Below are 115,343 nucleotides of genomic sequence, written 5' to 3'. Positions count from 1 at the left end.
GGGGCGGGCCCGACCGGCCTCACGCTCGCCGTCGACCTCGCCCGCCGGGGCGTCCGCGCCCTGCTCGTCGAGCGCGGCGACCGGCTGTTCCCCGGCTCCCGCGGCAAGGGGGTGCAGCCGCGCAGCCAGGAGGTCCTGGACGACCTCGGGGTGCTGCCCGCGTTCCGGGCGGCGGGGACCCCGTACCCGCGGATGCTCAACCACCTGGGCGCCGAGGTGCAGGGCGAGTGGGACATGCTGGAGCGGGTCGCGCCGACCGAGCCGGCCCCGTACGCCGAGCCGCTGCTCGTCCCGCAGTCCCGCACCCAGGAGCTGCTGCACGCCCGGCTGCGCGAGGTCGGCGGCGAGGTCCGCTTCGGCACCACGCTCACCGGCTTCCGGCAGACCGCGGACGGCGTGACGGTGGAACTGTCCTGCGGCGGGGCCGCCGAGACGGTACGGGCGGCCTATCTGGTCGCGTGCGACGGCGGGCGCTCGACGGTGCGCCGGGCGCTCGGCATCGGCATGACCGGCGAGACCGTCGACCCGCACCCGATGCTCGTCGCCGACGTCCGGATCGCCCCGTCGGCGGCCGGGCCGCACGCCCGGCTGCACCGGGACAACTGGCACATGTGGCCGCAGGCACCCGGCGGCGGCGTGGGACTGTGCCCGCTGCCGGGCGGTGACCTGTTCCAGCTGGTCGCCGGTTTCGCGGACGAGCGGGCCACGGTGGACACCTCGCCGGAGGCGGTACGGGACCTCCTCACCGCCCGGACCCCACTCACCGCGGCCGATGTCGTCGAGGTCGTGTGGGCCTCGGACTTCCGGGCCCGGGCCGCGATGGCGGACCGCTTCAGGGACGGCCGGGTGTTCCTGGCGGGCGACGCCGCCCATGTGCACTCCCCGGCGGGCGGCCAGGGCCTCAACACCGGCCTCCAGGACGCCTACAACCTCGGCTGGAAGCTCGGCCGGGTGCTGCGGCACGGCGCCCCCGCCGCACTGCTCGACAGCTACGAGGCCGAACGGCTGCCCGTCGCCGCCGCTGTGCTCGGCCTGAGCACCCGCATCCACCGGGCGGCAGCCGCGGGCGCGCGGACCCGGCGCGGCGCCACGGAGCGCCAGCTCGGCCTCGGCTACCGGGACTCCGCGCTCGCCGTGGAGACCCGCACCGGCCTGGCCGAGGACGCGCTGCGGGCCGGTGACCGGGCGCCGGACGGCCGGTACGCCGAGGGACGCCTCTTCGACCTGTTCCGCGGCCCGCGACCGGTCCTGCTCGCGGTCGGCGTCCCGCTGCCCGAGCGGCCGCAGGCCCCGGCCGAGCAGCTGCCCACCGGCCGGCTCACCGCGTACGAGCCCTACGGCACCGGCCTCTTCCTGATCCGCCCCGACGGCTACGTCGGCTGGGCGGGCCGGAGCGCCGAAGGCGTGGGCCCGGAGTCCCTCACGGCCTACCTGGCGGCGCTGGGCACGTCGGCACCGGTCCCCGCCCCCTGAGCGGTGGGGTCCTCCGTCTCCTCCGGGGCGTCCTCGGAGCGCGGGACGTAGCGCAGCACGCCCCACATCGCGGTCTCGTCGGGAACGTCGGCCGAGCCGTCGAGCTCGCAGCCGGACAGCTCCTCGCGCAGCCCGGCCGCGTCGACGCCGGAGCCGATGAGGACGAGCTGGGTGAGCCGTTCCGCGCCGGGCGCCCACGGCTCGGGGTAGAAGCGCAGGAAGCGGCCGACGGCGTGCACGGTGTAGCGGTGGTCCGGGTCGGCGGCGCCGAAGTCGACGAAGCCCTTGATCCGGTAGAGGCCCTCGGGGCGGCTGTCCAGGAAGGTCATCAGCCGGCGCGGGTGCAGCGGTACGGACGCGGTCAGCGAGACGGTCTCGTAGGCGGCGTGCGGGTGGGCGTGCGCGCCGTGGCCGTGCCCCGCCACGCCCTCCCCGTCTGGGTGTGGGTCGGCGTCGGGGCCGTACAGGATGTCCTCGATGGACATCTGGCCCTCGATCTCGCCCTCGGGCACCACCCGGTCGAAGAGCAGCTCGGGGTCGACCCGGCCGTGCGCGGCCGTCACCACGGCGGCGCGCGGGGCGAGCGCGGTGACCTCGTCCCGTACCGCCGTGAGGTCCCCGGCCGGCACCCGGTCGGCCTTGTTGACGACGACCAGGTCGGCGGCGGCGAGGTGGCGGTCGGTCTCGGGGTGCCGGGTGCGGGTGGCGGTGAACTCGGCGGCGTCGACCACCTCGACGAGTCCGCCGTACACGATCCGCTCGTTGTCGCTGGCGAGCACCATCCGGACCAGTTCCTGCGGCTCGGCGAGGCCGCTGGCCTCGATCACGATCACGTCCAGACGCAGCTCGGGGCGGGTCAGCACCTCCAGATAGGTGTCGAGCTCGCTCGCGTCGACGGCGCAGCACAGGCAGCCGTTGCCGAGCGAGACGGTGGAGCCGACCTGTCCGGCCACCGTCATGGCGTCGATGCCGATGTCGCCGAAGTCGTTGACCATGACGCCGATCCGGGTGCCCCGCGCGCTGCGCAGCAGATGGTTGAGCAGGGTGGTCTTGCCCGCCCCGAGAAACCCGGCGAGGACGACGACGGGGATCTGCTGCCTGGTCACGGGTGCTGCCTCCGGGGCCTTCGGTACGGCGATGGCGAAGCCCCCAGGATAGGCAGCGCCGCCCGGGGAGCCGGGCGGCGGCGGCCCGGAGCCGGACGGCGTGCGGGCCCGCACGGCACGACGGGGGGGGGACGGCGGACGGGGCCGGGAGTCCCAGGTGGCGGCCGCCGCGCCGGGCCGGGGCCGTTTCCGCTCGGCGGCCCCGTCCCCGTACCGTTTCCGCCATGAGCCCCGCTTCCCCCTCCCCCGCGCGGCCATCCGTCCGCCGGCGCGGGTTCGGGTGGCCGCGGCGGATGTTCTCGCAGGTCCTGCTGATGCAGCTGGCCGTCGCGACCGGGGTCACGGTGCTCGCCACCGGCCTGTTCCTGGCCCCGCTCAGCGCCCAGCTCGACGATCAGGCGATGCGCCGCGCCCTGGCCATCGCGCAGACCGCGGCCGCCCCGGGGGTCGCCGCGGACCTGGCCGCCACCCGCCCGTCCGCGACCGGCCCCGTGCAGGCCGAGGCGGAACGGATCCGGCGCTCGACGGGTGCCGAGTACGTGGTGGTGATGGACGTACGGGGCATCCGCTGGTCCCACACCGACCCGGCGCAGATCGGCCGCCGGGTCTCCACCGACCCCAGCGCCGCGCTGGCCGGGCAGGACGTGATGGAGATCGACAGCGGCACCCTGGGGCGCTCCGCGCGCGGCAAGGCACCGCTGCGGGACGCGCGCGGCGCGATCGTCGGCGCGGTGTCGGTCGGCATCGAGTACGACAGCGTGCGGGACCGGCTGGTGGCCGCGATCCCCGGCCTGCTGCGCTACGCGGGCGGCGCGCTCGCGGCGGGCGCGCTGGCCGCCTATCTGATCTCCCGCAGGCTCCAACGGCAGACCCACGACCTGGCCTTCTCCGACATCTCCGCGCTGCTCGCCGAGCGCGAGGCGATGCTCCACGGCATCCGCGAAGGGGTCGTCGCCCTCGACGGCGGCGGCCGGATCCGGCTCCTGAACGACGAGGCGCAGCGGCTGCTCGCACTCGGCCCCGAGGCCACCGGGCTGCCCCTTGAAGACGTGCTCGGACCGGGCAGGACCGCCGACGTGCTGTCCGGGCGGGTCGACGGCCGCGATCTGGTCACCGTGCGGGGCAGCCGGGTGCTCATCGCCAACCGGATGCCGACCCACGACGGCGGCGCGGTGGCCACCCTGCGCGACCGCACCGAACTGGAGCGGCTCGGCCGCGAGCTGGACTCCACGCGCGGGCTGATCGACGCGCTGCGGGCCCAGGACCACGAGCACGCCAACCACATGCACACCCTGCTGGGCCTGCTCGAACTGGAAATGTACGAGGACGCGGCCGAGTTCGTGACCGAGGTGGTCGGGGTGCACCGGGCCACCGCCGAGCAGGTCACCGAGAAGGTCCACGACCCGCTGGTCGCCGCGCTCCTGGTGGGCAAGGCCACGGTCGCCGCCGAGCGCGGTGTCTCGCTGCGGATCGCCCCCGGCTCGCTGCTCCCGGACCGGCTGGTCGACCCGCGCGAACTCGTCACGGTGGTCGGCAACCTCGTCGACAACGCCCTGGACGCCGCCTCCGGCAGCCCCCACGCGCGCGTGGAGGTCGAACTGCGGGCCGAGGGCGGCACGGTGGTCCTGAAGGTCACCGACAGCGGCCCGGGGGTGCCCGAGCCGCGCCGCGAGCTGATCTTCACGGACGGCTGGACCACCAAGGAGCCCCCGGCGCACGGGAAGCGCGGGCTCGGCCTGCCGCTGGTCCGGCGGCTCGCGGAGCGGCGCGGCGGCACCGCCCGGGTCGGCGGCGGCGCCGAAGGAGGCGCCGAGTTCACGGTCGTCCTGCCGGACGCGCTGAGCGAGCCGGACGGCCCGCCGCCCGCGCCCGTCCCGGCGGGGGCGGACCGATGACCGGCGGGAGCGCCGCGAGCGGGCCGGTGATCGGGGTCCTGGTCGTGGACGACGACCCCAGGGTGGCGAAGATCAACGCCGCGTACGTGACCAAGATGCCCGGCTTCGCGGTGACCGGCGTCGCCCACTCGGCGGCCGGGGCGCTCGCCGAGGTGGCGCGGCTCGCCGCGGCCGGTACCCCGGCGGAGCTGCTGCTGCTCGACCACTACCTCCCCGACGGCAACGGTCTGGCGGTGGTACGGGAGGTGCGCGCCCTCGGCCACCCGTGCGACGTGATCATGGTGACGGCTGCCCGGGACGTGGCGACCGTGCAGGCGGCGATGCGCCATGGGGCGCTGCAGTACCTGGTGAAACCGTTCAGCTTCGCCGGGCTGCGGGCCAAACTGGAGGCGTACGCGGCGCTGCGCCGCACCCTGGACGGCGGCGGCGAGGCCGAACAGGCCGAGGTGGACCGGATCTTCAGGGCGCTCTCGGCCGGTGCGGCCGTCCCCGAACTGCCCAAGGGTCACTCCCCCACCACGGCCGAACTGGTCCGGCAGGTGCTGCTCGCGGCGGACGGCCCGCTGTCGGCGCAGGAGATCGCCGAGCGCTCCGGGGTGAGCCGGCAGACCGCCCAGCGCTATCTGAAGCTCCTGGAGCGCACCGGCCGGGTGCGGCTCTCGCTGAAGTACGGCGAGACGGGCCGCCCGGAGCACCGGTACGCGTGGGCCGCCTCGGCCACCCGCTGACGGTCCCCGACCACCCTCTGGCCCCTCCCGGAGTCCCGGGCGCCCTCAGACCGCTCCCGCGCCCGTCAGGGCCCGTACCTCGGTCTCCGCGTGCCGGGCCTCGTCCGGCGGTTCCGGGGAGGTCAGGGTGCCCAGCCAGCCCGCCAGGAAGCCCAGCGGGATGGAGACGAGGCCGGGGTTCTGCAGCGGGAACAGCTGGAGGTCGACGCCGGGGAACAGCGACTCGGGGCTGCCGGAGACCACCGGCGACACCACGACGAGCAGGACGGCCGGGACCAGCCCGCCGTACACCGACCAGACCGCGCCCCGGGTGGTGAACCGGCGCCAGAACAGCGAGTAGAGCAGCACCGGGAGGTTTGCGGAGGCGGCGACGGCAAAGGCGAGGCCGACCAGGAAGGCCACGTTGAGGTCGCGGGCGAGCAGCCCGAGGCCGATCGCGGCGACGCCGATCCCGGCGGCGGCGAGGCGGGCGACGGTCACCTCGCTGTGCTGCTTGGCGTGCTTGCGGCGCAGCGAGGCGTACAGGTCGTGGGCGACGGAGGCGGAGGAGGCCAGGGTGATCCCGGCGACCACGGCGAGGATGGTGGCGAACGCGACGGCCGCGACCACCGCGAACAGCACGGTGCCGCCGGTGGATCCGGCGCCGCCGCCGAGGTCGAGGGCGAGCAGCGGCACGGCGGTGTTCCCGGCGCTGCTGGAGGCGCGGACGGCGTCGCTGCCGACCAGCGCGGCGGCGCCGAAGCCGAGCACGATGGTCATCAGGTAGAAGCTGCCGATGAGGCCGATGGACCAGACGACCGAGCGGCGGGCGGCGCGGGCGGTGGGCACCGTGTAGAAGCGGGACAGGATGTGCGGGAGTCCTGCGGTGCCGAGGACGAGCGCGAGGCCGAGGCTGACGAAGTCGACCCGGGAGGTCCAGTCGCCGCCGTAGCGCAGCCCGGGGGCGAGGAAGTCCCGGCCGTGGCCGCTGCGTTCGGCGGCGGTGGTCAGGAGCCGGTCGACGTCGAAGTGGAAGCGGACCAGGACGAGCACGGTGAGGGTGATCGTCCCGGCCATCAGCAGGACGGCCTTCACGATCTGGATCCAGGTGGTGGCGCGCATCCCGCCGAGCGACACGTACACGACCATCAGGGCGCCGACGCCGATCACCGTCCAGGCCCGGGCGGCCTCGCTGGTGCGCTCGAGCAGCAGGGCGACCAGACTGCCCGCGCCGACCATCTGGGCGACCAGATAGAGCACGGAGACGGTGACGGAGGAGGCTCCGGCAGCGATCCTGACCGGGCGCTCGGCCATCCGGGAGGCGACGACGTCGGCGAGGGTGAAGCGGCCGCAGTTGCGGACGAGTTCGGCGACGAGCAGGAGCACCACAAGCCAGGCGACGAGGAAGCCGACCGAGTAGAGCATGCCGTCGTAGCCGAAGAGGGCGATGAGGCCGGAGATGCCGAGGAAGGAGGCGGCGGACATGTAGTCGCCCGCGATGGCGAACCCGTTCTCCAGCGGTGAGAAGAGCCGCCCCCCGGCGTAGAACTCCTCGGCGGAGCCGTGCCGGTTGCGGCCGACCCAGGTGGTGATGCCGAGGGTGACCGCGATGAACGCGCTGAACAGCAGCAGCGAGAGGGTCTGGTGGTCGTCGGTCATCGCCGTGCCCCCCGGGTCATCTCCTGGGTGTCCCAGCGCAGTTCGAGGGCGGCCCGGTCCCGGCGCAGCCGGGCGTGCCGGGCGTAGGCCCAGGTGAGCAGGAACGTGGTGGCGAACTGGGCGAGTCCGGCGAGCATGGCGACGTTGACCGCGCCGACGACGGGGCGGGCCATCAGGCCGGGGGCGGCGGTGGCGGCGACGACATAGGCCAGGTACCAGAGGAAGAACGCGAGCGCGGCCGGGAAGACGAAGCGGCGGTAGCGGCGGCGCACCTCCTGGAAGGCGGGGCTGCGCTGCACCTCCAGATAGATGTCGGCGGCGCTGGGCGCGGTGCTCTGCTGGCGGGGTACGGCGCCGAGCGCGGGCGTCAGGGTGCCCTGGGGTGCGGGGTCACGCCCTTCGTGCTTCTCCACCGGTGAACTCTCCTTGTCAGCGAACCGTTTCGGCCGCGTGCCCAAGGATGGACAGAGGGGGTGGATCCCGGACTCTTCTCCCGCTCTCGTTCACCCCATCAGGTGACGTTGGCGCCGGTACGCCCGACCGGCCCGTCCGACAGTCGTATCGGACTGCGGCGGGCCGGCCGGGGTGGTGCGGGAGCTGGGGCTCGGGAGCGGACGGGGCTCAGGCGTCGATGCGCGAGCGGTCCAGGGTGGCGGCGGAGCTGGTGATGAACTCCTTGCGGGGCGCCACGTCGTTGCCCATGAGGAGGTCGAAGACCGTCTCGGCCGCCTCCAGGTCGCCGATGTTGATCCGGCGCAGGGTGCGGTGGCGCGGGTCCATGGTGGTCTCCGCCAGCTGGTCCGCGTCCATCTCGCCGAGGCCCTTGTAGCGCTGGATGGCGTCCTTGTAGCGGATGCCCTTGCGCTGGAACTCGAGCAGGGTCTGGCGCAGCTCGCCGTCCGAGTACGTGTACACGTACTTGTCCTGGCCCTTCTTGGGCTGGACCAGCTCGACCCGGTGCAGCGGCGGGACGGCGGCGAAGACCCGGCCCTGCTCGACCATGGGACGCATGTAGCGCTGGAACAGGGTGAGCAGCAGGGTGCGGATGTGGGAGCCGTCGACGTCGGCGTCGGTCATCATGATGACCTTTCCGTACCGCGCGGCGTCGATGTCGAAGGTGCGGCCGGAGCCCGCTCCTATGACCTGGATGATGGCGCCGCACTCGGCGTTCTTCAGCATGTCCGAGACGGACGACTTCTGGACGTTGAGGATCTTGCCGCGGATCGGCAGCAGGGCCTGGAACTCGCTGTTGCGGGCGAGCTTGGCGGTGCCGAGGGCGGAGTCCCCCTCGACGATGAAGAGCTCGCTGCGCTCGACGTCGTCGCTGCGGCAGTCGGCGAGCTTGGCGGGCAGCGAGGAGGACTCCAGGGCGGTCTTCCTGCGCTGGGCGTCCTTGTGCTGGCGGGCCGCGATCCGGGTGCGGGCGGCGGCGACGGCCTTCTCCAGGACGGCGCGGGCCTGGGCCTTGGCGTCGCGCTTGGTGGAGGTCAGGAAGTCCTTGAGCTCGCGGGCGACCACGGTGGCGACGATCCGGCGGGCCGCGGAGGTGCCGAGCACCTCCTTTGTCTGGCCCTCGAACTGCGGCTCGGCGAGGCGCACGGTGACGACGGCGGTCAGGCCCTCCAGGGCGTCGTCCTTGACGATGTCGTCCTCGGCGACGCGCAGCAGCTTCGCGGAGCGCAGCACCTCGTTGACCGTCTTGGTGATGGCCTGCTCGAAGCCGGAGACGTGGGTGCCGCCCTTGGGGGTGGCGATGATGTTCACGAAGGAGCGGACGGTGGCGTCGTAGCCGGTGCCCCAGCGCAGTGCCACGTCGACGCCGAGCTCACGGGTGACCTCGGTCGGGGTCATGTGGCCGCGGTCGTCGAGGACCGGGACGGTCTCCTTGAAGGTGCCGGTGCCGGTGAGCCGCAGCACGTCGCAGACGGCCTTGTCCTGGGCGAGGTACTCGCAGAACTCGCTGATGCCGCCGTCGAAGCGGAACGTCTCCTCGCTCTTGCCGACGCCGGCCAGATCGCGCTCGTCGCTGACGACGATCGTGAGGCCGGGCACCAGGAAGGCGGTCTGCCGGGCGCGCTGGTGCAGCGTCTCCAGGTTGAGCTTGGCGTCCTTGAGGAAGATCTGGCGGTCGGCCCAGTAGCGGATGCGGGTGCCGGTGCGGGTCTTCGGAACCCTCTTGCCCTTGAGCAGGCTGCCGGAAGGGTCGAAGGGGCTGTCGGGGCCCTGCTCGGTGAACATGCCGGGGACGCCGCGGCGGAAGCTGATCGCGTGGGTGGCCCCGTCGCGGTCGACCTCGACGTCGAGGCGGGCCGACAGCGCGTTCACCACGGAGGCGCCGACTCCGTGCAGACCGCCGGAGGCGGCGTAGGAGCCGCCGCCGAACTTTCCGCCGGCGTGCAGCTTGGTCATGACGACCTCGACGCCGGACAGGCCGGTCTTGGGCTCGATGTCGACGGGGATCCCGCGCCCGTTGTCCCGGACCTCGACGGACCCGTCGTCGTGGAGGACCACGTCGATGTGGTCGCAGTAGCCGCCCAGGGCCTCGTCGACGGAGTTGTCGATGATCTCCCAGAGGCAGTGCATCAGGCCACGGCTGTCGGTCGACCCGATGTACATACCGGGGCGCTTGCGGACGGCTTCGAGCCCCTCGAGGACGAGCAGGTGCCGCGCGGTGTAGTTGGAACCGTCACGGTCTGCGGTCAGCAGCGCACTGGACGGCACGGACGTCTCGGCGGTCACGCGGTTCGCTCCTCGCTGAATTTGAAATCTGGCCCCGTGGGGTAAGGCCCGGCGTCGGTCACCGGTCAGAGGGTACCGATGCCTGGTAGAGCCGTTGTCACGCCACCCACCTGAATCTTCATGCTAGTCCAGAGTCGCATGAATGTTCGATCCCTCGTTGGGGTGACGCGAACATCACGTTCCCTTCCAGGCATGAACCATTTAGGCTCCGGGCACGTCCTCATGAACAACCGGCAACCCGCCGGGAGGGCACGACCACACACAGCAATGCGAAACCCGTAGAGCGAAGCAATACGGCTCATTCGCCGCCAACCGGCAGCAGACAGCCACCTTGGGAAAAAGTTTCGAGGAAAAGCCACGAGCGGGAACGTTTTCGGCCTGGTTGGATGTTGACCCTGGTACGACAGCTCGTCGAGCTAGAGAAGAGGCGACGTGACTACTGTTCTGACCCCCGCGAGCCCCCTGACGGCCGCTGACCGCTGCGACCGCTGCGGCGCCCAGGCGTACGTGCGCGTCGTCCTGGTGAGCGGCGGTGACTTGCTCTTCTGCGCCCACCACGGGCGGAAGTTCGAGCCGGAACTCAAGAAGATCGCCGCAGAGATACAGGACGAGACGGACCGGCTCAGCACCACGCCGGCCCCCGCAGCGGACGACGAGCGCTGACGCCTCGCAATCCCGACGAGCCACGGGCCGGTCCCTGACGACCGGCCGACGGGCGGCCACCCCCGCGGTTGAAGGGGGGTGGCCGCCCGTTCTCGTACCGTGACGACCCGGTGACAACCCGTCACTTCATGAGTGCTCCGGGTGCCAGCCGACGCTCGACGGCCCGGAATCCGCAGCCCGTACGGCCCCGAGCCCGGCGACCGTACGGCTCAGAGGCGGTCGGGCAGCACCGCCGGGACCCGGGTGTACACCCCGGGGTTCTCCGCCTGCCCGCAGCCGCTCCCCCAGGACACCAGCCCGATCAGCCGCCCCCGGGCCACCAGCGGCCCGCCGCTGTCCCCCTGGCAGGCGTCCTTGCCGCCCCGTGGATCGCCCGCGCACAGCATGGTGTCGCCCCGGTAGGAGACCCCGAAGCCGCCCGGGTAGGCGCGCTCGCAGGACGCGTCCGGCAGCACCTGGACCCGCGCGGAGCGCAGCGAGCTCGCGTACGTGCCGTTGCCGGTCGTGTCGCCCCAGCCGTACACCTCCGCCGGGGTGCCCGGCGCGAGCGCCGGGTCGTCCCGGCCGGCCACCTGGATCACGTACGACGCCGGGAGCGCCTTCTCCAGGGTGAGCACGGCGAGGTCGTGGGAGTTGGCCGCCGGGTCGTAGTCCGGATGGATCCGGCTGTCGGAGATCCGGATCTCCTGCCCGCCCTGCCCGCGCAGCGCGCCACGGCCCGCGATCACCTTGAAGTCGGCGAGCTGCCAGGGCTCGCCGCCGAGCACGTCACGGGCCAGGCAGTGGGCCGCCGTGAGGACCTTGGTGGGGGCCACCAGGGCTCCGCCGCAGAACTGCCCCGCTCTGGTACGCCCGAACCGGTCACGGCTCGACAGCGCCACCACCCAGGGCGCCTCGGCGATCCGGGCGGGCTGACCGCCGACCACGACGCTGTCGGCGACCGCGGGGGGTGCGGTGCCGAGGGGTGCCGCCGCGGCCGCGAGCAGCCCCAGGGCACCGGTCCATGCTCGGGCGATGGGACGACGCATGAAGCCTCCTGACTCTCCGGTGATGTCCGTTCACCCAGAGTCGGGCAGCGGATCGCCCCACGCACCCGCTCAGCCACCCGAACATGCCGAAGGGCCCGGCCCCACGAGGGGGAACCGGGCCCTTCGGCATGTCCCGCGTCTCGCGACGCGGCCTCGACCGGTCGGATCAGTCGAGGTAGTCGCGCAGGACCTGCGAACGCGACGGGTGGCGCAGCTTCGACATGGTCTTGGACTCGATCTGACGGATGCGCTCACGCGTCACGCCGTAGACCTTGCCGATCTCGTCGAGCGTCTTCGGCTGACCGTCGGTGAGGCCGAAGCGCATGGAGACGACGCCCGCCTCACGCTCGGAGAGCGTGTCGAGGACGGAGTGCAGCTGCTCCTGGAGGAGCGTGAAGCTGACCGCGTCGGCCGGGACGACCGCCTCGGAGTCCTCGATGAGGTCACCGAACTCGCTGTCGCCGTCCTCGCCGAGCGGGGTGTGCAGCGAGATGGGCTCACGGCCGTACTTCTGGACCTCGATGACCTTCTCGGGGGTCATGTCGAGTTCCTTGGCCAGCTCCTCCGGGGTGGGCTCGCGGCCCAGGTCCTGGAGCATCTGGCGCTGCACACGGGCGAGCTTGTTGATGACCTCGACCATGTGCACCGGGATACGGATGGTGCGGGCCTGGTCGGCCATGGCGCGGGTGATCGCCTGACGGATCCACCAGGTGGCGTACGTGGAGAACTTGTAGCCCTTGGTGTAGTCGAACTTCTCGACCGCGCGGATCAGACCGAGGTTGCCCTCCTGGATCAGGTCCAGGAAGAGCATGCCGCGGCCGGTGTAGCGCTTGGCCAGCGAGACCACCAGACGGAGGTTGGCCTCCAGGAGGTGGTTCTTGGCGCGTCGGCCGTCCTCGGCGATGATCTCCAGCTCGCGCTTGAGCTTCGGCGCGATCTTGTCGGAGTTCGCCAGCTTGTCCTCGGCGAACAGACCGGCCTCGATGCGCTTGGCGAGCTCGACCTCCTGCTCGGCGTTGAGCAGCGGGACCTTGCCGATCTGCTTGAGGTAGTCCTTGACCGGGTCGGCGGTGGCACCGGCGACGGCGACCTGCTGGGCGGGAGCGTCGTCCTCGTCCTCGTCGGACAGGACAAAGCCCTTGTTCTCGCCCTCGGTCTCCTCCTCGTCCTTGCCCGGCGCGGCGTCCTCGAGCAGCTCCTCGCCCTCGAGGATCTCCTCGTCGTCCTTCTTCGCCGCCGTCTTCTTGGCGGCGGTCTTCTTCACGGCGGCCTTCTTGGCCACCGTCTTCTTGGCGGCGACCTTCTTGGCCGCGGCCTTCTTGGCAGGCGAGCCGGCCTCGTCGGCCGGGTCCGCGCTCTCGGCCGCCGGGGCCGTGGAAGCCGCGACGGTCTTCGTCACGGTCGTCCTGGCGGTGACGGTCTTGGTGGCGGTGCGCTTGGCCGGGCTCTTCGCGGCGACGCTCTTGCGGGCGCGCTTCGGCGACTCCGCTGCACTGACCATCAGCGTCACACCCTCTTCCTCGAGGATCTGATTGAGGCTGCGCAGAACATTCTTCCACTGGGTTGGCGGAATCTGGTCAGCCTCGAAGGCCCGACGCACGTCATCGCCGGCGATCTGCCCATCAGCCTTTCCCCGCTCGATGAGCGCCATCACAGACTCGGACTCGGCGATCTCCGGCGGGAGCGTACGGGATGTGCTGGCCGACACGAACAACCTCTCGGAACGATGGAAAACGGCTTCCGGCCCCGCCCTGGATCAGGCTGGAGCCGACGACCGTCGGCCGGGAATGTGCCGACGGCGCGGGCTGGGCCGGGGAACTGCACAGCACCGTGAACGGCTGCTGTATTCCTTCCCCTGCTGTCACCTCTTAGGTCATCGCGCGGCTTCGAGGAGTGTTACGCCCAATCCGCGTGGCCCGAGTCACACCTCATTTACCCCGAATCCGCCACGAAACGCCCGGAACGCCTGGTGATCGCATGATCGCGTGCCGCCAGACCCTGGCGCCCCCGGGGACGAAACCGCCCCCGGGCTCCACTCGGATCCGGCGGCACGCGACGCGTGCGGCACGGCGTCCCCGCCCACGGCGGGCGGATCAGTTCCCGCGGGGCGCGGGCACGACGCGCTCCACCTCGGGGTGCGGGGTCAGCAGCTGGCGCATGGCGGTCTCGGCCCCGAGGGCGTCCCCGGCGGCGAGCGCGTCGACGATCCGGCCGTGGTGCGTGAGGCAGCTCTCGCTCGGCCGGTCGCAGCTCGTGATGGGCGCGCCGGAGACCTGGAGGGCGGCGGCGACGATGCCGGAGAGGTGCTCCAGCATCCGGTTCCCGGCGAGCTGGATGAGCAGGGCGTGGAACTCGGCGTCGGCGCGCGAGAAGGTGATGCCGTCGCCCTGGGCGTAGGCGTGGCTCATGATCTCGACCATGTCGGACAGGCGCTGCTGGATGTCCTCGCGGCCGTGTCCCGCGGCGAGCCGGGCGGCCAGCGGCTCGATGGTCCAGCGCAGCTCGTTGAGCTCGCGGCGCTGGTCGTCGCGCTGGGGGCCGAAGGCGCGCCACTCGATGATGTCGGGATCGAGCAGGTTCCAGTCGCTGACCGGACGGACCCGGGTGCCGACGTTGGGGCGGGCGCTGACCAGGCCCTTGGCCTCCAGCACGCGGAGCGACTCGCGGACCACGGTGCGCGAGACCTCGAAGCGCTGGCCGATCTCCTCGGGGACGAGGGGGCGGTCGGCGCCGAGATCGCCGGAGACGATCATCTGGCCGAGCTGCTGGACGAGCTGGCCGTGCAGGCCGCGGCCGCGGCTGCCGGCGGCCCTGCGGCCGACCCGGCCGAGCTCGTCCGTGGCGTCCCACGCGGGCGGGCCGACGCGGTCGGCTCCTGGCGCCTCCGCGTAGGGGTAGCGGTCGAGATCGCCCGGGGCGCCGAGGCCGGACTCGACGGGGCGGGCGGCGGTCATCATCGTGTGCGCAAGGGTACTCACGCATCCTTTGTCGGCGTGCCTCACGTGCCCCTTGAGGTCTTTGGTGAAAAGCACACGAAAGGGTGATCGGCACCCCCTGGGCAATTGACGATTTATCGGACATTGCGGGCAATTTTCAAGGGAGTTGCCCGAGAAGCGAAACTTTTCGATCAGAAGTTGATCACCAACGGGCGCTACGGTGACGGCCGGTGAGCACATAGGCGCAGAGCAGGACCGTCAACGTCAGGGTCAGAGCCACCCCCACGGGCTGTCCGATCACCCGCAACACCCCCAGCACCCAGCGGTCGGCGGCCGACGCCCACTCCACCCGGGCGAACTCCCGCAGCCGGGCCGGGAGTCCGTCGACCGACCGGCGCCCCGCCCCGGCCAGCAGTTTTCGCAGTGGCGGGGCGAGGACCACGGGTACGGCGAGGACCGCGGCGATCCCGGCGGCCGCGGCCCGGAACACCCCGGCGCCCAGCAGCCCGGCCCAGCCGCAGCCGATCACCAGACCGAACCAATTCGCGCACAGAGTGGGCCAGTTCGGCGGTACGGGGATCGCGTCGGCGCCGTAGACGAAGCGCAGCACCGTCAGGTCGGCGGCCACCACCAGGGCGGCGAGCAGCGCGGCGGTGGCTGCCGTGACCGCGAGCTTGGCGAGCAGCAGGCCGAGGCGGCGCGGGACGGCGCCGCGGCCGGTGGTGAGCGCCGGGTAGCGGTACTCCTCGCCGAACGAGAAGGCGCCGAGCAGTCCCGCCCCGAGCGCGGCGGGCGGCAGCGGGGAGAGCCCGGGCCAGCCGGCCAGCAGCGCGGGCGGCGGGACGCGCCCGCCGCGGGCGAGCAGCACGGCGACGACCGCGGACACCAGCAGCACGCCCGCGGCGACCAGCGGGGTGGCGGGCACCCCGAGCAGCCGCCGGAGTTCGTAGCGCAGCGGGCGGAGCGGGGCGCGGTGGGGCGCGCGGTGCGAGCGGGGCGGCTGGGTCGGGCGGGGTGGGCGGGGCTGTCGGGACGGGCGCGGTGAGCCGGTGCCGGCCGGAACGGCGGAGGCGGGGGCCCCGGTGGCACCCCGGCCGACGGTGGCACCGCTCACCTCCTCACCCGCCTCCTCCCCCGTCCCGTCGCCTGTCTCGACGGCGAGCCGGTGGACGAGCACCCCGTGCCGGAAGGCGCTCTCGCCGACGCTGGCGCAGTCGCTGCCGTACACCGAGAGCCGGTTGCCGCCTTCGGTGACCACCTCGACCGGGCGGCGGGCAGCGCGGGACTCCTGGGTGAGGACGGCGGCGAGCCGGGCGGCGTGCGGGGTGCGGACGGCGACCCGGGGGCGCAGCCGGGTGCGGGCGAACTCCTGGGCGTCCTGGTCGGCGACGAGCCGTCCGCCGTCGAGGGCGACGACGTGGTCGGCGTTGCGGGCGGCGTCCTTGGCGTCGGCGGTGGTGTAGAGGACGGTGCCGCCCTCGGCGGCGTGGGTGCGCAGGAGTTCATGGAGCCAGCCGCTCTCGCGGCCGGAGAGTCCGGCGGCCGGTTCGTCGAGGAGCAGGGTGTGCGGGTCGCCCAACAGGGCGGAGGCGAGGCCGAGTCGGCGGTCCATGCCGCGCGGGAGGGTGCCGATCCGCTGGTGCTCGACGCCCGCGAGGCCGACCGCCCGGATCAGGTCGTCGGCGCGGGCTCCGGGCACCCCGGCGGCGGCGCTCAGCATCCGCAGCTGGCCGCGCAGGGTGCGCGCGGGATGGCCCGGTACGTCGCCGAGGAGCACCCCGACCTCGCGGGCGGGGTGGGCGACGCGGTGCAGCGGGCGGCCCCGGAAGTAGGTGATGCCACGGCCCGGTTCGAGCTGGAGCATGAGGCGCAGGGCGGTGGTCTTGCCCGCGCCCGCCGGGCCGAGCAGGGCGGTCACGGTGCCGGGACGGGCCTCGAAGGTGAGGTCGTCGACGGCGGGCGGGCGGTCCTGTCGGGGGGTGCTGGTGAGTCCGATGGCCTGGAGCATCGCTTCTCTCGCGGGTAGGAATGACCGCTCCGCGGCAGGGCGGCTGTTCCAGCAAGATAACGCCACATTTCGGACTTTTCGCGCAGGGTTGGCGGCTCGGGGCGGCCCCGCGACCGCGCCTCAGACCTCCGGCCGGAGCATCGGCGGGTTCAACAGCGTGGCCCCACCGGCCCGGAACAGCTGCGCGGGGCGCCCGCCCTGACGGGTCGTGGTCCCGCCCGCCGGAACCAGGAAGCCGGGCGTGCCGGTCACCTTGCGATGGAAGTTGCGCGGGTCGAGCGCCACTCCCCACACCGCCTCGTACACCCGGCGCAGCTCGCCGACCGTGAACTCCGGCGGGCAGAACGCGGTGGCCAGCGACGAGTACTCGATCTTGGAACGGGCCCGCTCCACCCCGTCGGAGAGGATCCGGGTGTGGTCGAAGGCGAGCGCCACCGACGGCTCCTCGTCCCGCTCCGCCGCGTCGTCCCGCTCCATCAGCTCCTCCACCGGGGCCCAGCGGGCGCTGTTCGCGTCCCCGCCCGCCCGTGGCGCGGGCAGATCGGGCGCGAGCGCCAGATGCGCCACGCTCACCACCCGCATCCGGGGATCGCGCTCCGGCGCCCCGTAGGTGGCGAGCTGCTCCAGGTGCGCGCCGTGCCCCGGTACGGGCTCCGCCGCACCCGGATCCTGCGCGCACAGCCCGGTCTCCTCGACCAGTTCCCGCGCGGCGGCGGCGTCCAGGTCCTCGTCCGCCCGTACGAACCCGCCCGGCAGCGCCCAGCGTCCCTGGAACGGCGCCTCCCCCCGTTTCACCACGAGGGCGCACAGGGCGTGGCGCCGCACGGTGAGCACGACCAGGTCGACGGTGACAGCGAAGGGCGGAAAGGCCGACGGGTCGTAGGGAGGCATGCCGCGATCATAGTCGTCTTCCTGACGATAAACACGCCCCGCGGAAGGATCCACCTCCACTTCTTCGGGTCCGCGCCCGGCACCGCGCGAAGCGGTCAGACCCCCAGCTGGAGCCCGGCCGCCGCCTCCTCCACCATCCCGAGACCGAGCCGCCCGACCCGCGCGGCGAAGGGCTCGCCCGCGACGAGCAGCCCGGACAGCCGGAGTTCGCCGAGCGGGGCCGAACGCAGCGGATGCAGCGCGACCGTACGGGCGGGGGCGTCCGGACGGATGCCGAGGGCGGCGGTCAGCAGCTGGATCCCGGCCGCGGCGGCGACGGCCGCCGGGCGGCAGGCCGCCGGGTGCGGCACCGGCGGGGCACCGGCCGTCCGGCGCTCCCCCGCGTACATCTCGGGCAACCGGTGCCCGAACGCCTCCGCCGCGTCCAGGGCGCCGCGCAGCAGCCCGGCCGCCTCGGACTCGTGCCCGCCGGCGGCGAGGCCCGCGACGGCGACGGCCGTCTCATGTGTCCGCACCGCGCCCGACCGGTGCCCGAACGGGTTGTACCCGGGCTCCTTCTCACCGAGCCCGCGCAGCCCCCAGCCGGAGTCGAGCGCCGGGGCGGCGAGCAGCCGGGCCACCCGCTCGGCGCGGGCCTTGTCGAGCAGCCCGGGGGCCTGCCGGCCGCCGCCGGTGAGCCCGGTGTCCAGGAGGTGCGCCGCCCAGCCGCCCAGTTGGGGCAGCGGCCGCCCGTCCGGGGTGAGGGCGAGCAGCGGACGGCCACCGGACGGGTCCTCCTGCCAGAACCGGGCCCGGAACCGCTCCCGCAGCGCCCGCGCCCACTCCCGCCACGCGTCGCCGCCGGGCCGCCCGCAGGCGTCGAGCAGGTCGGCGCCCAGCTCGGCCGCGCGGTGCGCGTGCGCCTGGGTCTCGGCCCTGGCGGGCCCGGCGGGCCACGGGTCCGGCACGAAGCCCTGCTCGTCCAGGGCGCCGCGCAGCCAGCCGAGACAGCGCTCGGCCGCGGGCAGCAGATCGGCGAGGTCCTGCTCGGGCAGCCCCCAGCGCCATGCCTCGGCGAGCACCGCGGGAAACCCGAGGGTGGCCTCGACCCCGGTGCAGCGGGGCGGCAGCAGCGGTCCCGCGTCCCGGAGCGGTCCGGGGATCCGCCCGGCCCCGGGCCCCGGGCCGCCGAGCTGGGTACGGGCCAGGGCCCGCAGGGTGGTGGCGGCGAGCCGGGTGCCGAGCGGGAGGGCCATCCGGGCGGCCCAGAGCGCCTCGGCGGTGACGGGGCCGCAGCGCCAGGGCACTCCGGCGGCGAGGTGAACGTCGGTGGGGTGGGCGGGGTCCCGCTGAAGCAGGGCCCGCAGGTCGTCGAGTGCGGCCCGCAGCAGCGGGCCGGGTCTCGGGTCGTCGCCCTCGGCGGCGGCGTCGGCGAGGAGGTGCCCGCCGGGGCGGCCCGCTCCGGGCGGCTGGGCCCGCCCGGAGCGCTCGGCGCGCACCCGGAGGGTGAGGACGAAGGGCGTGCCCGCGGCCGGTTCGGCGTCCCAGCGGAGCACTCCGGCCGCGGCCAGCGATTCGCTGGGCGGCGGGTCGGCGGCCACGCTGACGGCGGCGCCGTCGGGGGCGGTCCAGCGCAGTCCGGTGCCGTGGACGCTGGCGGGGAGGTCGGGGCCCGGCCGCCCGGCCGCCACCGCGCCCAGGTCCGCGAGATCCGTGCCCAGAGCGAGCTCCACCGTGAGCCGGGCCGGGCGCGGGGCGGAGCTGCGCAGGGTGATCCGCTCGGTCCCGTCGGCGTCGCGGACCCGTTCGACGACGAGGCTCGGATCGGGCCCGAGGTCCCCGGGCGCCCGCAGGACGCCCAGGAACTCGGCCCGGTCGGCGGCCGGGAGGTGGGCGCGCAGCGGGGCGGGTTCGCGTCCGGCGACCCGGAGGACGCTGCGGGCGAGCAGTCTGCGTCCGGTGAGGAAGACGCCTTCGAGGCCGGTGCCGGTGAGCTGGCCGTGGCGGGGGCTGACGGTGAGGGCGGGCAGGGCGACACCGACGAGGGCGTCGTGCACGGCGGGCGGCTCACCGGCCCTGACGGCCCCGGTGCCCGGTCCGGGGTGGTGCGGGTGACCGGCGGTGGGTCCGGGGGCCTTGGCGGTGCTGGGGGCCATGACGGGTGTACGGCGCTCTCTGTTCGGTCCTGGCGGCCGGGCCGGACCCGCACCGGACCGCGCTCGGGTCCGCGCGGGCGGCCCCGGCGGTCCGCGGATCCGGACGGGCGACGACGGCGGCCCGGGTTCAGCGGGGCCGCCACAGGACTGAACGCGCCCACGGGCGGCGGGGTCACGGCCGGGCCGGGTCTCGTCGTGTTCACGACCGTCTCCTGTCCGGAAGCCGTCCCGGCGGCCGCCTGGTTCACGCCCCGCTCCTGGTACCGCGCCGCCCGGTCCGCCGCGTCGTGGCCCGCCGGGTGACCGGCCTGACCGGCCGCGCGGCGGCCCGCAGGGTGGCGCGCCGGGTGCGGCGCCGCTGCCGGACCGGGGTGGCGGCCAGCGGGCCGGTTCCGGGCGCCACCACGCCGGGACCGGAGCCCGGGTCCGTACCGCCTTCGGTGTCGTCGTCGGGGCCGCCGTCGAGATCGAGGACGGCATCCGGGCCGAAGCCGTCGCCGTCCTCGGCGCGGGCCAGCCGTGCGTCGCGCTCGCCGCGCAGGCATTCGCGCAACGCTTCGGGGTCCAGGCCCTCGTTGCACGCCTGGTGCAGCAGCCGGGCGAACAGGTAGTCGGGGTCGGCTTCGAGGGCGAGGCCGAGGGCGACCCGGGCCGACGGTTCGTCACCGGTGGACCAGGCGACCCAGCCGGCCAGGGTCAACGGCGCCGCCGCGTACTCCTGGTAGGGCGGGACGCAGCGGCGGGCCAGGGCGCGCCAGAGCCGGAGGGCGGGGGTCGCCTCGGGTCCTTCCATCCATTCGGCGGCCTGGTCGCGGGTGTCGCGGTCCTGGAGGCCGAGGATCAGGGTGGCGGCCTCGTCGGCGGTGAGCAGGTCGTCGTCCCTGGCGTCCGAGGCGGCGGGGCCCTGGAACGGTGGCAGGGCGGCCCGAGCGGGCAGGTCGGGTGCGGCGGCGAAGCGGCCGAGCAGGCGCCGGACGAGGCCGAGGGTGGTCTCCCTGGTCTCCAGGCGGCCGAGGCCGCGGGCGGGCGCGTCCAGGATCCGCGGCACGATCACCGCCGCCGCCTCGTTCAGCGCGGCCCGCTGGGGCGCGTCCGCCGCTCCCGCCGGGGGCCGCAGCCGCGCCTCCATGTCCTTGAGGGTGCCGCGGACCTGGATGCCCGCGTAGGCCGCGGAGGCGGCCATCACCGAGGTGCCGGAGAGGGAGAGCGGGGTGCCCTCGGGCGGGCAGCAGCGGGGATCGGGGCAGCAGTAGGAGAAGTAGCGGCCGTCGGAGATGCAGAGGGCTTCGAGGACCGGGATGTCGTGCGCGCCGCAGGCGGTGCGCAGCCGCTGGGCGAAGGGGCGCAGCCGCTCCATCACCCGTTGCCCGCTCTCGCCGGGGCGGGGCTCCTGGCAGAGGAAGACGACGATGGCGTCGGGCCGGTCCTCGCGTCGGCTCACGCCGTCGACCAGGCAGTCCGCCAAGTGCTCGGCGATGGCGGGCCATTCGCGCGGGGACCGGGGGATGCCGACCCTGACCCGGCCGCCGAAGCGGCCGCGCTCGCCGTGCAGCGAGACGAGGACGACGGAGTCGCTCGGGTGGAAGCCGAGCATGAACGGCAGTGCGTCGGCGAGCTCGGCCGGGCCGCGCAGGGTGATCTGCTGGGCCGTGGTGGAGCTGTGGGATTCATGGCGGTTCGTGTTCATGGTCACGACGGTCCCGCGATCTCCCCGATCGCGAAACCCCTGTGGATAACTCCCGGTTGACCCGGTTCGGGAGTTGTCCACAGGCCGAACGGGATGTCCGCCCCGCGTGCTTTCCTGGCGGGTGCGGCACGGGCGCGGCGTGGGTACGACGCGGGTGCGCCGCGCCCCGTCGGCCCTGCCGTCCGACCGGCGGCTCAGCCCGCCGCGGCGAGCACCAGCGGGAGCACCGGGCCGCTGCCCGCGCGGCGCAGCAGGCGGGCGGCGACGGCGAGGGTCCAGCCGGAGTCGGTGGAGTCGTCGATGAGCAGGACCGGGCCCGGCCGGTCCTGGAGGGCGGCCAGCAGGTCGTCGGGGACGGTGAAGGCGCCGGAGAGGGCGCGCAGCCGCTGCGCGGAGTTGCTGCGGCGGGCCGCGTGGGCGCCGTCGGGGGTCGCGTACGCCAGAGTGCCGAGGAAGGGCAGGCGGCCGATGCTCGCGATGCCCTGGGCGAGGGAGCCGACCAGCTGCGGGCGGGTGAGCGAGGGCAGGGCGACGACGCCGACCGGGCGGTCGAGGGCGTCGGGACCGCCGGAGGCCCAGCCGCCCTGGGCTCGGGCCCAGTCGGCGAGGACCGCGACGGCGGCGCGCAGCACCTCGTCGGGGACCGGAGCGTCCGGGGCCTGCTCGGCGAGCAGCGGGCGCAGCCGGTTGCCCCAGCCGATGTCGGAGAGGCGGCCGAGGGCGCGGCCCGGGGAGCACTGCTCGCCCGCCGGGATACGGCCCTTGAGGTCGACGCCCAGGGCGGGCATGCCGGTGGGCCACATGCGGCGCGGCTCGATCTCGACGCCCGGGCGGTCCAGCTCCTTGGCCGCGGTGGTCAGGGTCTCGGCGGAGACGGCGGAATCGGCCCACGGGCCCGCGCAGTTGTCGCAGCGGCCGCAGGGCACGGCGCCCTCGTCGTCGAGCTGGCGGCGCAGGAACTCCATCCGGCAGCCGGTTCCGGTCACGTAGTCGCGCATGGCCTGCTGCTCGGCGGCCCGCTGTCGGGCCACCCACGCGTACCGCTCGGCGTCGTAGACCCAGGGCTGGCCGGTGGCGGTCCAGCCGCCCTTGACGCGCTGGACGGCGCCGTCGACGTCGAGGACCTTGAGCATGGTCTCCAGGCGGCTGCGCCGCAGGTCGACGGCGGCTTCGAGGGCGGGCACCGACAGCGGCCGGCCCGCTTCGGCGAGGGCGGCGAGAGTCTGCCGCACCTGCTCCTCGGGCGGGAAGGCGGTGTCGGCGAAGTAGCGCCAGATCGCCTCGTCCTCCTTGCCGGGCAGCAGCAGCACGTCGGCGTGGTCGACGCCGCGGCCCGCGCGGCCGACCTGCTGGTAGTAGGCGATCGGGGAGGAGGGCGAGCCGAGGTGCAGCACGAAGCCGAGGTCGGGCTTGTCGAAGCCCATGCCGAGGGCGGAGGTGGCGATGAGCGCCTTCACCCGGTTCCCGAGCAGGTCGGCCTCGGCCTGCAGCCGGTCGGCGTTCTCGGTGCGGCCGGTGTAGGAGGCGACGGCGAAACCGCGCTGGCGGAGATAGGCGGTGGCCTCCTCGGCGGCCGCCACGGTCAGGGTGTAGACGATGCCGGAGCCCGGCAGCTCGTCGAGGTGCTCGGCCAGCCAGGCCAGCCGGTGCGCGGCGTCGGGCAGGCGCACCACGCCGAGCCGCAGGCTCTCCCGCTCCAGGGTGCCGCGCAACACCAGGGCCTCTCCCGCCCCGGTGCCGAGCTGTTCGGCCACGTCGGCGGTGACCCGGGAGTTGGCGGTGGCGGTCGTGGCGAGCACCGGGACGCCCGGGCGCAGGTCGGCGAGCATCGAACGCAGCCGCCGGTAGTCCGGGCGGAAGTCGTGGCCCCAGTCGGAGATGCAGTGGGCCTCGTCGACCACGAGGAGTCCGGTGGTGGCGGCCAGCTCGGGCAGCATCCGCTCCCGGAAGTCGACGGAGTTCAGCCGCTCGGGGCTGACCAGCAGGACGTCGGTCTCGCCGCGCTCGACCTCCTCGTGGATGGCGTCCCACTCCTCCGGGTTGGCGGAGTTGATCGTGCGGGCCCGGATCCCGGCCCGCTCGGCGGCCTCCACCTGGTTGCGCATGAGGGCGAGCAGCGGGGAGACGATCACCGTGGGACCGGCGCCGCGGCGCCGCAGCAGGGCGGTGGCCACGAAGTAGACGGCGGACTTGCCCCAGCCGGTGCGCTGCACCACCAGGGCCCGGCGCCGCTCCTCGACCAGGGCGAAGACCGCCTGCCACTGGTCCTCGCGCAGTCGCGCGGAGCCTCCGGGGTCGCCGACCAGCTCGGCGAGAACGGTGTCGGCTTCGGTGCGCAGGTCCAGGGTGTCCATGGGTCCCATGCAACCCGATGCCACTGACAATCGGCCACTTCGCCCCCTTCACGCACCTCCCTGAGCCCGCACACACTGTCCGGGGGCAAAACAGAGCGTGAACAATGGGTAACTGGGCAGGGATATGACAGGCATACCGGTCGATTCCAGTCAGCGGCGCCATTTGCTCGTTGCCGCCCGCGCTCGGGCCAGGGAACAATTGGGCATCCACCCCGCACGCCCCGACGTGGTCCTTCGACCGCGCCGTCGTGCACCCCTCGTCCCACCCCCGGCCCGCCCAGCGGGCGCGTATCCGAAGGGAGGATCGTGACCCTCGGATTCGCTCCGTCCGGACCCGCTCCGGTCAAGTCGTCGTCCGGGTCCGCCAGCCGCCTCGCTCGGATGCTCGAACCGGCCGAGTGGAGCGCGGCCGGGATCCCGCTGCTGCGCAATCCCCGCGATGTCGTCAGTGGTCTGCACTCCCGGCACCGGCCGACGCCCGCGACCGCCGTCGTCGCCGTCCTCGACCACGAGGAGCGGCTCACGGCGAGCGCGTCGTTCACCCGCCGCCCCACCCTTGCGGACGGCTGGGAATTCCGCAACGCCCTGCTCGCCCATCTGCGCCGGGTCGTCCCGCACGATCTGCGCCGCCGCACCCCGGTCCGCACGGCGGTGCTGCTCTACTGCCGGGACGGCGACGAGCGCTGGACCGAGGAGGACGGCGCCTGGATGTGGGGGCTCCGTGACGCCTGCACCCTGCACGGGCTGCGCTGCGGGGCGTACATCACGCTGACCGGCGGCGGCTGGCAGGTGCTCGGGGAGGGCCGGGGCGGGCGCAGGCCCAGTTCCGACTCGATACCGGCGCCGCTGGGCGAGGACCCGGTGCTCGACCGGCTGATGCCGCGCAGCGCGAGCGGCGCCCCCGAGGCCCTACGCCGGGCCGCCGCGCGCTGAGCGCGCCCCGCGCCCGGGGCGCGGACGGCGGCCCGCCGGGCGGCCCCGAGCCGGGAAACACGTCCGCCCGGCCGCCACGAGGACGGCCGGGGAGCGCGAAACGACCGGACGGACCGGTCAGACTCCGGCGCCGAGCGCGCCGTTGACCCGCTGCTGGTCACCGCAGACGATCAGCAGGGCGGTCGCCTTGCCGAGCGCCTCCGGAAGGCGCCGGGCCAGTTCGGCGTCGTCGCCGCCGTTCACGGCGACGACCACGACCGGGCGGGCGACGGCACGGTCCAGAGCGGTGACGTCCGCGAAGAACACGTCCTCGCGGGCGTCGAGCTGGGCCCAGTAGGCGGCTTCACCGAAGGACAGCTCGTGCGCCGCCCAGGGGTGCTGCTCGCCGGTGGTCAGGACCAGCACGTCGCCGGGGGCGCGGCCGGTCTCCAGGAGCAGGTCCACCGCTTCCTCGGCGGCGTCGACGGCACCGTCGGCGGGCGCGGGGATCAGTTGGACCTGCGGTCGGGCGGCCTGGCCTGAGCCAGCGCCGGAACGATTCTCCGCAGGGTCGGCGGAAGCCGGTCCCGCGGAAGGGGCGGCCGGTACGGCCACGGGCGGGCGCGGCACCGGCGGTGCGGGCCTGGCCGGGCCGGGGCCGGGACGACCGGGGCGCGGCGAGGACGCGGTGCGCGGGCCGGGTACGGGTCGAGGGGTCGGCACGGGGCGGCCGGCGGCCGCGGTCGCGCGGGGACCCTGGGCACTCTCGTGAATCTGAGGCTCCTCGGGGATGAGAGGCATGGGTGGTTGTCTATCAAACGCCGTCGCACCGGGCTCGGGCGGGTGGGCGCACAGGCGCGCCCCGGCTACCGGCACAGCTCTGCGGACAGGCTTCCCAAGGAGCCCGCCGAAGATGCCTGAAGTCGGCAACCGGAAGTATCAGAAGTCGAAGCCGAGTTGACCCCCGCCTTCGAGAGCGGCGGCCTCGGCCGACAGACGCACCTTCTTGAGGTGCCGCCAGCGCGGCATCGCGTCGAGGTAGGCCCAGGAGAGCCGGTGGTACGGGGTCGGGCCCAGCTCTTCGAGCGCCGCCTTGTGGACGGGCGAAGGGTAGCCCGCGTTGGCACCGAAGGCGTACGGGGCGTACTCCTCGGTCTCCCCGCCGAGCTCGCCCATGAGCGCGTCGCGGCGCACCTTGGCGATCACGGAGGCGGCGGCGACGGAGACGCAGGACTGGTCGCCCTTGATCACCGTGCGGACCTGCCAGGGGCCGCCGAGGTAGTCGTGCTTGCCGTCGAGGATCACCGCGTCGGGACGGACCGGCAGCCCTTCGAGGGCGCGGATCGCGGCGAGCCGGAGCGCGGCGGTCATGCCGAGTTCGTCTATCTCGGCGGGTGAGGCGTCGCCGAGCGCGTAGGCCGTGACCCAGGTCTCCAGCTCGGCGGCCAGCTCGGTGCGGCGCTTGGGTGTGAGCAGCTTGGAGTCGGTGAGTCCGGCGGGCGGGCGGCGCAGGCCGGTGATCGCGGCGCAGACGGTGACGGGACCGGCCCATGCTCCGCGTCCGACCTCGTCGATCCCGGCGACGACCTTGGCTCCGGTGGTGGCTCTGATCGATCGCTCGACGCTGTGGGTGGGAGGTTCGTACGGCATGGCGGTGACAGGTTACGCCGCCCGGGACCTCCGCCGGTACCCGGATCCCTCCGGGCACCGGCGCGGGGAGCCGCCGGGCCTCGTCCGGCACCGCTCAGGGACGCAGCAGGGGCATCATCACGCGGTCGATCATCTCGGCCAGCTCGGCGTCGGTCCATTCGCTGGCGCACACCTTGGAGCGGTACATCATCATCGCCGGGATGACGTCGCAGACGAGCTCGTGGGCCGCGTCCTGGCGTACCTCGCCGCGTGCGATCCCCCGCTCGATCACTTCCCGCAGCAGCCGCTGCGAGGGTTCGATCACTCCGCTGAAGATCAGCTCGTGGAAGCGGTCGGCGGAGTCGTGGTCGCATTCGTGAAGGACGGCGCGCAGCGCGAAACCGGGCTTGGAGTACATCGCGGCGCGCACCCGCAGGCACAGCTGGTACAGGTCCTCGCGGACGCCACCGTGGTCGGGGGCGTATTCGAGGGCGGGGAATCCGGTCCTGAGCGCGTCGGCGACCAGGTCGACCTTGGAGGGCCACCGGCGATAGACGGCGGCCTTGCCGGTCTGGGCGCCGATCGCGACCGCTTCCATCGTCAGGCCGTTCCAGCCGACGGTGCTCAGCTGTTCGAGCGCGGCCTCCAGAATGGCCCGTTCGAGCACCGCGCCGCGTCGTCGCGGCGCCGCCGCCCCCTGTGGCCGAGCGGCGGCCTCGGAGTGCGAAGTAACCATCGATACCTCTCTGTTGGGACCCCTAGGGGGTCCTCCTTAGGTGGCGAAACGTTCACCCCCCACCTCGCCCCGGAAGCGCCCAGTGAACGCTTGCGTTCCCTGAGGGGGAGTCACTACCGTGGACACAGTGAACGGGTGCGTTCACTCATTCTTCCGTGGGGGATTCACAGTGACAACATCGTCCGTGGACAAACGGACCGCACCAGACCGTGGCACCGCTGCCGGTGCCGCCCGGTACCCGAACCGGCCGGGCATCGCCCTCGCCGTCATCGCCGCCTGCCAGTTGATGGTCGTCCTGGACGCCACCATCGTGAACATCGCGCTCCCGCACATCCAGGACGCGCTGTCCTTCTCCACCACCGACCTGTCCTGGGTGCTCAGCGCCTACACCCTCACGTTCGGCGGGCTGCTCCTGCTGGGCGGCCGGGCCGGGGACATCCTCGGCCGCCGCCGGGTGTTCCTCACCGGCATCCTGGTCTTCACCGCGGCTTCCCTGCTCGGCGGCTTCGCGCAGGAGCCCTGGCAACTCCTCGCCGCGCGCGCCCTCCAGGGCGTCGGCGGCGCGATCGCCTCGCCGACCTCGCTCGCGCTGATCACCACGACGTTCCCCGAAGGCCCCGAGCGCAACCGGGCGTTCGGCGTCTTCGCGGCCGTGTCGGCGGGCGGCGGCGCGATCGGGCTGCTGGCCGGCGGCATGCTCACCGAGTGGCTTGACTGGCGCTGGGTGCTGTTCGTGAACGTGCCGATCGGTCTGCTCATCGCCTTCCTCACCCCGCGCTTCATCAGCGAGTCCGAGCGCCACCCCGGCCGCTTCGACCTGGCGGGCGCGTTCTCCTCCACCCTCGGCATGGCCGCCCTCGTGTACGGCTTCATCCGGGCGTCGGAGGAGGGCTGGAAGGACGCGCTCACCATCGGCTCGTTCATCTCCGCCGTGCTGCTCCTGGGCGCGTTCGCCGTCGTCGAGTCGCGGGCCAGGGAACCGATCACGCCGCTGCGGATGTTCGCCGACCGCAACCGCTCCGGCACCTACGTGATCATGCTCAGCCTGGCCGCCGCCATGTTCGGCATGTTCTTCTTCATCGTCCTCTTCGTGCAGAACGTGCTCGGCTACAGCCCGATCCGGGCCGGGTTCGCCTTCCTCCCGGTGACCCTCGCCATCGGCACCGGCGCGGCGCTCGCCCAGCGGTTCCTGCCGGTGCTCGGGCCGAAGCCGTTCATGGTGACCGGCGCCGCGGTCACCGGGACCGGACTGTTCTGGCTGACCTTCATCTCCTCCGACAGCTCGTACGTGAGCGGAGTCCTCGGACCGATGGTCACCTTCGGCTTCGGCATGGGCCTGAACTTCGTGACCCTCACCCTGACCGCGGTCTCCGGGGTCGCCCCGCACGAGGCCGGTGCCGCGTCGGGCCTGCTCAACGCGATGCAGCAGGTGGGCGGTTCGCTCGGGCTCTCCATCCTGGTCACGGTCTTCGGCACCGCGAGCAGGGACGAGGGGAAGCGGCAGGCGGCCGACTTCATGGCGCACGCCACCGACGCCCAGAAGGCGGACTTCCTCAAGGAACAGCAGCTGCCCGCCCCGTGGTCGCACGAGATCCTGACGGCCGGCATATCGACGGCGTTCGTCGCGGCCGTCGCGATGGTGCTGGTCGCGCTGGTCACGGCGGTGGCCGTGATCCGGGTCCGCAAGAGCGATCTGGAAGCCCTCGCGGGCAAGGCGGAGGCCGCGGGCCCGGTCGCCTGACGGCCGGCCGGACCGGTCCTGGGCCCGTCCCGGCCGCCTCCCGTGGCCCCATCGCGCCGCGGGAGGCGGCCGGAGTCCCGGCTAGGGCGTGTTGCGAAAGTAGCGCCGTCCGCCCGAAGGGCGGGCCCCGCGGCGTCTGGTGCGTGCGATCGCAAGGCGGAGGGTCGTCCTCGTACCGGGCGTACTCGGACGATCCCGACAACGCAGCGAGCGCGCGTGCCAGGCGTCGCGGGGCAGGCGGGACTTTCGCAACACGCCCTAGGGGTTGTACGGGTCCGTCGTCCCGTACGGATCGCCCAGGCCGTACGGGTCGGCGTTCGGGTCGTAGCCGTCCTCCTCCCGGCTCGCGCCGGGGCACCGGCCGGACGCGTGCGCGGGCCGGGCGGCGAGGATGTCCCTGGCCCGGGACTCGGCGAGGCTGAGGGCGTACCAGGGCTGGTCGCCCTCGTCGTCGAGGCGTTCGGCGATCGGCCCCAGGGCGCAGTGCCGGAGCGAGTCGGGCAGCAGGTCGAGGGCGGGTACGGCGTCGGCGGAGAGCCCGGACAGATAGCGGACGTCGATCTTGTGCAGGCGCTCGTAGCGGTCGACGTTCTGCTGGGCGATCACCGCGTCCGGCCGGATCAGGCCGAAGACGAGCACGAACCCGGCAGCGCTGGCGGCCAACGCGCGGGGCAGCAGCCGGGCACCCCAGATCCCGGCCGCCATGATCAGCACGATGGCGACACCGAGCCAGATCTCCATGGCGGCGACCGAGATGCGCAGCCGGGTGAGCCCGTAGGCGTCGACGTACAGATCCATCCGGCGCAGGGCCGAGGCGACGACGACCAGGGTGAGCACGCACAGGGTGCCGAGCACGGCGCGGACCAGCCGACGGGCGGCGGCGTCACCGCGGGGCGCCCAGCGCAGAGCGAGGCCGATCACCACGAGGGTGAGCAGGGTGGCGGTGAGCAGTTGCCAGAACCCCTGGCGGGCATAGGCGGAGTAGGTGAGCCCGGTCTCGCTGAGCACCTTGTCGTAGCCGCCGAACAGCACGGTCAGCTGGATGACGTTGAAGGCGGCGAAGAGGAGATTCAGGACGATCAGCGGCAGGGCCCACTCCAGGCGGCCACGGGGCTTGCCGGGCGGGAAGGACAGCCGGTCCCAGCGCAGCGGGGCCGCGGCCGTACGGGCGACGGCGACCGCGCCGAACAGGCCGAGCAGCAGGCAGAGCAGCCGCCAGGGCGCCTGGTCGACCGACACGTCCGGCATCAGGGAGCCGAGCAGGTCGGCGAAGGCCGCGTCGGCCCCGGCGAACAGGGCGCCGAAGACCACGAGGAGCACGACGGCGATCAGGACGGTCCGCAGGACAGGACCCCACCGGCTCTGCGAACCGGAGGCCCGCTCACGCAGCCCGCCCCAGACCCAGGGCAGGCCGCCGCCCATCGAGTCGAAGAGCCCGATCGGGGCGAACAGCACGCTGGGCCAGCCGCGGCCGCCGTGCAGGGCGTAGCCGGTGAGACCGAGGGTGGTGAGGACCGCGAGGAAGGTCGGCCAGCCCGCGTCGCTGAGCGCGGGCACCAGGAGCAGCGCGGCCCCGCCGAGCGCCCAGACCAGGGTCCAGGGGCGAAGCCGCCGCCCGGCCGCGCGGGCGGCGAAGGCTCCGGCGAGGGTCGCGGGGACGGCGACCAGGAGCAGGTTCAGGCCCGCACCGCCGGTGAACAGCAGGGAGGCGAGCACGGCGGTCGCGAGGATCGCCCAGAGGGTGGCCGCGGTGGGGCGGGCCGGAGCCGGTGGCCTGAGCGGGCTGGGCGTCGGCTTCCGGGGCGGGGCCCAGGCCGGGTGGGCGCCGTACGGGGCGTACGCCCCCGGTGCGGCTCCCGTCGTCCGGCCCGGCACGGGGGACGGGGCGGGCGCGCCGGGCCGTGGCGCGCCCCCGGGTATACCGCCCGTTGCCGCGCCCGCGGCGGCGGATGGCCGGTCCGACGGCGGGCTCTGCGCGGCCTCCCGCGCCTCTTTCTGTCCCCCCTGAGCCCCTTGAGCCTGCTGGGCCTGCTGGGCCTGCTGGGCCTGCTGCGGAGTGCCCTTCGGCGGCTCGGCGGACGGTGTGTCTGTCACGGGACCCCCTCCCGCCCGGCCCAGCCGCGAGCGGGGCCACACCAGGTGGCCGTGCGGCGGGGTTCCGGGTTCCTCGACGGCGCGCTGCGGACATGATCAGCGCTGCGAAGGGCCGACTGTAACGGCGCTTCCGCCGGACGGAACCCGCCCCGCACGCTCCCCGGCCCGCCTGTGGCAGGACCGTGACACTCCCCCGCCGGGCACCGCGCGCGCACCCCGCACGCACGGTCGCGTGCGGGAGTCCCCCGTACCCGGAGACCCGCGTCGCTAGGACGCGGCCGCCACCGGCACCCAGTCGGGCAGGGCCTCGGTCCGCTCGCGCCACTCGGCGGGCGGCGCGCCCGCCGTCCCCGCGGCGACCACGCCGCAGGCGATGGCGCAGGTCGTGTCGACGTCGCCACCGACCCCCGCCGTGGTCCAGAAGGTGCGCTCGAAGTCGTCGAGCGCCCGGGCGGCGGACCACAGCGCGAAGGGCACGGTGTCGTGCGCGCTGGTCCGACGGCCGCTGCCGAGGACGGCCGCGACCGTGCCGGCGTCGTCGTAGTCGAGCATGTCGCGGGCCCGGCGCAGCCCGGCGCCGACCGCGCTGCGCGGCACGAGCGCGACGACCCCGTCGAGAAGGGCGCCGGGGCTCGGCGGTCCCGCCGGGTTCGCGGCCAGGGCCGCCGCGGCGGCGACGGCCATCGTGCCGGCCACCGCCTCGCGGTGCTGGTGGGTGGTGTAGGCGGAGATCTCGGCCTGGTGGGTGGCCTGTTCCGGATCGTCGGCGTACCAGGCGCCGAGCGGGGCGATCCGCATGGCGGCGCCGTTGCCCCAGGAGCCCTGTCCGCTGAACAGCTCGGCGGCGAGCTGCCGCCAGTCGCCGCCCTCGCGGACGAGCCGGAGCATCCGGTTGACCGCGGGGCCGTAGCCGCGGTCGAAGTCGTGGTGCCGGGCGAAGGAGTCGGCCAGGGCGTCCTGGTCGATCCGCCCGTGCGAGACGAGCACGGCCAGCACGGAGCAGGCCATCTCGGTGTCGTCGGTCCACTGCCAAGGACCGGACGGGAGTTCCCGTCGCTTCAGCAGGGGGTAGTTGTCGGGGACGAAGAACTGGGAGCCCAGGGCGTCTCCCACGGCCAGTCCGCGCAGGCTGGCCAGGGCGCGGTCGAAGCGCCCGTGGAGAGAGGAGTCAGCGGTCATCGCTCAGCCACTCTAACCGGTGGGGCCGTACGGTTCCGGGGTACGCCAGCGTTCGAAGGGGCGGTCGAGGCGGTACTTGCCGTCGGCGTCGAGCAGCAGGACCCGGGTTTCCGCGTTGTCGGGGTTGGACAGCGATTCGAATTCGGCGACCGTCCAGTGGAACCAGCGCATGCAGAAGAGGCGCATGGTCAGGCCGTGGGTCACCAGGAGCACGTTGGGCGGGTGGTCGGGGGCCTCGAAGCTGCGGTAGAGGCTTTCCAGGAAGGCGCCGACCCGGTCGTAGACATCGGCGCCGGACTCCCCCTGGGCGAAGCGGTAGAAGAAGTGGCCGTAGGCGTCGCGGTACGCCTTCTGCAGCCGGACGTCCTCGCGCTCCTGCCAGTTCCCCCAGTCCTGCTCACGCAGTCGGGGCTCCTCGCGGACCCGGACCAGGGTGGGGTCGAGACGGAACTCCCGGAGCGTCTCGTGGGTCCTCCGATAGGGCGAGACATAGACGCTGACCTGCTCGTTCCCGAACAGGTCGCGCAGCTTCCCGCCGGTCGCCGCCGCCTGGCGCTGTCCGTGCTCGGTGAGCCTGAGCGCGTGGTCGGGCTCGCGCTCGTACACCGTGTCATCGACATTGCCCTCGGACTCGCCGTGCCGTACGAGGACTATGCGCCGCGGTCGTGCCATGGCTCGACCCTAGACGGCCGTCCGCCGGACGGCTCAGCCGAGCCTGGTCGTACCGTCCATCCGGGGTACGTCAGCGGGCTGAGGCCCCGCAGGCACCGACACCCACCCACCGGCCGTCGGCGCACCCGGCACCCGGCACCCGGCACCCGGCACCCCGCACCCGCCACGCCCGCAACCGCCACCCGACACCCGACACCCGGTCGGGCCGCACACGGCACCCGCCGCCGTCTCACACGGTCCAGGCGGCTTCCAGGTCCACCACGTCGCCCGTCATCGCGGCGACGTCCGCCTCCGTCTGGGCGCGCAGCCCGAGGCGCTCGATCCGCTCGACCCGGTACTTGCCGTGCTCGGCCGCCGACTTCCACATCGACAGGACCAGGAACTCGTTCCCCGGCGCCTGGCCGAACAGACCGCGCAGCATCCCCGGCGATCCGGCCATCGCCGGGTTCCACACCTTCTCCTGCATCAGGGCGAAGTGGTCGACCCGCTCCTCGTGCACCCGGCAGTGCGCGACCCGTGCCACGTCCGCGTCGGCGAAACGCGGCTCGAAGCCGGTCTTCACGTCGAAGCGGTGGTCGAAGAGTTTGATCTGCGTGTCGCGGAAGGTACCGGCCTGTGCGGACGCGAGCCGGTCGTGGGAGCGCGCCATGAAGGAGTCGTAGAAGGCCCGGCTCTCCCAGAAGCCGAAGATGTGGGCGACATCGGGCCGCCGCCTGCTCCACCCCCCGCCCTGTCCCCGGAATCCCGGCTCACCGAGCAGCCCCGCCCATTTCCGCTGCCCCCGCTCGAACCCCCGACGGTCCACCACGGTGCAGCGAATCCACTTGACCAGCACCGCGCCATGGTACGGGGCACGGCGACGCTCCGTCAGACCTCCGCCGGGTGCGCCCGGAGCAGTCCCGCGACTTCCTCGGCGTCGAGTCCGATGCCGAAGATCCGGTCCAGCGTCCCGGCCAACTCCTCCGGCCCCACACGCCGTTCGGTACGGGTGCCGTCGCGGTGCAGTTCGGTGAGACCGTCCCTGATCAGCGCCCTGCGCACGGCCGCGCCCAGCCGCTGGGCGACCACCTGGCCGAGGAAGCGCGAGCGGGGGTGGCTGGAGCTGTAGTGGTTCATCAGCTCGAAGTCGACGGGGTGGAGGGTGTGCGGGGCGAAGGAGTACAGATCGGTCCACCCCTCCGGGCGACGCGTGCTCAGCACATGGACGCCCTCCGTCTCGACGCGTACCCCGAACTCCCAGCCGTCCTGGTCGACCCGCGCGCCGTCGGTCAGCGGGACCGGCGCCAGCGGCCCCTGCCAGCCGAACCCGGCGTCCACCAGCCACTGTTCGCCGCCACGCGCGCCACCGCGCTCGGGCGCGTCACGGCCGTCCGACGCGTCACGGCCGTCCGACGCGTCGAGAGTCACGACGAGCAGCGCGTGGGTGATCGGGGTGAGGGCGTCGCCGCGGGTACGGTTGCGGGCGCCACGGCCGGTGACGGTGAACCCGATCCGCTCCAGGGCGGCGGCGAGCAGGATGTTCTGCTCGTAGCAGTAGCCGCCGCGCCGCCGCCCGACCAACTTGGCCTGGAGGCTGGGCACATCGAGGGGTACCCGGCGGCCGAGGGCCACGTCCAGGTTCTCGAACGGGATCGCGGCGACATGCGCCGCGTGCACGGCGCGCAGGGTCGCGAGATCGGGCGCGAGGGTGCCCGCGTACCCGATCCGCGCCAGATACGCGTCCAGATCCAGCTCTTTCCCGCCCCACATACGACTCTCCCCCGCGACCGATGACATGTTGATCACATGACACCATGAGGGGCGGTGCAAAAACCGTACCGGGAGAGGGGATTCACCGTGAGCGAGCTCAATAAGGGAGTCGGCAAGGTCGAGGTCTCGCTCAGGTGGGACCCCAGCCCGGCCGGTGCCGCCGCGCACGACCTGGATCTGGTGGCGGCGGTCTACACGGCGGACGCCCCGTACGGCCCGCCGGACTATCTGGTGCACTTCGACAGCCGTTCGCCCGACGGCACCATCGCCCTGCTCCGGGACAGCCGTACGGGGCAGGGCTTCGGCTACGACGAGTCGATGACCGTCGAGCTGGACCGGCTCGCCGCGCGCTACGCGCGCGTGGTGGTCGGTGTCGCCATACAACAGGGCGCCGGACGGCTGACGTTCGGGCAGGTACGGGCGACCGGCGTGCGGGTCCGCGAGGGATACACCGATCTGCTCGTCGACGATCTGGCGGGCGTGGCGGACGCGACGGCGGCCACGATCGCCGAGTTCACGCGGGGCGGCGACGGCACGGACGCCGCCCAGGCCGGGGCCGGGGCCGAGACGGGCTCCCGGTGGTCCTTCCGCGCGTTCCTGCACGGCTTCGACATCGATCCGAGCACCTTCGGGGCGGTCATGGGCGCGCGGCGCGCCTGACCGCCCACCCCGGAGGCCCGGAAGGCCCGCAAGGTCCGGGAAGCCCCGGTAGCAGGGCGGGCCGGTCGGCGTCAGTGACCGGCCCACCCCGGCAGCGTCGGCAGCACGTGCTGGGCGACCCTCATGAGCGTCGCGTCGTCGGGCGTCACCTTGTCGTCGCGCCAGATGACCAGTTCGTACGAACCGCCGCTGTCCTTGGGGTCCTTGGCGACCAGCAGATGTCGGGCGATGCCGCCGGGCCCGGTCCTGCTCTCGTGCTTCCCGCCGAGGTCGAAGGTCAGCTCGATGGTGCGGTCGGAGTAGAGCACCGCGGCGCGGCCCTGGAAGGTGGTGGGCTCGGTGCGGGGCAGCAGCTTGCCGAGCTGACGGACCGGGAGCCGGTCGTACGAGGCGTTGAGCTGGAGCGTGTACCCGCCGAGCTGCACCTGGCCGTGCGGGCTCGGACGGTCCCCGACCTTGCCGTCACGGCCCGAAGCGCTGTCGGCCACCGCGTCCGGGATGCCGAGCAGCACCGGCAGGTCGGGCCGGTTGAGCCGTCGGCAGAGCTGGACACCGGAGAGGTACGCCCCCGACGACGGCGGCGCGGTGGCCGCCGGGCACCCGGCGGGGCCGCGCGCGGCGGCCGCCTCCTGCTCGTTGTGCGCCATGTACCAGAAGCCGCCCGCGAGTACCGCGCCGAGGGCCAGGGCGGCCCCGACCTGTGCTCCCACGTTCGGCCCCCGCTCCTTGGGTGCCCGCGGAGCCACCGGCGTCCCGGGCGCCACCCGCCCCGCGCCGGACTCCGCCGCCCCCACCGCCCGCTGCTGTTCCGTCACGCTCTCCCCCTGCTTCCCCTGATTCCCCCGCGTGCGCCGCATGATCACGCGCCACGCGCGGCAGAGCGTAACCCGCGCCCCCTACCCGCGAGTACCCATGAGTACCCGCGAGTAGTTCCACCGCGCGGGCCTTCGGATAACCGGTGGAGCCACGGGCGGCCCCGGTGACAAGGTGACACCATGCCGTCTGCCCAGGCCGAACCCCTGCTCCGTGAACTGCACACCTCGCTCGGCCTGCGCAAGCGCCCCGAGGACGTGGCCCAGTCGGTCCTCGACCTCCACGCCGCCGGGGGCGTCGTCCTCTCCCCGTCGTCCCTGGCCGCGCTCGACAAGGCGGCCGCGCACTCGCTGCGCAGGCTCTGGCACGGCTACACCTCCCTGCGGGAGGACTTCGCCCGGCCCGTCGGCGCCCAGCGCCAACTCGGCCGGGCGGCGGCCCTGTTCGCCTCCGTCCCCGAGCTGCCGGACGGCGCGGGCGACGATCCGGAGCGGATCGAGGCGGTGATCCGGCGGGCGGGCGAGGAGATCGGCCGGACGTACGGGCAGAACGACTTCGGCCTGGACCGGCTCGACCGGGCGGAGCGCGCGGCGGCGGGGCTCGGCGAGCTCTCGAAGCGCCAGTACAACAAGCGGTTCCGGCTGCTGCGCCGGATGGAGGCCAAGCTGGCCCGGCTGCTCCACGAGCAGCGCCGCCGCGAGGTGACGATGACCGGCAAGAGCGCCTTCGCGCACACCCTGCCGTACGAGCCGTTCGCCGCCGATCCGCACACGGCGGCGTTCGTGGCGTACACCACCGCACGCGGCGGCATGCGCAGTGTCTTCACCAATGGGCCGCAGCGGCGGGTCCACGACGAGATCGCCGAGGCGCTGTTCCAGGAGCTGCGCGACGCCCCCGAGCGGACCCGCTGGGAGGTGGTCGCACACGTCCGTCCGACGGCCGAGGTGCTCGCCCAGGTCTCCGACGAGGACCTCACGCGCCTTCTGGTGCGCTGGAACCGGTTCCTCCGCCAGGTCGCCGACATGCTGGAACACGCCTGGAACCGGCACCCGTTGGAGCGCGGCACGATGATCGTGCGGCGCGGTGACGACTCGTCGACTTGGAACCAGGCGGCGCAGGCGTGGAACACGGCACGCGCGCACTGGTTCGCGCTGCTCACCGCGCTGGGCGAGGACGCCGTCCTGGACCGGGTGTGCCCCGGCAAGGTGCCGCGGCTGATGGCCGCCGACGTCGCCCACTGGCACCGCAGGAGCGGCGGCGGGCTGCATCCCGACACCCTGGTCTGGTCGGAACTCCCGCTGCCCTGGGAGGTGCTGCGGGGCGAGCGGGAATGCCCACGCTCCCTGGTGGAGCAGGTGTGCGCCCGCCATCGCGTCGATCCGGTGGCGAGCACCTGGACCGCGCCGCGCCCGGACGTCACGGAGGCCGCGCCGTTCCGGCGCACCCCCGAACTCGTCCACGGCGTCGTCGTCGAGGACCCCTTGACGGCGAGCGCGCTCCGGTCGGCCGGGGTCTTCTCCGGCCGGCAGAAGCGCGCCGCCGCCGAGGAGTGGACGTGACCCGCCCCTGGTGATCCACGGCCTAATTCGCTTGCCCGGCCGCGCGGTTCCGGACGAGGATCGTGATCACGACGAGGAAGCTCTGCGGTGGAGCGCCTGGCTCGATCTCCGGGTGGACGTAGGTTCGAATCCTGCCCTCGTCGGCGGACGACGAAGGGGACCGGCCCGAGGCCGGTCCCCTTCCTCAGTCAGCTAGCGGATCAGCTGCAACCGCTGGTCGAGCCGCAGCCCTCGCAGATGTAGCAGGAGCCGGCGCGCTGCATCTTGGTCCCGCAGGAGAAGCAGAGCGGGGCGTCGGCCTGGATGCCCAGCTGCATCTCGACGAGCTCGGCGCTGGTGTGCGCCTGCTGCGGGGCCGGGACGACGGCCGGGGCCTCGGGCTTCGCCGGGGCGGCGACGGCCTTCAGCTCCTGGGCGCGGGGCGCGGACTGGGCCAGGCCCTCCACGTCGACCTCGTCGTCGGCCGCCTCGTACGAGCCGGTCTCCAGGTGACGCTGACGCTCCTCGGCGGAGTGGATGCCGAGCGCGGAACGGGTCTCGAACGGCAGGAAGTCGAGCGCCAGGCGGCGGAAGATGTAGTCGACGATCGACTGCGCCATCCGCACGTCCGGGTCGTCCGTCATGCCGGCCGGCTCGAAGCGCATGTTGGTGAACTTCGAGACGTACGTCTCCAGCGGCACGCCGTACTGCAGACCCACCGAGACGGCGATCGAGAAGGCGTCCATCATGCCGGCCAGGGTGGAACCCTGCTTCGACATCTTCAGGAAGACCTCGCCGAGACCGTCGTCCGGGTAGGAGTTGGCGGTCATGTAGCCCTCGGCGCCACCGACCGTGAAGGAGGTGGTGATGCCCGGGCGGCCCTTCGGGAGGCGCTTGCGGACCGGGCGGTACTCGACGACCTTCTCGACCGCGGTGCGGATGGTCTCCTCCGCCTTGGCGGTGACCTCCTCCTTCTCCGTCTCCTTCTTCTTCGCGGAGAGCGGCTGGCCGACCTTGCAGTTGTCGCGGTAGATGGCGAGCGCCTTGACGCCCAGCTTCCACGCCTCGAAGTAGATCTCCTCGACCTCCTCGACGGTCGCCGTCTCCGGCATGTTGACCGTCTTGGAGATGGCGCCCGAGATCCACGGCTGGATCGCGGCCATCATGCGGACGTGGCCCATCGGGGAGATGGCGCGGTCGCCCATGGCGCAGTCGAAGACCTCGTAGTGCTCGGTCTTCAGGCCGGGCGCGTCGATCACATTGCCGTGCTCGGCGATGTGGGCGACGATCGCCTCGATCTGCTCCTCCTGGTAGCCCAGGCGGCGCAGGGCCTGCGGCACGGTGCCGTTGACGATCTGCATCGAGCCGCCGCCGACCAGCTTCTTGAACTTGACCAGGGCGAGGTCGGGCTCGACACCGGTGGTGTCGCAGGACATCGCGAGACCGATGGTGCCGGTGGGGGCGAGCACGGACGCCTGCGAGTTACGGAAACCGTTCTTCTCGCCCAGCCGGACGACGTCCTGCCACGCCTCGGTCGCCGCGGCCCAGATCGAGCTGTCCAGGTCCTCGGTGCGCGGGGCGACGGCGTTGGCGTCGGCGTGCTGCTTCATGACGCGCTTGTGGGCGTCGGCGTTGCGGGCGTAGCCGTCGTACGGGCCGACGACGGCGGCCAGCTCGGCGGAGCGCTTGTACGCGGTGCCGGTCATCAGCGAGGTGATCGAGGCGGCGAGGGTGCGGCCGCCGTCCGAGTCGTACGCGTGACCGGTGGCCATCAGCAGGGCGCCGAGGTTGGCGTAGCCGATGCCCAGCTGGCGGAAGGCGCGGGTGTTCTCGCCGATCTTCTGGGTCGGGAAGTCCGCGAAGCAGATGGAGATGTCCATCGCGGTGATGACCAGCTCGACGACCTTGGCGAAGCGCTCCACGTCGAAGGACTGGTGGCCCTTGCCGTCGTCCTGGAGGAACTTCATGAGGTTCAGCGAGGCGAGGTTGCAGGACGTGTTGTCCAGGTGCATGTACTCGCTGCACGGGTTCGACGCGGTGATCCGGCCGGACTCGGGGCAGGTGTGCCAGTTGTTGATGACACCGTCGTACTGGATGCCCGGGTCGGCACAGGCCCACGCGGCCTCGGCCAGCTTGCGGAAGAGCGCCTTGGCGTCGACCTTCTCGATGACCTCGCCGGTCATCCGGGCCCGCAGGCCGAAGTCGGTGCCGTTCTCGACGGCCGTCATGAACTCGTCGTTCACGCGGACGGAGTTGTTGGCGTTCTGGTACTGGACGGACGTGATGTCGTCGCCGCCCAGGTCCATGTCGAAGCCCGCGTCGCGCAGCGCGCGGATCTTCTCCTCCTCCTTCACCTTGGTGGCGATGAAGTCCTCGACGTCGGGGTGGTCGACGTCGAGCACGACCATCTTCGCCGCGCGGCGGGTGGCGCCACCGGACTTGATGGTGCCGGCGGAGGCGTCGGCGCCGCGCATGAAGGAGACCGGCCCGGAGGCGTTGCCGCCGGAGGACAGCAGCTCCTTGGAGGAGCGGATGCGGGAGAGGTTCAGGCCGGCCCCGGAGCCGCCCTTGAAGATCATGCCCTCTTCCTTGTACCAGTCGAGGATCGACTCCATGGAGTCGTCGACGGCCAGGATGAAGCAGGCCGAGACCTGCTGCGGCTGCGGGGTGCCGACGTTGAACCAGACGGGGCTGTTGAAGCTGAAGATCTGGTGCAGGAGGGCGTACGCCAGCTCGTGCTCAAAGATCTCGGCGTCCGCGGGCGAGGCGAAGTAGTCGAAGTCCTCGCCGGCCTTGCGGTACGTCTTCACGATGCGGTCGATCAGCTGCCTCAGGCCGGTCTCGCGCTGCGGGGTGCCGACGGCCCCGCGGAAGTACTTGCTGGTGACGATGTTGACCGCGTTCACCGACCAGAAGTCGGGGAACTCGACGCCGCGCTGCTCGAAGTTGATCGAGCCGTCGCGCCAGTTGGTCATGACGACGTCACGACGCTCCCAGGCCACCTCGTCGTACGGATGCACGCCGGGGGTGGTGTGGATGCGTTCGATCCGCAGGCCCTTGCTCGCCGCCTTGGCTCCCTTGGTGCGGGAACCACGTGCCGGACCGCTCGCCGTCTCTGTCATGCCGCCTCCCATATACGGGCAAAACACCCTGGAGCGCCCGGAAAATTCCAGGGCTCTGTTTTCTGTACTGCTGTATGTACTGCTCGATGTGCTGCTGTTGCCCTGAGCTCCTCACGGACCGCTCGGGGCACGTTCTCGTGCCGACCGCACCACGGCGGCCGGTCACCGGACCACGCGGGGTCCGGGTCCGCCGTCAGTCGGCGGCGGGAACGGGGACCGCGGGGGTCCCTCCGTTCTCGCGCTCTTCGGCAGGCTGCCGCACGCGGAGCTCCGCGATGGCGGCCTCGAAGTCGTCGAGGCTGTTGAAGGCCCGGTAGACGGATGCGAAACGCAGGTACGCGACGACGTCGAGCTCCTGCAGCGGGCCGAGGATGGCCAGACCCACGTCATGGGTGGTCAGCTCGGCGCTCCCGGTGGCGCGCACCGCCTCCTCGACCCGCTGGCCGAGCTTGGCGAGGGCGTCCTCGGTGACCGGCCGTCCCTGGCACGCCTTGCGCACGCCGGAGATGACCTTGGTACGGCTGAAGGGTTCGGTGACCCCGGACCGCTTGACCACCATGAGCGAACACGTCTCCACCGTCGTGAAACGACGGGAGCAGTCCGGGCACTGGCGGCGACGGCGGATCGACGTCCCGTCGTCGGTGGTGCGACTGTCGACGACACGGCTGTCGGGGTGCCTGCAGAAGGGGCAGTGCATGGTGTTCCGACCCTCCCTCACGGCACGACTGAGAAGCCTCGCCCGGCCGGTGAGGCCCTGCGAAGCGACCACCAGCATAGGCGATCCGAGCTGCCCCGGCAGACCGGGGACCACTACTTGTGGGTGGCTGATGCCATACAACCACTAGATCTTGGGTCCAGCCCCGATTTCAACCCGTGCGCGTGTCGCGCTCCGACGGGGACCAGCGAGGGCCTCGGGGCCCGCTTCGGGGCCGCGTACGGGCCCGTCGGGCCGCCACGAGGGTACGGGAAGGGCGCGCCGACACGGCTCCCGGGGCGGCCGGTGCGAGACTGGGCCGCACCCGCCCGGCGGGGCGGCCTCGCGAGACCGCCGCGCGGCTCCGGGGCCGACGGTGAAGGTTACCGTAATGACCGATTTGGGAATGCGGTCGGGGTACGCGTATACACCCGCACACCTGCACACGTGAGGCGAACTGCGAATTTTCACTCGAACGTGTGTTTGGCGCAACCTTTCGAAAGCCACTACCGTTGTGCCAGCCAGGGAGACCAATCGAGAGGGGCCGACGACGTGACCACCACCGCAGACAGTGCCACCATCACTGCCCAGGGCCGCGCCGCCCAGGGCCGACTCGAGCCGGTGCATGCGATGAACGACGCCATGAGCGGGGAGGAGCCCGGCCGGCCCGCGCGGGCACTCCCCGGACGACCTCCAGGCATCCGGGCCGACAGCTCCGGACTCACCGACCGGCAGCGCCGGGTGATCGAGGTCATCCGCGACTCCGTGCAGCGCCGGGGCTACCCGCCGTCGATGCGCGAGATCGGCCAGGCCGTCGGCCTCTCCAGCACCTCCTCCGTGGCACACCAGCTGATGGCCCTGGAGCGCAAGGGCTTCCTCCGCCGCGACCCCCACCGCCCCCGCGCGTACGAGGTCCGCGGCTCCGACCAGCCCAGCACCCAGCCCACCGACACCACCGGCAAGCCCGCCGCCTCCTACGTCCCCCTGGTCGGCCGCATCGCCGCCGGTGGCCCCATCCTGGCCGAGGAATCCGTCGAAGACGTGTTCCCGCTCCCCCGGCAGCTCGTCGGCGACGGAGAGCTGTTCGTCCTCAAGGTCGTCGGCGACTCCATGATCGAAGCCGCCATCTGCGACGGCGACTGGGTCACCGTCCGCCGCCAGCCCGTCGCCGAGAACGGCGACATCGTCGCCGCCATGCTCGACGGCGAAGCCACCGTCAAGCGCTTCAAGCGCGAAGACGGCCACGTCTGGCTGCTCCCGCACAACTCGGCCTACCAGCCCATCCCCGGCGACGAAGCCACCATCCTCGGCAAGGTCGTCGCCGTCCTCCGCCGAGTCTGACCCCGACCCCACCACGTCGGCCCCGAACCGGGCCCCGGGACCCCTGCGCCGGTCCCGGGGCCCTGTTGTTTGGGGAGCTCGGTTCGCCTCCGGGCGCCCCAGCGTGTGTCGACGGTCGACCGTGCTCGGTCCCTCGTACCTCGGGACCTCCGCGCGCTCTCCCTTTCGACACCCACGGCGCCCTTCGGCTCACTCGCCCCTACGGGCACAGCCGCACCAGCAGGCACCCCCGGGGGTCAGGGCCGCACCCACAGGGTCAGCCCGCACCCGTAGTCACCCCCGGGCTACGCCTGGGCCTTCGCCGCCGCGTCGATCGCCGACAGGGACTTCCGGACCTGATTACGGTCCGTCGTGTACCAGAAGTCCGGCAGCGAAGCCTTCAGATAGCTGCCGTACCGCGCCATCGCCAGCCTCGGGTCCAGGACCGCCACCACACCCCGGTCGCCCGTCGCCCGCACCAGCCGGCCCGCGCCCTGCGCCATCAGCAGGGCCGCGTGGGTCGCCGCCACCGACATGAAGCCGTTGCCGCCCTTGTCCTCCACCGCCTTCTGGCGGGCGCTCATCAGCGGGTCGTCCGGGCGCGGGAAGGGGATCTTGTCCATGACCACCAGCTGACAGCTGGGGCCCGGCACGTCCACGCCCTGCCAGAGGGAGAGCGTGCCGAACAGACACGTCTTCGGGTCGGCCGCGAAGTTCTTGATCAGCTCGCCGAGGGTGTCCTCGCCCTGCAGCAGGATCGGCAGCTCCGGGATCCGGCTCCGCAGCTCCTCCGCCGCCTGCTGGGCCGCCCGCATCGAGGAGAACAGACCCAGCGTGCGGCCGCCGGCCGCCTGCATCAGCTCGGTCAGCTCATCGAGCATGTCGCCGCGCTCACCGTCCCGCGCCGGGCGGTTCAGATGCTTGGCGACATAGAGGATGCCCTGCTTCGGATAGTCGAAGGGCGAGCCGACGTCGATGCCCTTCCACACCGGCACGTCCTCGCCCTGGGTGCCCTCCGGCGCGAGACCCAGCGAAGCGCCGACCCCGTTGAAGTCGCCGCCCAGCTTCAGCGTCGCCGAGGTCAGCACCACCGACCGGTCGGCGAACAGCTTCTCCCGCAGCAGCCCCGAGACCGACAACGGCGCGACCCGCAGCGAGGCGCCGAACCGGTCGTGCCGCTCGTACCAGACGACGTCGTACTCCGAGCCCTGGGTGATCCGCTCCGCCACCCCGTGCACGGTCTCCACCGAGGCCATCGCCTGCTTGCGCACCGCGTCCTCGTCCTGCACCGCGCGGTCCCGGGTGGAACCCAGCGCCGTGATCACCGCGCGCGCCGCGTCACGCAGCGCCATCAGCGCGTATCCCAGGTCCTCCGGGATCTCCTCCAGACGGCCCGGCAGCGCCAGCTCCATCACCCGCTCGAAGCCCTCGGCGGCGGTCTGCAGCTGGTCCGCGACCTTCTCGTCGACCAGCTTGGCCGACCGGCGCACCGCCCGGTTCACCTGGCCGGGAGTGAGCTCGCCCGTCGCCACGCCGGTCACCCGGGACACCAGCTCATGGGCCTCGTCGACGATCAGCACCTCGTGCTGCGGCAGCACCGGGGCGCCCTCGATCGCGTCGATCGCGAGCAGCGCGTGATTGGTGACGACCACCTCGGCGAGCTTCGCCCGCTCCCTGGCCGCCTCCGCGAAGCACTCCGGGCCGTACACGCACTTGCTCGCGCCCAGGCACTCCCGCGAGGACACCGAGACCTGGCCCCACGCCTTGTCCGAGACGCCCGGCGTCAGGTCGTCCCGGTCGCCGGTCTCCGTCTCGTCCGCCCAGTCGCGCAGCCGCAGCAGGTCCTGGCCCAGCTTGCTGGTGGGGGCGGCCGCCTCGAACGGGTCGAAGAGGCCCTCCTCCTCGTCCTGCGGCACGCCCTCGTGGAGCCTGTGCAGACACAGATAGTTCGACCGGCCCTTGAGCATGGCGAACTCGGGACGGCGGCGCAGCTGCGGATGCAGCGCGTCGACCGTCCGCGGCAGGTCGCGCTCGACGAGCTGGCGCTGGAGCGCCAGCGTCGCCGTCGCGACCACCACCCGCTCCCCCTGCGCGAGCGCCGGCACGAGATAGCCGAGGGACTTACCGGTGCCGGTGCCGGCCTGGACGAGCAGGTGGGAACCGTCGTCGATGGCCTCGGCCACGGCCTCGGCCATGGTGACCTGGCCGGGGCGCTCCACACCGCCGACGGCGGCGACGGCGGCATGGAGGAGATCGGGGAGGGATGGCTTCGTCATAGCCCTCCCAGCCTAAGGGGCGGCACCGACAGCGCCGCCCCTTCCCGCGCTCAGGCGAGCGGGTTCGGGACGGTGCCGTGCACGGTCGCGTGCGGGCGCTCCGGCCGGTCGCGGTAGCCGTCCGAGTGGAGACGGTTGCGGTTGAGACAGAGCCGCTCGATCCGCGGCAGCAGGAGATCGAACAGCTCGAAGCGTTCCTTCAGCTCGGGGAAGCGGGACTGGTGGCGCAGGATCTCGGCGCGCACGAGCGTCCAGAACTCCTCCTCCGGCACGTCCAGTTGTTCCTCGCACAACGGCGCCAGGTAGCGGAAGACGCCGACGAAAAGGCCCGAATGGATGAACTGGGTGAGGAAGCCGGGCTCCTCCGTGAGCAGCACCTCCCGCACGTCGTCCGGCATGGTGCCGTGCTCGGGCAGCGGCACCGCGCTGACGTTCACGTCGTCGACGAAGTCCTTGATCGCCAGCCGGACGGGCACGTCCTGGTCGTCGTACACGACGATCGCGTTCTCACCGTGCGGGGAGAACACCGTGCCGTACCGGTAGAGGAAGTGGAGCAGCGGCGGGAGCAGCGCGGCGAAGAGCCGCTGGAGCCAGGCGCGGGGGGTGATCCCGGAACGGTCGACGAGTTCGGCGACGAAGGCGCGGCCCTCGGGGTCGGTGTGCAGCAGCGCGGCCAGGGTGCGGGCGCGTTCGCCCGGCGGCAGCCGCAGCGGTTCGCGCCAGATCGCGCCGAGCAGTTCCTTGTACTGGTACGGGACTTCGGGCAGCCGGTCGTACAGCGGGTGCTCGACGGTCACCGAGGCGACCTCGCCGAGCAGGATCACCCCGCACTCCTCGCGCAGGAACGGGTCGGCGTCGCGCAGTCCGTGCACCCAGGCGGTGACGGCGGGCGCGGCGAGGGTGCGCTCGGTGGGCAGGCCGCGCCAGACCAGGGTGTTGAGGACGGACAGCGGGAGTTTGACGGTGTGCCGGTCGGGGCGGCTGGTGTTGAGGAAGGTACGGATGGACTGCTGCGGCAGCCGCAGGTCGCCGTCGGTGGGCAGCGGCACCACGGCCCCCGCGGCGATGGCGGGGGCGTACAGCGGCAGCAGGATCTCGTCCCACTGCCAGGGGTGGACCGGCAGCAGCAGATAGGCGTCGGCGTCCAGGCCACGGGCTTGCAGGACGCCCCTGAAGGCGGCGCGTACCTCGGGGTCGAGCTCGCGCTCGTACAGCCGGTCGGGGGTGTCGAGGCCGGGGACGCCCCGGTAGGCGGCGAGGCGGCTGCTGACGGCGATCCACGGCAGCCGGGCGGGCCTGCGGGCCTCGGGTGCCCAGTGGGCGGTGTCGGTGGCGGAGAAGCCGATCCGGCCCTTGTTGAGGACGAGCCAGGGGTGGCCGGTCTGGTGGCCCTCCAGTTCGGCGTAGCCGAGGTCGGCGAGGGCGGCGGCGGGCAGGGCGGTGTGGTCGAGCCGGACGTCGGCGGCGAGCGTGGTGGTGAGCTCGCGGACCAGGTGGCCGAGGGTGGCGCCGTCGAGGCCGAGCAGGCCGCGGGCGCGGACCAGGAAGGCGAGCGGTTCGGTGGCGGGCGCGCCGTCGAGGCGGAGGCTCGCCGGGTCGACCCGCCAGCCGCCGTAGGCCACGCGGCGGGCGGTGAAGGCGAGGGTGCCGCCGTCGTCGAGGGTGAGGGCGTAGTGGTCCTGGCCGGTGGGGCGGGGGTCGAGGACCTCCTCGTACGCGAACTCGGCGACGGTCTTCGCGAGCAGCCGGGCCCCGGCGGCGGCCCAGCGCGCGGCGGTCAGCTCGGCGGGGAAGTGGAGGGCGGACGGGGCGGACGGGGCTGATGAGGCGGGTGGTGCGGAGTCGTGGGGTGCGGGGGACGTCGACACGAGGACTCCTCGGGGTGGGCACCGCCGTGGGCGGGCGGTGACGGTGGACGTGGGACGGATCGTCGTGGGGGCGGGGCGCGGCGGCGGGTCAGAGGACGTGGCGGAAGGCGCGGTCGCGGACCATCAGGGCGGCCCGTTTGCCGGGCAGGTCGACCTCGGCGGAGAGCCGGAACCCGGCGCCGAGGAAGGCCGCGACGGACGGAGTGTTGCGCAGGTCGGGCTCGGCGAGCACCCGGGTGCAGCGCGGCCGGTGGTCGAGGACCAGGTCGGCGACGGCGCGGAGCAGGGCGGTGCCGACGCCCCGGCCGCGGTCGGCGCCGCCCCCGATGAGCAGGTGGACGCCGGTGTCGTGGGGCCGGGCCGGGTAGTGCCGGGCCAGCGGGTCGAGGTCGGCGCGGTAGATCTCGAAGTAGCTCATCGGCGTGCCGTCCAGGACGCCGAGGCAGGGCACGCTGCGGCCGTCGCCGTCGAGTTGGGCCCTGATGTGGTCGGCGGTGACGCTCTCGGGGCCCTGGAGCTCCCAGAACGCGGCCACGGCGGGATCGTTCATCCAGCGGGCGATCAGGGGCAGATCGTGGTCGAGGCGCACCGGCACCAGCCGGAAGCCGCCGACCGGGGTGGCGGCCGTGGCCCAGCCGGGCAGGTCGTCGAGCAGATCGCCGTCGCGGACGTACGGGGCGGCCCGGGGCCCGGCCGGTGCGGCGATCAGCGCGGCGAAGTCGTCGGGCAGCTGGAGGTCCAGGGTGTCCTCGGGGCCGGGCTCGGGGCGGGGTCCGGCGCCGGGGCGGCTGGGGCGGATGGGGTGGGTGGTGCCGGGGTGCGCTTCGGTGGGAGGCACGGGGGCGCTCTCCTCTCGGCGGTCGGTACTGGACGGGACGAGGCGGTACGGGACGGGGGCGGGGCGGCCCGTGGGGTCAGGCGCGCAGGGGGTTTGCGACGGTGACGTACACGGACTGGGTGTCGACCGGGCCGACCAGTTCGTCGAGGCCGTGCAGCCGGGTGAGGAGGTTGGCCTTGCAGCGCAGGGTGGCGGCTTCCAGGAGCCGGTGCGGCAGCGGTGAGCCGAGGGCGGTCGTACCGGTGAGGAAGCGGCGCAGGGCGGCGAGCAGCAGGCGTTCGTCGGCGAGCCGCTGGGAGCCGAAGGCGCCGATGAGGCCGAAGACGTTGTTGATGCCGAGGTAGTAGGCGAAGCGTTCGTCGGTGACCTGGTCGGAGACGAAGGTGTCGCTGGTGGCGCCGATGCCGGGGAGCCGCTGCTCCAGGTCGTCGCGGCGGGACTCGCGGAAGTAGTAGCCCTGGTTGTCGCGGTAGCGGCCGCCGGTGGGCCAGCCGTCGGCGTCGAGCAGCACCAGGGTGTTCTGCTGGTGGGCCTCCAGGGCGACGCCGGCCTGGCCGTCCAGCCAGAGGAGCGGGCGGACCACGACGTCGAGGTAGCGCAGGAACCATTCGGTGGCCACGGCGGCGACGGGCCGGCCGGTACGGGCGGCGAGCCCGGCGACGACTCCGGCGAGCCGGGAGCGCATCCGGGGCGAGCCGGGCCAGGGGCGCGGTGCGGTGAGGGCGGCCAGGCAGACGGCGTCGTCGGTGCCGGCGAAGGGGTTGTGCCTGATCATCACGTCGAGTCCGGTGACGGGTTCGCCCTCAGGGGTGTCGACGGCGAGCCAGGCGGGGTCGCGGACGATGTCGAAGCCGGGGTGGGCGGCCTGCCATTCGTCGACGAGCCCGGTGCGCAGCAGCCGGTGCACCTCGACGCCCCGGTGGAGTTCCTTGCGGAGGTTCTCGCGGCGGGAGTTGGTGATGCGGACGCCGAGCGAGAGCTTGAGCATGGCGCGGGCGCCGGGGCGGTGCACGGTGCGGACCGAGGAGGTCGGGTGCCAGGGGGCGCCGTGCGGGCCGAGGTCGTGGAGGAGTCCGGCGTCGAGCAGCGCGGCGACGGCGGGGCGGTGCCGCAGCTCGCGGGCCTGCCAGGGGTGCAGGGGCAGGGCCGCGGTCCCGGCGGGCAGCGCGAGTCCTTCGGCGAGGCCCGCGGTGAGCTGGGCGGCGGCGACCGGGCGGCCCTGTTCGGTCCAGGCCGAGTCGGTGGCGAGGACGGCGGCGTCGACGGCCATCCAGTGCAGCGGGAAGGAGCCGTGGGCCTCGGGCGAGTAGATCCGGCCCTCGGCCTCGGAGAGTCCTTCACGGCTCTTGGGGGTGGGGTGCAGCGGGTGGCCGAGCAGCAGGGACTGTTCGGCGTCGAGGAACAGGTCGGCGTCGGGGGCGGGTTCGGGGGCGCGGCGGCGTTCGGCGATGAACTCGGCGGTGCGGCGGGCGGAGTCGGCGACCCGGCCGACGAGTTCGGTGCCTTCGGGGCGGCCGGTCTCGCGGCTGATCAGGGCGGCGAGGGTGACGGCGTCGACGGCGGGCGCCGAGGCGGGGAGTCCTTCGATGACGGGTGCGCCGAAGCGGTGCCAGCCGGTGGCCGACCAGTGGCGGACCGGGACGAGCAGGGCGGTGCCGCTGGCGGCGAAGGGGATGCGCAGCGTGTCGCCCGTACCGCCGCCGGGGCCGATGCTCCCGCCGGTCTCGCCGGGTCCTCCGGCCGGGTGGCCGTCCGGGGCCGGCAGGTTCCGTTCGCGTACCCAGCAGCGCAGCAGGTTCTCGACGGCGGCGCTGTCGGCGGCGCGGGCGGGGTCCGGGTCGTCCAGCGGATCGGGCGTCGTGGTCCGGCTCGCGGCGGGACGCGGGGCGGTGTACGGGCCGGGGTACGGGCGCGCGGGGTGGCGCGGGGCCTGGTGCGGGACGGTGGGGTCGGCGGTCAGCGGGCCGTCGGCGGCGGTGGTGGGGTTCACGGGATGTCCTTGGGAGGGGAGGGGGCGGCCGGTCGGGTGCGGGTCCGGGGACGGTCCGGGGTCAACCCGGCGGGCCGACGGGGCCGTTGCGGCAGGCGCGGTGGGCCCGCTCGGCCGCGGCGAGGGCGTCGGCGAAGCGGTCGAGGACGGCCGCCGCCTGCTCGTCGGTGAGCGTCAGCGGGGGCAGCAGCCGCACCACGGACTGGTGTCGGCCGCCGAGTCCCACGATCAGACCGCGGTCGAGGCACCGGCGCCGGAGCTCGGCGGCGAGTCCGGGCGCGGGCGGCGGCTGCGCGCCGGCCCCTCGCGTGCGCGTACCGGACGCTTCCGGGTCGACGAGCGCCACGCCGGTCATCAGGCCGCGCCCGCGCACGTCGCCGACGCAGGGGTGGTCGGCGGCGAGGGCGCGCAGCCGGTCGAGGATCCGTGTGCCGAGGGCTCCGGCGCGCTCGGCGAGCCCGTTCTCGCGGACGTAGGCGAGGGTGGCGGCGCCGGCCGCCATCGCGAGCTGGTTGCCGCGGAAGGTGCCCGCGCCCGGTCCGGGGGCGGGGACGTCGAGCGCGGCGCGGTGGACGACGACCGCGAGCGGCAGGGAGCCGCCGATGGCGTGGGAGAGCACCATCACGTCGGGTGCGACGCCGCTGTGCCCGATGCCCCAGAAGGCGCCGGTGCGGCCGACGCCGGTCCGGGTCTCGTCGGCGATCAGCGGGATCGAGCGGGCGGCGGTCAGCTCGCGCAGCCGCCGCAGCCAGCCGTCCGGGGCCGGGATCATGCCGCCGTCCTGGACGGGTTCGACGAGCATCCCGGCGGGTGCGGGGTCGGCGGCGTCCGGCACCTCGTGCCGGGCGCCGTCGAGGGCGAGCACGCCGTCGCGGCCGGTGGCGGCGCGGACCAGGGTGAGGGCGGTCTCGACGGCGTCGGTGCCGTTCGGGGCGCAGAACCGGATCCGGGCGTCGGCGGCGAGTGCGGCGGGCAGGGTGGCGAACAGCTCGGTGACGAAGGCGTCCTTGACCGGCGTGGCCAGGTCCGTGGCGTGCAGCGGGGCGCCGGAGTCGAGGGCCTGGCGGAGGGCGTCGAGGACCACGGGGTGGTTGTGGCCGAGGGCGAGGGTGCCCGCGCCGGAGAGGCAGTCGAGGTAACGGCGGCCGTCGGCGCCCTCGATGGTGAGGCCCCTGGCCCGCACGGGCACGATGGGCAGCGAGCGCGCGTAGGTGCGCGCGGCGGACTCGCGCTGCGCCTGACGGCGCAGGATGCCCTCCGCCGCGCCCCCGTCGGCGGCGGTGCGGCGCTCCCCCCGGGTCCGCGGGCCCGGGTCGACGACCGGAACTGGTTCGGTCACGGCCACGGATCGGTGTCCTCCCGCTGTCACGGCCGCTTGCGCGGTAACGGTTGCGTTGCACATCGGTACGTTGCAGGGCCGCCGCGAAGGGCGTCCTGGAAGCTGCCGCTGTGTCCCCCGTACGTACCAACGACGGGGCCTGCCGGGGATCACGGGCGGCGACCAACTTCCTTGGCGTGTCCCGGATCACGGCATGGCAACGGCCGGTCGTGGGGCGGAACCGCGGACCTGGGTCGTACCGTCCCCTCCGGCACCGGCATAGTGGGGGTTTCGCCCGGCGCGGCTCCCCGCGGCGGGCCTGTTCACTGATGCACAAGCTGGTGCACGAGATGCACAAGTCGACGTAGTCCCAGGGGGATCACGAGATGCGATCGATTCGACCGCTGCTCGCCGCGGCGTCCGCCGTCGCGGCGCTGACGCTGACGGCGACTGCCTGCGGCCCGTCCGAGGACACCGCGGGGGGTGACAAGCAGCCCTCCGCGACCGTGCCGTCCGAGCTCGGGAAGATCAAGATTCCGGACGACCTGAAGCAGCGTCTGAAGGAGCACGGGATCGACGTCGACAAGTGGCGCGACGGCGAGTGGAAGAACTGGGACAAGGACAAGTGGCTGCGCGAGGCCAAGGACTTCGTCAACCCGATCATCGAGGACCTCTGGGACCCGGACCGGATGCGGGACGCCGAGCGTCCCGACAAGCCGGTCGAGGAGGAGGACATCTCGGGTGACAAGGGCGTGACCGACCCGACGCCCGCCGCGGTACGGGCCAGGGCCGTGGAACCGGCCTACCACGCCCACGCGCCCGCCTCGGGCAAGGTGTTCTTCGACGGCCCGCAGGGCTCGATGGTCTGCTCGGCGACGGTGGTCCAGGACCCGGCGCACCCGGGGAAGTCCAACATGGTCTGGACGGCCGGGCACTGTGTGCACGCGGGCCAGAAGGGCGGCTGGTACCGGAACATCGCCTTCGTGCCGTCGTACAACGACGCGGGCCGTCCGACGGCGGAGCTGGAGAGCGCGACCCGTCAGCAGATCGCCCCGTACGGCGTGTGGTGGAGCGACTGGGCGCAGACCTCGCAGCAGTGGATCGACCAGGGCGGTCAGACCGGCGGCAAGGGCGCCCCGTACGACTTCGCCGTGCTGCATGTGACGCCGGAGAAGGGTGGCACCGGCAAGTCTCTTGAGGAGACGGTCGGTTCGGCGCTCCCGGTGGACTTCAACGCCCCGGCGGTGCCGAGGATCGCGGACATGACGGCCACCGGTTTCCCGGCGGGCAAGCCCTTCGACGGGCAGAAGATGTACCAGTGCACCGACAAGCCGGGGCGGCTGTCGGTGAAGGCGGACCAGCCGACGATGTACCGGATCGGCTGCACGATGACCGGTGGTTCGTCGGGCGGCGGCTGGGTGGCCACCGGCAAGGACGGCAAGCCCGCGCTGGTGTCGAACACCTCGATCGGTCCGGTGACGGCGGGCTGGCTGGCCGGTCCGCGGCTCGGGCCCGAGGCGAAGGCCCTGTTCAACGGCATGAGCAAGAAGTACTCCGGCCAGTAGGCCGGTTCGGGGGGTGGGCGGGGCCGCGCGGCCCCGCCCGCCGTACCCGGCATACTGTGCACCGCAAGTGACGCGTCCATGGCAATGCGGCCGATGCCGCACCGCCGTGCGCTGCGGCCGACCGTGCCGGTCCCGCCGCCCGGACGCGCGAAACACCTTCAGGGGGAAAGCACTTCATGCGCTCCATACGCACCCATCGATCGAGACGACTCCTGCCGCTGGCCTCGGGCGCCGCGGCCGCCGCCGCGCTCGCGCTGACCGTGACCGCCTGCGGCCCGACCGACCCGGCGGCGGGCGACAAGCCCGCCTCCCCCTCGGCCGCCGCCTCCTCCACCGGTGCCGCGGACGGCGGCTCCGGCTCGGACTCCGGTTCCGGCCTCGCCAAGGACCTCGCCGACAAGCTCAAGAAGCGCGGCGTCGACCTGGACAAGTGGAAGGACGGCGAGTGGAAGAACTGGGACCAGAGCACCTGGCTCCGTGAGGCCGAGGACTTCGTCAACCCGGTGATCGACGGGCTCTGGGACACCCAGCGGATGCAGTCCGCGAAGAGCCCGGACCCGACCGTCGAGACCCAGGCGACCGCCGGCGGCAGCGACCCGGTGCCGCGCCCGGTGACGGCACAGCGCGAGAAGACCCCGTACCACCGTTTCGCGGCCCCGGTCGGCAAGATCTTCTTCGATTCGCCGCAGGGCTCCATGGTCTGCTCCGGCACGATCGTGAAGGACCCGCGGCACCCCGGGAAGTCCAACCTGGTGTGGACCGCGGGGCACTGCGTGCACGCGGGCAAGAAGGGCGGCTGGTACCGCAACATCACCTTCGTGCCCGCCTTCAACGACCTCGGCAAGTCCCCCGCCGCGCTGCGCAACGCGCAGCAGCACGAGGTCTACCCGTACGGCCAGTACTGGGCGGACTGGGTGGTGACCTCCGGCGAGTGGCTGCGCAACGGCGGCACCAACCAGGCGTGGCCGTACGACTACGCCGTCCTGCACGTCCGGCCGCAGCAGGGGCGCAAGTCCCTGGAGGAGACCGTGGGCGTGGCCCTGCCGGTCGACTTCTCCGCTCCGGCGCCGTCGACGGCGGGCACGGTGGGCGCCTGGGGCTACCCGGCCGCTCCCCCGTACAACGGCATGATCATGCACAAGTGCCTGACCCGCTCCTCCGCCTACACCACGTATCCGGCCACGCCCGCCATGTACCGGATCGGCTGCACCATGACCGGCGGCTCGTCCGGCGGCGGCTGGTTCCGGGTGCAGCGCAACGGCGTCACGGCGCTGGTGTCGAACACCTCGATCGGCCCGGCCGGGCGCAACGGCTGGCTGGCCGGACCGCAGCTGGGCCGCGGCGCGAAGGCGGCCCACGAGATGATCAGCAAGAAGTTCGGCTGACGATCCGGCCGGATGTCCGACACACGAAGGCGCCGGCCGTCTCCCCCGGTGGGGAGGCGGCCGGCGCCTTCGTCGTACGGGCCGGGGCCGGGGCCCCGGGTGTCAGTGCGCGGCGGGGACGTACGACGCGAGGTGCGCCGCCAGCTCCTCGTGAACCCGCGCCTTGAGCAGGGTGCCCTCCGGGGTGTGCTCCTCGGAGATCACCTCGCCCTCGGCGTGCACCCGCGAGACCAGACCGCCCTGCGTGTACGGCACGAGGACGGAGATCTCGACCTGCGGGCGCGGCAGCTCGGAGTCGATCAGCGCGAGCAGCTCGTCGATGCCCGCGCCGGACCGGGCGGACACGGCGATGGAGTGCCGCTCCGCGCGCATCAGGCGCTGCAGCACCAGCGGATCGGCGGCGTCCGCCTTGTTGATCACGACGATCTCCGGCACGTTCACCGCGCCGACGTCGCGGAACACCTCGCGGACCGCCGCCAGCTGCTCCTCCGGGGCCGGGTGCGAGCCGTCGACCACGTGCAGGATGAGGTCGGAGTCGCCGACCTCCTCCATGGTGGAGCGGAACGCCTCGACCAGGTGGTGGGGCAGGTGCCGGACGAAGCCGACGGTGTCGGCCAGGGTGTAGACCCGGCCGGAGGGCGTCTCGGCCCGCCGGACGGTCGGGTCGAGGGTGGCGAACAGCGCGTTCTCCACCAGCACGCCCGCGCCGGTGAGGCGGTTGAGCAGGGAGGACTTGCCCGCGTTGGTGTAGCCGGCGATGGCGACCGACGGGACCTTGTTGCGCCGCCGCTCCTGCCGCTTGATGTCGCGGCCGGTCTTCATCTCCGCGATCTCCCGGCGCATCTTCGCCATCTTCTCGCGGATCCGGCGCCGGTCCGTCTCGATCTTGGTCTCGCCGGGGCCTCGGGTGGCGAGACCGCCGCCCTTGCCGCCACCCATCTGACGGGACAGCGACTGACCCCAGCCGCGCAGTCGCGGCAGCATGTACTGCATCTGCGCGAGCGAGACCTGCGCCTTGCCCTCTCGGGACTTGGCGTGCTGGGCGAAGATGTCGAGGATCAGCGCGGTCCGGTCGATGACCTTGACCTTGACGACGTCTTCGAGGGCGATGAGCTGGCCGGGGCTGAGCTCGCCGTCGCAGACGACGGTGTCGGCGCCGGTCTCCAGGACGATGTCCCGCAGCTCCAGTGCCTTGCCCGAGCCGATGAAGGTGGCCGGGTCCGGCTTGTCGCGGCGCTGGACGACGCCGTCGAGCACCATGGCGCCCGCCGTCTCGGCGAGGGCCGCGAGCTCCGCGAGGGAGTTGTCCGCGTCCTGCACCGTCCCGGAGGTCCAGACGCCGACCAGCACGACGCGCTCCAGGCGCAGCTGCCGGTACTCGACCTCGGTGACGTCCTCGAGCTCGGTGGAGAGGCCCACGACACGGCGCAGGGCCGCGCGCTCGGAACGGTCGAACTGGTCGCCGTCCCGCTCTCCGTCGATCTCGTGGCTCCAGGCGACGTCCTCTTCCATCAGGGCATCGGCCCGAAGGCTCTCGGTGCGGTGGGTGTCCGCGAAGCTCTGCTTGTCCTGGGAAGGGGATGAAGAGGAGGTCATTGGATCCTTACGTCGAAGAAGAGAGTTCCGTTGTGTCCGTCACAACGCGTGACCCCGGCCAGGAATTCCCGGCCCGGCCGCGTCGCCGACCTGAAGATGGTGACACGGCCGGGCGGGGCCCGTCATCCCGGTTTCGCCGCCTTCGGCACCCGACCGCCGGTGGGCGCCTGGGAGCGCCAGTCGGGGTGTCCCGGCATGGCCGGGGTCTTCGCCGCGTACAGCCAGTCGTTCAGGAACCGGGTGAGCTCCTGCCCGGAGACCTCCTCGGCGAGGGCGACGAAGTCGGCGGTGGTCGCGGTGCCGTCCTGGTGGTCGGTGACCCAGCGGCGCTCCAGGGTGGCGAAGTCGGCGGCGCCGATCTTCTGGCGCAGCGCGTAGAGGGCGAGCGCGGCGCCGTCGTAGACCACCGGCCGGAACAGGCTGATCTTCTCGCCGGGCGCGGGCGGCTTGGGGGCGGCGGGCGGGCCGCCGTCCTGGCGCCACTCGTCGGACGCGGTGTAGGCGGCGCGCATCCGGCGCTCCAGGGTGGGCCCGCCGTTCTCGGCCGCGTGCAGGGTCTCGTACCAGGTGGCGTGCCCCTCGTTGAGCCAGAGGTCGGACCACGCGCGCGGGGAGACGCTGTCGCCGAACCACTGGTGGGCGAGTTCGTGGACCATCACGGAGTCGACGTACCACTTGGGGTAGCCGGGCTCGGTGAACAGTCCGCGTTCGAACAGGGAGAGGGTCTGGGTCTCCAGCTCGAAGCCGGTCTCGGCGTCGGCGATCAGCACCCCGTACGTCTCGAAGGGGTACGGGCCGAGCCGGTGCTCCAGCCAGCCGAGATGCGCGGGGGTGCGGCGCAGCCAGGGCTCCAGGAGTTTCTGGTCGGCGGTCCTGACGACATCGCGCACGGGCAGGCCGTGCGGGCCCTCGCGGTGCACGACGGTGGACCTGCCGATGCTGACCTGGGCCAGTTCGGTGGCCATCGGGTGGGCGGTCCGGTAGGTCCAGGTGGTGCTTCCCGCGCTGCTCTCCCGGCTCTGCGGGAGTCCGTTGGCGACGGCGGTGAGGCCGTCGGGCGCGGTGATCCGGAAGGTGAAGAACGCCTTGTCGGCGGGGTGGTCGTTGGACGGGAACACCCGGTGGGCGGCGTCGGCCTGGTTGGCCATGGCGAGGCCGTCGCCGGTGCGCACCCAGCCGCCGGACGCGGCCGGGCCGCGGGGGTCGCTGGTGTGGGTGACGGTGATCTCGACGGCCTCGCCCCGCTCGACCGGCCGGGCCGGGGTGATCACCAGGTCCTCGCCGCTGCTCGCCCACGTGGCCGGTTCGCCCGCGACGGTCACGGCGGAGACGGTGCCGTGGGTGAAGTCGAGGTTGATCCGGTCCAGGTCGTCGGTGGCGAGCGCGGAGAGGGTGGTGCTCGCGGCGAGCGGTTGGGTGTTCCGGCCCGGGTAGGTGAGGGAGATGTCGTAGGAGAGGACGTCGTAGCCGGGGTTGCCGAGGTGCGGGAAGAGCGGGTCGCCGATGCCGAGCGGTGTGGGCGCGGGGAGGGTGGTGGCGGCGACGAGTCCGGCGGAGAGGGCGACGAGGACGGCGGAGCGCAGGACCCGGGAGCGGGCACGCGTGCGCGTGCGGATAGGGGTGGGGAGGGGAGTGGGGGTGGGGGCGTGGGGTGGGAGCGGCATGGGTTACGGCTACCAGGGGGTGGTGCGCGGACCGGCGCGACGCGCGGCCGGATCCAACATCCAACATCCGAATACCGGATATCGGATCCAAACATCAGATTTTGGATCCGACATTTCGGATACCTCGATCGCCTCGGAGCTCTCGGACGCCCGGCGGTCGGCCGACCGTCACGCCTCCGGCGCCCCGGGATGCCGCCCCCGGCTCACGTCGTACACCCCCGGCACGTCCCGCATCGCCTTCATCAGGGCCGGAAGCCCTGCCGCGTCCGGGAGTTGGAGGGTGTAGGTGTGCCGGACCCGCTGCTCGCTGGGGGGTTCGACGGTGGCGGCGACGACGGCCGCGCCCTCGACGGCGATGGCCTCGGTGAGGTCGGCGAGCAGCCGGGGGCGGCCGAAGGACTCGGCGACCAGGGTGACCCGGCACTCGGCGGTGTCGCCCCAGTGGACGGTGACCGGGGAGCGGCCGAGGCGTTCCATGGTGGCGACGGAGGCGCAGCCGGTGCGGTGGACGGTGACGGAGCCGCCGCGCACCACGAAGCCGGTGATGTCGTCCGGTGGCACCGGCGTGCAGCAGCCCGCGGGGCGGACGCCGGGCGGCGGGGCGCCGTCGGGCAGGTGCGGGAGTTCGGCGCGCAGCCGGGTGGCGGAGCGGCGGGCGGCCGGGGTGGTGGCGCTGACCGCGGCGGGCGGGCGCGGGGCGGCGGCCGGGACCCTGGCGGCCTCCGGGTGGGCTTCGAGCCAGCCGGTGATGGCGATCCGGGCGGCCGGGGTGCGGGCGTGGTCGAGCCACTGCGGGGAGGGTCCGGACGCGGTGTCCTGGGCGAGCAGCGGCTGCACGGTGTCACCGTCCCGCAGGACGGTGCTCAGCGGCGCGAGCCGCCCGTTGACGCGGGCGCCGTGACAGCCGTGGGCGGCCTCGCCGTGCTGGGCGTAGGCGGCGTCGACGCAGCTGGCTCCGGCGGGCAGGCTGATCGTGCCGGGGGCGGCGCCGTCGGTGCGGAACACGGTGATCTCGTGGTCCTGGGCGAGGTCGGCGCGCAGCGAGGTCCAGAAGGTGTCGGCGTCGGGCGTGGACTGCTGCCAGTCGAGCAGCCGGGAGAGCCAGCCGGGGCGGGTCGGGTCGACGCGTTCGCCGTCCTCGGGACGGGCGCCCTCGGTGGCGCCGTCGGCGCCGTCGGACATGGCCGCGTAGGGGTTGCCGAGGGCGACCACCCCGGCCTCGGCGACCTTGTGCATCCGGTGGGTGCGGATGAGGACTTCGGCGACGGCTCCGTCGGGGGCGGCGACGGCGGTGTGCAGCGACTGGTAGAGGTTGAACTTGGGGGCGGCGATGAAGTCCTTGAACTCGGAGACCACCGGCGTGAAGCAGGTGTGGAGTTCACCGAGCACGGCGTAGCAGTCGGCGTCCTCGGCGACCAGCACCAGGAGGCGGCCGAAGTCGCTGCCGCGCAGTTCGCCGCGCTTCAGCCTGACCCGGTGCACGGAGACGAAGTGCCGGGGTCTGACCTGGACTTCGGCGCCGATCCCGGCCTCGCGCAGCACTCCGGTCACCTGCTCGGCGATCCCGGCGAGCGCGTCGTTCGCGCCCGGGTTGCGGGCGATGAGGGCCCGGGTGGCCTCGTACTCCTCGGGGTGGAGGATGGCGAAGACCAGGTCCTCCAGTTCCGTCTTGAGGGCCTGGACGCCGAGGCGTTCGGCGAGCGGGATGAGGACGTCACGGGTGACCTTGGCGATGCGGACCTGTTTCTCGGGGCGCATCACGCCGAGGGTGCGCATGTTGTGCAGCCGGTCGGCGAGTTTGATCGACATCACCCGGACGTCGTTGCCGGTGGCCACGAGCATCTTGCGGAAGGTCTCGGGTTCGGCGGCGGCCCCGTAGTCGATCTTCTCGACCTTGGTGACGCCGTCGACGAGATAGGCGACCTCGTCGCCGAACTCCCGGCGCACCTGATCGAGCGTCACCTCGGTGTCCTCGACGGTGTCGTGGAGCAGGGACGCGGTCAGCGTCGTGGTCTCGCCGCCGAGTTCGGCCAGGATCAGGGTGACCGCGAGCGGGTGGGTGATGTACGGCTCGCCGCTCTTGCGGAACTGGCCGCGGTGCGAGGACTCGGCGAGCACGTACGCGCGGCGCAGCACGGCCAGGTCGGCGTCGGGGTGGTGGGCCCGGTGGGCCTCGGCGACGTGTCCGATGGCGTCCGGCAGCCGGTCCCGGGGGGCGGGTCCCGCGGTCGCGCCGAGCAGCGCGGCCCGGCCGAGCCGGCGCAGGTCGATCCTGGGGCGGCCTCGTCTGCGGCCCGGAGCGTCCGGGCCGGCGGCCTCGGCGTCGCTCACGGGGTTGGTGGCCTCTGCGCTCATGGGGCACCTCCGGCGGCGTCGACCGGCGAAAGGCGGGGCAGGCGTGCCCGGCGGGCCGGTGCTTGATGCTACCGACCCCACCACGTGGCGCAGTCCCGCTCTCGCCGAGCGTGAACCGGATCACCCATTCGAGGGACGAATCAGTCGTTGACTGTTTCGATTCCGGCCCCTCCGGCCGCGGTGCGCGCCGCTATCCGGCGAGCCACTCCGGGTCGACGGTGCCCTCGGCGACGATCACGGCGGGGCCGGTCATCTCGATGTCGCCGTCGGGGTGCTCGGTGATGACCAGGGTGCCGCCGAGGACGTCCACGGTGTACGTGACGGGGGTCCCGGTCCCCGCCGGGTCGGCGCCGTCCCGGCGGGCGGTGGCGACGGCGACGGCGCAGGCGCCGGTGCCGCAGGAGCGGGTCTCGGACGCGCCGCGCTCGTGCACCCGCATGGCGACGTGCCGGGGGCCGCGGTCGGCGACGAACTCGATGTTGACCCCGTCGGGGTAGACCGAGGCGGGCTCGTAGGGCGGCTCGTCGTACAGCGTGCCCGCGTGGTCGAGGGACTCGACGAAGGCCACCGCGTGGGGGTTGCCCATGCTGACGTTGCGGGCGGGCCAGCTGCGGCCGTCGACGGTGACGGTGACCTCGGCGTCGGAGAGCACGGCGCGGCCCATCCGCACGGTGACGGAGCCGTCCTTGTCGAGGTGGACGCGCTTGACCCCGCCGCGGGTGGCGACGGCGAGCTCGCCCGCGGTGACGTGCCCGGCGTGCTGGAGGTAGCGGGCGAAGACCCGGACCCCGTTGCCGCACATCTCGGCGACCGAGCCGTCCGCGTTGCGGTAGTCCATGAACCATTCGGCCTCGTCGGCCAGGTGCCGCGCGTCGGGGTGGGCGGCGCTGCGCACCACGTGCAGCACTCCGTCACCGCCGATCCCGGCCCGCCGGTCGCACAGCCGCGCCACGAGGGCGGGCGGCAGGTCGACGGCGTTGTCCGCGTCGGGCACGATCACGAAGTCGTTCTCGGTGCCGTGTCCCTTGAGGTAGGCGAGGGGCGAGGTCTGCGTACTGGTCACGGGATCAACTCTACGGGTGGGGTACGACAACGGGCGCGCCGGTCCGCGGAGCGGTACCGGCCCCTGCCGTGCCCGGGCAGGTCCGGCTAGGGCGTGTTGCGAAAGTAGCGCCGTCCGCCCGAAGGGCGGGCCCCGCGGCGTCTGGTGCGTGCGATCGCAAGGCGGAGGGTCGTCCTCGTACCGGGCGTACTCGGACGATCCCGACAACGCGGCGAGCGCGCGTGCCAGGCGTCGCGGGGCAGGCGGGACTTTCGCAACACGCCCTAGCGGAGCCGGGCGACCCGCCAGACCGCGAGCGCGACCAGGACGGCGCTGACCAGCACGTACAGGACGATGGCCCGCCAGTTCGGGCGCTCGCCGGAGCCGCGGGCGGGCAGTCCGGGCCAGCTGGCGCCGACCCGGCGGGCGGCCATCATGCCCCAGCCCGCCGCGCAGGAGCTGATCAGCAGGCCGAGCATGGCGACCACCGCGCCGCCGTCGCCCGAGCCGAAGGCGAGCGGGAAGGCGAACATCAGGGAGCCGACGGCGGCGAGGGCGACGATCGGGGCGAGCTGCCAGATCCGCAGCCGCCGCTGCGGCCGCAGTTCCACCTCGACCTCGGCGGCGTCCACCTCGACGGCGCTGCCCTCGGCCTGGTCCGGGCCGTCCGGCGTCAGCCCGGGCGTCCCACCGGGGATTTCACCCGGGACCGCGGCCTGCCGGTCGGTGTCGTGAGGGCCGGCCTCCATCGCCATGCGCCCTCCCCACTCGGACTCCGTTTGGTCGATCGATGCTCGATGATGGCACGCTCCGCACCCCCGGAATGACGGGCGGGACGTCCCGATGCCATCACGTGATCAGGCTGTAACCGCTCGTTCGACCAACGCCAGCGCCTGCCCCGGGAGTTCCCCGCGGTCGGCGACGGCGCCACTGAGCCAATGCACCCGCGGGTCGCGGCGGAACCACGAATCCTGACGGCGCGCGAAGCGTTTGGTGGCGCGTACGGTCTCGGCGCGGGCCTCGTCCTCGGTGCACTCCCCGGCGAGCGCCGCGAGCACCTGCTGGTAGCCGAGCGCGCGGGCGGCCGTGCGCCCCTCGCGCAGGCCGCGCGCCTCCAGGGCGCGTACCTCGTCGACCAGTCCGGCCTCCCACATGCGGTCGACCCGGGTGGCGATCCGCTCGTCCAGCTCGGGGCGGCCGACGTCCACGCCGATCTGCACGGTGTCGTAGACGGAGTCGTGGCCGGGCAGGTTGGCGGTGAACGGCTGCCCGGTGATCTCGATGACCTCCAGGGCGCGCACGATCCGGCGCCCGTTGCTGGGCAGGATCGCGGTGGCGGCGCCGGGGTCGACGGTGGCGAGCCGGGCGTGCAGCACGCCGGAGCCGCGTTCGGCCAGCTCGGCCTCGAGGCGGGCCCTGACGGCCGGGTCGGTGCCGGGGAACTCCATCACGTCGAGGGCGCCGCGCACGTACAGGCCGGAGCCGCCGACCAGGACCGGGGTGCGGCCAGCGGCGAGCAGCCGGTCGATCTCGGCGCGGGCGAGCCGCTGGTACTCGGCGACGTTGGCGGCCTCGGTGACGTCCCAGATGTCGAGGAGGTGGTGCGGCACCCCGCCTCGTTCCTCCAGCGTCAGTTTGGCGGTGCCGATGTCCATCCCCCGGTAGAGCTGCATGGAATCGGCGTTGACGACCTCGCCGCCCAGTTGCTGGGCGAGGAACACACCCAGATCGGACTTTCCGGCCGCTGTGGGGCCGACGACGGCGATGACCCGCGGGGCGGGAGCTGCACTTCTCACTTCCCCAGTCTCGCAAACCCCACGGGGCGTCCCCGAATGAGCTACGTGACGGCTCTCATCCGGCTTCGTTGCCTGTTGCGGAATTCCGACCCTGAGTACGCTAGGGAGCAGATATGGGCGTTTTCACTCTGTTTCGCCGCAAGAGCAAGGACACCGCGGCGGTCGTGACGGAGGAGGCCGAGGCCACCACCGACACGGCCGAGCAGACCGAGGCCGCCCCGGCGGGCGGCGACGAGGCCGCCGGGCCGACGGCGGAGGCCGCCACCGGAACCTCGGCGGCCGACGGGACCGTGGACATCCCCAAGCAGCAGTCGGCGGAGGAGGCCGCGGACAACGAGGCCGGTGAGGGCGCCCGGAAGTAAGGCACGCGAACGTGCGGAAAGAACGCGGAGGGACGGTGACCCCATGGGTCTCCTGGATTCACTGAAGGCCAAGCTCGGCCCCGCCAAGGACAAGGTCTCCGACCTGGCCAAGGAACACGGCGGCAAGGTGGAGCACGGTCTGGAACGCGCGGCCAAGGTCGTCGACGAGAAGACCAAGGGCAAGTACAGCGACAAGATCGAGACCGGCACCGGCAAGGCCAAGGAGGCCATCGAGCGGCTCGCCCACAAGGACGACGGCGACACCCCGCCGCCGCCCCCGGCGGCCCCTCCGGCGGCCTGAGGCCCCTCCCCCGGCGCCCGGGGTCGGCAGCTCGCCGACCCGGTCCCTCCGCGCACGGCGGACGGCCGCGAAGCAGCACGCTCCGCGGCCGTCCGCCGTCGTCGTCCCAGGCCGGGGAAACAGGCCCCCGGGGCCGCCGGATCAGCTCCAGGCGGCCACGACGTACCCGACCCCGTAGGGGGCGTCCTCGTACAGCAGGCGGCCCGCGAGCCCCGCGCCCTCCGCCGCGCCCGCCAGGACCTGCCAGGGGGCCCGGCCCGCGGCCTTCAGCTCGTACGCGAGGTCCGCGTCCAGGGCGAGCAGCGCGGCGGTGTCCGCGGCGCCCAGCGCGCGGGCGGCGGCCGCGTCGAACGGTTCGGCGCGCTCGTCGAGATAACCGGGCGCCTTCAAGGTGCGGCAGGCGCTGCCGTCGCCCATCACGAGCAGGGCCACCCGGTCGGCGGAGGCGGCGAGCCCCCGCCCGGCCTCGGCGCACCGCGCGGGCTCCAGGGGTTCGCCGACGCCCAGGCCCTCGACGGGCGCGTCGGCCCAGTCGGCGCGCTCCAGGAGCCAGCCGGCCACGGCCAGCGAGGCGGGCAGCGGCCGGTCGCCGCCCGGCCCGCTGCCGAGCCGTACGGTCAGATCGACCCCGAACCCGGCGAAGGAGCCGGTCGACCCGGCCGGGAACACGCCACGGGCGCCCTCCTCGGCGGGGCCGACGACGATCAGCCGGTCGGGACGGGACGCGGCGAGCACTCCGAGCACGTCGGAGCACGCCGTGCGCGCGTCGGTGAGCTCGGGCGCGGCACCGGCGGCGACGGCGGGCACCAGGAGCGGCGGACAGGGGCAGACGGCGGCGGCGACAAGCATGATCCGCAGCCTACTGGCCGGGGGCGCTCAAGGCCCGGGCGACGGCGCGGGTCCGCGCCGGTCGGCACGCGCACGCGTGGGGCCCGGGAACCCCGGGGTTCCCGGGCCCCACGCGCGGGTGTCAGTGGCTGGCGCCGGGCGTGCGGGTCAGTGGCTGCCGCAGGCGGGCGCGTCGGCCACCGGCAGCGGCGCCGGGACGCCGATCTTCGGCAGACCGAGGAGCACCCCGGCCGGCTTGGCGGCGGGGGCCGCCGTGCGCTTCTCCCAGGCGTCACCCGCGCGCGTGCGGCGCACGGCGGTGGTCGGGCCCTCGGCGAGCAGGTGGTGCGGGGCGGCGTAGGTGATCTCGACGGTCACCACATCGCCCGGGCGCACCTCCACGTCCGGCTTGGTGAAGTGGACGAGGCGGTTGTCGGGGGCGCGGCCGGAGAGCCGGTGGGTCTCGCCGTCCTTGCGGCCCTCGCCCTCGGCGACCATGACCTCCAGGGTGCGGCCGACCTGCTTCTTGTTCTCGTCCCAGGAGATCTCCTCCTGGAGGGCGACCAGGCGCTCGTACCGCGCCTGCACGACCGCCTTGGGGATCTGGCCCTCCATGGTGGCCGCCGGGGTCCCGGGGCGCTTGGAGTACTGGAAGGTGAAGGCGCTGGCGAAGCGGGCCTCGCGGACCACGTGCATGGTCTGCTCGAAGTCCTCCTCGGTCTCGCCGGGGAAGCCCACGATGATGTCGGTGGAGATCGCGGCGTGCGGGATCGCGGCGCGCACCTTCTCGATGATGCCGAGGAAGCGGTCCTGCCGGTACGAGCGGCGCATCGCCTTCAGGACGGTGTCCGAGCCGGACTGCAGCGGCATGTGCAGCTGCGGCATCACGTTCGGGGTCTCGGCCATGGCGGCGATCACGTCGTCGGTGAAGTCGCGCGGGTGCGGCGAGGTGAAACGGACCCGCTCCAGGCCCTCGATGTCGCCGCAGGCGCGCAGCAGCTTGCTGAACGCCTCGCGGTCGCCGAGGTCGGAGCCGTACGCGTTGACGTTCTGGCCGAGCAGGGTGATCTCGGAGACGCCCTCCGCGACCAGCGCCTCGATCTCGGCGAGGATGTCGCCGGGACGGCGGTCCTCCTCCTTGCCGCGCAGCGCGGGCACGATGCAGAAGGTGCAGGTGTTGTTGCAGCCGACGGAGATCGACACCCAGGCGGCGTACGCGGACTCGCGGCGGGTCGGCAGCGTGGAGGGGAACGCCTCCAGCGACTCCGCGATCTCGACCTGCGCCTCCTCCTGCACCCGGGCGCGCTCCAGGAGCACCGGCAGCTTGCCGATGTTGTGGGTGCCGAAGACGACGTCGACCCAGGGGGCCCGCTTCACGATGGTGTCGCGGTCCTTCTGGGCCAGGCAGCCGCCGACGGCGATCTGCATGCCGGGCCGGGCGGCCTTCATCGGCGCGAGGTGGCCGAGGTTGCCGTACAGCTTGTTGTCGGCGTTCTCGCGGACGGCACAGGTGTTGAACACCACGACGTCGGCGTCACCGCCGGAGCCCTCGGGCGCCCGGACGTAACCGGCGTCCTCGAGGAGGCCGGAAAGCCGCTCGGAGTCGTGGACGTTCATCTGGCACCCGTAGGTGCGCACTTCGTAGGTGCGCGTCCCGCCCACTGCGTCCACTGCGTCCACTGCTCCGGTCCGGTCGCTGCTGCTGCTCATCCCTCAAGGGTAAGGGGGGTCCGGGGGTGCCCCGGATGTCGGAGGAGGCGAGTGAGGCGGACGAGGGTGGCGTCGTCACCGAAGCCGCCCGCCTTGACGAGCACGGGGATGCCCGGCGCCGCCCCCCGGTCCGTGTGGAGGGTGCCGCGGGCGATGCCCGGCTCGGGTTCGTCGTACAGCTCGATGCCGGTGGCCCCGAGCGCGCCGAGCACGGCGGCGGCCGTCTCGCCGCCGGTGAGGACGAGCCCGTCGGCCCGTCCTTCGCGCACCGCCGCGCAGCTCTCGTCGACAAGTCGACGAAGCAGTGGGCCGGGGTCCTCGGTGCGCTCGTCGGGCGTGTGCAGCACCGTCCCCCGGTCGTCCTCCCCGGCCGCGCGGACGGCGGCGAGCTGGCGGCGGCTGGCCGGGTGGGCGCTGCCGACGACGGCCAGCGGGCGGCGCGCGGCCGGGAGCGCGGGGCGCGGGGCCGCGCCGGGGGTACGGGGATGGCGGCGGGCCAGCGCGTCGGCGAGGCCCGGGGAGCCGACCCACAGCACCTCGCCGGGCCGGGGCACGGCGGCCACGAGGGCGTCCAGGTCGGCGTCGGTCACGGCCGAGGCGACGAACACCCCACCGGCGGCGAGCCGCGCCGGGTCGTCGCCGGGGGCGAACGGGACGGCGCCCGGCAGGAGCAGGGCCAGGTCGGCCGTACCTACCGGGTGCGCGGGGTCCCGGGCGAACGCGCTCTCGTCGACCCGTACCCCGTGCACGTACTGCACGCCGTCGACCGTGGTGCGCCCCTCGGCGGGGAACGCGGGGGCGACGATCGCGACCCGCCGCCCCGATCCGGCGAGCGCGGCGCGCAGCTCGGCGGCGACATGGCCGCGCAGCGTCGAGTCGACGGTCTTGACCAGCAGCCCCGCGCCCGCGTACGCCCGGGCCGCCGCGCGGGTGCGGGCCTCGGCCGTGCGCTCGTCGACGACCCGGGTGCCGAGGTCCACGGCGGTGACCCCGTCGTCGGGCCCGTCGTCGGACCGTCCCGCTTCCCCCGCCACCGGCGCGGCGAACCGGACCAGGGCGCGATGACCGGCCCGGCGGAAGGGCGCGGCGCCGTCGGCGGCGCTGGTGAGGTCGTCGGCGAGGACGGCGACGGTGGTGGTGGCGGTGGTGCTGGTGGTGTCGGTGCTGGTGGTGGCGGTGGTGAGGCTGTGGCGTGGCGGCATCGGCGGCAGTGCCCCTCGGGTGGGTCGGTACGAGTCGGTACGGGTCGGGTACGGGGCCGTGCGGGTCGGTACGGGTCCCTGACCGGGCCAACCCTGACCCGGCACCGGCCCGCCGGACAAGCCTGTACCGCTCCCCCTGCCCCGGCCCGTCCTGGCCAGGACCGGGAGCGAGCTGGCAGGATCTCGTCATGCCCGCCGCATCGAAACGTTCCGTCCGCCGCCGCATCCTCCAGGTCTCGGCGGCTCTGACGGCGCTCGCGGCGCTGCTCGTCTGGTGGCTGGTTCCGATCGGTGACAAGGCCCCGAGCGGTCATGTCACGTTCAGCACCGGCGTCCCCACCGGCGTCTACCAGCGGTACGGGGAGCTCCTCCGGCAGGCTCTCGGCAACGATCTGCCCGAGGTGTCGATAACGCTGAAGAACAGCGAGGGCTCGCAGCAGAACCTGGCCCGGCTCGCCTCGGGCGAGGCCGACTTCACCGTGGCGACGGCGGACGCGGTGGCCCAGTACCAGCGCGACCGCAAGCCCGGCTTCGAGAAGCTGCGCGGCTGCGCCCGGCTGTACGACGACTACGTCCAGCTGGTCGTGCCCAAGGGCTCGCGGGTCGGGACGGTGGCCGATCTGCGCGGGCTGCGGGTCGGGGTCGGTCAGCCGGGGTCCGGGGTGCGGCTGATCGCGGACCGGGTGCTCGCCGCGGCCGGGCTCACCCCGGACGTCGACATCAAGCCGGTGTCGGCCGGGATCGACACCATGCCGGGGCTCCTGGAGCAGCGGAAGCTGGACGCGTTCTTCTGGTCCGGCGGGCTGCCCACGGCGGGCGTGCAGTCGCTGTCCGAGCGGCTGGAGATCCGGCTGGTGCCGCTGGACAGCGCCCTGACCAGCAGCCTCCACGACGTGGGCGAGTCGACCCGGCACTACCGCTCGGCGACCATCCCGGGCGACGCGTACAGCCTGGCCCAGAACGGCAATCCGGTGGACACCCTGGCGGTCGCGAACATCCTGGTGACGACGGACGACGCCGATCCCGCCCTGGTCGAGGGGTTCACCCGTACGGTGATCGGCAGCCGGGACCGGATCGGCGGCCAGGTGCACCCGGCGCAGCTGGTGGACCTGCGCACCGCGATCTACACCGACCCGCTGCCGCTGCACGAGGGCGCCCGGCGCTATTACCGCTCGGTGAAGCCCTGAAACCCTGAATCTCTGAGGCCCTGATCCGAGAGGCACGGCCCCTGACGTGCCCCTAGGGAGCCTCGCCCTGGCCGCGCGACGCCGTGCGCGGGTCGTCGCGGGGCACCCGTACCGTCACGCGCAGACCGTGCGGCGCGTTGCGCGCGTACCCGATCGAGGCGCCGCCCGCTTCGAGCAGCACCCGTGAGATGGACAGGCCGAGGCCCGAGCCCTTGATGTTCTGGTGGCGGTTGGAGCGCCAGAAGCGGTCGCCGACCCGTTCCAGCTCCTCGTCGGTGAGGCCGGGGCCGTGGTCGGCGACCTCGATGTCGACGGTGCCGCCGCCCGCCGCGAGCCGGACGGCGACCTCGACGTCCTGCCCGGCCGGGGTGAACTTCAGGGCGTTGTCGATCACCGCGTCGAGCGCGCTGGACAGTGTCACCGGGTCCGCCCAGGCGGTCAGCGCGGCGGTGTCGCCGGTGAGGTTGACGCCCTTGTCGTCGGCGACCGGCCGCCAGGACGCGAGCCGCTCGGCGGTCAGCGCGCCGAGGTCGGTGAGCCGCAGGTCGGCGGCGGTGTGTTCGGCGAGCGCCAGATCGAGCAGGTCGTCGAGGACCTGCGCGAGCCGCTTGCCCTCGGTGCGTACGGAGGCGATCTCCGCGTTGCCCTCGGGGAGTTCGAGGGCCAGCAGCTCGATCCGCAGCAGCAGCGCCGCGAGCGGGTTGCGCAGCTGGTGGGAGGCGTCGGCGACGAACGCCCGCTGCTGGTCGAGGACGTCCTCGACGTGGTCGGCCATCTCGTTGAACGAGCGGGCCAGCCGACGCAGTTCGGGCGGCCCGCCGGCGGCGGCGACCCGGGAGGTCATCCGGCCGGTGGCGATGTCGTGGGTGACGGCGTCGAGCACCCGGACCGGGCGCAGCACCCAGCCGGTGAGGCGGAACGCGGCGCCGACCGCGAGCAGCATCGCGGCGGCCTCTCCGGCGAACATCAGCAGCCAGTCGCGCAGGATCCGGGAGCGGAGCATCCCGGTGGGTGAGTCGGTGACGACGACGGCGACCACGTCACCGTCGCGGACCACCGGCGATGCGATGGTGAGCCGGGCGTCCCGCTGCCAGGGCCACACCTGCGGCGGGTCGTGGCTGCGCCGCCCGAGCAGCGCCTCGTTGAACGCGCGCCTGCCCTCCCCCTCGTACGGTACGACCCAGTCGTCGGGGGCGGCGGCCATGGACCGGTTGTCGCGGTAGAAGATGCCGGCCCGGATGCCGTACACCTCGTGGTAGCTGGTGAGTTCGCCGCCGAGCGTGGCGCGGCGTTCGTCGGGCCCGAACCGGCTCTCGCTGACGAACTGGGCGAGCGCCGCGAACCGGGCGGCGTCGTCGAGCCGGTCGACGACCACCCGCTGCTGCTCGGCGGCGGCGGTGCTGGCGGCCAGCGGGAAGCCGAGCGCGAGCAGCACACCGGCCATGAGGACGATGAGGAGCGGGAGGAGTCGGGTGCGCACGTACGGTCGTCCGGTCTGCGGGATCCGCGGTCAGGCGGCGGGGGCGACCAGGCGGTAGCCGACGCCCCGCACGGTCTCGATCAGGGCGGGCAGGCGCAGCTTGGAGCGCAGCGAGGCGACATGCACCTCCAGGGTGCGGCCGGTGCCCTCCCAGTTGGTCTGCCACACCTCGCTGATGATCTGTTCGCGCCGGAAGACGACGCCGGGGCGCTGGGCGAGCAGCGCGAGCAGGTCGAACTCCTTGCGGGTGAGCGGGACGGCCTCGCCGTCGACGCTGACCCGCCGGGTGGGGAGTTCGATGGTGACGGTGCCGAGCCGCAGGGTGCTGTCCTCGGCGGTGCCGGTCTGCTCGTCGCCCACGACGGTGCGGCGGCTGACGGCGTGGATGCGGGCGAGGAGTTCGCCGGTGTCGTAGGGCTTGACGACGTAGTCGTCGGCGCCGAGGTTGAGGCCGTGGATCCGGGACCGTACGTCGGCCCGCGCGGTCACCATGATCACCGGGGTGCTGGTGAGCTTCCTGATCCGGCCGCAGACCTGGTAGCCGTCCTGGTCGGGCAGCCCGAGGTCGAGCAGGATCACCCCGTACGAGGGACGCTCGCCGTGCGCGGCGGGCAGCACGGCCTGCAGCGCCTCCTCGCCGTTGCGGGCGTGGGTGACCTGGAAGCCGTGCCGGGCGAGGATCGCGGAGAGCGCGGCGGCGACGTGGTCGTCGTCCTCGACGAGCAGCAGTCTCATGGCGTCTCCTCCTGTCCTGGATCCGGGGTCCCGGGGCCCGTGGTGGATGAACCGGGCCGTCGCATTGTGTACCAGGCTCTACCAGGGCATGAACGCCGATGACCGCCGCCGCGGTCAAGTGCGCCCCGGTCGCTCCGCCGTTTCCGTTATGCACCCGGTACGGCCCGGACCGCGGTGTTCACACAGAGTGTCCGGGAGCGACCGGATCGTTATGCTCAAACTTCGCTCAGATGTGATGACGGTCATCATGGCCGGTCTCTAGTGTCCTCCCCAACCGAGCAGGACGGAGCGAGAAGCCGATGAGCGGAGTGTCAGTGACCAAGGGTGCGGAGGACGCCGTGCCGGCCACGGACGACCTGGTCGTGCTGTCCGACGTGAACAAGCACTTCGGCGCGCTGCATGTGCTGCAGGACATCGACCTGACGATCCATCGCGGCGAGGTCGTGGTGGTCATCGGGCCTTCCGGGTCCGGCAAGTCCACGCTGTGCCGCACCATCAACCGGCTGGAGACGATCGACTCCGGCAGCATCACCATCGACGGCAAGCCGCTGCCGCAGGAGGGCAGGGAGCTGGCCAGGCTCCGCTCCGACGTCGGCATGGTCTTCCAGTCGTTCAACCTCTTCGCGCACAAGACGGTGCTCGAGAACGTGATGATGGGTCAGATCAAGGTCCGCAGGACCGAGAAGAAGGCCGCCGAGACCAAGGCGCGCGCCCTGCTCGACCGGGTCGGCGTCGGCACCCAGGCCGACAAGTACCCGGCGCAGCTCTCCGGCGGCCAGCAGCAGCGCGTCGCCATCGCCCGGGCCCTCGCCATGGACCCCAAGGTGATCCTCTTCGACGAGCCGACCTCGGCGCTCGACCCGGAGATGATCAACGAGGTCCTCGACGTCATGCAGCAGCTGGCCCGTGAGGGCATGACCATGGTCGTCGTCACCCACGAGATGGGTTTCGCCCGCTCCGCCGCCAACCGCGTGGTCTTCATGGCCGACGGGAAGATCGTGGAACAGGCCGCGCCCGACGAGTTCTTCAGCAACCCGCGCAGCGACCGGGCCAAGGACTTCCTCTCGAAGATCCTGCACCACTGAGCCTTCCCGGAACCGAGCACCGAGCACCGAGCACCGAGCCATCGGCTCCGTACCGCCGTACCGCCGTCAGCGACCGCCGATCGAGAACGATCGATGACGCTCACCTACCCACGACCTGAGGGATGTTCACGATGAAGCTCCGCAAGACCGCGGCCGTGGCCGTCGCCGTTCTCGCTCTGACCGCGACCGCCTGCGGCGGCAAGGAGGGCTCGGCCGGTGACAAGCCCGCCACCAAGCCCGGCGACGCCAGCGCCCCCAAGCTGCCCAGCTACACCGTCGCGAGCGGTGTGACCCTCGACTCCGCGACCTTCAAGAAGGCCAAGGAGCGCGGCAAGCTGATCATCGGTTCCAAGGCCGACCAGCCCTACCTCGGCTTCGAGGACCAGGCCACGAAGAAGCGCTCCGGCTTCGACATCGAGATCGCCAAGATGATCGCCGCCGACCTGGGCTTCTCCGAGGACCAGATCGAGTGGAAGACGGTCGACTCCAAGCTCCGCGAGACCGCCATCGCCACCGGCCAGGTCGACTACTACGTCGGCACCTACACGATCAACGACAAGCGCAAGGCGCAGGTCGGCTTCGCCGGTCCGTACTACCAGGCCGGTGCCGACCTCCTGGTCCGCAAGGACGACACCTCGATCACCGGCCCCGAGACGGTCAAGGGCAAGAAGGTCTGCTCGATCACCGGCTCCACGCCGCTCCAGGAGATCAAGAAGCCGCAGTACGGCGCGGAGACCGTCGAGCTCGGCAAGTACTCCGACTGCGTGCAGCAGCTGCTCACCAAGCAGGTCGACGCCGTCACCACCGACGACTCGATCCTCAAGGGCTACGCCGCCGCCAACTCCGGCAAGCTCAGGGTCGTCGGCAAGCCGTTCACCAAGGAGCCGTACGGCATCGGCATGAACAAGGACGACAAGGTCCTGCGCGAGAAGGTGAACGCCTCCCTGGAGGCGCACGAGAAGGACGGCACCTACAAGAAGATCTACGAGGCCACCCTCGGCCTCTCCGGCTCGGCCTACGTCGAGCCGCCGGCGCTCGTCCGCTACTGACCGACCGCCGCCGGTCGCCCCCGGGCCGACCGGTGAGCCGAGCCGGGCTGCGGGCGGTCCCGCCGAGGATCACCTCGGGGCCGCCCGCCGCCCGCTCGGCCCGGCGCGTGAGCGCCCCGTGCCGCACGGGGCGCCCCGCCCCTTGCCCGTAAACCTGCCGACCCTGCCGACGCGGAGTCCTCATGAACGTACTGCTCGACCATTTCGCGGAGTTCCGCAACGGTTTCATAGGAACCGTCGAGATCACCGCCGTGAGCTCGGTCATCGCTCTGGTGCTCGGCATCGTCGTCGCCGGTTTCCGGGTCTCCCCCGTCCCCCCGCTGCGCGTCTTCGGCACCGCCTGGGTGACGCTGCTGCGCAACACCCCGCTGACCCTGCTCTTCCTGGTCTTCTTCTTCGTCGTGCCGGAGATCCTCTTCCCCGGCATGAGCCCCTTCGTGCTCGCCTCGCTCGCGCTCGGCTTCTACACGTCCTCGTTCGTCTGCGAGGCCGTCCGCTCCGGCATCAGCACCGTGCCGCTGGGCCAGGCCGAGGCCGCCCGCTCGCTCGGTCTGACCTTCTCGCAGACGCTGCGGATGATCGTGCTGCCGCAGGCGACCAGGACCGTGCTGCCGCCGCTGAGCTCGATCTTCATCGCGCTGACGAAGAACTCGGCCATCGCGGGCGCCTTCAGTGTCACCGAACTCTTCGGCTGGCAGACGCTGATGAGCGAGCAGGGCTACGCGATCATCCCGATCTTCATCTGGGTCGCCGCCGCCTACCTCGTCATCACCTTCGCCATCAGCGGACTCTTCCGTCTCCTCGAGCGCAACATGGAGGTCGCCCGATGAGCGCCAGCGTTCTCTTCGACGCCCCCGGCCCCAAGGCCAAGGTCCGCAACCGGATCTACGCCGTCGTCGGCAGCCTCGCCATCGCCGCCCTGGTCGTGATCAGCCTGATGCGACTGGCCGACAAGGGCCACCTCGACGGGGCGATGTGGGACATCTTCAACTACTCGGGCATCCGGCAGAACATCGCCGACGCCCTCGTCTCCACCCTCAAGGCGTTCGGCCTCGCCGCCGTCGGCTCGCTGATCCTCGGTGTGCTGCTCGCCGTCGCCCGGCTCTCGGACCGCCGGCCCGTCCGCTGGTTCGCCACCGCCTTCATCGAGGTCTTCCGCTCCATCCCGCTGCTCATCACGATCTTCGCGGTCTGGATCGGCTTCCTCACCGACTACTCGATGTGGGCGCTCGCCCTCGGTCTGTCCGTCTACAACGGCTGTGTCCAGGCCGAGGTGCTGCGCGCCGGGGTCAACGCGGTCCCGCGCGGCCAGCGCGAGGCGGCGTACGCGCTCGGCATGACCAAGACCCAGGTCATGGTCAGCGTCCTGCTGCCGCAGGCGGTCCGCGCGATGCTGCCGACGATCATCAGCCAGCTGGTGGTGACCCTGAAGGACACCTCGCTCGGCTTCGTCATCCTCTACCCCGAGCTGCTGTACTCGGCCCGCCTGATCGCCTCCAACACGCTGGTGAACGGGCAGTACCCGTACGTGTCGGTGATCGTCGTCTTCGGTGTCATCTACATCGCGCTCTGTCTGCTGCTCTCGGCGCTCGCCACCTGGATCGAGAAGCGCGGACGCCGGGCGAGGACCAGCACCAAGAGCGACGCCGACGCGGGCGGCGCGGCGCCGGCCGCCGAGCTCGCGAAGATCTGAGCGAGGCGGGGGTGCCGGCGGGGCCGGTGACCACGGCTGCCCGTGACACCCGTGGTGGTGCCGGTGGCCGTGATACCGGCCGGAACTGACGGTATGTGACATCATCCGGGGGCAGTGGCGGCGCCGCTGCCCCCGTCGCTTGACGCGCGCACCCTCAGTGGGTTGCATACGTTCTGTGATCAAGCTCCGGGCCCGCGCCACACTCCGCTGTGCTTCCCGCATGACCGTACGGCCTTCAGGAGCGGCGCCGTGGACCCGGTGATCATCGTGGGCGCGGGGCCGGTGGGCCTCGCGCTCTCCCTCGCCCTGGCCGCGCAGGACGTGCCCAGCGTCGTCCTCGACGAGACGCCGGGCAAGGAGGAGCCGCGCCCCGCGCGCACGGTCGTGCTGCGCGCCGACATGGCCGCGATGCTGGACCGGCTCGGCTGCGCGACCCTGCGTGACGAGGGAGTGCAGTGGGTCGGCTGGCGCTCGATGCGCCGCCGCCAGCAGCTCCGGCACGTCCCCCTCGACCTCGGCCTCGGTACCTTGACCGACGGCTCCGACGACATCGGCGGTTCTGGCGGCTCCGACGACATCGGCGGCTCCGACGACATCGGCGGCACCGGCGGCGGTTCTGGCGGGCGGCGGGCCCTCGGCAGGGCCGACGACGGCACGGAGCGTACGGGCGGCGAGGCCGCCGGGCCGGCCGCCCCGCTGCACGTGCCCCAGCACGCGCTGGCCCGCGGACTGCGCGACGCGATCGCCCGCCAGGAACTGATCACCCTGGTCACCGACGCCCGGGTCGACACCGTCGAGCAGGACGAGCACGGCGTCAGCGCCCACACCCGGGGCCCCGACGGCACCTGGTGGCGGGGCAGCCACCTGGTCGGCTGCGACGGCGCCCGGTCGACCGTGCGCAAGCTGCTCGGCGTCCGCTTCCCCGGGCGCACCGCGGTGGAACGGCACGCGGTCGCCGCGCTGCGCACCGAACTCCCCTGGGCGGGCGAGGCCCTGTTGCACCGTCAGCCGCCGTGGCGCAGCGGCGGCGACGAGATCTCGGCCCGGCCGCTGCCCGACGGGGTGTGGCGGATCGACTGGCTGCTGCCGCCGCGCGGTGAACTCGTCACGCCCGACGCGCTGGTGGCCAAGATCCGCGACACGCTCGCGGGCTGGTGCGACGGCGCCACCCCGCCGTACGACCTGATCGACACCGGGGTGCACACCGTGCACCACCGGCTGGCCCGGCGCTGGCGGGTCGACCGGATGTTCCTCGCCGGGGACGCGGCCCATCTGCTGGGCGCGGTCGGCACCCAGGGGCTCGACGAGGGGCTGCGGGACGTCGACAATCTGGCCTGGAAGCTCGCCCACAGCTGGCACCACCGGGACACCTCCGCCACCCTCCTGGACAGCTACCAGAGCGAGCGCCGGTCCGCCGTCGCGTCCCGGCTGCGGGCCGCCGACCAGTCGCTGCCGGTGCTCCGCGGCGGTGGCGGGCTGCGCTCCTATCTGCGCGGCGGCGGCCATGAGGCGCTGCTCACCGACGGTCATCTGGGGCGCGGGCCGCTGGGCGCGCCGCCCGCCCATCCGCACTCGCCGCTGGCGCCCGAGCCCACCGAGGGCCGGATCCCGGTGGCCACGCCGGACGGCGCCCCGGTCGACGACGTCCGGGTGACGGCGCCGGACGGCACGACCGTACGGCTCAGGGACCGGCTCGGTCAGGGGCGCCAGCTGGTGCTGCTCGTCGCGCCGGGCACCGGGGTGTGGGACCGGCGGCACTGGGTGAGCGCGGGGGTGATGCCCCGGCTCGCCGAGGCGGTCGACGCGCTGCCCGCGCCCGCCGAACTCCTGGTCACCGAGGCGTATCCGGGCGCTCCGGCGCACGCGGTGCTGCTCGTCCGCCCGGACGGCCATCTGGCGGCGGCCTTCGCCGGGGTGCGGCCGGCTGAGCTGTACGCGGCGGCGGACGCGGTACGGGGCGGAGCCCCCGAGGCGCGGGCCACGGAGCCGGGCGAGGAGGCCGCGGCCGGGGCGGGCTCAGGGTCGGTACCGGGGCCGGGCTCGGGGCCGGTGTCCACGGGCAGCGACCGTACAGCGGACGTCAATTGACCATGGCGTAGCGGCGTGGTGTACTCCGGAACGTGACCGACACCGATGTGCGCCTGTGGCGGAGGGTCCATATGGACCTGATCCGCTATGCGGGCTGCGTGTGTCGCCCGTCCTGCTGATTCGCAGCTTCTTCCTTTTCTCGGCCGTGTGCGCCCTGTTTCGGGCGTACGCGCGCTTTCGCGAACCTCAGGACCCTCAGGACGGTCTTCGTGTCCCAGACGCAGCGCACCCGTACGTCTCTTCCCGGCTCCGATCCCTCCCCTCTTTCCCCCGCCCCCGCCCTCACTCCCTCCTCCGCCTCCCCGGCCGGGCCTCCGACGGAGGCCGATCTGCTGGACTTCGTCCGGCGGACGGCCGCGGACGAGCGGCTGGTCGCCTCGCTGCCGCTCGATCCGGAGGGCCGCACCTGGGTACGGCTCGACGGCCCCGGCGGCAGTGAGGCATGGCTGATCGGCTGGCCGCCCGGCACCGGCACCGGCTGGCACGACCACGCCGAGTCGCTCGGCGCCTTCGCCACCGCCCGCGGCACCCTGCGCGAGCACTCGCTCGCGGTGCGGCTCCCGGCGGGCGGCTGGAAGAACCTGGAACTCGCCGACGACGTGGACCGCAGCCGGGAGCTCCCGGCCGGCCGGGGCCGCGCCTTCGGCCGCCACCATGTGCACGAGGTGCTCAACGAGTCCCCCGCCGAGCACGCGGTCTCGGTGCACGCCTACTATCCGCCGCTCCCGCTGATCCGGCGCTTCAGCCGGTCGGGCTCGGTGCTCCGCCTTGAGCAGGTCGAACGTCCGGAGGACTGGCAGTGAGTGAACAGGCCGAACGGGTCGGCATCGACGAGCTGTTGGAGCGGGTACGGGCCGGGCTCGACCGGATCGAGGCGCGCGCCGCCTTCACCGCGTACCAGGCCGGGGACGCCCTGCTGGTGGACACCCGCTATGCCGCGCTGCGCGAGCGGGACGGCCTGATCCCGGGCGCGCTGGTGGTGGAGCGCAACGAGCTGGAGTGGCGGCTCGACCCGCTGGGCAGCCATCGGGCCCCCGAGGCCGACAGCCATGATCTGCGGGTGGTGGTGTTCTGCAACGAGGGCTACGCCTCGTCCCTCGCGGCCGCTTCCCTGCGTCAGTTGGGGCTGCACCGGGCGACGGACGTGATCGGCGGCTTCCAGGCGTGGAAGGCGGCGGGCCTCCCGGTGCTGCTGCCGAAGCCGCCCCGGGAGGAGCAGAAGGAGCAGGAGGAGCGAGCGGAACACGTGGAGCGCTGAGCGCGCCGAGAGCGCTCAAGGTCAGGGTGCCGAGGGCACCGAGCGGGTCCGGAGAGGAGCCCTCGGCCGTGTCCGGAAAGTCCCGCCTGGCTCGCGACGCCTGGCACGCACGCTCGCTACGTTGTCGGGATCACCCACGTACACCCAGTACGAGGGCGACCCTCCGCCTTGCGATCGCACGCACCAGACGCCGCGAGCCCCGCCCTGGCGGGCGGACGGCGCTACTTTCCGGACACGACCTAGTAGGGCTCGTCCAGGCCATCGGTGTCCTCGCCCTCCTGCTCCAGGGCCTGCCGGACCACCCGCAGAGCCATACCCTCCGGGTACCCCTTGCGGGCCAGCATCCCGGCGAGCCTGCGCAGCCGCCGGTCCCGGTCGAGGCCCCGGGTGGCCCGCAGCTTGCGGTCGACCAGCTCGCGGGCCCTGACCTCCTCCTGGTCGGAGTCGAGCCGCTCGACCGCCTCCGCGATCACGGTGGGGTCGACGCCCTTGGTGCGCAGCTCGCGGGCGAGCGCACGGCGGGCGAGGCCCCGGCCGTGGTGCCGGGACTCCACCCAGGCCCCGGCGAAGGCGGCGTCGTCGATGAGTCCGACGTCCTCGAAGCGGGACAGCACCTCGTCGGCGATCTCGTCGGGCACGTCCCGCTTGCGCAGGGCGTCGGCGAGCTGCTTGCGGGTGCGGGGGGTTCCGGTGAGCAGGCGCAGGCAGATCGCCCGCGCCCGCTCAGCCGGATCCTGGGACGACAGCTCCTTCTCGGCCCTCGACGAGTCGGGGCTGTCGTCCGGCCATTCGGTGCGACCGGTCACCGGGTCAGCTCTTCGCTGCGGTGGCCTTGGTCGCCTTGACGGCCTTGGCCGGGGCCGGGACGGACTTGCCGGCCTCGTCGGTCGCGGCCGCGTCCGTACCGGTGGTGGGGGTCGCGTCGTCGGCGGTCTCGTCCGAGGGCTTCTTCTCGGGACGGACGCCGACGCCCAGCTTCTCCTTGATCTTCCGCTCGATCTCGTTGGCGAGGTCGGGGTTGTCCTTCAGGAAGTTACGGGCGTTCTCCTTGCCCTGGCCGAGCTGGTCACCCTCGTAGGTGTACCAGGCACCGGCCTTGCGGACGAAGCCGTGCTCGACGCCCATGTCGATCAGGCCGCCCTCGCGGCTGATGCCGTGGCCGTAGAGGATGTCGAACTCGGCCTGCTTGAACGGCGGGGCGACCTTGTTCTTGACGACCTTGCAGCGGGTGCGGTTGCCGACCGCGTCGGTGCCGTCCTTCAGGGTCTCGATGCGGCGGATGTCGATGCGCACCGAGGCGTAGAACTTGAGGGCGCGACCGCCGGTCGTGGTCTCCGGCGAGCCGAACATGACGCCGATCTTCTCGCGGAGCTGGTTGATGAAGATCGCGGTGGTCTTGGACTGGTTGAGCGCGCTGGTGATCTTCCGGAGCGCCTGGCTCATCAGTCGGGCCTGGAGGCCGACGTGGGAGTCACCCATCTCGCCCTCGATCTCGGCGCGCGGGACGAGCGCGGCGACGGAGTCGATGACGATGAGGTCGAGGGCGCCGGAGCGGACCAGCATGTCGACGATCTCGAGGGCCTGCTCGCCGTTGTCCGGCTGGGACAGGATGAGGTTGTCGACGTCGACGCCCAGCTTGCGGGCGTACTCGGGGTCGAGAGCGTGCTCGGCGTCCACGAAGGCCACCTGGCCGCCGGCCTTCTGCGCGTTGGCCACGGCGTGCAGGGTGAGGGTCGTCTTGCCGGAGGACTCCGGTCCGTAGATCTCGACGACACGGCCGCGCGGCAGGCCGCCGACGCCGAGAGCGACGTCGAGGGCGGTCGATCCGGTCGGGATGACCTCGATCGGCTCCTGCTGGCGCTCTCCCATGCGCATGACGGCACCCTTGCCGAATTGCCGTTCAATCTGTGCGAGCGCGGCTTCGAGAGCCTTCTCGCGGTCGGTTCCTGCCATGGGTTCCACCCGGTTTGCTTGAGTCGATCGCTTCATGGGAAAGACGCTAACCCCTGCCACTGACAATGGGCTCCGACGTCCGGCCCGACCTGTGGATAACTCCGCCACAGCCCCGCGTTTCCACGGCTTGCCCTTCCATGAGAATGGATGTTCGATTTTCATGTCAAGCGAGCCACGCCGGTCCCGCACGCCCCTTCCAGCCCTCGGAAGCCGGGCCGCCGGAGGCCCGGACTGACCCGAACGGGGGACCGGCGGCGCGTCACGACGGCCACACCCCGACCTCTCCCGCCACTCATGCTTACCTCGCCCGAGATATCACTTTTGAACGGTAATCGTAGTAATACGTGAACGGGTGGGGTGAGCACAGATGCGTGCGACGGCGCGGTCCGCGGTCGGGATCCGGGGCGGCTTCCGGGGCCTCGGGGCGGTCGGGGCGCTGACCGTGCTCGCCGCTCTCGGCGGTGTCCTCGGCAACGGTGGCGGGGAGGCCGCCGCGGTGGGCGCGGCGGGCGCGGTGGCCGCCGCCGCACCGCCGAATCCGTTGTCGGTGACCTTCGTCGCCCGCTCCTGCCCCGTCTACGGCGACGTCATGGCCAACAAGGCGCGCAACAACTATCAGGAGTCGCTGCGCGACCTCGGCCCCGGCTCGAACTACGCCCGCGACGAGACGGTCTCGGCCGCCAAGGAGGCGGCGGGCACCCCGTTGCCGCCCTGCGAGCCCCTGCCGGACTGGACGCTCTCCACCGGCACCGGCATCACCTCCAAGACGCCCGGCACCCTCAACCTGAGCACCGTCTCCACCCCCATCCGCCAGGACATCACCACCAAGGCGAGCACCCCCGAACTCGACGCGGCGGGCAACCCGACCGGCCGCCAGCTGGCGGGCGCGGTCACCGTGCCGCTCACCCCTCGGGAGATCGCGGCCGGTTCGTCGCTCGTCGTCCAGGGCGGCACCAAGGCCCGGCCCCTCAACGGCAAGCAGGAGCAGTACGGGTTCGCCGCGCTGCGCTGCGCGCAGGACGCGATCAACGGCGACAACGTCGAGTTCGTGTCGTTCCCGGCGGGCGCCCGGCACGTCTTCTGCTACTACTACGCCATCACCCCGCCCCCGGACTCCGGCACCATCACCGTCGTCAAGAAGGTGGCGCCGGACGCCCCGGGCGAGGGCACCTTCCGCTTCGACGGCAACATCTCCTACGGCGACAGCAACGGCGACGGCGTCAACGACTTCACGCTCAAGGCATCCGCGCAGCGGCAGGACTCGATCTCCTTCGTGCGGGCCGCCGGTGACGAGCCGTGGAACTTCAAGGAGATCGTGCCGCCCGGCAGCGGCTGGAGCCCGGCGAGCGCCCCCGTCTGCACCATCACGGCGGCCGGCGGCGGCCCGGGGACCAGCGTGGTCGTCAAGGACTCCACCGGGGCGGTCTCGGTGCGCCTCGCCGCCGGTGACACCGTCACCTGCGCGTACACCAACCAGCGCACCAGCGGGCAGGCGCTCCTGGAGAAGGAGTCGATCGGTGGCACCGGGACCTTCGACATCGACCTGACGCCGCCGCCCAGCGTGCCGCCCCTGAACCTCTCCGAGGTCACCACGACCGCCGAGGGCGTCCCGGTCACCGTCGCCCAGGCCCCCAGCGGCGCCACCGCGGGCACCTACCGGATCACCGAGGCGGTCCCCGTCCCGGACGGCACCGGCACCTGGGACCTGACCAGCGCCAACTGCGACGGCACCGACCTCGACATCACCCGGGGCGCGGCCACCGACAGCGCACCCCTCGGCACCTGGCAGGCCGCCTACGACGTCGCCTCGGTCACCGGCACCCACTGCCTGCTGACCAACAGCTTCACGCCCGGCGGCGCGATCAACATCGAGAAGGTCACCCAGGGCGGCACCGGCACCTTCACCTACGGCATCACCCCGCACCCCGTCGGCGGCCCCGCACCCGCCTCGGCCACGACCCACCGGGCCGCCGCCACCACCGTCACCGAGGGCACCCCGGCCACCGCGCACCCCGAGGGCGAGACCACCGGTCCGGCGGCCGACCGGCTCACCGTCGACGACACCCTGCGCTACACCGTCCAGGAGTTCCTGCCGCCGCCGACCGCGGAGGGCCGCTGGGAGACGGTCGCCGCCGACTGCGGGGCCGCCGGGTCCGGCGTGGACCTCGCGGCGGGCACCGTCGACGTCGCCCTCACCCCCACGGCCCCGCGCCCGACCTGCCGCTTCACCAACCGCTTCGTGGCGGTCGGCACCCTGGACGTCACCAAGCTCACCACCGGGGACACCGGACTGCGGCCCGACACCACGCACCTCGACCTGAGCTGCGCGGACGGCACCACGGACGGTCTGGACGTGGCGGCGGGCGCCGCGTCGGGCACGCTGCCCCGGCACGTGTTCCCGGCGGACACCACCTGCACGCTGACCGAGCCCCGCAGCGGCGCGGCACCGGACACGGCGGTGGACACCAGCGCCGTGCTCACCGTGGACGGCGGTACGCCCACCGCCGTCACCCTCGGCCAGGAGTTCCCGGTCAGGGCGGGCGAGTCGGCACGGGTCACGGTGACGAACACGCTCACCGCGCCGACCCCGACCCCGACCCCGACGCCCACGCCGACTCCCACCCCCACGCCCACTCCGACGCCTACTCCCACTCCCACCCCGACGCCGAGCCCGACTCCCACCCCGACCCCGATGCCGAGCAGCGGACCGCCGACGGCCCCGAGCGGACGCCCCTCGCCGCCGCCGGACCACCTCGCCGAGACCGGCACCTCCCCGTGGGCCCGGTGGGCGGCACTGGCCGCGGCCCTCACGCTGGCGACCGGCACGGTGGCGGTACGGGTGACCCGCGGCCGACGCCGCTGACCCGGCCGACGCCGCTGACCCGACCGGCCCGAGCCTATGCTTCGGAGCATGGCCCTCTCGCTTCGTCCGGCGCGCACCCGGGACGCCGTCGTCGCGCTGGCCGTCCTCCTCGTGGTGGCCGTGTGGACGCTGGTCATGGCGCACTACGAGCCGGAGCCGGCCGGCCGCGCCGCCGCCGGGTGGGCGCTGATCGTGATCGGCTGCGGGGCGCTGCTGTGGCGGCGGGAGCAGCCGGTGGCGGTGGCCGTGGTGACGCTGCTCGCCTGCGGCGTGTACTACCCGCTGTCCGCGCAGGACGGGCCGCTCCTGATCGCCTTCGCGCTCGCCCTGTACACGACCGCCGCCGAGGGGCGGTTCGCGGCGGCGGTCGCGCTGGCGGCGGTGACGCTGCTCGCGGTGGGGCTCGGGGAGCTGCGGCAGCGGCCGGGGCACCGGCAGATCGACGACACCTCGCTGGCGATGATGACGGGCTGGCTGATCAGCCTGGTCGCGGTCGGCCGCGCCCAGCGCAACCGGGTCGCCTATCTCCACGAGGTGGAGCAGCGCGCGCTCGCCGCCGAGCGGGAGCAGGAGGCCAGGGCCCGGCAGAGCGCCACCGAGGAGCGGCTGCGGATCGCCCGCGAGCTGCACGACATCATCGGGCACAGCGTCTCGCTCATCAATGTGCAGTCGGGCGCCGCGCTGCACCGGATCGACAAGAAGCCCGCGCCCGAGATCGCCCTCGGCACCGCCCGGGAAGCGCTCCAGGCCGTCCGGGACACCAGCAAGGAGGCGCTGCGCGAACTGCGGGCCACCCTGGGGCTGCTGCGCCGGGCGGACGAGGCCGCGCCCACCGCCCCGGTGTCCGGTCTCGCGCTGCTGCCGGAGCTGGTGGCGCGGGCCGCGGGCTCCGGTCTCGACGTACGGACCCGGGTCGACGGCAGGCCCGTACCGCTGCCGCCGCAGCTCGACCTGGCCGCGTACCGGATCGTGCAGGAGTCGCTGACCAATGTCACCCGGCACGCGCGCGCGTGCACGGTGGTGGTGACGCTCGACTGGGGTGAGCGGGTGCTGCGGCTGCGGATCGAGGACGACGGCGGGGGCGCACCGGCCCCGGACGGCCCGCCCGCGGACACGACCGGGTCCGGGACCGGGTACGGGACCGGAGGCGCCGTCGGCAGTGGCATCCGGGGCATGGCCGAACGGGCCCGTGCCCTCGGGGGCGAGCTGACGGCCCGTGCCGTGCCCGGCGGTTTCCGGGTCGACGCCCGCCTCCCGCTCCCTGCCCCGGACCCGCACCTGTCCCCCGCCCCCGCCCCCGAAGCCGACTCCCACCCCCACCCCCACCCTCACTCCGACTCCGACTCCGACTCCGCAGGAAAGGCGGACCCCGCATGATCCGCGTCGTGCTCGCCGACGACCAGACCCTGGTCCGGGCCGGTTTCCGCTCGATCCTCAGCGACGAGGAGGACATCGAGGTGGTCGGTGAGGCGGGGGACGGCGAGCAGGCCGTCGCGCTCGCCCGCGAACTGCGCCCGGACGTGGTCCTGATGGACATCCGGATGCCGGTCCTCGACGGTCTTGAGGCCACCCGCCGGATCACCGGGGACGAGCGGCTCGACGGGGTGCGGGTGGTCATCCTCACCACCTTCGACGTCGACGACTACGTGTACGGGGCGCTGCGCGCCGGGGCGAGCGGCTTCCTGGTGAAGGACACCGAGCCGATGGAACTGCTGCACGGGGTACGGGTGGTGGCGCGCGGCGACGCGCTGATCGCCCCCGCGGTGACCCGTCGGCTGATCGCCGAGTTCGCGGGCCGCGTACGGCGTCCCGACCCGGGCCCCCGGCTGAACGCGCTGACCGAGCGGGAGCGCGAGGTGATGGGCCTGGTGGGCGCGGGCCTGTCCAACGACGATATCGCGAACCGGCTGGTCCTCTCCCCCGCGACCGCGAAGACCCATGTCAGCCGGATCATGACCAAGCTGGCGGTGCGCGACCGGGCGCAGTTGGTGATCCTGGCGTACGAGTCGGGGATGATCACCCCGGGCTGGCTGGCCTGATCGGGACCCTTCAGCGGGTCTCCCCCTAGGGGGTGACCCCTGTGGGGTGCCCCCTGGGCCGGGGTGGTCAGGCGCAACTTTGGGGGTACGGGGGCGGGCCCGGCCGCAACCGGTGGGGTAGAGCAGGTGTCCACCGGCGGGCGACGACCGGAGCGCGGCCGTGGCCCGAGGCTTGCCAGGTGCATCAGGACGTCGTCGATCTCGCGCGGTTGCAGTTCGCCCTCACCGCGGGCGGTCATTTCCTCTTCGTCGCCCTCACCCTGGGGCTCGCGACGGTCGTCGCCGTGCTCCAGACCAGGGCGACGTTCTCGGGCAAGCCGCTGGACATGCGGCTGGTGCGGTTCTGGGGCCAGCTGTATGTGATCAACTACGCGGTCGGGATCGCCACGGGCATCGTGATGGAGTTCCAGTTCGGCATGAGCTGGAGCGGGCTGACGCATTTCGCGGGCAATGTCTTCGGGGCCTCGCTCGCGGTCGAGACGATCGTCGCGTTCTTCGTGGAGTCGACCTTCCTCGGGCTGTGGATCTTCGGCTGGCACCGGCTGGGCCGCTGGGCCCATCTCGCGTCGATCTGGGTCGTCACGCTCACCGCGTAGTCTCCGCCTACTGGATCCTGGTCTCCAACGGCTTCCTCAACCATCCGGTGGGCGCCCGTGTCCAGGACGGGGTCCTGGTCCTGGACGATCCGGTGGCGCTGCTCACCAACCCGTCCACGCTGCTCGCGTTCGGGCATGTGGTGGCCGGTGCGCTGCTCACCGCCGGGTTCTTCATGGCGGGGGTGAGCGCCTATCACCTGTTCCGGCGCAGCCCCGAGTGGGAGTTCTTCGGACGCAGCCTGCGGATCGGGGTGTTCCTGTCGTTCCCGGCCCTGATGGTGACGGCGCTCTTCGGCGGTCTGCAGTTCGCGTCCCTGAGCACGTTCCAGCCGATGAAGTCGGCCGTCTTCGGACAGCGGGCGGCCGAGATCGCCCGCCTCCAGGCGGAGCTGACCGCCCGTCTCGGCCCGGGCGACTATGTGCCGTCGGTCGGCTGGACCCGCGGTGCCGGGCTGGTGATGCTGATCGTCTTCGCGTTCCTGATGTACTTCACCCTGGCCGGAATGATCATGGCGTGCTTCCGGGCGGTGGTCTTCCGCTTCCGGCTGTGGCACCTCGCGCTGATGGCGGCGGTACCGCTGCCCTATGTCGCGATGATCAGCGGCTGGGTGTTCCGGGAGGCGGGCCGCCAGCCCTGGGTGGTGTACGGGCTGCTGCGCACCGAGGACGCGGTCTCGGACCTGTCGGCCGACCGGATGCGGCTCTCGCTCGTCGTCTTCACCACCCTGTTCGCGCTGCTCGCCGTGCTGAACGCGTGGCTGCTCGCCCGGCACGCCCGGCGCGGCCCGGTCGACGGCGGCCTCGGCCACGACGACCGGGCCACGGACGCCCCCGACCCCGCCGACACGCTGCCAGCGCCCCGCTACTGACCCAGTCGGCCACCACGGCCGCCACCACGGTCCTCAGCCGCCCCCGCCCGCCCCGAGGAGTCGACCACCCGCCATGGACACCAGCACGCTCGCCCTCGTCCTGCTCGCCTGCTGTGCCACCGGCTGGTTCGTGCTGGCCGGCGCGGACATCGGCACCGGGATGCTGCTGCCGTACCTGGGCGGGTCCGCCGCTGAACGGCGGCTGGTGATCGCCTCCTTCGCGCCGTTCTTCCTCGGCAACGAGGTCTGGCTGATCGCCACCGCCGGGGTGCTCACCGGCTGCTTCCCCGATCTGGAGGGGGCGCTGCTCACCGGCCAGTTCCCGGCCCTGGTCGTACTGCTCACCGGCTGGGTGGTGCGCGATCTGGGGCTGTGGAGCCGCGGCCGCGGTCCGGGCCGCCGCTGGCGGGCGCTGTGCGACGGCGCCGTGACGGCGGGGAGCTGGACGCTGGCGCTGGCCACCGGATGGCTCCTGACGGCAGTGCTGACCGGCCGTCCGTACGAGCCGGCCGGCGGGCCCGTCGCCGTGCTCGGCGCGCTCGCGGTGGCCGCGCTGTTCGCCGCGCACGGTCTGAGCTTCGCCGCGCTGCGGCTGACCGGGGTGCCGTACGAGCGGGCCCGGCGGCTGGTGGGCCGGTCCCGGCGGCCGTGGCACTCCTTCGCCCTGACCGCCGTGCTGCTCGGCGGGCTGCCGCTCGCCGCGGGCCACGTCCTCGCGCCGGGCGGGCACGCCGCCGATCCGGCGACGCTACGGCTCCTGGTCCCGGTGCTCCTCGCGGTCATGGTGCCGATGGTGGCCGTGCAGGCGTGGATCTGGCGGCTGTTCCGGCACCGGGTGACGGGCGCCTCCTACCTCTGACCGCCGCCCTCCGCGGCATCCCCTGTGTCCCCGGCGTCCTCGGTGTCCCCGGTGTCCTCGGTGTCCCCGGTGTCCTGTCCGGTGTCCTTCTTGGGGTGCAGGGCTTTCTGCAGCCGCGCGACGACCGCCTCGCCGTAGCGCCGGTGCCCGTGCACGCGCGGGTCGTCGGTCACGTCGTACCGCTTCACATAGGCGCCGAGGAACGCCTGCAGGGTGGCGACGGCGGGGATGGCGATCAGCGCGCCGACGGCGCCGAGCAGCGCGGTGCCCGCGATGACCGAGCCGAACGCCACCGCCGGGTGGATGTCGACCGTCTTCGAGGTCAGTTTCGGCTGCAGCATGTAGTTCTCGAACTGCTGGTAGACCACGACGAAGACGAGCACCCACAGCGCGTACCAGGGGTCCACGGTGAAGGCGATCAGCATCGGCAGGGCGCCCGCGAGATAGGTGCCGATGGTCGGGATGAACTGCGAGACCAGGCCGACCCAGACGGCGAGCGCGGGCGCGTAGGGCACGCCGAGGATCTCGAAGAGGATGAAGTGCGCGATTCCGGAGATCAGCGCCATCAGACCGCGCGAGTAGAGGTAGCCGCCGGTCTTGTCGACCGCGATCTCCCACGCGCGCAGGACCTCGGTCTGCTTGGCGGGCGGCAGCACCGAGCACAGCGCGCGGCGCAGCCGGGGCCCGTCGGCGGCGAAGTAGAACGAGAACAGGAAGATCGTCAGCAGCTTGAACAGCCCGCCGAGCAGGGTGGCGGAGACGTCGAGGACTCCGGACGCGCTGTTCTGCACGTACTTCTGGAGCCAGTCGGAGCGCAGCACGCTGTCCTGCACCTCGACCCGGGACAGCTCGGTGTGGAAGTGCTCGTTGGTCCAGTTGATCAGCATGTCGAGGTACTTGGGGAAGTTCTCGACCATGTCGACGATCTGGCCGGCCAGCATCGAGCCGAGCAGCACCACGAAGCCGACCCCGGCGACGAGGACCGCGAAGAACACGATGAAGGTGGCGAGCCCCCGGCGCATGCCGCGCGCCGCCATCCGTCCGACGGCCGGTTCGATGGCGAGCGCCAGGAAGAAGGCCAGGAGGATGTTGATGAGCAGGCCGATGACCTGGTGGAAGGCCCAGCTGCCGAGTTGGAAGCAGGCGTAGAGGGCGAGCGCGAGGACCAGGGCGCGGGGCAGCCAGCGCGGCATCCGCGCGGGGCCCGGCGCGGCAGGCGGGGTCGGCTCGCCGCCCCGCCCTGGGGGTGGGGCGGCCACACCCGGCTGTGCGGGCGTGGCGCCTCGGCGGTCGGCGTCGGGTCCATCGGTCTCGTCGTGCGTGTCAGTCGGGGCCACCCCGCCAGTCTCGCGCACCGCGCGGACATTCCGGCCCGGACCCGTCAGATCATCGGTTCTCGGCCGTCGTGCCCGGCACCGCCCGGCGGTTCCCGGCCGTGGCCCGGGGGCCGCTCAGCGGTTCTCGGCCGGTACGCCGACCGCGGCGCAGACCGCCCGCCACACGTCCTTCGCCTCCCAGCCCGCGTCGAGGGCCTGGTGCACCGTGCGCCCGCCGAGCTCCGCCATGACGTGGTCGCGCGCGAAGGACTCGACATAGCCCGCGCCGAAGTGCTCAGTCATCCGTTCCCAGAAAATCGTCAACCGCATGACACCAGTATCCCGCCCTCACGGGTGCAGCCCGGCCCTTAGCCCTTGTCAGCCGTGCTTTCGCGCCTACCGTCGGAGCATGGCCGGAAATCCTCCAGAAATCCCCGCTCCGTCCGCGTCGCTCTCCGTTCCGGCACCCGCCGGGTCGGCCGTCGTCACGGCGTCGCCGCTCGCCCGCGCCGAGCGGTTCGTCTGGCTCACCGCGCGCGTGCTCGAACAGCGCCGGTTCGCCTACCACTTCCTGCGCGGCCCGGCGGATCCCGTCGAGGCCGCGCTCACCGCGTACCTCAACGAGGACGGCGGCTACGGCCACGCCCTCGAACCCGATCTGCGCGGCCCGGTCAGCCAGCCGCTGCACACCGCGCACGCGCTGCGGGTGCTCGACTCCGTGGGGCGCTGCGGCGGGCTGCGGATCGAGCGGATCTGCCGCTATCTGACGGAGGTGTCCACCCACGACGGGGCGCTGCCCGCGGTGCACCCCTCGCAACGCGGCTATCCGGCGGCGCCGTTCGTGCCGGTGGCCGACGATCCGCCGAGCGCGCTGCTGACCACCGGTCCCGTGGTCGGGCTGCTGCACCGCAACCAGGTGTGGCACGCGTGGCTGTTCCGGGCCACCGAGTTCTGCTGGGCGGCGGTGGACGGCCTGGAGAAGTCGCACCCGTACGAGGTGCAGGCCGCCGTCGCGTTCCTCGACGGGGTCCCGGACCGCGCCCGCGCGCAGGCGGCGAGCGACCGGCTCGGGCGCCTGGTGCGGGAGCAGGGGCTCGCGGTGCTCGACCCGGACCGGGCCGACGAGCAGCCGGTCGCCGACGGGTACGCGCCGGGCGAGCACCACTTTCCGTACGACTACGCGCGCGTGCCGGACTCGTTGGCCCGCCGCTGGTTCACCGACGAGGAGATGGCCCGCTCGCTCGACCACCTCGCGGCGGCCCAGCGGGAGGACGGAGGCTGGCCGGTGACCTGGCGGCAGTGGGCGCCGGGCACGGCCCTGGAAGCGCGGCCGATCGTCACGGTGGAGGCGCTGCGGACGCTGCGCGCGCACGGCCGCACGATCAGCTGAGCGCCCGGACCCCGGCCGTGCCGAGCACCGCCACGGCGACGACCACCAGGAACGGGGCGCGCAGGAACAGGGCGACGGCGGCCGCGGCGAGCCCGGCGGCGCGGGCGTCGAGGGTGAGCTCGCCCCGGGCGCTGAAGGTCTGCTGGGCGGTGAGGGCGGCGAGCAGGGCCACCGGGACGAGCGCGGCGAGCCGCCGTACCAGCGGCCGTTCCAGGGTTTCGGCGGGCACCAGAAGGCCGAGGAGTTTCACCAGGTAGCAGCCGACGGTGGTCAGCGCGATCGCGATCCAGACACTCATCGGACGTCCTCCTGCCGTCCCGCACGCCGGCGGCCGCGGAACCAGAGCACGGCGGGCGCCGCGAGGGCGGCGGCGAGCACCGGCACCCCGGCGGGCAGCACCGGCAGCAGCCCGAGGCCGAGCAGGACGGCGAGCGCGGCGGTGGCCCGTTCGGTGGCCGTCCGCACCATCGGGGCGAGCAGCGCGAGGAAGACGGCCGGGCCCGCCGCGTCCAGGCCCCAGGCGTCGGTGTCGCCGATGGCCTCCGTGCCGAGGGCGCCGAGGAAGGTGGTGAGGTTCCACAGCACGTAGAGGCTGAGTCCGGTGACCGTGAAGCCGAGGCGGGCCGAGCGGCGGTCCGGCTGGGCGAGGGCGACGGCGGTGGTCTCGTCGATCACCCACTGGGCGGCGAACGGGCGGGCGAGCCGGCGCAGCGCCAGGAGCTGGGAGAGCCGCAGGCCGTAGAAGGCGTTGCGGGTGCCGAGGAAGAACGCCCCGGCGGCGGCGGTGAGCGGGTTGCCGCCCGCGGCGAGCGCGCCGACCAGCGCGAACTGTGAGGCGCCGGTGAAGACGAGCAGGCTGAGCGCGCAGCTCTGCAGCAGGCTGAGTCCGGCGCCCGCCGAGGTCACCCCGAAGGCGAAGCCGGAGAGTCCGACGGCGATGCCGACGCCGAGGCCGTCGCGGACCACGGCGGCGTCGCTCTTGGCGCGCTCTGGTGTCCCTGCCGCCGGTTCGGCCGTCGGTTCGGCCGTGCGTTCTGTTCGTGCTGCTTGCTCTGCCACGTCGGCGACGCTACGGGGCGGGTCACGGCCCGGTCTTGTACGTTCTTGCGCCCGGCCCGGCCGATGGGCCCAGCGGGCCTCAGCGCCCGCGCCCGCGCTGGTACGCGCCCGGCGGCACCCCGACGCTGCGGGTGAAATGGCGGTTGAGGTGCGGCTGGTCGGTGAAGCCGACGGCGACGGCGGCCTGGGCCGGGGGCGTGCCCGCGTCCAGGAGGCGGCGGGCCCGGCGCACCCGGGCGTCGGTCAGCCAGGTGTGCGGCGGCATCCCGTACGCGGTGCGGAAGGCCCGGAGCAGCGCGAAGGGGCTGGTGCCGAGGTCGGCGGCGAGCTGTTCCAGGGTCGGCGGGTCGGCCATCCGCTCCTCCAGGACGGCACGCGCGCGTGCCGCGTCGGCGGCCCCGGCGGCGAGCGGCGCGAGCGGGCGGGCCCGGCCGCCGTGGCTGCGCAGCAGCCGGGCGACGACCAGCCGCAGCAGGCTGTCGGCGGCCAGCGCGTTGCCCTCCTCGGCGGCCCGGTGGACGCCGATCACGAGCCGGGCGGCCTGGGCGTCGTCCACGACGGGCTGGGTGAAGCCGATGGCGCCGCGCAGGGCGACGGTGTCGTCGGCGATGGCCCGGATGAGCTCGGGGTCGGGGTAGATCGTGCGGTAGGTCCAGCCCTCGGGCACCCCGGCGTGCCCGGTGTGCGGGGTGTCGGGGTTGACCAGGGCTATCTGCCCGGGGCCCGCGTGGACCAGGTCGCCCGCGTAGTGGAACGCCTCGACCCCGGCGGTGACGGCGGCGAGCACGAAGCTCTCGTGGGTGTGCCGGGAGAAGGACTTGCGGACGTAGTGGGCGTGCAGCAGGTCGACGCCCGGCAGCTCGACCGGCCGCCAGTAGCGGGCCCGCTCGCCGCCCGCCACCACCCGTCCCGAGCCGTCGCCGGGCGGTCCGCCGTCGCCGAGGTTGTGGCCGCGCGCGCCCTTCGGGCCGGGGGCAACGGCCGCGGGCGGTCCGGACACGTCGCCACGGGTCATGTCCCCATTCTGCGCCACGGTCCGGGCCCGCCACGAGCGGGTTTCCGCAGGTCCGGGCGGTTGTCAGTGGCGGGGTGCACGATGGAGGGCATGGTCAGGTCCGCGCTCGACTCGTTCTCCCCCGCGACCCGTGGTTGGTTCACCGGGGCCTTCACCGCGCCCACGGCGGCGCAGGAGGGGGCCTGGCGGGCCATCGGCGAGGGCTCGGACGTGCTGGTGGTCGCGCCGACCGGCTCCGGCAAGACCCTCGCCGCGTTCCTCGCCTCGCTCGACTCCCTCGCGGCCACACCGCCGCCCGCCGACGCCAAGAAGCGCTGCCGGGTGCTGTACGTGTCGCCGCTGAAGGCGCTCGCCGTGGACGTGGAGCGCAATCTGCGCTCGCCGCTGACCGGCATCCGCCAGGAGTCGGTGCGGCTCGGGCTGCCCGAGCCCGACGTGCGGGTGGGCATCAGATCGGGCGACACCCCGCCCGCCGAGCGCCGGGCACTGGCGACCCGCCCGCCGGACATCCTGATCACCACCCCCGAATCGCTGTTCCTGATGCTGACCTCGGCCGCCCGGGACGCCCTGTCCGGCGTCGAGACCGTCATCCTCGACGAGGTGCACGCGGTCGCGGGCACCAAGCGCGGTGCCCATCTGGCGCTCTCCCTGGAGCGGCTCGACGAGCTGCTGCCGCGCCCGGCCCGCCGGATCGGCCTCTCGGCCACCGTGCGGCCGGTCGAGGAGGTGGCGCGCTATCTGTCGCCGCAGCGGAAGGCCGAGATCGTCCAGCCGCCGTCCGGCAAGGAGTTCGACCTCTCGGTGGTCGTCCCGGTCGAGGACATGGGCGAGTTGGGCGGCTCCCCGGCCGCCGAGTCGTCCGAGGGCGGCGAACGCCCGTCGATCTGGCCCCATGTGGAGGAGCGGATCGCGGACCTCGTGCAGGCGCACCGCTCGACCATCGTGTTCGCCAACTCCCGGCGCCTCGCCGAGCGCCTGTGCAACCGGCTGAACGAGATCGCGTACGAGCGGGCGACCGGCGAGACCCTGCCCGACGGCAGACCGCCCGCCGAGATCATGGCCCAGTCGGGCGCGGCGCAGGGCGCGCCCCCGCTGCTCGCCCGCGCCCACCACGGCTCGGTGTCCAAGGAGCAGCGGGCCCAGGTCGAGGAGGACCTGAAGGCGGGCCGCCTCCCGGCCGTGGTCGCCACCTCCAGTCTCGAACTGGGCATCGACATGGGCGCGGTGGACCTGGTGGTGCAGGTCGAGTCGCCGCCCTCGGTGGCGTCCGGGCTCCAGCGGGTGGGCCGCGCGGGCCACCAGGTCGGCGCGGTGTCGACGGGTGTGGTGTTCCCGAAGTACCGGGGCGACCTGGTGCAGTCGGCGGTGGTCACCGAGCGGATGCGCACCGGCTCCATCGAGTCGCTGCGGGTGCCCGCCAATCCGCTGGACGTGCTGGCCCAGCAACTGGTGGCGATGGTCGCGCTGGACTCCTGGCAGGCCGACGACCTGCTGGCGACGGTCCGGCGGGCGGCGCCGTTCGCCGCGCTGCCCGACTCGGCGTTCACGGCGGTCCTGGACATGCTGGCCGGGCGCTATCCGTCGGACGCGTTCGCCGAGCTGCGCCCGCGCGTGGTGTGGGACCGGATCGCGGGCACCGTCACCGGCAGGCCGGGCGCCCAGCGGCTCGCGGTCACCTCCGGCGGCACCATCCCGGACCGGGGCCTGTTCGGGGTGTTCCTGGCGGGCGCCGACCCCAAGAAGGGCGGCGGCCGGGTCGGCGAGCTCGACGAGGAGATGGTGTACGAGTCGCGGGTCGGTGACGTGTTCACCCTCGGCACCACCTCCTGGCGGATCGAGGACATCACCCGGGACCGGGTCCTGGTGTCGCCCGCGCCCGGGGTGCCGGGCCGGCTGCCGTTCTGGAAGGGCGACCAGCTGGGCCGCCCGCTGGAGCTGGGCCGCGCGGTGGGCGCGTTCCTGCGCGAGGTGGGGGCGCTCGCGCCGGACGACGCCCGGCTGCGGCTGCTGGCCGCCGGTCTCGACGCCTGGGCGGCGGAGAACGTGATCGCGTATCTCGCCGAGCAGCGCGAGGCGTGCGGCCATGTGCCGGACGACCGGACGATCCTGGTGGAGCGGTTCCGGGACGAGCTGGGCGACTGGCGGGTGGTGGTGCACTCCCCGTTCGGCGCCCAGGTGCACGCCCCGTGGGCGCTGGCGCTCGGCGCCCGGCTCGCCGAGCGGTACGGGATGGACGCCCAGGTGATGCACGCCGACGACGGCATCGTGCTGCGGCTGCCGGACGCCGACCTGATGGGCCTCGACCTGCTGGACGGCACCCCCGGCGACTCGGTGGACCCCGGCCGGTTCACCGACACCGTCCTCGACAGCGAGCAGGCGCCGATCGGCGCGGCCGACACCGTCTTCGACCAGGGCGAGATCGAGCAGATCGTCACCGACCAGGTCGGCGGTTCGGCGCTGTTCGCGTCCCGCTTCCGGGAGTGCGCGGCGCGCGCCCTGCTGCTGCCCAAGCGCAACCCGGGCAAGCGCACCCCGCTGTGGCAGCAGCGCCAGCGGGCGGCCCAGCTGCTCCAGGTGGCCAGTGAGTTCGGCTCGTTCCCGATCGTCCTGGAAGCGGTCCGCGAATGCCTCCAGGACGTCTTCGACGTGCCAGGACTGCGGGAGCTGATGGGCGACATCGAGGCCCGCCGGGTGCGCCTGGTCGAGGTGACCACCCCGGAGCCCTCGCCGTTCGCCCGCTCCCTGCTGTTCGGCTATGTCGCCCAGTTCCTGTACGAGGGCGACTCCCCGCTCGCCGAGCGGCGGGCCGCCGCGCTGTCCCTGGACTCCCGGCTGCTCGCCGAGCTGCTCGGCCAGGCCGAGCTGCGTGAGCTGCTCGATCCCGAGGTGCTCGCCGAGCTGGAGCGCGAGCTGCAGTGGCTGACCGAGGACCGCCGGGTCAAGGACGCCGAGGGCGTCGCCGACCTGCTGCGGGTGCTCGGGCCGCTCACCGACGCCGAGCTGGCCGAGCGCGGCGCCGGGCCCGGCTGGGCCGAGGAGCTGTCCCGGGCCCGGCGCGCCATCCGGGTGCGGATCGCGGGCGCCGAGCACTGGGCGGCGATCGAGGACGCGGGCCGGCTGCGGGACGCGCTGGGCACCGCGCTGCCGGTCGGTGTCCCGGAGGCGTTCACCGAACCGGTGAAGGACCCGCTCGGCGACCTCCTGGCCCGGCACGCCCGCACCCACGGCCCCTTCACCTCGACCGGGGCCGCCGCCCGCTTCGGTCTCGGCGTCGCCGTCACCGACGGGGCGCTGCAGCGGCTCGCCGCCGCCGGGCGGGTGGTGCAGGGCGAGTTCCACCCCTCCGGCATCGGTCAGGAGTGGTGCGACGCGACCGTGCTGCGGCGGCTGCGCCGCCGGTCGCTCGCCGCGCTCCGGCACGAGCTGGAGCCGGTCCCCCCGGCCGCGCTCGCCACCTTCCTGCCCCAGTGGCAGCACCTCGGGGGCAACGGGCTGCGCGGCATCGACGGCCTGGCCCGGGCGGTCGAGCAGCTGCAGGGCGCGCCGGTGCCCGCCTCGGCCCTGGAGAAACTGATCCTGCCGTCCCGGGTGCGGGACTACTCCCCGGCCCTGCTCGACGAGCTGACCACCACCGGCGAGGTGCTGTGGGCGGGCGCCGGGGCGCTGCCCGGCAAGGACGGCTGGATCTCGCTGTATCTCGCCGACGCGGCGCCGCTGCTCCTGCCGCCGCCGCACCCGCTGGAGCTGTCCGGGCTCCACGAGTCCGTCCTCACCGTGCTGACCGGCGGATACGGGCTGTTCTTCCGGCAGATCGCCGACCAGGTGCGGGCCACCACCCACCCCGACGCGAGCGATCCGCAGCTCGCCGACGCCCTGTGGGACCTGGCCTGGTCGGGGCGGCTCACCAATGACACGCTGGCCCCGCTGCGGGCCCTGCTCGGCTCGGGCCGCACCGCGGGCTCCACCGCGCACCGGGCCCGCCGCACGGTCCCGCGCGGGCGGTACGGCACCCTGACGGCCGCCGCCCGGCCCGCCTCCCGCACCGGCCCGCCCACGGTCAGCGGCCGCTGGTCGCTGCTTCCGCCGCCGGAGCCCGAGCCGACCCATCGGGCACACGCCCTGGCCCGTACCCTGCTCGACCGGCACGGGGTGGTGACCCGGGGCGCGGTGGCGGCCGAGGGCGTCGAGGGCGGCTTCTCGGCGACGTACCGGATCCTGTCGGCGTTCGAGGACAGCGGGCAGGCCCGCCGCGGCTATGTGGTGGAGGGTCTGGGGGCGGCCCAGTTCGCCATGGACGGGGCGGTGGACCGGCTGCGCGCGGCGGCCACCGCGCGGGACCGCGGCGCCGAGGAGGGCACGGGCCCCCGCGCGGTGGTCCTCGCGGCGGCCGACCCGGCGAACGCCTACGGGGCGGCCCTGTCCTGGCCCGAGCCGCCGACCGGCGCGGGCCACAAGCCGGGCCGCAAGGCGGGGGCGATGGTCGTCCTGGTGGACGGTGAGCTGACGCTCTACATGGAGCGCGGCGGCAAGACCCTGCTGTGCTGGCCGGCCGACCCGGAGTCGCCCGCGTTCCGGGCCGCGGCCGAAGCCCTCGCGGCGACCTCGGCGGCGGGCTCCCTCGGCACGGTGACGGTGGAGCGGATCAACGGGGGCACCGCGCTCACCTCCCCGCTGGCCCGCCCCTTGGAGGCCGCCGGTTTCCACGCCACCCCCCGGGGCCTGCGGCTGCGCGCCTGAGGCCCGCGCCGGGCCCGCCCGCACACCCACCGGCCCCCCGGCCCGCATCCACCCCAGCCCCCGCACGCCCACCGGCCCCGGCCCGCGTCCGCCCCGGCGGCGGGGCATCATGGCCCCATGCCCGAAGGAGACACCGTCTGGCACACCGCCCGGCGGCTCGACGAGGCACTGGCCGGCCGGGTGCTGACCCGTGCCGATCTGCGGGTGCCGCGCTTCGCCACGGCGGATCTCACCGGCCGCTCGGTGCTCGACGTCACCCCGCGCGGCAAACATCTGCTCACCCGGATCGAGGGCGGCCTCACCCTCCACTCCCATCTGCGGATGGACGGCGCCTGGCGCGTGTTCGCCACCGGGGAGCGGCCTCGGGGCGGCCCGGCGCACCAGATCCGGGCGATCCTCGGGAACGCCGAGTCCACCGCGTACGGCTACCGGCTCCCGGTGCTCGAACTGGTCCGTACGGCGGCGGAGTCCTCCGTCGTCGGCCATCTCGGCCCGGATCTGCTCGGCCCGGACTGGGACCCGGCCGAGGCGGTCCGGCGGCTGACCGCCGATCCGGCCCGGCCGCTCGGCGAGGCCCTGCTCGACCAGCGCAATCTCGCCGGGATCGGCAATGTCTACAAGTCCGAGCTGGCGTTCCTGGCCGCGGTCACCCCCTGGCTGCCGGTCGGCGAGCTTCCGGCGGACGTCCCCGAGCGTCTGGTGGCCACCGCGCACCGCCTCCTGGAGGCGAACAAGGACCGCCCGGACCGCCGGACGACCACGACCCGCCGTACCGCCGACCGGCTGTACGTCTACGGCCGGGCGGGCCGCCCCTGTCCGCGCTGCGGCACGGCCGTGCGCGGTGCGGAGCTGGGCGACCGGATCACGTATTGGTGTCCGACGTGTCAACGCGGCCCAGGCCCCTGACCCCGGCCCGCGAACCGGGACCCGCTCCCGCCCCGGCAACCGGCGGCCGACAACCGGCGACCGGTCATCGCCAACCGGCACCGCCGCACTAATTGACGACCCGTCAGATCCGGTCGTACGGTCCCGGCATGGCTCTCACCGCGTACGACCTCACCGGACGCACCGCCTTCGTCACCGGCGCCGCCAGCGGCATCGGGCGCGCCAGCGCCGTGCTGCTCGCCGAGGCGGGGGCCGTCGTGCACTGCGCCGACCGCGACGAGCCGGGCCTGAAGGAGACCGCGGCCCTGATCGGCCGGGGCGGCGGCACCGCGCACGTCCACCCGCTCGACGTCACCGACCGCGCCGCCCTCGCCACCGCCGTACGGGCGGCCGGACCGCTGCACGTGATGGCGGCCGTCGCCGGGATCATGCACACCAGCAGCGTCCTGGAGACCCGCGACGAGGACCTGGACCGGATCCTCGCGGTCAACTTCAAGGGCGTGCTGCACGCCTGCCAGGAGGCCGCCCGCTCGATGATCGACCACGGGGTGCGGGGCTCGGTGGTCACCATGGCCTCGGGCGCGATGGACACCGCGAGCCCGGGCCTGCTCTGCTACAGCGTCACCAAGGCGGCCGTGGTGCAGCTGACCAAGACGCTCGCCGCCGAGGTCGGCCGGCACGGCATCCGGGTGAACGCGGTCGCCCCCGGCTGGGTCCGCACCCCGATGACCGACCGCCACGAGCCCGCCGCCCAGGAACAGGCCGAGTCGGCGATGGTGCGGGTCTCCCCGCTGGGCCGGGTCGGTGAGCCCGAGGACATCGCGCACGCGGTGCTGCACCTCGCGTCGGACGCCTCGTCCTTCACGACCGGCCAGATCCTCCGCCCCAACGGCGGCGTCGCCATGCCCTGGTGACCCCCGCGCGATCCATCCGGCCCGCCCCACCCGTACCGCCGGCACCAGCGCCACCGGAGACACCACCGGCCCCGGCCCCGCAGCCACCCCCGGACCCCGACCCGGCCCCGGACACGCCGCCACCCCCGGCCCCACCCCCGGCAGGCGCCTTCTCCCGCACCGCCCGCCCGGTGGAGGCGGCCACGTGCACCGGCAACAGGCTCAGCCCCCAGCCACCCGCGGCCACCGCCCCCTCGACCGGTCCCGTCTCCCCCGGCACCACCAGCAGGCGCACCACCGCCCACCACCAGAGCCCTCCGGCCACCAGTCCGGCCGCGACCAACATGAGCGTCACCAGCGGAACCCGTCGCCGTACCATGGCCGCCTCCTTCGGTCGACGCTAGACCGGCAGGATCACCCGGCGGGAGGGCGCACAAGAGGCAGACCCGGCGCACGGAACACGGACCACGAATCGCGGCACGCGACGGGACCCTGTGCCGACACCCGGTGCCGGAACACCCATCGGCTCGGTCAGGCTCCACCACCATGGCAGCTCGCCGACCGTCGCGCACGACGACGAAGCCCCGGTGGCCGCCCTGACGGCGGCCACCGGGGCCTCATCCACTTCTTCGCGCGCGGTGCGTGCCCGCGCCCCTCGGCTCAGGCGGCGACGACGTCGACCGCCTCCGCGGGTGCCTTGATGGTCACCCGCTCGGTGGACACTCCGGCCACCGACGTCACCGAGACCGAATTGAGCATCGGCCGCACCGGCGTCGGCACCGGCTCGCTCGCCGCTGCCGACTCGGCCAGTTCGGCCAGCGACAGCTCGTCGCTCACTTCACGCATGAGCTCGGACATCCGTACGTCCAGCGCGTCGCAGATCGCGGAGAGCAGCTCGGAGGAAGCCTCCTTCTGCCCCCGCTCCACCTCGGAGAGATAGCCGAGCGAAACTCGGGCGGACGAGGAGACTTCGCGCAGAGTACGGCCCTGGCGCTGGCGCTGCCGACGCAGCACGTCACCCAACAGGCGACGGAGCAGAATCATCGGTGGCTCCCTCCTCGGACCGCGTAGCCGCATCCTTCACGCCCCACCGTACCGCCTCGCGCCGCGGCCGTGCGGGGAGCGATGTCGTGTTCACTCATGGCTGCAAACATCAATCTCCCCCGTTCTGTTCCGTATCCTGTGCCCGCGCATTTTCCGTGCGTTCGTCGGCGAGCAGTCCACTGAGCAATTCGAGCACGCTCCGCACACTCTCTCTACGGATTTCCGCTCGATCGCCGCTCAATCGCAACGCGGCCACCTTCCCCGTCGGACCCGCGTCCGCCGAGGGGCCCGAGACGGCCACGTACACCGTTCCCACGGGCTGTCCGTCCTGCGGCTCGGGGCCCGCGACGCCGGTGGTCGCGATCCCCCAGTCGGCGCCGAGCGCGGCCCGGACACCGGCCGCCATCTGCAGCGCGACCTCGGCGTCGACCGCGCCGCGCGCCGCCAGCAGAGCGCCGTCCACCCCGAGGAGCCGCTCCTTCAGGGGCGTGGCATAGGCCGTCACGGAGCCGCGGAAGGTCTTCGAGGCCCCGGGGACCCCGGTCAGCTCCGCGGCCACCAGACCGCCCGTGAGGGACTCCGCGACCGCCAGCGTGGCACCCCGCAGGGCGAGCTGTTCGAGCACCCGGGCGGCGACGGTCGCGGCGGCGGTCATCGTGATTCGGCTCCCGCGCCGGTCGGAGCCTGGTCCGAACCGGAGGAACCGGAGGCATCGGATGAACCGGAGGAACCGGAGGAACCGGAGGAACCGGAGGCATCGGATGAACCGGTGGAATCCGGCGCGGCCGCGGCGGCCGCCGCGCGCTCCGCGGCGAGCCCTTCGCGGCGCAGTACGACCGCCTGTCGCACATAGTCCAGACCGGTGACGACGGTCAGCGCCACGGCGACCGCCATCACCCAGAAGCGCATCGTGGCGAGCGGCCCGGTGAGCGCCAGCACGTACATGCCGACCGCGGTGCCCTGCGCGAGCGTCTTCATCTTGCCGCCGCGGCTGGCCGGGATCACCCCGTGCCGGATCACCCAGAAGCGCATCAGCGTGATGCCGAGCTCACGGGCGAGGATGACACCGGTCACCCACCACGGCAGGTCGCCGAGCGCGGACAGCGAGATCAGCCCGGCCGCCATGATCGCCTTGTCGGCGATCGGGTCGGCGATCTTCCCGAAGTCGGTGACCAGGTTGTACGTACGGGCCAGGTGCCCGTCGAAGACATCGGTGATCATGGCCACCGCGAACGCCGCCCAGGCCCAGGCCCGCCACGCCGGGTCGTGGCCGCCGTCCTGGAGGAGCAGCAGCACGAAGCCCGGCACGAGCACGAGCCGGATCATGGTCAGGATGTTCGCGATGTTCCAGAGACTGGCCTGGTTGACGGCCGCAGCCCCCAGCTTGCCGCGGGGCGCCGGCCTGCCGCCGGTCCCGCCCGTCGCGGACGCCGGGACTCCGGTCATCTGCCCGCCTCCTCGGCCTCACGGGTCCCGGGGCCGCTCCCCAGCACCTCGCAGTGGTCGGCCACCAGGTCGACACCCTCGGTGCCGACGACCTTGGCCCTGACCATACGGCCCGGGGCCAGCTCCACGCCCTCGGTCGAGTCCATGGTGAGGATCACCTGGCCGTCCGTCTCGGGCGCCTGGTGGGCGGCCCGGCCGAGCCAGCCGTCCTCGTCGTCGAAGGACTCGACGAGTACCTCCAGGGTCTCGCCGATCCGCTCCTCGGCGCGCTGGGCGGTCAGCTCCTCGGCGAGCCGGGACAGGTGCGCAAGGCGCTCGTCGACGACGTCCTGGTCGAGCTTGTGCTCGTAGCCCGCGGCCTCGGTGCCGTCCTCGTCGGAGTAGCCGAAGACGCCGATGGCGTCGAGCCTGGCGTGCGTGACGAAGCGTTCCAGCTCGGCGAAGTCGGCCTCGGTCTCGCCGGGGAAGCCGACGATGAAGTTGGACCGGGCACCCGCCGTCGGCGCCTTGGACCGGATGGTCTCCAGGAGCTCCAGGAAGCGGTCGGTGTCGCCGAAGCGGCGCATCGCCCGCAGCACGTCGGGGGCGCTGTGCTGGAAGGACAGGTCGAAGTAGGGGGCGACCTTCTCGGTCGAGGTGAGCACGTCGATCAGGCCGGGGCGCATCTCGGCGGGCTGCAGGTAGCTGACCCGGACCCGCTCGATGCCGTCGACCGCCGCGAGCTCGGGCAGCAGGCTCTCCAGGAGGCGGATGTCGCCGAGGTCCTTGCCGTACGAGGTGTTGTTCTCGGAGACCAGCATGATCTCCTTCACGCCCTGCTCGGCCAGCCAGCGGGTCTCGTTCAGGACGTCGGAGGGACGGCGCGAGACGAAGGAGCCGCGGAAGGACGGGATGGCGCAGAAGGAGCAGCGTCGGTCGCAGCCGGAGGCCAGCTTCACCGAGGCGACCGGGCTGGTGTCCAGGCGGCGGCGCAGCGGCGCGCGCGGCCCGGAAGCGGGCGCGACACCTTCCGGCAGATCCGTCAGGTCGGCGGTCTGCGCGTCGGCGTCGTCGGCCCCGGCCGGGTCCGTGGCCTGGGTGTCGCCGTGGCCGGGCAGCGCCACCGCGGCGGCGGCCTGCTGGCGCTCGACCGGGGACAGCGGCAGCAGCTTGCGGCGGTCGCGCGGGGCGTGCGCCTCGACGCTGCCGCCGCTGAGGATCGTCTGGAGGCGGCCGGAGATGTCGGCGTAGTCGTCGAAGCCGAGCACGCCGTCGGCCTCGGGCAGCGCGTCGGCCAGCTCCTTGCCGTAGCGCTCGGCCATGCAGCCGACGGCGACAACGGCCTGGGTGCGGCCGTGGTCCTTCAGATCATTGGCTTCGAGGAGCGCGTCGACGGAGTCCTTCTTGGCGGCTTCGACGAAGCCACAGGTGTTGACGACGGCTACATCGGCGTCCTCGGCGTTCTCGACGAGCTCCCAGCCGTCCGCTGCCAAGCGGCCTGCGAGCTCCTCCGAGTCCACCTCGTTACGGGCGCAGCCGAGAGTGACAAGGGCGACGGTACGGCGTTCGGGCATGGACTCAAGACTACTTCGTCCCGGCCGTACCTCCGTCGCGCAGGGTTCACCTGCGCGACGCCGTCACGCGCTGTCACCCCTAAGGGTGGACTGGGTGGCCTCAGCCGTCCTGCGGGTCGCCCTTGGTGTAGGACAGGCGCTCGACCTGGCCGGACTCGAAGGAGTCCTCGATCTTCTTGCCGTTGACGTACAGCTCGATCGGTCCCGCGTTGCCGAGGATGAGGTCGATGCGCTTGTCGTCCTGGAAGGTCTTGGACTCGCCCTTGAGCAGCAGGCCGTCGAAGAGCAGCTTGCCGTCGTGGGCCTTGGCCGAGATCCAGCTCTTGTCGTCGGTGGCGGTGAGCTTGACGGTGACCTTGTCCTGGGGGACGGCCGCGATGGCGCTCTCGGACGGCGCCGGGGCGGCCTGCGACTTCACCGGCGCGGGCTTGGGGGCGGGCTTGGCGGGCTTGGTGGCCGGGGCCGGGCCCTCCGCGACGGCCTCGGGTCCCGCGGTCCCGTCGGTGCCGTTGAACATGGAGTAGCCGACGAAACCGACGACGGCGACGATGGCCGCGACCATGGCGGCGGTCCAGTTGGGGCGGCGCGGCTCGGGGCGGATCCGCTCCGCCTCGAACAGCGGGGCGGCGGGGGTCGGGGCGGGCCGGCCGCCGTGCTCGGCGTCGTACCGCTCGATCAGGGGGGCCGGATCGAGACCCACGGCGCGGGCCAGCGTGCGGACGTGGCCGCGGGCGTAGACGTCGCCGCCGCAGCGCGAGAAGTCGCCCTCCTCGATCGCGTGCACGATCGGGACGCGCACCCGGGTGGAGGCGCTGACCTCTTCGACGGTGAGACCGGCCGCGACGCGGGCCTGCCGCAGGACATGACCGACGGAATCCCGGTCGTCTGCCGGGAAGTTCCGGTCGTCTTCGGGGGAGTTGCCGATGGACACGTGAGCGCCTTTCGAGCGTGTAGCCACCTGCTGGATGTTCAGTCTATGGGTGGTACGAAAGGGTGGGGCAACCGGGCGGGCATGGTTTGTACGCCATGAGGCTGGGACATCGTGCTGTCCTTCCCTCCAACTTGACGTGCGCCCAAGGGAAACGGTTGCCCACGTTCCCTTACGAGTGAGTCTCGGCCCGGTCTCGACCTGGCGGCGGACCGGGGCGGGGTGCGGCCCCCGGCCCGGTCCTGTCCCCGCTCCGGCGGCGCTCAGCCGGTGCCGTCGCCGCCCCGGATCACGTCGAGCACCTCGTCCAGCTCGTCGGGCTTGACCAGCACGTCCCGGGCCTTGGAGCCCTCGCTGGGGCCGACGATGTTGCGCGATTCCATGAGGTCCATCAGGCGGCCCGCCTTGGCGAAGCCGACCCGCAGTTTGCGCTGGAGCATCGAGGTCGAGCCGAACTGGGTGGAGACCACCAGTTCGGCCGCCTGGCAGAGCAGGTCGAGGTCGTCGCCGATCTCCTCGTCGATCTCCTTCTTCTGCTTCTGCCCGACCGTGACGTCCTCGCGGAAGACCGGCGCCATCTGGTCCTTGCAGTGCTGGACGACCTGGGCGACCTCGTGCTCGGTGACGAAGGCGCCCTGCATGCGGACCGGCTTGTTCGCGCCCATCGGCAGGAACAGGCCGTCGCCCTTGCCGATCAGCTTCTCGGCGCCGGGCTGGTCGAGGATGACCCGGCTGTCGGCGAGCGAGGAGGTGGCGAAGGCGAGCCGGGACGGCACGTTCGCCTTGATCAGACCGGTGACGACGTCGACCGAGGGCCGCTGGGTGGCGAGCACCAGGTGGATGCCGGCGGCGCGGGCCAGCTGGGTGATGCGGACGATGGAGTCCTCGACGTCCCGGGGCGCGACCATCATCAGGTCGGCGAGCTCGTCGACGATCACCAGGAGGTACGGGTAGGGCTTGAGTTCCCGCTCGCTGCCCGGCGGCAGCTGGACCTTGCCGTCCCGGATGGCCTGGTTGAAGTCGTCGATGTGACGGAAGCCGAAGGCGGCCAGGTCGTCGTAGCGGAGGTCCATCTCCTTCACCACCCACTGGAGGGCCTCGGCGGCCCGCTTCGGGTTGGTGATGATCGGGGTGATCAGGTGCGGGATGCCCTCGTACGCGGTGAGCTCGACCCGCTTGGGGTCGACGAGGACCATCCGGACGTCCTCCGGGGTCGCTCTTATCATCACCGAGGTGATCAGGCAGTTGATGCAGGACGACTTGCCGGAGCCGGTGGCACCGGCGACCAGGATGTGCGGCATCTTCGCCAGGTTGGCCATCACATAGCCGCCCTCGACGTCCTTGCCGAGCGCGACCAGCATCGGGTGGTCGTCGTCGCCCTCGGCGAGCCGCAGCACGTCGCCGAGGTTGACCATCTCGCGGTCGGTGTTCGGGATCTCGATGCCGACGGCGGACTTGCCCGGGATCGGCGAGATGATCCGCACGTCGGGGCTGGCCACGGCGTACGCGATGTTCTTGGTGAGCGCGGTGATCTTCTCGACCTTGACGGCCGGGCCGAGCTCCACCTCGTACCGGGTGACGGTGGGGCCGCGGGTGAAGCCGGTGACGGCGGCGTCGACCTTGAACTCGGCGAAGACGTTGGTCAGCGAGTCGACGACGACGTCGTTGGCGGCGCTGCGGGTCTTGCCGGGGCCGCCGCGCTCCAGGAGGTCCATGGAGGGCAGCGAGTAGGTGATGTCGCCGGACAGCTGGAGCTGCTCGGCCCGGGGCGGCAGATCGGTCGGCTCGGGAGCGGGCTTGGTCAGGTCGGGTACGGCGCCGGGGATCCGGCCGCTGTCCTCGCCGCCGGACCCGCCCCTGCCCTTGGCACCGGCGCGCGCGGTCGGCACCGGGGCCGCGCCGGTGGACTCGGCCTCGGCCGCCCGGGCGACGGCGGCGGCCCGCTCGGCGGTCACGTCCCGGGTGAGGTCGGCGATCAGCGGCGACGGCGGCATCCCGTTGAGCACCGCGCCGTCGAGGGCGGCGGCCGCGGCGGCGGCCACGTCGACCGGGTCGAGCCCGCCGGTGTCGAAGGCGGAGGCGGGCACGGGGGCGGTACGGCCCCGACGGCCGCGCCGCTCCAGGGCGGCGGACTCGGCCCGGTCGTGGTCGTACGGGTCCGCCGCGCCGGGCGCGCGCCGGCGCACCGGGCGGGCACCAGGGGCCTGCTCGCCCCGCCAGTCGTCGCCGTACTCCCCGTGCTCGCTCTGTGCGCCGGGCGCGCCGGACTCCTCCGGCTCGTACGCGGGCTCGACCAGGCCGAGCTTGGCGCCGAGGGCGCGCAGCCGCTGCGGGATGGCGTTGACGGGGGTGGCGGTGACCACGAGCAGGCCGAAGACGGTGAGCAGCACCAGCATCGGCACCGCCAGGACCTCGCCCATCATGAAGATCAGCGGCTTGGACGCGGCCCAGCCGATCAGGCCGCCCGCGTCCTGCATGGCCTTGGTGCCGTCGCCGCGGCCGGGTGAGCCGCAGGCGATGTGGACCTGTCCGAGCACGCCGATGACGAGCGCGGACAGACCGATCACGATCCGGCCGTTGGCCTCCGGCTTCTCCGGGTAGAGGATCAGCCGGACCGCGATGGCGCCGACAAGCAGCGGGACCAGCAGGTCGAGCCGGCCGAAGGCGCCGGTGACCAGCATCTCCACCAGGTCGCCGACGGGGCCGCGCAGATTGGACCAGGTACCGGCCGCGACGATCAGCGCGATGCCGAGGAGCAGCAGCGCGAGGCCGTCCTTGCGGTGGGCCGGGTCGAGGCCCTTGGCGCCCCGCCCTATCCCCCGGAACATCGCGCCGACGGCGTGCGCGAGGCCCAGCCAGACACCGCGCACGAGCCGGTACAGACCCCCGGTGGGGGACGGTGCCGGGCGCGGTGCGGGCTTCTTGGCCGCCGTCTTGCGCGCGGGCGCGCGCTTGGCGGGCGCCGCCTTCTTGGCGGGCGCCTTCTTCGCGGGGGGCTTGGCGGGCGACTTGGCGACGGCCGCCGCCGCCTTCTTCGCGGTACCGCTCGTACGGCCGGCGGCTCGCGGCTTCGCGGTGCCCGCCGTGCCCTGGGAACCCTTGCCGGACGTACGTGAGGCCATGGGCTTGAGGTTACCTGCGTAACCCGCTGGGGAAACAGCTCGCCCGGCGCTCACCCGTTCGTGTCGGCCGTGCCAGGGCGCGAAACTGACGCCCGCTCATGGGCGCGCCCCGACGCGCGAGGCCGGGGCGGACCGGGCCCCCCGCTAGCGGGGGCACCGGGTCAACGACCGTCCGGGTGCCCGTACTGACGCGAAGTCACTGTCGGTACGGGACGGGTCCGGGCCGGACAGGGTCCGGACGGGCTCAGTTCGGGGCGGGCAGGCTCGGCGCGCCGCCCGTACCGGGCTCCAGCGCGTCGAGGGCGCGGCGCAGTCCGGTGAGCTTGCGCTCCAGATGGGCGGCGGTGGCGACGGCGGCCGCGTCGGCGGAGTCGTCGTCGAGCTGCTTGGACAGCGCCTCGGCCTGCTCCTCGACGGCGGCGAGCCGGGCGGACAGCTCGGCGAGCAGTCCCGCGGACTCCTTGGTCTGGCCGCCGGGGCCCGAGCCCTCCAGCTGGAGCCGGAGCAGCGCGGCCTGCTCGCGGAGCTGACAGTTCTTCATGTACAGCTCGACGAAGACGGAGACCTTGGCGCGCAGCACCCACGGGTCGAACGGCTTGGAGATGTAGTCGACGGCCCCGGCCGCGTACCCGCGGAAGGTGTGGTGCGGGCCGTGGTTGATGGCGGTGAGGAAGATGATCGGGATGTCCCGGGTCCGCTCCCGCCGCTTGATGTGCGCGGCGGTCTCGAATCCGTCCATGCCGGGCATCTGGACGTCCAGCAGGATGACCGCGAAGTCGTCGGTCAGCAGCGCCTTGAGCGCTTCCTCCCCGGACGATGCCCGCACCAGTGTCTGATCGAGCGCGGAGAGAATGGCCTCCAGCGCCAGCAGATTCTCCGGCCGGTCATCGACCAGGAGGATCTTGGCCTTCTGCACCATGCCCCGTCCTCCTCGCCCCGGCACTGGTTCACTCCGGCTCTGCGTGCCGGGGGAAGCACCGGGCGCCGCCCCAGAAGACGACTCCCATGCGCCGTCCGTCCTTGTGCCGGTCATCGTAGCCGCACCCCGCCCGTCGCCACACCCTGTCACCGCATTGTCACGGAGCACACGCCTCGTGCCCGTAGGTCGAACGCGGTGCGAGACCAGAAGGTTCCCCGTCCCGGCGGCTCTCACACCCGATCGGCGAGGGCCGGCCGCCAGGGGGTCTCCGGTCGGAATCCCCCACGGCGCCCGGCCCCTTCCCGAGGGCGCGCTACCGGCCCTCGCCCCGCATCCACTGCTCCATCACCGTCAGCAGGTAGTCCGGGTCGACCGGCTTGGTCACATAGTCCGACGCCCCGGACTCGATGGCCTTCTCCCGGTCGCCCTTCATCGCCTTGGCGGTGAGCGCGATGATCGGCAGCCCGGCGAACTGCGGCATCCTGCGGATCGCCGTCGTCGTCGCGTAGCCGTCCATCTCCGGCATCATGATGTCCATCAGCACCACGGACACGTCCTCGTGCTGTTCCAGGACCTCGATGCCCTCGCGGCCGTTCTCCGCGTACAGCACCGCCAGGCCGTGCTGCTCCAGGACGCTGGTCAGCGCGAACACATTGCGGATGTCGTCGTCGACGATGAGGACCTTCTCACCCGCGAACGTGAACACCCGGCGCGGCTCCGGCTCCGGCCGCTCCTCGGCCGCCGGCAGCTCGCCCTTGCCCGGCTGCCCCGGCAGTTGGGGCCACTGGTCCCCCGACTTGCGGCGGTGCCGGAACAGCGCCCCCGTCCCGGCGCGTGCGTCGCTGTGCGCCGGTGCGGGCGCGAAGTGCACCAGGCCCTCGCTGCCGGTGGCGCCGGACAGCGGCCCGCCCTCGGCGGCGTACGGATCGGGCTGCTCGTGCGGTTCGGTGCCGGGCCCGACCGGGCCGGTCCCGGCCGGGCTCAGCGGCAGGTAGAGCGTGAACGTCGAGCCGCGGCCCGGCTCGCTCGCCGCGTAGATCTCGCCGCCGAGCAGCCGGGCGATCTCCCGGCTGATCGACAGCCCGAGGCCGGTTCCGCCGTACTTGCGGCTGGTGGTGCCGTCGGCCTGCTTGAACGCCTCGAAGATCACCCGCATCTTCCCGGCCGCGATCCCGATCCCGGTGTCGGTCACCGAGAACGCGATCAGCTCGGCGTCCGGATCGCGCACCGTGCCCGCTTCGAGCAGCTGCTCCCTGATCGACTGCGGCACATCGCCGCCGACCGGACGGATCACCAGCTCGACCGCGCCGGTGTCGGTGAACTTCACCGCGTTCGACAGGAGGTTGCGCAGCACCTGGAGCAGCCGCTGCTCGTCGGTGTGCAGGGTGGCGGGCAGCTCGGGCGAGACCCGTACCGAGAAGTCGAGGCCCTTCTCCGCGGTCAGCGGCCGGAACGTCGCCTCCACGTAGTCGACCAGCTGCACCAGCGCGATCCGCGTCGGCGAGACGTCCATCTTGCCCGCCTCCACCTTCGACAGGTCGAGGATGTCGTTGATCAGCTGGAGCAGGTCGGAACCGGCGCCGTGGATCGTCTCGGCGAACTCGACCTGCTTCGGCGACAGATTGGCGTCCGCGTTGTCGGCGAGCAGCTTCGCCAGGATCAGCAGCGAGTTGAGCGGGGTGCGCAGCTCGTGCGACATGTTGGCGAGGAACTCGGACTTGTAGCGCATCGACACCGCGAGCTGCTCGGCGCGCTCCTCCAGGACCTGCCGGGCCTCCTCGATCTCGGTGTTCTTCACCTCGATGTCGCGGTTCTGCCGGGCGAGCAGCTCGGCCTTGTCCTCCAGTTCGGCGTTGGAGTTCTGCAGCTCCTTCTGCCGGTGCTCCAGCTCCGCAGACCGCTCCCGCAGCTGCTCGGTGAGCTCCTGCGACTGCTGGAGCAGCACCTCGGTGCGGGTGTTGACGCTGATGGTGTTGACGGTGGTCGCGATGAGTTCGGCGATCTGGTTGAGGAAGTCCCGCTGGATCTGGGTGAACGGCTGGAACGAGGCCAGCTCGATCACGCCGAGCACCCGGCCCTCGAACAGCACCGGCAGCACGATCACATGGGCCGGGGCGGCCTCGCCGAGCCCGGAGGAGATCTTCAGATAGCCCGGCGGCACATTGACCTGGATGGTCCGCTTCTCCTCGGCGGCCGTCCCGATCAGGGTCTCCCCGGGCCGGAAGGAGGTGGGCATGGAGCCCGCCGAGTAGCCGTAACTGCCGCGCATCCGCAGCTCGTACGCGCCTTCGCCCTCGCCGACCGGTTCGGTCTCGCTGGGCGCCGCGCCGGTCGGCATCGCCACGAAGAACGCGCCGTGCTGCGCGGACACCACCGGGGTCAGCTCGCTCATGATGAGCGAGGCCACGTCCTCCAGGTCCCGGCGGCCCTGCATCAGACCGGAGATACGGGCCAGGTTGCCCTTCAGCCAGTCCTGTTCGTCGTTGGCGAGGGTGGTGTCGCGGAGGTTCGCGATCATGGTGTTGATGTTGTCCTGGAGCGCCTGGATCTCCCCGGCCGCGTCCACGCCGTCGATCTTGACGTTGAGGTCGCCGCGGGTGACCGCGGTGGCGACGGCCGCGATGGCCCGCACCTGACGGGTCAGGTTCCCGGCCATCTCGTTCACCGACTCGGTCAGGTCCCACCAGGTGCCCTCGACGTCACGGACCCGGGCCTGACCGCCGAGCTGGCCGTCGGTGCCCACCTCGCGGGCGACCCGGGTGACCTCCTCGGCGAAGTTCGACAGCTGGTCGACCATCGTGTTGATGGTGCTCTTGAGCTGCTGGATCTCGCCCCGGGCGTCGATGTCGATCTTCTTGGTGAGGTCGCCCTTGGCGATGGCGGTGGTGACCGCGGCGATCTGCCGGACCTGGCCGGTCAGGTTGTCGGCCATCGAGTTCACCGACTCGGTGAGGTCCTTCCAGGTACCGGCCACGCCGGGCACCCGCGCCTGGCCGCCCAGTTCGCCCTCGGTGCCCACCTCACGGGCCACCCGGGTCACCTCGTCGGCGAACGACGACAGGGTCGTCACCATCGTGTTGACGGTGTCGGCGAGTTCGGCGACCTCGCCGCGGGCCTCGACCGTGACCTTCTTCGTCAGGTCGCCGTTGGCGACCGCCGACGACACCCGGGCGATGTTCCGCACCTGGTTGGTCAGGTTGTTGGCCATCAGGTTGACGTTGTCGCTCAGGTCCTTCCAGATGCCGGTGACCCCGCGCACCCGGGCCTGGCCGCCGAGGATGCCCTCGGTGCCCACCTCACGGGCCACCCGGGTCACCTCGTCGGCGAAGTTGGACAGCTGGTCGACCATCGTGTTGACGGTCGTCACCAGCTCCAGGATCTCGCCCTTGGCGTCGACGGTGATCTTCTTGGCGAGGTCGCCGCGCGCCACCGCCGTGGTGACCTCGGCGATGTTGCGCAGCTGGAAGGTCAGGTTGTTCGCCATGAAGTTCACCGACTGGGTGAGGTCCTTCCAGGTGCCGGAGACCCCCTGCACCTCGGCCTGACCACCCAGGATGCCCTCGGTGCCCACCTCGCGCGCCACCCGCGTCACCTGGTCGGCGAACGACGACAGCTGGTCGACCATGGTGTTGAGGGTGTTCTTCAGCTCCAGGATCTCGCCGCGCGCGTCCACGTCGATCTTCTGCGACAGGTCACCGCGGGCGACCGCTGTGGCGACCTGCGCGATGTTGCGCACCTGGGCGGTCAGGTTCCCGGCCATGCCGTTCACCGAGTCCGTCAGGTCCCGCCACACCCCGGCGACGCCCGGCACGACGGCCTGGCCGCCGAGCCGCCCGTCCGTACCCACCTGGCGGGCCACCCGGGTCACCTGGTCCGCGAACGCGGACAGCTGGTCGACCATCGTGTTGATGGTGTTCTTCAGCTCCAGGATCTCGCCGCGCGCGTCCACGTCGATCTTCTGCGACAGGTCGCCCCGCGCCACCGCCGTGGTCACCTGGGCGATCTGCCGCACCTGCGAGGTCAGGTTCCCCGCCATGAAGTTCACCGAGTCGGTGAGCTCGCGCCAGCGCCCGGAGACGCCGTCCACCCGGGCCTGGCCGCCGAGGCGGCCCTCGGTGCCCACGTCCCTGGCCATCCGGGTCACCTGGTCGGCGAACGACGACAGCTGCGACACCATGGTGTTGACGGTGTTCTTGAGCTCCAGCATCTCGCCGGCCACGTCCACCGTGACCTTCTGCGAGAGATCGCCGTTGGCGACCGCCGTCGTCACCTGCGCGATGTCCCGCACCTGGCCGGTCAGGTTGCGGAAGGCGGTGTTCACCGAGTCGGTGAGGTCCTTCCAGGTACCGGCGGCGCCCGGCACCTTCGCCTGGCCGCCGAGCCGGCCCTCGACGCCGACCTCACGGGCCACCCGGGTCACCTCGGAACCGAACGCCGACAGCTGGTCCACCATCGTGTTGACGGTGTTCTTCAGCTCCAGCATCTCCCCGGCCACGTCCACCGTGACCTTCTGCGACAGGTCACCGTTGGCGACCGCCGTCGTCACCTGCGCGATGTCCCGCACCTGCGTGGTGATGTTCCGGAAGACCGTGTTGACCGAGTCGGTCAGGTCCTTCCAGGTGCCCGCCGCGCCCGGCACCTGCGCCTGACCGCCGAGCAGACCCTGCGCGCCGACCTCGCCGGAGACCCGGGTCACCTCGTCCGCGAAGGTCCGCAGCGTCTCCGTCATCTGATTGATGGTGTCCGCGAGCTGCGCGATCTCGCCGCGCGCCGACACCCGCACCTTCTGCGACAGGTCGCCGTTGGCGACCGCCGTGGTGACCTCCGCGATACCTCTCACCTGATTGGTGAGATTTCCCGCCATCGTGTTGACGGAATCCGTGAGGTCCTTCCACACGCCCGCGACCCCGGCCACCTCGGCCTGACCGCCCAGCTCCCCCTCGGTGCCCACCTCACGGGCCACCCGGGTCACCTCGGACGAGAACGACGACAGCTGGTCCACCATGCGGTTGACGGTGTTCTTCAGCTCCAGCATCTCGCCGGCGACGTTCGCGGTGACCTTCTGCGACAGATCACCGTTCGCGACCGCCGTCGTCACCAGCGCGATGTCCCGCACCTGCGCCGTCAGCCGGTTCGCCATCGTGTTGACCGAGTCCGTGAGGTCCTTCCACGAACCGGACATGCCCCGCACCTGCGCCTGACCGCCGAGGATGCCCTCGGTGCCCACCTCCAGCGCCACCCGGGTCACCTCGTCGGCGAACACCGACAGCTGGTCCACCAGGTTGTTCACGGTCCGCGCGACCTTCAGGAACTCGCCCCGCAGCGGCCGGGTCGACCCGTCACCGCCCTCCGAGCGCAGCTCCATCCGCTGCCCGAGATCACCCTCGGCGACCGCCGACAGCACCCGGCCGACCTCCGAGACCGGCCGCGCCAGCTCGTCGACCAGCGCGTTCGCCGCCTCGATCGTCGCCGCCCAGGAACCCTCGGCGGCACCCGCCTCAAGGCGCTCCGACAGCTTGCCCTCCCGGCCCACCACCCGGCGGACCCGCGCGAACTCCCCGGTCAGATGCGACTGCCGGTCGGCGACCTCGTTGAAGACGGCCGAGATCTCGGCCATCACCCCGTCGCCGGACACGGTCAGCCGCTTGCGGAAATTACCGTCCCGCATCGACACCAGAGCAGACAGCAGCCGCTGCAAAGCGGCCGCGTCCACCTGCACCGTGTCCCCGCCCCGGGACCGGCCGCCACCCTTCGGGCGCGCACCGCCACCGCGCCGCGTCGTCGTGCCAGACTCCACCGTGTCCCTCCCGAAGGGGTCGACCGTCGCTCGGTCTCTCGCTACCAGCCTGCCCAGTTGCAGCCCGCCCAGTGTTTCACCGGCTCCGAACCAGGCCATAACAGTTCGGCAGCTTCGCACAACGTCCCCACGTCCGGGGGGCGCAAACAGCGTGACCGGCATCCGCTGGGACAGCGAAGGTAAGTAACCTGGCATCCGGCTGTCCAACCGCCCCGGTCCGCCCGGCGGGGGCGGGGCGGCGCGAAACCAGCACGGGCACGGCGGGAGGGGCAGACCGAACCATGGCAGAGCCGGGCGTCGAGACGCGTACGAGGAGTTCTGTGATCACCGCGCGGGCGGCTGCCAGTTTCGAACCCGTCGGGCGGTCCGTCGCGACCGCCCGCGCCTTCGTCCGGGACACCCTCCAGGGCTGGGGATACGGCGAGGTCGTCGACGACGCCGTCGTCCTGACCAGCGAACTCGTCACCAACGCGGTCATCCACGCGGGCACCGCGGCCGATGTGCTCTGCCTGCGCGCCGACGACAGCGTCCGCATCGAGGTCGCCGACCGCTACCCCGAACGCGAGATCCCCCTCCAGCAGTCCCGCACCATGAGCAGCCCCGACCGCGAGAACGGCCGGGGCCTTCTGCTGTGCTCCGCCCTCGCCACCCGCTGGGGCGTCGACTACACCCCCACCCGCAAACACGTCTGGTTCCAGCTCGCGCTCCCCGAGCGCCCGGTCGGCACCCGCTCCGCGGGACCCGTGCTGCCCGACGCCCTGCTCCCGCTCACCGACAGCCGGGTCCGCGTCGCCGTCGTCCAGATCGACGGCGAAGGCGCCATCACCGCCTGGAACGAGGACGCCGAGGAACTCTTCGGATACGGCTCCGAGCAGGTCACCGGCAAACCCCTCGGCGACCTCGCCGCCTGGCCGCACACCCCCGGCATCGGCACCGGCCTCGCCGAGGCCCTCCGGCTCTCCCGCTGGGAGGGCAGCTACGGCATCCGCTGCGCCGACGGCCGGGTGATCCCCGTGTACGCCTCGCACCTGCGGGTCCGCGACGCCGACGGCGAACCCTCCACCGTCTGCCTGCTCGTCCGCGAGTACGAGCGCGCGGTGCTCCAGACCCCGCAGCGCCCCTCCGGCGGCGGCGACAGCGGCGCCGAGAGCCGCGGCACCACCGCCGACCCGTTCGAGGTCTTCATCGGCTCGCCCGCCCCCGAGGACCTCGACGGACTGCTCCAGCGGACCGTGGAACGCGCCCGCGACATGCTCGACGGCGACGCCGCCTTCCTGCTCCTCGCCACCGACGACGAGACCGAGCTGGAGGTCCGGGCCACCACCGGACTGCCCTCGGCCCGCCAGCGGTTCGCCCGCGTCCCGGTCGAGACCGGCGCCAGCCGGTACGGCTCCGCCCGGATGCCCGCCGTCCACGAGGACCTGGCCGCCGTCCCCGGGGCCGTACCGCTCCTCGAAGGCACCGGCATGCGCTCGGTCGTCACCGTGCCGCTCAAGGTCGAGGGCCGCCTCACCGGCTCCCTCGGCGTCGCCGCCGAGGGCTCCAACCGCTACTCCAACGAGGAGGCCCTGCGCCTCCAGTTCGCCGCCGACCGCATCGCCCTGGCCGTGGAGTCCGCCCGCCTCGGCGAGCTCGAACGGCTCCGCCGCGGCTCCCTCAGCTTCCTCGTCGAGGCGTCCGACCTGCTGGCCGGCACCCTCGACCGGGACCAGACGCTGGCCCTGATGGCCCAGATGACCGTCCCCACCCTGGCCACCTGGTGCGCCGTCTACACGATCGCCGACCAGGTCTCCGACCCGTACCTCTCCTACGTGCTGCACGAGGACGAGGACCTGATCGACGGCCTGAAGGAACTCCTCTCCTCGATCTCCCCGCCGGACCCGGTGACCACCCCAGGCGCCCGGGTCTGGACCGCCCCCGGCGACGCCGCCCACCGGGCCGCGCTCAGCGCCTCGATGCGCGAACTCGGCGGCCCCAGCACCCCGGTGTCCTCCGGCATCCACTCGGCGCTGGCCACGGCGGCCGCCGTCGGCGGCGAGACCGTGGTCCTGCCGCTGGTCGCCCGCAACCGCGTGATCGGCATGCTCACCCTGGGCAAGCCCACCGACGACCACTTCCGCCAGGAGATCCTGGAACTCGCCGAGGACCTGTCCCGGCGGGCCGCCCTGGCCCTGGACAACGCCCGGCTGTACTCCGAGCGCATGGCCATCAGCCGTTCCCTCCAGCGCAGCCTGCTGCCGCCCGGCCTGCCCGATGTCCCCGGCGTCGAGGTCGACGTCATCTACCGCGCGGCCGGCGAGGGCAACGAGGTCGGCGGCGACTTCTACGACCTCTTCCCGATCCGCGACGGCTCGTACGGCTTCGCCATCGGCGACGTCTGCGGCACCGGCCCGGAGGCCGCGGCCGTCACCGGCCTCGCCCGGCACGCCCTGCGCCTGCTGGCCCGCGAGGGCTTCGGCGGCCCGGCCGTCCTGGAGCGCCTGAACGCGGCCATCCTCGACGAGGGCGCCCGCAGCCGCTTCCTGACCCTCCTGTACGGCGAGCTCCGCCCGCAGGAGGACGGCTCCGCGGTCCTGAAGGTCGTCTGCGCCGGCCACCCCCTCCCGCTCCGCCTCAGCCAGGACGGCACGGTCCGCCCGGCCGCCGACCCACAGCCGCTGCTCGGTGTCATGGAGGACCTGGAGCTGTACGAGCAGACGCTCACCCTCGACCCCGGCGACGTCCTCCTGTGCGTCACGGACGGCGTCACCGAACGCCGCGAGGGCACCCGCATGCTCGGCGACGACGGCCTCACCGAAGTCCTCCGCTCCTGTACGGGCCTGACGGCCGGCGCGGTGGCCTCCCGCGTCCTGCGCGCGGTGGAGCGCTTCGCCCAGGAGCCCGCCTCCGACGACATGGCCATCCTGGCCCTCCGCATCCCGGAGCCGCTCCACCAGTGAGCCACCACTGAGGCACCGCTGAGACGACGAAGGGCCAGCCCCCATCAGGGGGCCGGCCCTTTCTTTCTGTTCCCGTGGGTACGGTCACTGCCCGGGAACGCAAAAAGGCCCCCGCCAGATGGCGGGGGCCTTTTCTCTGAGCCCTTTAACGGAATCGAACCGTTGACCTTCTCCTTACCATGGAGACGCTCTACCGACTGAGCTAAAAGGGCGGGTTGTTCGGCGGCGTCCTACTCTCCCACAGGGTCCCCCCTGCAGTACCATCGGCGCTGAAAGGCTTAGCTTCCGGGTTCGGAATGTAACCGGGCGT

Annotated in this window: 87 protein-coding genes, 2 tRNA genes and 1 rRNA gene (1 of these 90 running past the window's edge); 34 read left to right on the top strand and 56 right to left on the bottom strand. The window is 73.1% G+C overall.

What is annotated here, in order from left to right; genetic code table 11:
* Nucleotides 1-1,473 carry the 3' portion of an FAD-dependent oxidoreductase gene (locus ACIPXM_RS06590; protein WP_401652690.1) on the top strand. The gene continues 78 nt to the left of window position 1, outside the view, so 1,473 of the gene's 1,551 nt are visible here — the last part of the coding sequence; its start codon lies off the left edge, out of view; its stop codon occupies nt 1,471-1,473.
* On the opposite strand, the gene ACIPXM_RS06585 is transcribed toward ACIPXM_RS06590, so the two are convergent.
* Nucleotides 1,428-2,579: a CobW family GTP-binding protein gene (locus ACIPXM_RS06585; protein ID WP_401652688.1), complete on the bottom strand. Its 1,152-nt coding sequence runs from the start codon at nt 2,577-2,579 to the stop codon at nt 1,428-1,430. The two genes, ACIPXM_RS06590 and ACIPXM_RS06585, sit on opposite strands and share 46 nt — an antisense overlap.
* A gap of 224 nt (nt 2,580-2,803) precedes the next feature.
* On the opposite strand from ACIPXM_RS06585, the gene ACIPXM_RS06580 reads away from it, so the two are divergent.
* On the top strand, nt 2,804-4,474 hold the full coding sequence (locus ACIPXM_RS06580; RefSeq protein ID WP_401652686.1) for an ATP-binding protein: 1,671 nt from the start codon (nt 2,804-2,806) through the stop codon (nt 4,472-4,474).
* A gap of 26 nt (nt 4,475-4,500) precedes the next feature.
* Nucleotides 4,501-5,202: a response regulator gene (locus tag ACIPXM_RS06575; protein WP_401653646.1), complete on the top strand. Its 702-nt coding sequence runs from the start codon at nt 4,501-4,503 to the stop codon at nt 5,200-5,202.
* 45 nt (nt 5,203-5,247) lie between these two features.
* On the opposite strand, the gene ACIPXM_RS06570 is transcribed toward ACIPXM_RS06575, so the two are convergent.
* The 3 genes from ACIPXM_RS06570 to ACIPXM_RS06560 form a co-directional block, all read right to left on the bottom strand.
* Entirely contained in the window at nt 5,248-6,840 is a 1,593-nt protein-coding gene (locus tag ACIPXM_RS06570) for a cation acetate symporter (protein ID WP_401652684.1), read from the bottom strand.
* Complete coding sequence (locus tag ACIPXM_RS06565; RefSeq protein ID WP_401652683.1) at nt 6,837-7,253, bottom strand: DUF485 domain-containing protein; 417 nt, start codon at nt 7,251-7,253, stop codon at nt 6,837-6,839. The genes ACIPXM_RS06570 and ACIPXM_RS06565 overlap by 4 nt, the downstream gene beginning before the upstream one ends.
* Nucleotides 7,254-7,461: 208 nt before the next feature.
* Nucleotides 7,462-9,579, bottom strand: coding sequence for a type IIA DNA topoisomerase subunit B (locus ACIPXM_RS06560; protein ID WP_401652681.1), 2,118 nt, complete (start codon nt 9,577-9,579; stop codon nt 7,462-7,464).
* A gap of 432 nt (nt 9,580-10,011) precedes the next feature.
* Here ACIPXM_RS06560 and ACIPXM_RS06555 point away from each other — a divergent pair, with 432 nt between their 5' ends.
* Nucleotides 10,012-10,242 (top strand): hypothetical protein, encoded by a 231-nt coding sequence (locus ACIPXM_RS06555; protein WP_401652680.1) that lies wholly within the window; start codon nt 10,012-10,014, stop codon nt 10,240-10,242.
* 209 nt (nt 10,243-10,451) lie between these two features.
* Here the strand turns inward: ACIPXM_RS06555 and ACIPXM_RS06550 are convergent, their stop codons facing one another.
* From ACIPXM_RS06550 to ACIPXM_RS06515, 8 genes are all read right to left on the bottom strand, one after another.
* Nucleotides 10,452-11,270: a serine protease gene (locus ACIPXM_RS06550; protein WP_401652678.1), complete on the bottom strand. Its 819-nt coding sequence runs from the start codon at nt 11,268-11,270 to the stop codon at nt 10,452-10,454.
* 166 nt (nt 11,271-11,436) lie between these two features.
* Entirely contained in the window at nt 11,437-12,978 is a 1,542-nt protein-coding gene (locus ACIPXM_RS06545) for an RNA polymerase sigma factor (protein ID WP_401652677.1), read from the bottom strand.
* 385 nt (nt 12,979-13,363) lie between these two features.
* Nucleotides 13,364-14,302 carry a FadR/GntR family transcriptional regulator gene (locus ACIPXM_RS06540; protein ID WP_401652675.1) on the bottom strand — a complete coding sequence of 313 codons (939 nt, stop codon included), beginning with the start codon at nt 14,300-14,302 and terminating at the stop codon, nt 13,364-13,366.
* Between the two features lie 106 nt (nt 14,303-14,408).
* On the bottom strand, nt 14,409-16,214 hold the full coding sequence (locus tag ACIPXM_RS06535; RefSeq protein ID WP_401652673.1) for an ATP-binding cassette domain-containing protein: 1,806 nt from the start codon (nt 16,212-16,214) through the stop codon (nt 14,409-14,411).
* Between the two features lie 120 nt (nt 16,215-16,334).
* The gene (locus ACIPXM_RS06530) at nt 16,335-17,105 is read right to left on the bottom strand and encodes an NUDIX domain-containing protein (protein WP_401652671.1); all 771 of its coding nucleotides are present in this window, start codon (nt 17,103-17,105) and stop codon (nt 16,335-16,337) included.
* Between the two features lie 95 nt (nt 17,106-17,200).
* Nucleotides 17,201-19,240, bottom strand: a complete 2,040-nt coding sequence (locus ACIPXM_RS06525) for a glycogen debranching N-terminal domain-containing protein (protein WP_401652669.1) — start codon at nt 19,238-19,240, stop codon at nt 17,201-17,203.
* Nucleotides 19,241-19,484: 244 nt separating this feature from the next.
* Nucleotides 19,485-20,927: a DUF4192 domain-containing protein gene (locus tag ACIPXM_RS06520; RefSeq protein ID WP_401652667.1), complete on the bottom strand. Its 1,443-nt coding sequence runs from the start codon at nt 20,925-20,927 to the stop codon at nt 19,485-19,487.
* A 194-nt stretch (nt 20,928-21,121) separates the two neighbouring features.
* Nucleotides 21,122-23,281: a DEAD/DEAH box helicase gene (locus ACIPXM_RS06515; protein WP_401652665.1), complete on the bottom strand. Its 2,160-nt coding sequence runs from the start codon at nt 23,279-23,281 to the stop codon at nt 21,122-21,124.
* A gap of 306 nt (nt 23,282-23,587) precedes the next feature.
* Between ACIPXM_RS06515 and ACIPXM_RS06510 the strand changes: the two genes are divergently transcribed.
* Complete coding sequence (locus tag ACIPXM_RS06510; RefSeq protein WP_401652663.1) at nt 23,588-24,214, top strand: hypothetical protein; 627 nt, start codon at nt 23,588-23,590, stop codon at nt 24,212-24,214.
* A 117-nt stretch (nt 24,215-24,331) separates the two neighbouring features.
* Here the strand turns inward: ACIPXM_RS06510 and ACIPXM_RS06505 are convergent, their stop codons facing one another.
* The 3 genes from ACIPXM_RS06505 to ACIPXM_RS06495 form a co-directional block, all read right to left on the bottom strand.
* Entirely contained in the window at nt 24,332-24,994 is a 663-nt protein-coding gene (locus tag ACIPXM_RS06505; RefSeq protein WP_401652661.1) for a hypothetical protein, read from the bottom strand.
* A gap of 138 nt (nt 24,995-25,132) precedes the next feature.
* Nucleotides 25,133-25,843 (bottom strand): ribonuclease HII, encoded by a 711-nt coding sequence (locus ACIPXM_RS06500; RefSeq protein WP_401652659.1) that lies wholly within the window; start codon nt 25,841-25,843, stop codon nt 25,133-25,135.
* Nucleotides 25,844-25,937: 94 nt separating this feature from the next.
* Nucleotides 25,938-26,558 (bottom strand): TetR/AcrR family transcriptional regulator, encoded by a 621-nt coding sequence (locus ACIPXM_RS06495; RefSeq protein ID WP_401652657.1) that lies wholly within the window; start codon nt 26,556-26,558, stop codon nt 25,938-25,940.
* Nucleotides 26,559-26,742: 184 nt separating this feature from the next.
* Between ACIPXM_RS06495 and ACIPXM_RS06490 the strand changes: the two genes are divergently transcribed.
* On the top strand, nt 26,743-28,299 hold the full coding sequence (locus tag ACIPXM_RS06490; RefSeq protein WP_401652655.1) for an MFS transporter: 1,557 nt from the start codon (nt 26,743-26,745) through the stop codon (nt 28,297-28,299).
* A 258-nt stretch (nt 28,300-28,557) separates the two neighbouring features.
* Here the strand turns inward: ACIPXM_RS06490 and ACIPXM_RS06485 are convergent, their stop codons facing one another.
* The 5 genes from ACIPXM_RS06485 to ACIPXM_RS06465 form a co-directional block, all read right to left on the bottom strand.
* Nucleotides 28,558-30,393 carry a DUF4173 domain-containing protein gene (locus ACIPXM_RS06485; RefSeq protein ID WP_401652653.1) on the bottom strand — a complete coding sequence of 612 codons (1,836 nt, stop codon included), beginning with the start codon at nt 30,391-30,393 and terminating at the stop codon, nt 28,558-28,560.
* Nucleotides 30,394-30,660: 267 nt separating this feature from the next.
* The gene (locus tag ACIPXM_RS06480; protein ID WP_401652652.1) at nt 30,661-31,572 is read right to left on the bottom strand and encodes an ADP-ribosylglycohydrolase family protein; all 912 of its coding nucleotides are present in this window, start codon (nt 31,570-31,572) and stop codon (nt 30,661-30,663) included.
* A gap of 12 nt (nt 31,573-31,584) precedes the next feature.
* Nucleotides 31,585-32,244 carry a histidine phosphatase family protein gene (locus tag ACIPXM_RS06475; protein ID WP_401652650.1) on the bottom strand — a complete coding sequence of 220 codons (660 nt, stop codon included), beginning with the start codon at nt 32,242-32,244 and terminating at the stop codon, nt 31,585-31,587.
* Between the two features lie 229 nt (nt 32,245-32,473).
* Nucleotides 32,474-33,079: a YdbC family protein gene (locus ACIPXM_RS06470; protein ID WP_401652648.1), complete on the bottom strand. Its 606-nt coding sequence runs from the start codon at nt 33,077-33,079 to the stop codon at nt 32,474-32,476.
* A 32-nt stretch (nt 33,080-33,111) separates the two neighbouring features.
* Nucleotides 33,112-33,993: an arylamine N-acetyltransferase gene (locus tag ACIPXM_RS06465; protein ID WP_401652646.1), complete on the bottom strand. Its 882-nt coding sequence runs from the start codon at nt 33,991-33,993 to the stop codon at nt 33,112-33,114.
* Nucleotides 33,994-34,080: 87 nt separating this feature from the next.
* On the opposite strand from ACIPXM_RS06465, the gene ACIPXM_RS06460 reads away from it, so the two are divergent.
* Nucleotides 34,081-34,653, top strand: a complete 573-nt coding sequence (locus ACIPXM_RS06460) for a TerD family protein (RefSeq protein ID WP_401652644.1) — start codon at nt 34,081-34,083, stop codon at nt 34,651-34,653.
* 71 nt (nt 34,654-34,724) lie between these two features.
* On the opposite strand, the gene ACIPXM_RS06455 is transcribed toward ACIPXM_RS06460, so the two are convergent.
* The gene (locus ACIPXM_RS06455) at nt 34,725-35,510 is read right to left on the bottom strand and encodes a DUF6215 domain-containing protein (protein ID WP_401652642.1); all 786 of its coding nucleotides are present in this window, start codon (nt 35,508-35,510) and stop codon (nt 34,725-34,727) included.
* Nucleotides 35,511-35,648: 138 nt separating this feature from the next.
* Between ACIPXM_RS06455 and ACIPXM_RS06450 the strand changes: the two genes are divergently transcribed.
* Together ACIPXM_RS06450 and ACIPXM_RS06445 are read left to right on the top strand one after the other, a co-directional pair.
* The gene (locus tag ACIPXM_RS06450; protein ID WP_401652640.1) at nt 35,649-37,025 is read left to right on the top strand and encodes a hypothetical protein; all 1,377 of its coding nucleotides are present in this window, start codon (nt 35,649-35,651) and stop codon (nt 37,023-37,025) included.
* A 70-nt stretch (nt 37,026-37,095) separates the two neighbouring features.
* Nucleotides 37,096-37,168, top strand: a tRNA-Ser gene (locus tag ACIPXM_RS06445).
* Between the two features lie 57 nt (nt 37,169-37,225).
* On the opposite strand, the gene ACIPXM_RS06440 is transcribed toward ACIPXM_RS06445, so the two are convergent.
* A complete protein-coding gene (locus tag ACIPXM_RS06440; protein WP_401652638.1) occupies nt 37,226-40,126 on the bottom strand; it encodes a vitamin B12-dependent ribonucleotide reductase in 2,901 nt (966 codons plus the stop codon).
* Nucleotides 40,127-40,319: 193 nt separating this feature from the next.
* Nucleotides 40,320-40,823 (bottom strand): transcriptional regulator NrdR, encoded by a 504-nt coding sequence (nrdR, locus tag ACIPXM_RS06435; RefSeq protein ID WP_401652636.1) that lies wholly within the window; start codon nt 40,821-40,823, stop codon nt 40,320-40,322.
* A 549-nt stretch (nt 40,824-41,372) separates the two neighbouring features.
* On the opposite strand from nrdR, the gene lexA reads away from it, so the two are divergent.
* Nucleotides 41,373-42,161: a transcriptional repressor LexA gene (gene lexA, locus ACIPXM_RS06430; protein WP_401652634.1), complete on the top strand. Its 789-nt coding sequence runs from the start codon at nt 41,373-41,375 to the stop codon at nt 42,159-42,161.
* A 284-nt stretch (nt 42,162-42,445) separates the two neighbouring features.
* Here the strand turns inward: lexA and ACIPXM_RS06425 are convergent, their stop codons facing one another.
* The 5 genes from ACIPXM_RS06425 to ACIPXM_RS06405 form a co-directional block, all read right to left on the bottom strand.
* Nucleotides 42,446-44,416, bottom strand: coding sequence for an ATP-dependent DNA helicase (locus ACIPXM_RS06425; RefSeq protein WP_401652632.1), 1,971 nt, complete (start codon nt 44,414-44,416; stop codon nt 42,446-42,448).
* A gap of 50 nt (nt 44,417-44,466) precedes the next feature.
* Nucleotides 44,467-46,284, bottom strand: coding sequence for an IucA/IucC family protein (locus ACIPXM_RS06420; protein WP_401652630.1), 1,818 nt, complete (start codon nt 46,282-46,284; stop codon nt 44,467-44,469).
* Between the two features lie 88 nt (nt 46,285-46,372).
* On the bottom strand, nt 46,373-47,122 hold the full coding sequence (locus tag ACIPXM_RS06415) for a GNAT family N-acetyltransferase (protein ID WP_401652628.1): 750 nt from the start codon (nt 47,120-47,122) through the stop codon (nt 46,373-46,375).
* Nucleotides 47,123-47,198: 76 nt separating this feature from the next.
* Nucleotides 47,199-49,112: an IucA/IucC family protein gene (locus ACIPXM_RS06410; RefSeq protein WP_401652627.1), complete on the bottom strand. Its 1,914-nt coding sequence runs from the start codon at nt 49,110-49,112 to the stop codon at nt 47,199-47,201.
* A 61-nt stretch (nt 49,113-49,173) separates the two neighbouring features.
* On the bottom strand, nt 49,174-50,457 hold the full coding sequence (locus tag ACIPXM_RS06405) for an aminotransferase class III-fold pyridoxal phosphate-dependent enzyme (RefSeq protein ID WP_401652625.1): 1,284 nt from the start codon (nt 50,455-50,457) through the stop codon (nt 49,174-49,176).
* A gap of 359 nt (nt 50,458-50,816) precedes the next feature.
* On the opposite strand from ACIPXM_RS06405, the gene ACIPXM_RS06400 reads away from it, so the two are divergent.
* The gene (locus ACIPXM_RS06400) at nt 50,817-51,995 is read left to right on the top strand and encodes a trypsin-like serine peptidase (protein ID WP_401652623.1); all 1,179 of its coding nucleotides are present in this window, start codon (nt 50,817-50,819) and stop codon (nt 51,993-51,995) included.
* Nucleotides 51,996-52,171: 176 nt separating this feature from the next.
* A complete protein-coding gene (locus tag ACIPXM_RS06395) occupies nt 52,172-53,380 on the top strand; it encodes a trypsin-like serine peptidase (protein ID WP_401652621.1) in 1,209 nt (402 codons plus the stop codon).
* 102 nt (nt 53,381-53,482) lie between these two features.
* Here ACIPXM_RS06395 and hflX read toward each other — a convergent pair whose 3' ends face one another.
* From hflX to miaA, 6 genes are all read right to left on the bottom strand, one after another.
* Complete coding sequence (hflX, locus tag ACIPXM_RS06390; RefSeq protein ID WP_401652620.1) at nt 53,483-54,976, bottom strand: GTPase HflX; 1,494 nt, start codon at nt 54,974-54,976, stop codon at nt 53,483-53,485.
* 122 nt (nt 54,977-55,098) lie between these two features.
* On the bottom strand, nt 55,099-56,640 hold the full coding sequence (locus tag ACIPXM_RS06385; RefSeq protein ID WP_401652618.1) for a M1 family metallopeptidase: 1,542 nt from the start codon (nt 56,638-56,640) through the stop codon (nt 55,099-55,101).
* 168 nt (nt 56,641-56,808) lie between these two features.
* Nucleotides 56,809-58,995, bottom strand: a complete 2,187-nt coding sequence (locus ACIPXM_RS06380; protein WP_401652616.1) for a RelA/SpoT family protein — start codon at nt 58,993-58,995, stop codon at nt 56,809-56,811.
* A 190-nt stretch (nt 58,996-59,185) separates the two neighbouring features.
* The gene (gene dapF, locus ACIPXM_RS06375; protein WP_401652614.1) at nt 59,186-60,058 is read right to left on the bottom strand and encodes a diaminopimelate epimerase; all 873 of its coding nucleotides are present in this window, start codon (nt 60,056-60,058) and stop codon (nt 59,186-59,188) included.
* A 263-nt stretch (nt 60,059-60,321) separates the two neighbouring features.
* Complete coding sequence (locus ACIPXM_RS06370; protein WP_401653644.1) at nt 60,322-60,786, bottom strand: hypothetical protein; 465 nt, start codon at nt 60,784-60,786, stop codon at nt 60,322-60,324.
* Nucleotides 60,787-60,894: 108 nt separating this feature from the next.
* Nucleotides 60,895-61,833 carry a tRNA (adenosine(37)-N6)-dimethylallyltransferase MiaA gene (gene miaA, locus ACIPXM_RS06365; protein ID WP_401652613.1) on the bottom strand — a complete coding sequence of 313 codons (939 nt, stop codon included), beginning with the start codon at nt 61,831-61,833 and terminating at the stop codon, nt 60,895-60,897.
* Between the two features lie 113 nt (nt 61,834-61,946).
* Between miaA and ACIPXM_RS06360 the strand changes: the two genes are divergently transcribed.
* On the top strand, nt 61,947-62,195 hold the full coding sequence (locus tag ACIPXM_RS06360) for a hypothetical protein (protein WP_401652611.1): 249 nt from the start codon (nt 61,947-61,949) through the stop codon (nt 62,193-62,195).
* A 43-nt stretch (nt 62,196-62,238) separates the two neighbouring features.
* Nucleotides 62,239-62,496, top strand: coding sequence for an antitoxin (locus ACIPXM_RS06355; RefSeq protein ID WP_401652609.1), 258 nt, complete (start codon nt 62,239-62,241; stop codon nt 62,494-62,496).
* A 141-nt stretch (nt 62,497-62,637) separates the two neighbouring features.
* On the opposite strand, the gene ACIPXM_RS06350 is transcribed toward ACIPXM_RS06355, so the two are convergent.
* From ACIPXM_RS06350 to ACIPXM_RS06340, 3 genes are all read right to left on the bottom strand, one after another.
* Nucleotides 62,638-63,345, bottom strand: a complete 708-nt coding sequence (locus ACIPXM_RS06350; RefSeq protein WP_401652607.1) for a hypothetical protein — start codon at nt 63,343-63,345, stop codon at nt 62,638-62,640.
* A gap of 147 nt (nt 63,346-63,492) precedes the next feature.
* The gene (miaB, locus tag ACIPXM_RS06345; RefSeq protein ID WP_401652605.1) at nt 63,493-65,034 is read right to left on the bottom strand and encodes a tRNA (N6-isopentenyl adenosine(37)-C2)-methylthiotransferase MiaB; all 1,542 of its coding nucleotides are present in this window, start codon (nt 65,032-65,034) and stop codon (nt 63,493-63,495) included.
* A complete protein-coding gene (locus ACIPXM_RS06340) occupies nt 65,031-66,236 on the bottom strand; it encodes a four-carbon acid sugar kinase family protein (protein WP_401652603.1) in 1,206 nt (401 codons plus the stop codon). The genes miaB and ACIPXM_RS06340 overlap by 4 nt, the downstream gene beginning before the upstream one ends.
* A 188-nt stretch (nt 66,237-66,424) precedes the next feature.
* On the opposite strand from ACIPXM_RS06340, the gene ACIPXM_RS06335 reads away from it, so the two are divergent.
* A complete protein-coding gene (locus tag ACIPXM_RS06335; RefSeq protein WP_401652601.1) occupies nt 66,425-67,423 on the top strand; it encodes a TAXI family TRAP transporter solute-binding subunit in 999 nt (332 codons plus the stop codon).
* Between the two features lie 52 nt (nt 67,424-67,475).
* On the opposite strand, the gene ACIPXM_RS06330 is transcribed toward ACIPXM_RS06335, so the two are convergent.
* Together ACIPXM_RS06330 and ACIPXM_RS06325 are read right to left on the bottom strand one after the other, a co-directional pair.
* Entirely contained in the window at nt 67,476-68,903 is a 1,428-nt protein-coding gene (locus ACIPXM_RS06330) for an ATP-binding protein (RefSeq protein ID WP_401652599.1), read from the bottom strand.
* Between the two features lie 30 nt (nt 68,904-68,933).
* Nucleotides 68,934-69,638, bottom strand: a complete 705-nt coding sequence (locus ACIPXM_RS06325) for a response regulator transcription factor (RefSeq protein WP_401652597.1) — start codon at nt 69,636-69,638, stop codon at nt 68,934-68,936.
* 299 nt (nt 69,639-69,937) lie between these two features.
* Between ACIPXM_RS06325 and ACIPXM_RS06320 the strand changes: the two genes are divergently transcribed.
* The 8 genes from ACIPXM_RS06320 to ACIPXM_RS06285 all read left to right on the top strand — a co-directional run bounded on the left by ACIPXM_RS06320 (nt 69,938) and on the right by ACIPXM_RS06285 (nt 76,811).
* Entirely contained in the window at nt 69,938-70,723 is a 786-nt protein-coding gene (locus tag ACIPXM_RS06320; protein ID WP_401652595.1) for an amino acid ABC transporter ATP-binding protein, read from the top strand.
* A 131-nt stretch (nt 70,724-70,854) separates the two neighbouring features.
* Nucleotides 70,855-71,772: a glutamate ABC transporter substrate-binding protein gene (locus ACIPXM_RS06315; protein WP_401652593.1), complete on the top strand. Its 918-nt coding sequence runs from the start codon at nt 70,855-70,857 to the stop codon at nt 71,770-71,772.
* Between the two features lie 182 nt (nt 71,773-71,954).
* Nucleotides 71,955-72,602 (top strand): amino acid ABC transporter permease, encoded by a 648-nt coding sequence (locus ACIPXM_RS06310; RefSeq protein WP_401652591.1) that lies wholly within the window; start codon nt 71,955-71,957, stop codon nt 72,600-72,602.
* Nucleotides 72,599-73,465: an amino acid ABC transporter permease gene (locus ACIPXM_RS06305; protein WP_401652589.1), complete on the top strand. Its 867-nt coding sequence runs from the start codon at nt 72,599-72,601 to the stop codon at nt 73,463-73,465. The genes ACIPXM_RS06310 and ACIPXM_RS06305 overlap by 4 nt, the downstream gene beginning before the upstream one ends.
* Before the next feature lie 249 nt (nt 73,466-73,714).
* Nucleotides 73,715-75,553, top strand: coding sequence for an FAD-dependent monooxygenase (locus ACIPXM_RS06300; RefSeq protein ID WP_401652587.1), 1,839 nt, complete (start codon nt 73,715-73,717; stop codon nt 75,551-75,553).
* A 32-nt stretch (nt 75,554-75,585) separates the two neighbouring features.
* Complete coding sequence (locus ACIPXM_RS06295) at nt 75,586-75,672, top strand: putative leader peptide (RefSeq protein ID WP_351110210.1); 87 nt, start codon at nt 75,586-75,588, stop codon at nt 75,670-75,672.
* Nucleotides 75,673-75,762: 90 nt separating this feature from the next.
* A complete protein-coding gene (locus tag ACIPXM_RS06290) occupies nt 75,763-76,356 on the top strand; it encodes a cysteine dioxygenase (RefSeq protein WP_401652585.1) in 594 nt (197 codons plus the stop codon).
* A complete protein-coding gene (locus ACIPXM_RS06285; RefSeq protein WP_401652583.1) occupies nt 76,353-76,811 on the top strand; it encodes a rhodanese-like domain-containing protein in 459 nt (152 codons plus the stop codon). Before ACIPXM_RS06290 ends, ACIPXM_RS06285 begins: the two co-directional genes overlap by 4 nt.
* Before the next feature lie 239 nt (nt 76,812-77,050).
* On the opposite strand, the gene recX is transcribed toward ACIPXM_RS06285, so the two are convergent.
* Together recX and recA are read right to left on the bottom strand one after the other, a co-directional pair.
* Nucleotides 77,051-77,617 carry a recombination regulator RecX gene (gene recX, locus ACIPXM_RS06280; protein WP_401652581.1) on the bottom strand — a complete coding sequence of 189 codons (567 nt, stop codon included), beginning with the start codon at nt 77,615-77,617 and terminating at the stop codon, nt 77,051-77,053.
* Nucleotides 77,618-77,621: 4 nt separating this feature from the next.
* Complete coding sequence (recA, locus tag ACIPXM_RS06275; RefSeq protein ID WP_401652579.1) at nt 77,622-78,764, bottom strand: recombinase RecA; 1,143 nt, start codon at nt 78,762-78,764, stop codon at nt 77,622-77,624.
* A gap of 367 nt (nt 78,765-79,131) precedes the next feature.
* On the opposite strand from recA, the gene ACIPXM_RS06270 reads away from it, so the two are divergent.
* From ACIPXM_RS06270 to ACIPXM_RS06245, 6 genes are all read left to right on the top strand, one after another.
* A complete protein-coding gene (locus ACIPXM_RS06270) occupies nt 79,132-81,627 on the top strand; it encodes a DUF5979 domain-containing protein (protein WP_401652577.1) in 2,496 nt (831 codons plus the stop codon).
* Nucleotides 81,628-81,675: 48 nt separating this feature from the next.
* A complete protein-coding gene (locus tag ACIPXM_RS06265; protein ID WP_401652575.1) occupies nt 81,676-83,004 on the top strand; it encodes a sensor histidine kinase in 1,329 nt (442 codons plus the stop codon).
* Nucleotides 83,001-83,666 (top strand): response regulator, encoded by a 666-nt coding sequence (locus ACIPXM_RS06260; protein ID WP_401652573.1) that lies wholly within the window; start codon nt 83,001-83,003, stop codon nt 83,664-83,666. The genes ACIPXM_RS06265 and ACIPXM_RS06260 overlap by 4 nt, the downstream gene beginning before the upstream one ends.
* Nucleotides 83,667-83,845: 179 nt before the next feature.
* Nucleotides 83,846-84,262 carry a cytochrome ubiquinol oxidase subunit I gene (locus ACIPXM_RS06255; protein WP_401652571.1) on the top strand — a complete coding sequence of 139 codons (417 nt, stop codon included), beginning with the start codon at nt 83,846-83,848 and terminating at the stop codon, nt 84,260-84,262.
* Between the two features lie 47 nt (nt 84,263-84,309).
* The gene (locus ACIPXM_RS06250; protein WP_401652569.1) at nt 84,310-85,131 is read left to right on the top strand and encodes a cytochrome ubiquinol oxidase subunit I; all 822 of its coding nucleotides are present in this window, start codon (nt 84,310-84,312) and stop codon (nt 85,129-85,131) included.
* 73 nt (nt 85,132-85,204) lie between these two features.
* Nucleotides 85,205-85,990, top strand: coding sequence for a cytochrome d ubiquinol oxidase subunit II (locus tag ACIPXM_RS06245; RefSeq protein WP_401652567.1), 786 nt, complete (start codon nt 85,205-85,207; stop codon nt 85,988-85,990).
* Here ACIPXM_RS06245 and ACIPXM_RS06240 read toward each other — a convergent pair.
* A complete protein-coding gene (locus ACIPXM_RS06240; RefSeq protein WP_401653641.1) occupies nt 85,981-87,183 on the bottom strand; it encodes an AI-2E family transporter in 1,203 nt (400 codons plus the stop codon). The two genes, ACIPXM_RS06245 and ACIPXM_RS06240, sit on opposite strands and share 10 nt — an antisense overlap.
* A gap of 258 nt (nt 87,184-87,441) precedes the next feature.
* A complete protein-coding gene (locus ACIPXM_RS06235; protein WP_401652565.1) occupies nt 87,442-87,636 on the bottom strand; it encodes a DUF3046 domain-containing protein in 195 nt (64 codons plus the stop codon).
* Between the two features lie 79 nt (nt 87,637-87,715).
* Here ACIPXM_RS06235 and ACIPXM_RS06230 point away from each other — a divergent pair, with 79 nt between their 5' ends.
* Nucleotides 87,716-88,696: a hypothetical protein gene (locus ACIPXM_RS06230; protein ID WP_401652564.1), complete on the top strand. Its 981-nt coding sequence runs from the start codon at nt 87,716-87,718 to the stop codon at nt 88,694-88,696.
* Here ACIPXM_RS06230 and ACIPXM_RS06225 read toward each other — a convergent pair.
* The 3 genes from ACIPXM_RS06225 to ACIPXM_RS06215 all read right to left on the bottom strand — a co-directional run bounded on the left by ACIPXM_RS06225 (nt 88,689) and on the right by ACIPXM_RS06215 (nt 90,656).
* A complete protein-coding gene (locus ACIPXM_RS06225; RefSeq protein ID WP_401652562.1) occupies nt 88,689-88,994 on the bottom strand; it encodes an AzlD domain-containing protein in 306 nt (101 codons plus the stop codon). The two genes, ACIPXM_RS06230 and ACIPXM_RS06225, sit on opposite strands and share 8 nt — an antisense overlap.
* On the bottom strand, nt 88,991-89,755 hold the full coding sequence (locus ACIPXM_RS06220) for an AzlC family ABC transporter permease (protein ID WP_401652560.1): 765 nt from the start codon (nt 89,753-89,755) through the stop codon (nt 88,991-88,993). The genes ACIPXM_RS06225 and ACIPXM_RS06220 overlap by 4 nt, the downstream gene beginning before the upstream one ends.
* A 79-nt stretch (nt 89,756-89,834) precedes the next feature.
* The gene (locus ACIPXM_RS06215; protein ID WP_401653639.1) at nt 89,835-90,656 is read right to left on the bottom strand and encodes an AraC family ligand binding domain-containing protein; all 822 of its coding nucleotides are present in this window, start codon (nt 90,654-90,656) and stop codon (nt 89,835-89,837) included.
* Nucleotides 90,657-90,860: 204 nt separating this feature from the next.
* Between ACIPXM_RS06215 and ACIPXM_RS06210 the strand changes: the two genes are divergently transcribed.
* The 3 genes from ACIPXM_RS06210 (at nt 90,861) to ACIPXM_RS06200 (ending at nt 97,306) form a co-directional block, all read left to right on the top strand.
* Nucleotides 90,861-95,507 carry a DEAD/DEAH box helicase gene (locus ACIPXM_RS06210; RefSeq protein WP_401652558.1) on the top strand — a complete coding sequence of 1,549 codons (4,647 nt, stop codon included), beginning with the start codon at nt 90,861-90,863 and terminating at the stop codon, nt 95,505-95,507.
* Between the two features lie 117 nt (nt 95,508-95,624).
* Entirely contained in the window at nt 95,625-96,413 is a 789-nt protein-coding gene (locus ACIPXM_RS06205; protein WP_401652556.1) for a DNA-formamidopyrimidine glycosylase family protein, read from the top strand.
* Between the two features lie 128 nt (nt 96,414-96,541).
* A complete protein-coding gene (locus ACIPXM_RS06200; RefSeq protein ID WP_401652554.1) occupies nt 96,542-97,306 on the top strand; it encodes an SDR family NAD(P)-dependent oxidoreductase in 765 nt (254 codons plus the stop codon).
* A gap of 639 nt (nt 97,307-97,945) precedes the next feature.
* Here the strand turns inward: ACIPXM_RS06200 and ACIPXM_RS06195 are convergent.
* The 8 genes from ACIPXM_RS06195 to ACIPXM_RS06160 form a co-directional block, all read right to left on the bottom strand.
* Complete coding sequence (locus ACIPXM_RS06195; RefSeq protein ID WP_384506282.1) at nt 97,946-98,329, bottom strand: helix-turn-helix domain-containing protein; 384 nt, start codon at nt 98,327-98,329, stop codon at nt 97,946-97,948.
* Nucleotides 98,330-98,438: 109 nt separating this feature from the next.
* A complete protein-coding gene (locus ACIPXM_RS06190) occupies nt 98,439-98,984 on the bottom strand; it encodes a CinA family protein (RefSeq protein ID WP_401652551.1) in 546 nt (181 codons plus the stop codon).
* A complete protein-coding gene (gene pgsA, locus ACIPXM_RS06185) occupies nt 98,981-99,775 on the bottom strand; it encodes a CDP-diacylglycerol--glycerol-3-phosphate 3-phosphatidyltransferase (RefSeq protein WP_401652550.1) in 795 nt (264 codons plus the stop codon). The genes ACIPXM_RS06190 and pgsA overlap by 4 nt, the downstream gene beginning before the upstream one ends.
* Nucleotides 99,772-101,328 carry a 30S ribosomal protein S12 methylthiotransferase RimO gene (rimO, locus tag ACIPXM_RS06180; protein WP_401652548.1) on the bottom strand — a complete coding sequence of 519 codons (1,557 nt, stop codon included), beginning with the start codon at nt 101,326-101,328 and terminating at the stop codon, nt 99,772-99,774. The genes pgsA and rimO overlap by 4 nt, the downstream gene beginning before the upstream one ends.
* A 100-nt stretch (nt 101,329-101,428) precedes the next feature.
* A complete protein-coding gene (locus tag ACIPXM_RS06175) occupies nt 101,429-102,259 on the bottom strand; it encodes a helix-turn-helix domain-containing protein (RefSeq protein ID WP_401652546.1) in 831 nt (276 codons plus the stop codon).
* A gap of 260 nt (nt 102,260-102,519) precedes the next feature.
* The gene (locus ACIPXM_RS06170) at nt 102,520-105,378 is read right to left on the bottom strand and encodes a DNA translocase FtsK (protein ID WP_401652544.1); all 2,859 of its coding nucleotides are present in this window, start codon (nt 105,376-105,378) and stop codon (nt 102,520-102,522) included.
* Between the two features lie 244 nt (nt 105,379-105,622).
* Nucleotides 105,623-106,297: a two-component system response regulator gene (locus tag ACIPXM_RS06165; RefSeq protein WP_401652542.1), complete on the bottom strand. Its 675-nt coding sequence runs from the start codon at nt 106,295-106,297 to the stop codon at nt 105,623-105,625.
* 313 nt (nt 106,298-106,610) lie between these two features.
* Nucleotides 106,611-112,094 carry a HAMP domain-containing protein gene (locus ACIPXM_RS06160; protein WP_401652541.1) on the bottom strand — a complete coding sequence of 1,828 codons (5,484 nt, stop codon included), beginning with the start codon at nt 112,092-112,094 and terminating at the stop codon, nt 106,611-106,613.
* A 281-nt stretch (nt 112,095-112,375) separates the two neighbouring features.
* Between ACIPXM_RS06160 and ACIPXM_RS06155 the strand changes: the two genes are divergently transcribed.
* On the top strand, nt 112,376-115,033 hold the full coding sequence (locus ACIPXM_RS06155) for a SpoIIE family protein phosphatase (RefSeq protein ID WP_401652539.1): 2,658 nt from the start codon (nt 112,376-112,378) through the stop codon (nt 115,031-115,033).
* A gap of 139 nt (nt 115,034-115,172) precedes the next feature.
* On the opposite strand, the gene ACIPXM_RS06150 is transcribed toward ACIPXM_RS06155, so the two are convergent.
* Both ACIPXM_RS06150 and rrf read right to left on the bottom strand, forming a co-directional pair.
* Nucleotides 115,173-115,245 (bottom strand) — tRNA-Thr (locus ACIPXM_RS06150).
* Nucleotides 115,246-115,250: 5 nt separating this feature from the next.
* Nucleotides 115,251-115,343: ribosomal RNA gene (gene rrf / locus ACIPXM_RS06145) — 5S ribosomal RNA — on the bottom strand; the annotation flags it as partial.

This window comes from Streptomyces sp. NPDC090025, from assembly GCF_044748125.1.
Lineage (GTDB): Bacteria > Actinomycetota > Actinomycetes > Streptomycetales > Streptomycetaceae > Streptomyces.
The sequence above is the reverse complement of the archived record's forward strand: the minus strand, read 5'-3'. Positions and strand labels throughout refer to the sequence as shown.

Bases quoted from the DNA above. Each gene is read 5' to 3' on its own strand.
- ACIPXM_RS06535 (WP_401652673.1), bottom strand. From the start codon at position 16,214: ATGCTCCAGGCCATCGGACTCACCAGCACCCCCCGACAGGACCGCCCG.
- ACIPXM_RS06370 (WP_401653644.1), bottom strand. From the start codon at position 60,786: ATGGAGGCCGGCCCTCACGACACCGACCGGCAGGCCGCGGTCCCGGGT.
- ACIPXM_RS06270 (WP_401652577.1), top strand. From the start codon at position 79,132: ATGCGTGCGACGGCGCGGTCCGCGGTCGGGATCCGGGGCGGCTTCCGG.
- miaB (WP_401652605.1), bottom strand. From the start codon at position 65,034: ATGAGCAGCAGCAGCGACCGGACCGGAGCAGTGGACGCAGTGGACGCA.
- ACIPXM_RS06195 (WP_384506282.1), bottom strand. From the start codon at position 98,329: ATGATTCTGCTCCGTCGCCTGTTGGGTGACGTGCTGCGTCGGCAGCGC.
- ACIPXM_RS06475 (WP_401652650.1), bottom strand. From the start codon at position 32,244: ATGGCACGACCGCGGCGCATAGTCCTCGTACGGCACGGCGAGTCCGAG.
- rimO (WP_401652548.1), bottom strand. From the start codon at position 101,328: ATGCCCGAACGCCGTACCGTCGCCCTTGTCACTCTCGGCTGCGCCCGT.
- ACIPXM_RS06320 (WP_401652595.1), top strand. From the start codon at position 69,938: ATGAGCGGAGTGTCAGTGACCAAGGGTGCGGAGGACGCCGTGCCGGCC.
- hflX (WP_401652620.1), bottom strand. From the start codon at position 54,976: ATGACCTCCTCTTCATCCCCTTCCCAGGACAAGCAGAGCTTCGCGGAC.
- ACIPXM_RS06400 (WP_401652623.1), top strand. From the start codon at position 50,817: ATGCGATCGATTCGACCGCTGCTCGCCGCGGCGTCCGCCGTCGCGGCG.
- ACIPXM_RS06190 (WP_401652551.1), bottom strand. From the start codon at position 98,984: ATGACCGCCGCCGCGACCGTCGCCGCCCGGGTGCTCGAACAGCTCGCC.
- ACIPXM_RS06325 (WP_401652597.1), bottom strand. From the start codon at position 69,638: ATGAGACTGCTGCTCGTCGAGGACGACGACCACGTCGCCGCCGCGCTC.
- ACIPXM_RS06360 (WP_401652611.1), top strand. From the start codon at position 61,947: ATGGGCGTTTTCACTCTGTTTCGCCGCAAGAGCAAGGACACCGCGGCG.
- ACIPXM_RS06450 (WP_401652640.1), top strand. From the start codon at position 35,649: ATGCCGTCTGCCCAGGCCGAACCCCTGCTCCGTGAACTGCACACCTCG.
- ACIPXM_RS06395 (WP_401652621.1), top strand. From the start codon at position 52,172: ATGCGCTCCATACGCACCCATCGATCGAGACGACTCCTGCCGCTGGCC.
- ACIPXM_RS06495 (WP_401652657.1), bottom strand. From the start codon at position 26,558: ATGGTTACTTCGCACTCCGAGGCCGCCGCTCGGCCACAGGGGGCGGCG.
- ACIPXM_RS06455 (WP_401652642.1), bottom strand. From the start codon at position 35,510: ATGCGGCGCACGCGGGGGAATCAGGGGAAGCAGGGGGAGAGCGTGACG.
- ACIPXM_RS06310 (WP_401652591.1), top strand. From the start codon at position 71,955: ATGAACGTACTGCTCGACCATTTCGCGGAGTTCCGCAACGGTTTCATA.
- ACIPXM_RS06500 (WP_401652659.1), bottom strand. From the start codon at position 25,843: ATGCCGTACGAACCTCCCACCCACAGCGTCGAGCGATCGATCAGAGCC.
- ACIPXM_RS06355 (WP_401652609.1), top strand. From the start codon at position 62,239: ATGGGTCTCCTGGATTCACTGAAGGCCAAGCTCGGCCCCGCCAAGGAC.
- ACIPXM_RS06305 (WP_401652589.1), top strand. From the start codon at position 72,599: ATGAGCGCCAGCGTTCTCTTCGACGCCCCCGGCCCCAAGGCCAAGGTC.
- ACIPXM_RS06240 (WP_401653641.1), bottom strand. From the start codon at position 87,183: ATGCCGCGCTGGCTGCCCCGCGCCCTGGTCCTCGCGCTCGCCCTCTAC.
- ACIPXM_RS06225 (WP_401652562.1), bottom strand. From the start codon at position 88,994: ATGAGTGTCTGGATCGCGATCGCGCTGACCACCGTCGGCTGCTACCTG.
- ACIPXM_RS06385 (WP_401652618.1), bottom strand. From the start codon at position 56,640: ATGCCGCTCCCACCCCACGCCCCCACCCCCACTCCCCTCCCCACCCCT.
- ACIPXM_RS06335 (WP_401652601.1), top strand. From the start codon at position 66,425: ATGCCCGCCGCATCGAAACGTTCCGTCCGCCGCCGCATCCTCCAGGTC.
- ACIPXM_RS06440 (WP_401652638.1), bottom strand. From the start codon at position 40,126: ATGACAGAGACGGCGAGCGGTCCGGCACGTGGTTCCCGCACCAAGGGA.
- ACIPXM_RS06230 (WP_401652564.1), top strand. From the start codon at position 87,716: ATGGCCGGAAATCCTCCAGAAATCCCCGCTCCGTCCGCGTCGCTCTCC.
- ACIPXM_RS06210 (WP_401652558.1), top strand. From the start codon at position 90,861: ATGGTCAGGTCCGCGCTCGACTCGTTCTCCCCCGCGACCCGTGGTTGG.
- ACIPXM_RS06550 (WP_401652678.1), bottom strand. From the start codon at position 11,270: ATGCGTCGTCCCATCGCCCGAGCATGGACCGGTGCCCTGGGGCTGCTC.
- ACIPXM_RS06425 (WP_401652632.1), bottom strand. From the start codon at position 44,416: ATGACGAAGCCATCCCTCCCCGATCTCCTCCATGCCGCCGTCGCCGCC.
- ACIPXM_RS06235 (WP_401652565.1), bottom strand. From the start codon at position 87,636: ATGCGGTTGACGATTTTCTGGGAACGGATGACTGAGCACTTCGGCGCG.
- ACIPXM_RS06525 (WP_401652669.1), bottom strand. From the start codon at position 19,240: ATGGCCCCCAGCACCGCCAAGGCCCCCGGACCCACCGCCGGTCACCCG.
- ACIPXM_RS06245 (WP_401652567.1), top strand. From the start codon at position 85,205: ATGGACACCAGCACGCTCGCCCTCGTCCTGCTCGCCTGCTGTGCCACC.
- ACIPXM_RS06200 (WP_401652554.1), top strand. From the start codon at position 96,542: ATGGCTCTCACCGCGTACGACCTCACCGGACGCACCGCCTTCGTCACC.
- ACIPXM_RS06170 (WP_401652544.1), bottom strand. From the start codon at position 105,378: ATGGCCTCACGTACGTCCGGCAAGGGTTCCCAGGGCACGGCGGGCACC.
- ACIPXM_RS06350 (WP_401652607.1), bottom strand. From the start codon at position 63,345: ATGCTTGTCGCCGCCGCCGTCTGCCCCTGTCCGCCGCTCCTGGTGCCC.
- ACIPXM_RS06570 (WP_401652684.1), bottom strand. From the start codon at position 6,840: ATGACCGACGACCACCAGACCCTCTCGCTGCTGCTGTTCAGCGCGTTC.
- ACIPXM_RS06515 (WP_401652665.1), bottom strand. From the start codon at position 23,281: ATGGACACCCTGGACCTGCGCACCGAAGCCGACACCGTTCTCGCCGAG.
- ACIPXM_RS06340 (WP_401652603.1), bottom strand. From the start codon at position 66,236: ATGCCGCCACGCCACAGCCTCACCACCGCCACCACCAGCACCGACACC.
- pgsA (WP_401652550.1), bottom strand. From the start codon at position 99,775: ATGACCGGAGTCCCGGCGTCCGCGACGGGCGGGACCGGCGGCAGGCCG.
- ACIPXM_RS06480 (WP_401652652.1), bottom strand. From the start codon at position 31,572: ATGACCGCTGACTCCTCTCTCCACGGGCGCTTCGACCGCGCCCTGGCC.
- ACIPXM_RS06380 (WP_401652616.1), bottom strand. From the start codon at position 58,995: ATGAGCGCAGAGGCCACCAACCCCGTGAGCGACGCCGAGGCCGCCGGC.
- ACIPXM_RS06530 (WP_401652671.1), bottom strand. From the start codon at position 17,105: ATGCCTCCCTACGACCCGTCGGCCTTTCCGCCCTTCGCTGTCACCGTC.
- ACIPXM_RS06520 (WP_401652667.1), bottom strand. From the start codon at position 20,927: ATGAACACGAACCGCCATGAATCCCACAGCTCCACCACGGCCCAGCAG.
- ACIPXM_RS06155 (WP_401652539.1), top strand. From the start codon at position 112,376: ATGGCAGAGCCGGGCGTCGAGACGCGTACGAGGAGTTCTGTGATCACC.
- ACIPXM_RS06165 (WP_401652542.1), bottom strand. From the start codon at position 106,297: ATGGTGCAGAAGGCCAAGATCCTCCTGGTCGATGACCGGCCGGAGAAT.
- ACIPXM_RS06315 (WP_401652593.1), top strand. From the start codon at position 70,855: ATGAAGCTCCGCAAGACCGCGGCCGTGGCCGTCGCCGTTCTCGCTCTG.
- nrdR (WP_401652636.1), bottom strand. From the start codon at position 40,823: ATGCACTGCCCCTTCTGCAGGCACCCCGACAGCCGTGTCGTCGACAGT.
- ACIPXM_RS06505 (WP_401652661.1), bottom strand. From the start codon at position 24,994: ATGCCTCTCATCCCCGAGGAGCCTCAGATTCACGAGAGTGCCCAGGGT.
- ACIPXM_RS06580 (WP_401652686.1), top strand. From the start codon at position 2,804: ATGAGCCCCGCTTCCCCCTCCCCCGCGCGGCCATCCGTCCGCCGGCGC.
- ACIPXM_RS06260 (WP_401652573.1), top strand. From the start codon at position 83,001: ATGATCCGCGTCGTGCTCGCCGACGACCAGACCCTGGTCCGGGCCGGT.
- ACIPXM_RS06265 (WP_401652575.1), top strand. From the start codon at position 81,676: ATGGCCCTCTCGCTTCGTCCGGCGCGCACCCGGGACGCCGTCGTCGCG.
- ACIPXM_RS06205 (WP_401652556.1), top strand. From the start codon at position 95,625: ATGCCCGAAGGAGACACCGTCTGGCACACCGCCCGGCGGCTCGACGAG.
- ACIPXM_RS06465 (WP_401652646.1), bottom strand. From the start codon at position 33,993: ATGTGGGGCGGGAAAGAGCTGGATCTGGACGCGTATCTGGCGCGGATC.
- recA (WP_401652579.1), bottom strand. From the start codon at position 78,764: ATGGCAGGAACCGACCGCGAGAAGGCTCTCGAAGCCGCGCTCGCACAG.